The following is an 86,408-nucleotide window of genomic DNA, read 5'->3' on the forward strand; positions in this document are numbered from 1 at the left end:
CATTCAATCTGGATGCAAGCTGACCCACCGCCATCGCGAGCAAGCTCGCTCCCACAGGGATTCGAGCCGACTCAGAGGTATCGACTTCATGAACATCCTCTACGACGAACACCTCGACGGCGCCTTGCCCAAGGTGGACAAACAGGCTCTGCTTCAAGCCTTGCAGGCACAGATTCCAGACCTGGATATCCTGCATCAGGAGGAAGACCTCAAGCCTTACGAATGCGATGGCCTGTCGGCCTACCGCACCACGCCCCTGCTGGTGGCATTGCCCAAGCGCGTCGAGCAGGTGCAAGCGCTGCTCAAGCTTTGCCATGGGCAGAATGTGCCGGTGGTCGCCAGGGGGGCCGGGACCGGTCTGTCCGGCGGCGCCCTGCCCCTGGCAAGCGGCGTGTTACTGGTGATGGCACGGTTCAACCAGATCCTGCACATCGACCCCGACGCCCGCACCGCACGGCTTCAACCCGGTGTGCGCAACCTGGCGATTTCCCAGGCGGCGGCGCCGTTCGGGTTGTATTACGCGCCGGATCCCTCGTCGCAGATCGCCTGCTCCATCGGTGGCAATGTCGCGGAAAACGCCGGTGGCGTGCACTGCCTCAAGTATGGCCTGACGGTGCACAACCTGTTGAAGCTGGAAATCCTCACCATCGAAGGCGAGCGCCTGACCCTGGGCAGCGAAGCCCTGGACTCGCCGGGCCTGGACCTGCTGGCGCTGTTCACCGGTTCCGAAGGTTTGCTGGGGGTGATCACCGAAGTGACGGTTAAATTGCTGCCCCGGCCCCAGGTCGCCAAGGTGCTGCTGGCCAGTTTCGATTCGGTGGACAAGGCCGGGCGGGCGGTGGCCGACATTATCGCCGCCGGGATCATCCCCGGCGGCCTGGAAATGATGGACAACCTGGCGATCCGCGCCGCCGAGGACTTCATCCACGCCGGCTATCCGGTGGAGGCCGAAGCGATCCTGCTGTGTGAACTGGACGGGGTCGAGGCCGATGTCCATGACGACTGCGAACGGGTCCGCCAGGTGTTGGAGCAGGCCGGGGCCACCGAGGTGCGCCAGGCGCGGGACGAGGCCGAGCGGCTGCGCTTCTGGGCCGGGCGCAAGAACGCCTTTCCGGCGGTGGGTCGCCTGGCGCCGGATTATTACTGCATGGACGGCACCATCCCGCGACGCGCCCTGCCCGAGGTGCTGCAACGCATCGCCAGCCTCGGTGCCGAGCATGGCCTGCGCGTCGCCAACGTCTTCCATGCCGGTGACGGCAACATGCACCCGCTGATCCTGTTCGATGCCAACCAGCCCGGCGAACTGGAGCGCGCCGAAACCCTGGGCGGGAAAATCCTCGAACTGTGTGTCCAGGTGGGCGGCAGCATCACCGGCGAACACGGTGTCGGCCGGGAAAAAATCAATCAGATGTGCACGCAATTCAACAGCGACGAACTGAACCTGTTCCACGCGGTTAAAGCCGCGTTCGATCCCCAAGGCCTGCTCAACCCCGGCAAGAACATCCCCACCCTGCACCGCTGCGCCGAATTCGGTGCCATGCACATCCATGGCGGGCAACTGCCGTTTCCTGAACTGGAGCGTTTCTGATGAGCCGCGAAGCCGACCAGGACGCCAGCGACCTGCTGCTCGAACAGGTCAATCGCGCCCGGGCCGACGCCACGCCGCTGCGCATCCAGGGTTCCAACAGCAAGGCTTTCCTGGGACGCGAAGTGGCCGGCGAGGTGCTGGACACCCGCGTCCATCGCGGCATCGTCCACTACGACCCCACCGAACTGGTGATCACGGCCCGGGCCGGCACCCCGCTGCGGGAACTGCTTGCCGCCCTGGACGCCGCCGGACAACGGCTGCCCTGCGAACCGCCAGCATTTGGCGACGACGCCACGGTCGGCGGCATGGTCGCCACCGGGCTGTCGGGGCCGCGTCGCCCATGGGCCGGTTCGGTGCGCGACTTCGTCCTGGGCACGCGGCTGATCAGTGGCCACGGCACGTTGCTGCGTTTCGGCGGCGAGGTCATGAAAAACGTCGCCGGCTACGACCTGTCGCGCCTGTTGGCCGGCAGTTTCGGTTGCCTGGGGGTGATCACCGAAGTCTCCTTGAAGGTCCTGCCCAAGCCCCGTCACAGCCTGAGTATTCGCCTGGAACTGGACAGCACCGAGGCCCTGGAAAAACTCGCCGAATGGGGCCGTCAGCCCCTGCCCATCAGCGCCGCCAGCCATGACGGCGACTGCCTGCACCTGCGCCTGGAGGGTGGCGAAGGCTCGGTCAGCGCCGCTCATCAACGTTTCGGTGGCGAGGTGATCGACGATCGATACTGGACGGCACTCAATGAACATCAGTTGGCCTTCTTCGATGAAGGCTTGCCGCTGTGGCGCCTGTCGTTGCCCAACCATACCGGGCCGCTCGTCCTGCCCGGCGCGCAGTTGATCGACTGGGCCGGCGCCCAACGCTGGTTGAAAACCGAGGCCGATACGGTGCAAGCCCTGGCCCAGGAAGTCGGCGGCCATGCCACCTGCTATCGTCAGGGTGCCAGCGACACACCGTTCCAGCCATTGGCCCCGGCGCTGCTGCGCTATCACCGGCAACTCAAGGCCCAGCTCGATCCCCTGGGGCTGTTCAACCCTGGTCGGATGTACCCGGAGCTCTAGCATGCAGACTCGGTTCAGTGAGGAAAGTAAACACCTGCCCCGCGCCGAAGAAGCCGAACGGATCCTGCGCAGCTGCGTGCATTGTGGTTTCTGCAATGCCACCTGCCCCACTTACCAATTGCTCGGCGATGAACTGGACGGCCCGCGCGGACGCATCTACCTGATCAAGCAGGTGCTCGAAGGCCAGCCGGCGACGGCCAGCACCCAGCTGCACCTGGATCGCTGCCTGTCCTGTCGCAACTGCGAAACCACCTGCCCGTCCGGCGTGGATTACCACAACCTGCTGGACATCGGCCGGGCGGTGGTCGACCAAGCCGTCCCGCGTCCCGCAGGCCAACGCGCGCTGCGCCTGGGGTTGCGCAGCCTGGCCGCCAGCCCCGAGCGGTTCAAGGCCCTGCTGCGTCTTGGAGCGATCTTCCGTCCGTTGCTGCCGGCGAACCTGAGCGCCAAGTTGCCCCGCCCCTCCCCAGCCCACGGCGAACGTCCAGCGGTACGGCATCGGCGCACGGTGTTGATGCTCGAAGGTTGCGTGCAACCGGGCCTGTCGCCCAACACCAATTCCTCGGCAGTGCGGGTGCTGGATCGACTCGGCATCAGCGTGATCCCCTGTGCGCAGGCTGGCTGCTGCGGCGCGCTGGATTATCACCTCGACGCCCAGGCCACCGGGCTGGACCGCGCCAGGCAGAACATCGACGCCTGGTGGCCGCACTTGGAAAACGGCGCTGAAGCCATCGTCCAGACGGCCAGCGGCTGCGGCGCGTTCATCAAGGACTACGGACACCTGCTGGAACATGACCCCGGCTATGCCGCCAAGGCCAAACACGTCAGCGAACGGGCACTGGACCTGGTGCAAGTGCTCGGCAAGGAGCCGCTGGAACAGATCTGCGCCGCCAGGAACCAGCGCATTGCCGTACATTGTCCCTGCACTTTGCAGCACGCGCAGAAACTCGGCGGCAGCATCGAGGCGCTGCTGAGCCGGCTGGGTTTCAACCTCACCGAGGTGCCCGACGGCCATTTGTGTTGCGGCTCGGCCGGCACCTATTCGCTGACCCAGCCGTTCCTGGCGCGGCAATTGCGCGACAACCGCCTCAACGCCTTGGAAAGCGGCCAGCCGGAGTTGATCGTCACTGCCAACGTCGGCTGCCAGCACCACCTTGACGGCGCCGGTCGCACGCCCGTGCGGCACTGGATCGAGCTGGTGGATCAGTCCCTGGCAGAATGAAGTCCTGAAGATTCTTCGTTTGCCGCGGCTGGCGAAGGCTGCGATCTTTCGTCCAACTTTCCCACAGCCCTCGCCAGGAATTCTCACGATGAGCTTCGTCAGCCCCGACCTGATCCGCCAACGCTTCTCCAGGGCGATGTCCGACATGTACCGCGACGAGGTGCCACTGTATGGCGCCCTGATGAAGCTGGTGGAGCACACCAACGCCCAGGTGCTGGCCGAAGACCCGGTCCTGGCCGCACACCTGCGCAGCACCGGCGAGCTCGAGCGCCTGGACCTGGAACGCCACGGCGCCATCCGCGTCGGCACCGCCGCGGAGCTGGCGACCCTGGGGCGTCTGTTCGCGGTCATGGGCATGCAGCCGGTGGGCTATTACGACCTCACGCCTGCCGGGGTGCCGGTGCATTCCACCGCCTTCCGCGCCGTGCACGAAAGCGCGTTGCAAGTCAGCCCGTTCCGGGTGTTTACCTCGCTGCTGCGCCTGGAACTGATCGAGAACGCCGAGCTTCGGGCCTTTGCCGAGTCGGTGCTGGACAAACGACAGATCTTCACCCCCAGGGCCCTTGAGCTCATTGACCTGGCCGAACGCCAGGGCGGCCTGAGCGAGGCCCAGGCTGAGGACTTCGTCCTACAGGCCCTGGAAACCTTTCGTTGGCACCACAGCGCCACCGTCACCGCCGAACAATACCGACAATTGAGCGCCCAGCATCGTCTGATCGCCGATGTGGTGGCGTTCAAGGGCCCGCACATCAATCACCTGACACCGCGCACCTTGGACATCGACATCGTCCAGGCCCGGATGCCCGTGCACGGCATTACTCCCAAGGCCGTGATCGAAGGCCCACCCCGCCGCCAATGCCCGATCCTGCTGCGCCAGACCAGTTTCAAGGCGCTGGACGAACCCGTCGCCTTCACCGACCAGCCCCAGACCCAAGGCAGCCACAGCGCCCGCTTCGGCGAAATCGAACAACGCGGCGCGGCTCTCACGCCCAAGGGCCGCGCGCTCTACGATCAATTGCTGAACGCCGCGCGCGACGCGTTGGGGGAGTTTCCCAACGAAGCCAACGCCGAACGCTACAACCGGCTGATGGCCGAACACTTTGTCGAATTCCCGGACAACCACGACGAACTGCGCCGACAGGCATTGGCGTACTTCCGCTATTTCGTCACCTCCAAGGGCCTCGCCGCCAAGGGCACCCTTGAGCAAGCGGCCTCCCTGGAACACTTGCTCGAGCAGCAATACCTGCGCGCCGAGCCCTTGGTGTACGAGGACTTCCTGCCCGTCAGCGCCGCCGGCATCTTCCAGTCGAACCTCGGCGATGCTGCCCAGAGTCATTATGCCGGCCAGTCCAATCGCCAGGCCTTCGAAGAGGCGCTGGGACGAGAGACCATCGATGAACTGGGGCTGTATGCCCAGACGCAACAGCGCTCTATCGATGAGTGCCGGGCTGCGTTGGGCGTGTAGGAACAAGCTGAAAGACAAAACGGCAAGAAACTGCATAACCGGCGTGCCGCGCGGCGCGCCTTCGTCGACCATGCTGCCTGGCTACCGCGGCGTTCAGTCAAGCCGCGAGGAGCTGCAACGCGCCGGGCAAACCTTTGTGCGCTTTCTTGCCAGTCTGGAAGGAATAACCGCCCGACAACGAATCAACTTATTGATATCTATAGTTTTTTTAAATATGGCATAGCTCTTGATAACCGTCAGGCCACCTCGGGGCGACTCCCGCCCCAGGTCCTATCGTTATCCAGGAAGGAGAGCATCCATTGGCAACTCCCGCGTACATGTCCGTTGAAGGCACCAAACAAGGTCTGATCACTGCCGGTGCGTTTACCGCCGATTCGGTGGGCAACACCTACCAAGAGGGTCATGAAGACCAGGTCATGGTGCAGGCTTTCGAGCACCAAGTGAGCATCCCTCGCGACCCTCAATCCGGTCAGCCAACCGGTCAGCGCATACACAAACCCCTGGTCATCACCAAGGTATTCGACAAAGCTTCACCACTGCTGCAGGTCGCCCTAACGAGCGGCGAACGGCTGAAGGAAGTCAAGATCCAGTGGTACCGCACTTCGGCCGCAGGCACCCAAGAGCACTACTACACCACCACGTTGGAGGACGCGATCATCGTCGATATCAAGGACTACATGCGCAACTGCCAGGACCCAGAGAACGCACACTTCACCCATCTGGAAGACGTGCACTTCACCTATCGCAAAATCACTTGGACCCACGAAGTCAGCGGCACCTCGGGCTCCGATGACTGGCGCTCACCGGTCGCTGGTTGAATCGGTGGCAGCCAGTCACGCATCGGCCAACTCTGCGGGTCGATGTGCAGCTGCAAATAATCGATAGTTGTTGATTCAGGGTGGTGTTCGCCCAGTGCGATGGCCTCGGCAATCCATGCACTGGTAAAGAGCCTGACACTGGGCGAACGCGAATAATAATAATGGAACTTTCAGAATATGTCCGCGAGCCCGTTTAAATAATTATTCATTGTTGCAACTGTCCCGCGATCTCTTTAGGAGCTGGCGAAGCCTGCGATCTTTTGATCTTTCACTTGAGATTCAACCCATTGGGGAAAGATCGCAGCCTCGTTGCACTCGACAGCTCCTACACACAGCACAGCTGCAGCAAGCTCCCTCGCCACGGGGTTTATGTTTGGACGGCACCGCTACCTATTGCTGTACAACAGCTATACAAAAACAAGAATACGTACAAAAGTTATCCGCCGCGAACACATCCAAACAAAGTTAAACCGTCATTAAAAACTTTTTTTAATACCGGTCGACGTGACAAACCTCAGCCACGCCGACCGGTTTTCTGCGCATCGGTATCCCCTGCCTCAGCGTCGCCGTGCTGTTGTTTGCGTTTGGCCGGGTCATTGGGTCGCAAGGCATCGTTATCGCGTTCCACTTCACCGGGCAATGCCGGGGCGTCAGGGTTTTGCCGGGTTTGATCGGGGCGGTGCTGCATGGCGAACTCCTTGAATCTTTCGGGCCTGAGGTCAGGCATCGGGGTCGGCGACTTCTTCGGCGACGTTGGCATCCGGGGAGCGCTGGTGCAGTTGCTCGGCCTTGGTCTTCAAGGCCTGCCACTGCGCCAGGTCGATGGCGCCCTGACCGAACAAGTCATTGGCCACCCGCATCAGCTCGGTGAAGTGAGCATCGGGGGATTGCTGCCAGTAGGCCTTGTCGTCGAACAATCGCTGCCAATCGGCCAGCGCCGGAGGTTTGAGGTCATCGCTCATGAGGGACTCCTGCGAGACATTCATAAGCTATGAGGGTCGAGGTTCGCGGGGAGTTCCGGCGATTCTCAGTAGCCGGTCATTTCCAGGTAACCGGTGCCGCCCTGGCTGCCACGCAATCGCACCGGCCCTTCCCAATAGGGGATGCGCAGGTTCATCCAGGCGTTGGGGTTCAGCGCGTGGAGGGTGATGTCGAGTTGTTTGCTGGGGATCTTGATGGCCCAGCCTATCGGCATCGGGCGTCCGGCGACCTTGGCGGTGTCCTGGGGCACGAGGCTGATGTCCCCGGCGTGCAGGGTTTGGGCTTGGCCCTGGGTGTCGATCCAGGTGCCCGTGAGGTACGGCGCGCCGTCCTTGTGGCGCATGCGGTAGAGCATCAGGTGCTCGCCGTTGTCCAGGTGCAGGGAAAACCAGTCCCAGCCGGTCTGGTTAGCGGTCAGGGGCTGGCTGCTCCATTCGCGGTCGAGCCAGGCCGGGCCGCTGACCGCGTAACGCTGGCCATCGATTTCCAATTCACCGCTGGCCTGGAAGAACGGCTGGCTGTAGTAGTACGACGCCTGCCCCTGTTCGGATTTCTGGCTGAAACCTTGATCGCCCTGCAACACCAGCGGCCGGCTCGACGTCAGCCGCAATGCATAGCTGAAGCGTGGGTCGCGCGCCTTCAATTGCATGTCCGCCAACGGCTCGTCCCCTGAAGCCTGGGTACCGAACTGCCAGTCGTCGATCCAGGCATTGAAGGGCACCGCCTGCACCCCGGCCTGCCCCACCCCGCCTCGTGCATAACGCTCGGCGGCATGGTGCACGGTGGCGGATGTGACCGCCGCGTGGCCGAGCCAGATCGTCTGGTTGCGCCAGCCGCCGGCCTGGGGTGCGGCACTCAAGGCACTGCGAAACAGCGTCCATTGCACGCCGAACTCATGCCCCTGGGCATCCTTGAGATTGGCGGTGACGTACCACCACTCGATGCGAAAACCTTCATGAAGGCCATGGTCGGCGGGGAAACTGAACACCCGCCCAGGCACAACCGGCGTGAACGCGACAGCCTGGTCGCCGAGGCCGGCAAAGCCCTTTTGCGCTGGCGCGGAGTCATCACAACCGCTGAGCAACGCCAGCAGCAACACGCCGACTCTAATCTTCATGGGCAAAGGTCCTCAGCAAATCCGCCGGCTGCGTGCGGTACAGCGCATACAGCGGCCAGGCCGATGCCAGTAGCGTGGCGAGCATCGCCAGGGCCAGCAACTGCATCAATTGCAACGGGAACACCCGCAACGGCAGGCGCCAACCGAAGGCCTGCACGTTGATCACCGTGTCCAGGCACCAGGCCAGGGCGATGCCCAGCGGCAACGCCAGGACCAAGGTCAGCAGCGCCAGCAGCCAGGTCTGGCCGAGGTTGAGCAGCATCAACTGCCGCCGTGTCACCCCCAGCGCCCACAGCGGCGCCAACTGGCCGAGGCGACTCTGGCTCTGGGTCAACAGGCTGATGAACAACGCCACCCCGGCCACCGCCAGGGTCAGGCTGTTGAGGGCGGCGGTAGCGGCGAAGGTGCGTTCGAACACCTGGGTCGACCAGCCCTTGAGCCGGGCCTGGTCGACGATGCGGCTGTCATCCAGGCTGAACCGGCCTTGCAAGGCTGTCAGTAGCGCCGGGATCGCGGACGGTTCGATGCGCAGGTTGAAACGGTTCGGCGTCAGGTTCGACCAATGCGCCAGCAAGTGGTCGGCGTTGACCAGCACATGGCCCTTGGGATTGCCGTAGTCGGCGTAGATTCCGACGATTCGCAGTGCCCATGGCCCCTGCGGCGTCGGCAGGGTCAACTGATCGCCGATACTCACCTTGAGGCGCCGGGCCAGTTGTTCGCTGAGCATGAGGGTGTCGGCGGCAGCCAGTTGCTCCCACGGCTTGTCGCCGGCCGATTCCAGCAGCGGCCAATGCTGTCGATAGTGGGGATGATCGATGATGCCGTGGATATCCGTCGGCCAGCCCTGCAACGGGACCGAGACTTGCCAGAGGGGAACGACGGCAGTGATCGCCGGTTGCTGCTTGAGCCAGGCGTGCAGTTGCTCCGCCTGGGCCGGGGTTTGCGGGTTGATGTACAGCTCGGCGGTCAACCGTTGTTCGAGCCAATTGCTGAACGTCTGGCGGAAACCGGCGGTCATGCTGCCGGCGCCGATGTTCGCCGCCAGCGCCAGCAACAAGGCCATCAACGCCAGGCTTAGCGTCGGCAGTTGCTGGCGGCAATCGGCGAGAAACCATTGCCCGAGCACCGAGCGGCTGCGGCGCAAGAGTCGCTTAAGCGCACTGTTGAGCAACACCGGCAAGGCCAGCGCCGCGCCCAGCAACAAGGCGGTCATCAAGACAAAACCGCTGGCCAGGCTATCGCCCCAGATCAACGCCGATGCAGCAATCAACGCCGCCACCGTTGCCACCCAAGCCTGGCGTCGCAGCCAGTGGGCATGGGCCTGATGCCAGGCTTGAGGATTGGCCAGCGCCAGCAACGGCAGGCGCGCCGCCCGCAGCAGGCTGTCGGCCCCCGCCAGCAGCGCACCGAGCAGGCTAAGGCCGACACCACTGAACCACCACCACGGGCTGAGGTTCAAGTGCCCGGCCACTTCAGCGCCATACAAACCCCGCAGGCTCGCCGCGACATCAGGCAACAACAGGCTCGCCAGCCAATAGCCGCTGAGCACCCCGGCGATCCCGCCGAGCAAGGCCAACGCGCCCAATTCGATGGTCAGGCTGGTGACCAGCACCCGCGCACTGACGCCACAGGCGCGCAGCGTTCGCAACAGACTGCGGCGTTGTTCCAGGGCCAGGCCGATGGCCGCATGAACGATGAACAGCCCCACCACGAAGGATAAAAACCCCAAGGCATCGAGGTTCAGGTGAAAACTTTCGGTCAGGCGCGACAGGTTGTTTTCTTCATCGGCGTGCTTGAGTTGCAGGCGACCGGTGAACGCTTGCGGTAATGCGGCGCTGAACGTGGCAGGCAACAGCAGCCGCGACAGCTGCTCCGGCAACCCGAGGACCTGTTGGGCAAAACCGATGTCCATCAACAGCACGCCCGGCGCCATGTCCTCCTGGGCATGCAGCGGTGGCAAGGATTGCCCATCGACGCTCTGGGGTCGGTCCCCCTCGATCAGCCCCAGGGCCTGCAAGGTCTGCGGGGCGATCCAGGTGCTGCCGGGGTCGGTAAAGAACGCCACTACCTCGCTCATCTCCCGTGCCTGCCCCGCCAGCGCCGCACCGGGGGGCAGCGACACCGGGTCGATGCCCATCAGTTGCAGGCGCTGATCCTCTTGCCCCTTGAGCAGCACCCGAGCCTGCAACACTGGCGACACCGGCCAGCCCTGGCGCCGCAGCTCGACAAACCATTGCTGGGGGAAGGTGCCGCCACCGGGGGCACTGAGGCTGGCCTGGGGTTCGCCGCCGATCAGTTGGCTGGCCCGGGCGTAGCTGTCCCGGGCCTGACTGTTCAGCGCTTGCACCCCAGTGAGCAGACTGGTGGCCAGCCACAGGCCGGTCAGCACGCTGAAGAATTGCACCGGATGTTGGCGCCAATGGCTGAGCAGGGCCTTGAGGGTCTGGCGAAAAATCATCACCCCTGGGCCACCTGCGCCAATCGCCCGCCGTGCAACACCACGCGCTGGGCCAGGCGAGCCGCCACCCGTGGACTGTGGGTCACCATCAGCAGGCTGGTGGGGCTGCCCTCCAGCAACTCCAGCAGCAATTGCAGCACTTCGTCGCTGGTGGCTTCGTCGAGGCTGCCGGTGGGTTCGTCGGCCAGCAACAAGGGCGGTCGCGAGGCCAACGCCCGCCCCAGCGCCACCCGCTGCTGCTGGCCGCCGGAGAGTTGCTCGGGATAACGCCGCAACAGCGCTGAAAGCCCGAGCCGCTGCACCAGGTGGGCTTGCCAAGCGGCGTCATAACGGCCGCACAGACGCGCCTGGAACGCCAGGTTGTCCTCCACCGACAAGCTGCTGATGAGGTTGAACTGCTGGAACACCAAGCCGATTTCCGTGCGTCGCCAATTCGCCAACTGGCTTTCACTCATGCCATCGAGCCGATACTCGCCGCTGCGAATGCTGCCGCGATCGACCTTGTCCAGCCCGGCGACCAAGTGCAGCAAGGTGCTCTTGCCGCTGCCCGACTCCCCCATCAGCGCCAGACTGCTGCCTGGCATCAGCGTCAGGTCGATGCCTTGCAGCACCGGCAAGGGCCCTTGGGGCGTGGCGTAGCTTTTGAAAACATCGCGGACTTCAAGCATGAAAAGGCTCGATGGATGAACGTGAGGCTCAGGATAGCGGAGTTCAGAGGCGGTCCCACCCAGGATGGACCTGGGTGATCGCCCTACCGCTTGTCACTTGGCAGAAAAACTGGATCCAACTCTCTTGCCATGCGTAGACTTTCGTCTATTAATCAATCACTCATAAGCGCCGTTTCAAGCTGTCGGCGAAATCGTCATAAACGTGACGAACTTGGTTCGCTTCTTACCAAAGGACGACAGTCGGCATGCATCACACCCAATATCGCCTCGATATCGACGGGCTTCGCGCCATTGCGGTCATCGCCGTGTTCATCCATCACCTCAACGCCAACTGGTTACCGGGCGGGTTCGTGGGTGTCGACATTTTCTTTGTCATTTCGGGTTTTCTCATCACTTCCCAGGTATTTGCCGAGATCAGGCAGAACACCTTTTCACTGAAGCGTTTTTATCAGCGACGCATCAACCGCATCGTGCCAGCATTGACCACGGTATTGCTGGCGAGCGTGATCGCCGGAGCCTTCATTCTTTCCCCCGCCGACCTGATCCGGCTCAACATCAGTGCGCTGTTCTCGTTGCTGGGCGTCTCGAACCTCTACATCTGGGTGAAGTACGGTAATTACTTCGCGGCGGACGCCAGCGAAGCCCCGTTGTTGCATACCTGGTCCCTGGGTATCGAAGAGCAGTTCTACGTGATCTGGCCGCTGCTGATCCTGGCGCTTTATCGCCTGCTGCCACGCTACCTGCTCCCCGTGTTGGGTGCCGGTATTGTCGCAGCAGTGGGATTTTCGGAGTACGCGACGAACGTCTTCGCCACCGCCTCGTACTACTTGCTGCCCACGCGTTTTTTCGAATTGATGCTGGGCGGTGCGCTAGGCCTCTATCTTTATCAACCCCGCACGCTAGGCCGCGGAATGGCCCAAGGGTATGGGCTGGTGGGGGCCGGGCTGATCGGTTTCGCCATGTTTGCCCTGAGCCCGACGGCGCCCTTTCCTGGTCTCAACGCCTTGATCCCCTGCCTGGGTGCGGCGCTGCTGATTCTGGCCGGTAGTGGCGCTGTCCGCTGGCGCTTGCTGACCAACCGGCCCATGGTGTTCATCGGTCTGATTTCGTATTCGCTTTATCTTTGGCACTGGCCGCTGATCGCTTACCTGAATTACTTGGACATCGCCATTACCCCCCTCATGGGTGCAGCACTGGTGGCGGTGGCGATAACACTGTCCTGGTGGTCCTGGCGTTATGTCGAGGTCCCTTTTCGACGGACCGGGGCGCAGTTGCCGTTCTCGCGCGTGCTCCTGCGGCGATTCACCCTGCCGACCCTCGGGCTCGCCGTGCTGGCGGTGACCAGTTTGCAAACAGGCGGATTTGCCCAGCGCTTTGCACCGCAAGTGGCGACGCTCGAGGCAATGACCCTGGTTGAGCCGAACAAACTTCGCAGCAGTTGCCACATGCCCAATGCCCGGTACAACAGCGATCCCAACCCCGATTGTCGGCTTGGGGCACACAAGCAGCAACTCGACGGGATCATGGTCGGTGACTCGTTCGCCAATCATTTCACCGGCATGGTCGACATCCTCGCCGAACCCAACGGCATCGGGTTGATGGACTACACCTTGGACGGTTGCCCACCGATCTTCGACTACACCGCCGGGCTTTCGACGGTGTATGTCAGTCATTGTGTTGAGCGCAATAAACGGGTGCTCGGGCTCATCGAGCAGAATCACTACCCTTATGTCGTGCTGGCCGGGGCATGGCCGAGGGATGCCGCGGCCGGGGACGCGATTGAAGCAAGCATCAAGCGCGTGGCGCAGAACAGCGGCCAGGTCATCGTGATCCTCAGCAACCAGCACATCGAAAAAGCCGCGACCTGCCCGGTGCGTCGCTTGATGTTCGCCACCCAGCGTCCCTGCTCGGTCCCTCTGGACATTACGGCGACTTATTGGGACGGCATACGCGCCAGGCTGCCTCAGGTGCGCTTTATCGACCCCAATCGGGTGATCTGCCCGGCGGGGTTGTGCAGTCCGATCATTGACGGGCAATTGCTGTATCGCGATGACGCGCACTTGAATGACATCGGGTCGCGCTTCATTGGTCGTGCGTTGCGTGATCGGGGTTTTTCGCTGCTGCACGACTCTGTCCAGTCCGAGCCGTTTGCTACGACGAGGTAGGTGCCACAGAGCTTTGGTATTTGCTCGTTGGGTTGGGGTGTATATCCATTGTTTGGGTAACGGCTGCTGGCAGTTCCGCTCTTACAGCGGCTCACTTTTGAGAAGCCCGGAAGCCGGCCTAGTCAAAAGTAAGCAAAACGCTTCTGCCCCGAGGCGGCCTGATAGCCGACCTGGTTCTCCTGGTCGTACACCCATCAGATCTGTGGGAGTAAAGCTTGCTCGCGATAGCGGTGACTCAGTCAATGAAGATGTTGGATGTGCTGACCTCATCGCGAGCAAGCTCGCTCCCACAGGGGGCTAGATGCACATGGATTTTGTGTCTGCTGAAGACCCAATGTGGGAGCGAGCCTGCTCGCGATAGCGGTGGCTCAGCCACATAGATGCCGACATATGTCCCGCTCTTGCTCTTGCTTTGGATCTTGATCTAGATCTGGACGCCCCATTAACCACGATGGCCGAACGCAGGCATTGCGCAGTGGGCACCTCGGCATGGATGCCGAGGTAGCCGCGCTGGGCCATGGATGGCCCTTCGCGGCGGCCCACGGAGCAATGCCTTCGTTCGGGCACACCGAGCCTTAGCGAGGTGCCGAGTGGTGGGGCAAAGCCTTTTTTGCTTACTTTTTTTGGCGTTTGAAAAAAAGTGAGTCGCCGTAAGGGCGAAACCCTAAGTGGCCGTTACCGCAGCAACGGATATGTACACGATGTCGACTGCGAGGCCGCCATCGCGAGCAAGCTCGCACACAGGGGGCTAGATGCACATGGATTTTGTGTCTACTGAAGATCCAATGTGGGAGCGAGCCTGCTCGCGATAGCGGTGGCTCAGCCACATAGATGCCGACATATGTCCCGCTCTTGCTCTTGCTTTGGATCTTGATCTTGATCTGGACGCCCCATTAACCACGATGGCCGAACGCAGGCATTGCGCAGTGGGCATCCCGGCATGGATGCCGGGATAGCCGCGCTGGGCCATGGATGGCCCTTCGCGGCGGCCCACGGAGCAATGCCTTCGTTCGGGCACACCGAGCCTTAGCGAGGTGCCGAGTGGTGGGGCAAAGCCTTTTTTGCTTACTTTTTTTGGCGTTTGAAAAAAAGTGAGTCGCCGTAAGGGCGAAACCCTAAGTGGCCGTTACCGCAGCAACGGATATGTACACGATGTCGACTGTGAGGCCGCCATCGCGAGCAAGCTCGCTCCCACAAAGAGCCCAGCGCATAGGGGGCCTCCAGTCAATGCCCCACCGCCATTTCAACCTGGCCAACAGACGGCGTCACAATATGCCCCAGGTCAATATGCTTCCAAGCCGGCTTCGCCCCCAACCGCGCATTGAAGCGATAGTTGAAAGTGAAATCATCATCGGTTGGTTGGCTCAGGGATTTCCCATAGACCGATTCAACCCCAGCCGGCTCGTACCCCATCAACTGCAACAGCGTCGGGAAAATGTTGTAGTGACTCGAACGATCCTTGTTCCGCGCCCAGGCACCACGCCAGTCAAGCATATGCAATGAGCTGCCCTGGATCACCACCAACGGCACCAATCCCTCTTCAGGCACCGGATCGCCACCGCAATGGGTGTTGAGCCCAGGGTTGCCGCGCTCGTGCAGATCCTGGCCGTGGTCGGAGGTGTAGATCAACACGGCATGGCTCAAATCGGCCTGCTGGAAGATTCGCTTGAAGAACTCGCCGACGTTCCACAGCAAGGTGTTCTGGTAGGCGTTGCGGTACAGCAACCAGTCATCTTTCTGGCCATTGAAGCCCTCGCGGCTGCCGGTGTCGGCCACGTCCTGGAACTGCCCTCGCGGCAAGGCCGGGCGGTAGGTCATGAAGTCGTCGGGGTATTTGTCGTGTACCGGGAAATGCGCTCCCACTTTGTTGATCACCACCAGTTCAGCCTGGTTGTCGCCCAGGAGTTCGATCAACTTCGCCGCAGCCGCCATGTCGCGGTCGCGCACGCTGGCGTGGTCGAATTGGACAAATTCGTCGATGTCCTGTTTTTCCAGTTCGGTCATCAGGTTCTGCAGATAGCCGCCGGTGCGCTGGGCGTCGATGTAGACGGTGCGCAAACCGGCCTTCTTGGCGTACTGCCAGATCGACGGTCGGGTACTGTTGATGCGCATATAGTCGGCGCGCGTGCCGCCATAGCGCAGGGTGACGTTGGTGTCGGCGCTGCAATTGGCAATGGAGGCCGCATAACCGAAATTGAAGACATCCACGCCCGCGGGCGGCGTCTTCAGGCCGGTGTGCACGCCGAATGGCGCGTTGATATCCAGGTAGTTGCCGCCAATGCTTTCATCGATGATCAGCACGATATCCTGCTCGATCAAAGACGATCGTCGCGCCAAGGTGACCGGCTCCCGAGGGCCGATGGTGTTGTGCAAGGATTCGTAGGTAAACAGGTTCAGATAGGCCAACGGCGTGTACATCACGGGCAGGCCGCGCGCGCCCTCGCCTGCCCGCACGAACAACACGCCACTGAGCAACAACACGCCCAGCACGGGTGCCGCTATCGGCAGATAACCGGGCAACCGCACCGATCGCCGAGGCTTAAGGGCGATGCCGAACAACAGCAGCAAGCCGCTGACCGCCGCGCTGATAATCACGTCGCGGTACTGATAGGCGGCCTCCTGGATAAATCCCCCCGAGTACACCAGCGAAACGAACTGGCTATAGGTCAGGTAACTGTCCGTGACCCGGGTGTACACCTCGAAAAACACCGCTGAAACAAACATCGCCAAGGCAAACACATGCCTCACCAGGGTCTGGCGTATGTAGGCGCTCATCCATAGCGCCAGCACCAGCACCACGAACATGGCGCCGAACATCAAAGTTGCGACGCCCAAGCCCAACGCGTTCAGACGGTCGAGGTAATAGTCGTACCCCTTGAGCAGGTACAGAACCAGCAGCAGTTCCTTGAGGTAGCGGACCATGTTTTCCTCGACCAGATCGCCGTGTCAAAAGCACTTCGTTCCTGCACGTTAGCAGCCGTTTCTCAAAGCGCAAGAAACCCCTCCCCCAACCATGCGTCAAAAAAAAGTTACCCCAAAAATGACACGAAAAGCCGTCACAAAATGTAAAAATCTATGGATTACTACCGTTCATCGCTTTGTCATAACCCAATAAAGCCTAGTAAAACAGCCGCTTTACTAAGACAGTCAAGGACTTGATATCAAAAGGCCCGACTTCACTTGAATTGCCAACACTGACAACTGTCATTTTGCTGACACGCTTTCCTGAAGCTGCGCTATACCCCTCTAAACAGTTTCATCCGAGTTACATCAACGGGTCTGCGAGGCGCGCCAAAAATGGACGTGAGCGTATTTGGAACGGGGTATGTCGGGTTGATCCAGGCGGCTGCAATGGCCGACGTCGGTCACCGTGTTTTGTGCATCGACATCGACCCAAACAAAATCCAGCAACTGCAACAGGCCGTACCCACCATCAGCGAGCCTGGGTTGTCCTGTTTGCTTGAAGACACCATAAAGGCCGGACGTTTGTCGTTCAGCTCCCAGGCCAGCGACGCGGTCAACCATGGCGAGGTGATTTTCATCGCCGTCGGCACCCCTGCCGATGAAGACGGCTCGGCGGATCTGAGCCATGTGCTGGCCGTCACCCGGCAAATCGCCGACTTCATGGACAGCGACCGCACCCTGGTCATCAAGTCCACGGTGCCGGTGGGCACGGCCGACAAGGTGGCCGAATGCGCCCGCCAGGCGTTGACGCGGCGGGGCCTGAAACAGTTGAACGTGCGGGTGGTGTCCAACCCCGAGTTTCTCAAGGAAGGCAGCGCGCTGGCCGATTGCATGCGCCCCGACCGGATCATCGTCGGTACCGCCGACCCTGTGGCCCGCGAGCAGATGACAGAACTCTACGCGCCCTTTTGCCGCAACCACGAAAAACTGATGTTCATGGACAACCGCAGCGCCGAACTGACCAAGTACGCCGCCAATGCCATGCTCGCCACCCGCATCAGCTTCATGAACGAACTGGCCAACCTCACCGAACGGCTGGGCGCCGACATCGAAGCAGTGCGCAAAGGCATCGGCTCGGACCCACGCATCGGCTACCACTTCATCTATCCCGGCTGCGGTTTTGGCGGTTCGTGCTTTCCCAAGGACCTGCGGGCCTTGCTCCACACCGCCGAACAAAGCGGCATGCCACTGCGCCTGTTGCGCAGCGTCACCGACGTCAACGACAGCCAGCGGCACATCCTCTTCGAGAAACTGGCGACGCAATTCCAGGACGGCCTGGCCGGCAAGTCGATTGCCATCTGGGGCCTGGCGTTCAAGCCCAATACCGATGACATGCGCGAAGCCCCCAGCCGCTACCTGATGGAAGCGCTGTGGCGCGAAGGCGCCCGGGTCCACGCCTATGACCCCGAAGCCATGTCCGAATGCCGGCGCCTCTACGGCTACCGCAAGGACCTGAACCTGTGCGCCACCCGCGACGACACCCTGGAAGACGCCGACGCCCTGGTGATCTGCACCGAGTGGAAGAATTTCCGCGTGGTGGACTTCGACCTGCTGGCCAGCAAGTTGCGCGCCCGGGTGATCATCGATGGCCGCAACCTGTACAACCCCGACCAACTGGCCGCCGCCGGGCTGCTGTATCGCGGTATCGGGCTGCCGCACACCGTGCCGGGCACCCCGCTCCCCGGGTCACAAGCATGAATATCCTGGTCACCGGCGCGGCCGGCTTCATCGGCGCCCATGTCGTGCTGCGACTGCTGCGCGACGGCCATCGGGTGTACGGGCTGGACAATTTCAACGACTACTACGACCCGCAGCTCAAGCACGACCGCGTGACCTGGGTGAACGAGCAGGCCGGCGAGTTTCCCCTGGCGCGGATCGACCTGGCCGACGCGCCAGCCATCGATGAGTTGTTCCAGACACGGCGCCCGGAAGTCGTGATTCACCTCGCGGCCCAAGCCGGCGTGCGCTACTCCCTGGAAAACCCGCAGGCCTATGTCGACAGCAACATCACCGGGTTCCTGAACATCCTGGAAAACTGCCGTCGCTATCCGGTCAAGCACCTGATCTACGCCTCCTCAAGCTCGGTATACGGCGCCAACCCGCGCACACCTTATTCGGTGCAGGACAACGTCGACCATCCGCTGTCGCTATACGCGGCCAGCAAAAAAGCCAACGAACTGATGGCCCACAGCTACAGCCACCTGTTCGGCATTCCCTGCACCGGCCTGCGCTTCTTCACGGTGTACGGCCCTTGGGGCCGGCCAGACATGTCGCCGATCCAGTTTGCCCGCGCCATCACCGAAGACCGTGCGCTGCAACTGTTCAACCACGGCGAGCACCAACGCGATTTCACCTACATCGACGACATCGTCGAAAGCATCGCCCGCCTGATCGACCGCGCGCCCCAGGTCACGCCCCTGTTGGATCACGAACAACCCGGCCCGGCCACCAGCCGTGCGCCCTGGCGGATCTACAACATTGGCGGGCAGCACCCGGTGGCGCTGCGCACCTATGTCGCACTGCTGGAAAAACACCTGGGTCAAACCGCCCGCATCGAACTGCTGCCTCTGCAAGCAGGGGATGCGCTCAACACCTGCGCCGATGCCAGCGACCTGGCACGGGCCACCGGCTTCAAGCCGTGTATCGAGCTGGATGAAGGCCTGGGCCGCTTCATCCAGTGGTTCCTCGATTACTACCCACGGCCTGCCCACGCACCGCTCGCGACTGAACGCTTGCGGCCCAACCTCAGCGGAGGAATCCATGACCCGACATGAGCAAGTCATCGAGATCAACGCCCCGGGACGCGACAAGCGTGTCGATCCGGAGCACCGCAGGCGCCTGGACGCGGCCATCCATCGCCAGGGTCGTGGTTGGTTGACCGGTCGCGACAGCGGCCGGCCCTGGACGGTCTCGCGCACCAATCGCGTAGTGGCCTGCCTCGGCGCGCTGGCGATCCTGCTGCTGTTATGCCCGTTGCTGCTGGGCCTGGCGCTGCTGATCAAGTTCTCCAGCCCTGGTCCCGTGCTGTTCGTACAGAAGCGCACCGGTTATCGCGGCCGAGTGTTCGGCATGTACAAGTTTCGCACCATGGTGGCCGACGCCGAGGCGCTCAAGGAGTCGCTGCGCCATCTCAACAAACACGGCGCCGATGCCATCGACTTCAAGATCGACAACGATCCGCGCATCACGCCCATCGGCCGGTTCCTGCGACGCAGCAGCCTCGACGAACTGCCGAACCTGATCAATGTAGTGCTCGGCGACATGCGCCTGGTGGGCCCGCGGCCGACCTCGTTCAATGCCTATCGCTACAAGGACAACCATCTTGTGCGCCTGAGCATCTACCCCGGCATGACCGGCCTTTGGCAGATCTCCGGGCGCAGCAATATCGACTTCGACCAGCGCGTGGAATTGGACCTCAGCTATATCGCTGAACAAAGCCTGTGGTTGGATTTGAAGATCCTGATGATTACCCCCTTCAAAGTTTTCAGCGGCCACGGAGCGAGTTAAATGGACGGTTCAACCAATATCCTGACCATAGCCAGCCCGAGCGAGACGAACCTGACCTCGACCGTGCTCGACCCTTCCCTGCGGATCCTGCTCTTGACGGCCGCCAACACCGGCACCGGAACCAGCACCAGCGCGATGGCACTGGCTGCCCAACTGGCGCAGATGAGCAACGGTCGCGTACTGCTGGTGGATGCCAGCCAGTCACCGCGCAACCTCAGCCAGCAACTGTCGTTGCACAAGGAACGCGGTTTTACCGACCTGCTGTTCAACAGCCTCGCCCCACCCTTGTTGCAGGACTGCGTGGTGCAGGCTTCGAGCCTGCCCTTCGACGTGCTGCCCCACGGGCGCCTGGGGCGCAACGCCGAACGCTTGAGCCCCGAGCGCCTGCGCCCACTGTTCAGGCAACTGGCGGCGCAATACCGCTTTGTGGTGATCGACGCCGACGCGGTGTATTCGGTCAGCGACACGCTGGTGCTCAGCACCCAGGTCGACGGCGTGGTGCTGGTGGTGCGTGGTGAAGACACCCGTTGGGAAGTGGCCCAAGCCGCCCGCCAGCGCCTGTCCCAGGCCGGCGCGAAAGTAGTGGGCAGCGTGTTCAACCGCCGCAAGTACTACATGCCCAAGTGGCTCTACAACAACCTGTAAGCCTGCAAAAGGATGACGAGATGAACGCCAGAATGCTTGTCCTGCTGTTGCTGCCGCTTGCCGGTTGCTCCAGCAATACCGACACCCGCTCGATGCCGGTGCAGATCCTCACGGCCCCGGCGGCCAACGCCCAGGCCACCGACATGCCCAAGGTCGAACAGACCCTGCGCCCCCAGGACGTGCTGGACGTGATCTTTCACATCGGCACGACCTCTTCCCAGGCGTATCGAGTGCAACCGGGCGACCAGGTTGCCCTGAACTTCACCGCCGCCAGCCAGCTCAATGGCACGCAACAAGTGATGCCCGACGGCAGTATCGAACTGCCGGGCGCCAACACTTCGGTAAAAGTCGCCGGCCTGACCACCGACGAAGCCCGCCTGGCGGTGCAGCGCGCCTATGACCAGAAAATGCTGTTCCAACCCAATCGCAACCAATTGACGGTGCTGGTGACCAGTCCGCTGAGCAGCGAGACCAACCTGCGCAACACCCTCACCCACCCGGGCACCGGCATGAGCCGGGAGATCATCGTGGGCCGGGATGGTTACGCCAGCTTCCCGGAAATCGGCGCCGTGCCGCTACAAGGCATGACCGTTACCCAACTGGAAACCTTCCTCAACGAGCGCTACGCCCAGTTGCCAGGCCACATGACCGTCGATGTGCTGCTCAAGTCCACCGCCGGCAACGAGATCTACGTCCTCGGGGAAGTGGCCCAGCCCGGCTCCTATCCGATACGCCGGCCGATCTCGGTCCTCGAAGCCCTGACGCTGGCCCGCGGCACGAACGTCAAGGCCCGGCTCGACTCGGTGGTGATCATGCGTCGCAACGGCAACCAGGTCGAAGCCCGCCACTATGACGTGGAAAAAGCCCTGAGCGGCGACGCCTCGCAGATCGCCTACCTGCAACCGGAAGACATGCTTTTCGTGCCCAAGACCAAGCTAGCCAGCGCCGGCGAACTGGCCAGACAACTGGCCGACGTGGTGCTGTTCCAGGGCGTGGGGTTCAGCTTCGGCTACCGCGTCGACAACAAAGGCAGCAACAGCAACTGACCTCAGGTGACCTGACATGAACCCCAAGGAAAACTATTTGCATGAGTTCTTCAGGATCTTCTTCGCCAATAAGCAGTGGGTGAAGCGCATCTTCCTGATTTTCGCCGTGATCGCCCTGGTGCTGCCGTTGATGCTCAAGCAGAGCTTCGATATCACCGCCCAGGTCATCGTCCAGTCGAAGAAACTCTCCCAGGGCGACGCCACCACGTCGCTGAACCAGGAAAACGCCACCTTCATCCCGCCGTCCCTGGCGGACATGGAAACCGAGAGCAATATCCTGCGCTCGCCGGCGTTGATCCGGCAGACCATCAGCACCCTGCGCGACCAGGGCGAATACACCCCAAGCCCAGGCATTCTCAACAAGTGGGTGAGCGAACCGCTCAAGCGTTACATCACCCAGCCCCTGCGCGAGTACGTCATCAACCCGCTGCGCGACGGCTTGGGGCTAGAGGTCGATCCGGTGCGCGACACCGTGCTCGATACGCTGACCGACGAGGCCATCGAAAACCTGAAGATCGAGACCCTGCCCGGCTCCAACGTCATCTCCATCGTCTACAGTTTCGGCGACCCGGCCCAGGGCACCCGGTTCGTGGCCCAACTGCTGCAGAACTACCTCACCAGCCGCCAGGACCTGCAATCGATCGAACTGCCGCAGACCTTCTACGAGCAGAAAAAAGCCCAATACCAGACCCGTCTCGACGGCCTGGAAGGCACCCGGCTGGGGCTGCTGGAAAACATCGGCTCGTCCGACCCCAAGGAAGAAATCACTTTCCGCCTGAACGCCATCAACACCGAAGAACAGGCCCTGAACCTGTACCAGGATCGCCTCCTACAAAGCCAACGCTGGCTCGATTACCTCAAGACCAGTCTGGCGGCGGCGAACAGCTCGCGGTTCAACGACTACACCTTCCCGTTCACCTTCACCACCACCGTGGACAACATTGCCTTCGAAGACCGGGAAATCAGGCAACTGGGCGAGCAACTGACCAGCCAGGTCAGCCGCTACATGAATGACCTGGCGATCTTCCAGCCCGGCAGCGAACCGATGCTGCTGGCCCGGGAACAGATCGTCCGCACGCGCCAGCAGTTCCTGAAGGTGGTGAACAACCGGATCCAGGAACGCACCACCGACCTGGCCGTCGTCAGCTCGGTGATCAACCAGAAAGTCCAGCGCATCGCCACGTTCAAGGATCGCATCCATCAATTGCAGGAAACCCAGAGCAAGCTGCGGCAGATGGACACCGAGATCAACGCCCTGCACGCGGCGTTCTCCACTTATGCCCAGCGGTTCGCCGAAGCCAGCACCGCGCGTTCGCTGGACAACGACCTGTCCAACGCCCGGGTCCTGAGCCCGCCGTTCGAGCCCACCGCCGCGGCCTTCCCCAAGCCGATGCTGATCATTGTCTTCGGCATGTTCAGTGGCCTGTTGCTGGCGATTGCCCTGGTCTATGTGCGTGAGTTCTTCGACCATCGCTTCAAGCACCCAGCGCAAATCACCCAGCAACTGGATGTACCGGTGCTGTTGGTGATCAACGAACAGTCCCCCGACCAGGTCAACCCGCACCGCAACTGGAGCCTGCCCAGCCTTGTCCATTGGGTGCGAAATTGAACGCGCCGTTCGGCCCGAGCCACCACAGCAGTCCCCTGTCGATCATTCATCTGCTCGACAGCGGCGGCTTCTATGGGGCCGAGCGGATGCTGCTCGATCATTGCCTGGCGACGCCCGGGCAGCACCAAGTGCTGTTCCTGGCGGCGCCACCGACCTTGATCACGCGCTTTCGCCAGGCCGGGGTCGATTGCCGTCATTGCGCCAGTTGGGCCGAGCTGTTGCAGCACCTGCGCCAGCGCCGGGACGAGCGGCCGCTGATCAACACCCACAACTTCAAGGGGCTGTTGTTCGGCTGGTCCGCCGCCACGCTGCTGGGCTTGCCATTGGTGATTACCCAGCATGGCTTCACCCCACGCAGCCCCAAGCAGCGTTTCTATACCTGGCTGAGCCTGCAACTGTGCCGCACCGCCTCGGTCAAGCGGGTCGTCTGCGTGGCCGAGAGCATCGCCACGCTGCATCGCCGGGCCAGCGTGCGGGCGGAAAAACTCGACGTCATCCCCAATGGCCTGCCAGCGGCCAGCACGCCGTTGGCGCACCGCGCTGACAAGCAACGCTGGCGGGTCGGCTACGTCGGCCGCTTGAGCAGCGAGAAAGGTCCGGACTTGTTCCTCGACGCCATGATCCCACTGTGCCAGAAGCATGCATCGCTGCACGCGGTGATGCTCGGCGACGGCCCGGAACGCCAGGCGCTGCTCAAGCGCATCAACGATGCCGGGCTGCCCACGCGCATCGAATTGCCGGGCTACCAGACCGATATGAACGCGTGGTGGAGTCGCCTCGACGCCCTGGTGATCAGCTCACGCACCGAAGGCACCCCGATGATTCTGCTCGAAGCCATGCAGGCCGGCGTGCCGGTGGTGGCGTTCGGCGTCGGCGGCATCCCGGACGTATTGCAGGACCGTCATAACGGCCTGCTCGCGGCACCGGCCGACAGCGCGGAACTGGCGGCGCAGATCGAAACGCTGTTCAGCGAACCGCCCCTGGCGCGGATCCTGGCCGACAACGCACGCCGCACCCAACGGGACCGCTACGACCTGCGCACGCTGGCCGAACGCTGGTCGCAGCTTTACATCCGCACGGCACGGGAGGCTCGCCCATGATTGTCCCACTCTCGATCGTCAGCCTGCTGGGCCTGGTCTGCCTGGCGTTGCTGGCCAGCCCCTATCCGTTCCTGGCACCGGGCGCGGTGCTCGGCCTGGTTGGCGTCGCCGCGCTGTACCGTAAACCCGGCTGGGGTTTGCTGGGCATTGCCGCATTGGTGCCGTTCGAAGGCCTGTTCAAGGACAACGCCTTTTCCGGCAGCAAGTTCTTTGGCCTGGCGCTGATCATGATCCTGATGTTGCAACTGGCGGTGCACCAGATTCCCGGGACACGCTTGCGCAGCAATATCTGGCGGCCGCTGATCGGCTTCATGGTGCTCTACGGCCTGAGCCTGCTGTTGTCGGAAAACATGGGCCTGTCCACGACCCATTTTCGCGAACTGGCGGTTGGGCTGATTCTGTTCGTGATCACTTTGCTGATCGGTCGTGAATTGAACCTGGACATGTTCTGTCGCCTGGTGACCTTGAGCGTCACCACCACCTGCGTGCTGGCGATGTTCTCGGCCAAGTACCAGGACCAGGGCCGCGCCTCCGGCCTGCTGGAAGACCCGAACTCCTTCGCCCTGCTGATCGCCTTCACCGTGCCGCTGGCGTTGCTGCTGGTAGTGCGTGGCCCGAGCTTGCTGCACCGGTTGTTCTGGGGCGGCTGTTTCATCCTGCTGCTGGGCGGCATGACCAAGACTGAATCGCGCTCGGGGCTGGTGGTGTTGATGCTCAGCCTGATAATCGGGCTGTATCACTACCGCGCGCAGCTGCCGCGTATCCGCCCGCGGCACCTGGGCTTCGCCATGCTCGGGCTGGCGATCATCATTCCCTTGGCAATCGCGGTGATGCCGGCCGGCTACGTGGCACGCATCCAGTCGTTGAGCATCCTCAGTGCCGGCGCCAACGCCCACCAGGACGAATCCCTGGGCCGCCGCGCCTCGTACATCCTGGTCGGCAGCCAGATGATCCGCGAGAACCCGATACTCGGCTCAGGCCCCGGCACCTTTCCCCTGCACTACGCCCCCACCGGCTACGCCAAGGCGTTCTCGGCCAACCGCAAGCTGGGGGACCTGTACCGCCGGGCCCATAACACCTACCTGGAAATCTTCAGCGAAATCGGCATCCCGGGCGGGCTGATGTTCGTCGGCATGATCGGCCTTGGCCTGTATAACCTGCTGCGCGCGCGCCAGCTCTGGCTGCAACGCCGGGACTGGGTGCAGGCGGACCTGCTCACGCACCTGGGCATGAGTTTCCTCTCGCTGGCGTTGTTCCTGATGTTCCTCAGCGCGCCGAACCATAAGTTGCTGTGGATCATGCTCGCCCTCACCAGTGTGTTGCGCTACGACGCCGAGCAGGCCGCGCCACAGGAGGCTCGTCCATGAGCTGCGTCAGCATTGTGATCCCGATGTACAACGAGGCCCGGCACATCGGCCGTACGCTGCAAGCGGCGCAGCAAGCTGCCCGCCTGGCAGGCCTGGCCTGTGAATTGATCGTGGTGGACAACGGCTCCGACGACCACGGCCCGCGCATCGCCAACGAGTTGGGGGCACGGGTGTTGATCGTGCCTGGCGTGCACATCGGCGCCCTGCGCAACCGCGGTGCGGCCGCCGCCCACGGTGACTGGCTGGCGTTCATCGACGCCGACATCGAAATGCCGGCCGACTGGCTCAAGCTGTTGCTGGAACTCGAAGGCCACCAGGGCGACGTACTCGGCCTGGACCTCGACACGCCCCGGCAGGCGCCGTGGTTCGCCGAAGCCTGGCAGCGCCGCAGCCAGCGCCCGGGTTCACGTCTCCTGCATCGGGTGCAGTGGCTGCCCAGTGCCAACCTGTTGATGCGTCGCAGCTGGTTCGAGCGGGTCGGTGGCTTCGACGAAACCCTGCGCACCGGCGAAGACAAGGACTTCTCCTTGCGCCTGCGCCAGGCCGACGCGCAATTGCTGCTGGTCAACGAAAGCGTTGCCCTGCACTGGGGCTACGAAGGCAGTTGGCGCGAGTGGATGCGCAAGGAACTGTGGCGCCAGGGCAGTCATCTGCAATTGCTCCGCAACCATGGCCCGAGCCTGCGCCTGCTGCGTTTTCCGGCGCTGTCCATTGGCGCCTGGGGCTTGGACCTGCTGGCCGTACTGGCGTTGCTCCAGGGGCAATTGCACCTGGCGCTGACGTTGTTGCTGGTCACCGCCCTGCCGCCCTTGTTCCTGAGCCTGCGCCAGAGCCGACGCGACCCGCGCCTGACCTTGCAATTGTGGGCCTTGCACTGGGTGCGCCTGCACCTGACCGGCGCCGCCCTGCTGCTCAACCTGTGTCATTGGAATGCCAGGAGACCTGCCCGTGGCTGAATTCATTTACTGGTCGTGCCTGTTGCTGCCGGTGTACGCCTACCTCGGTTACCCCTTGATGCTGAGCCTGCTGGCGCCGCTGTTTCCGGTCCGGCGCTACGGCAAAGCGTTGCCGATGGACGTGAGCATCGTCATTGCCGCCCACAACGAGGCGCGGCACATCGAGGAGAAGTTGCGCACCTTGCTGGCCCAGGATTATCGGGCCCATTCATTGCGAATCATCCTCGCCAGCGACGGCTCCACCGACGACACGGTGGCCTGCGCACGCAAGGTGGTCGACCCACGCATCACCGTGCTCGACCTGCCGCGCCAGGGCAAGGCCGCCGCGCTCAATACCGGCGTCGCCCACAGCAGCGGCGAAATCCTGGTGTTTACCGACGCCGATAACCAATGGGCCGGCGATACCCTCGGCCATCTGCTGGCGCCCTTGGGCGACCCGGAAGTCGGCGCCTGTGCCGGGCACATGGAAATCCCGGTGCCGGGCAAGGGCCTGAGCCTGGGCGACAGCTTGTATCGCCACTACGAAGGCTGGTTGCGTCGGGTGGAGAGTCGCACCGGTTGCATGGTTTCGGCCGACGGCGCGCTGCTGGCCCTGCGTCGGGCGCTGTTCCAACCGATACCGGCCCAGGTCAACGATGACTTTTTCCTCAGCACCTGCGCGCCAGTCGCCGGCAAGTCCATCGTCTATGCCCCCCTGGCCCGGGTGACCGACCAGGGCGTGGACGAAGCCGACAAACAATTTCGCCGTCGCCAACGAGTCACCGTCGGCGGGTTGCAGAGCCTGGCTCAGCGCCGGGAACTGCTCAACCCATTGCGTCATGGGCTCTACGCCATCGGCTTGATCAGCCACAAGTTGATCCGCCGCCTGGCGCCGGTGTTGCTGCTGCCGCTCTTGATGAGCAATGCCTGGCTATGGAACGACCATCCGTTCTATCGCCTGAGCCTGATCGCGCAATTGCTCGGTTACGCCATGGCGCTGATTGGCTTGATGGACGCGCACCATCGCTTGCCCCGGCCCTTTCGCCTGGCCGCATTCGTGCTGGTGACGTTGGCGGGCATGAGCATTGGGCTCTGGCAGTTCCTGCGGGGCCAGCGCTACAGCCAGTGGAACCCCGAGCAAAACCGCTAAGGAGGACGGCCCATGTCAATCAAACAAGTCTTCAAGCGCACCGGCGGCTGGCTGTACCTGAACACGCCCCTGGGCCGCCATCCCCTGCGTGGCGCCGGGGTGATCCTGATGCTTCATCGGGTGCTGAATAACGACCGCGCCGCCGAATTGCCCCACCGTAACGAGCTGTGCGTGGGGCCAGAGGCGTTTGAACATTTGTTGATCTGGCTGCTACAGCATTTCGAGTGCGTGCCGCTGATGACCTTGTTGCTGGCCGACCCTGAAAGCGTTCCCAACCGCCCGCGGGTGGCCCTGACCTTCGACGACGGTTGGCGCGACAACGCCATGAATGCTTTTCCGTTGCTGCGCCAATACCAGGTGCCGGCAAGTATTTTCCTCTCCACCGATTTCATTGGCAGCCGCCAGCACTTCTGGTGGGAAAGCATCGGCGAAACCCTTTGGGGCAGCCATGGCCAGGTGGCACGGCGTGCGTTGATCGAGCACTTGCAGCATGTCGGCCGGCCGCTGCCGGTGCTGCTCGATGACATCGACGACGAGCGCCGCAGCCTGGCGCTGCTGCACTACCTGCAAAGCCTCAAGACGCTCGATCCACTCATTCTGAGCGAGCTCACCGACGCCTGCCCCCAGGGTTCCCAACCCCAGGCCCTGGACTGGCCCCAGGTGCGCATGCTCGAAGATTCCGGGCTGATCCGCTTCGGTCCCCATGGTGCCAGCCACGCGATCCTGACCGGGCTGGATGACCAGCGCCTGCATGAAGAGCTGACGCGCAGTTGGATCGCCCTGGAAAACGGTTGCGCGCAACCCTTGCCGGTGTATTGCTACCCCAACGGCGACCACGATGCCCGGGTGCGCCAACAGGTGGCGGCCCACGGCTTTGCCTTCGCCCTCGGCACCGAGGCGGGGCTGTATCGCAACGACGGCGACCCGCTGAACCTGCCGCGCTTCGGCGTCAGCCAATGCAACGCCCAGCACCCTGAATTACTGGCCTGGCGCATTCGCCGAGGGGCACGCCCATGAGCCGCGCACATTACCTCAAGCACTTGGCGCTGAGCATGGGCACACGCCTGGCGATGATCGGCCTGCGCCTGCTGCGCAATGTGCTGCTGGCACGGATTCTCGGGCCCAGCGAACGTGGGCTGTTCGCCTTGCTCAGCACCCTGCCCGACCTGATCAGCGCCGCCACCAGCGGTGGTTTGAATAGCGCCGTGGGTTATCAGGCGGCGCAGCAGCGCTCGATGGGTCTGTTGCTCAGCCAGGTGCTGGTCTTCGGTTGCCTGTTGGCCGGTTTGCTGACCTTACTGGTGGTGGCGCTGGTGCGTGAGTTCGGCGGCGAGCTGGACATCACCACGCAATTGGGATTGCTCGCCTGGCTGCTGTTACTGGCCGTGCCGTTGACCGTACTCAAGAGCGGTCTGCTGACCATGCACAATGCTTGCGGCGGCGTGGGCGCCTTCAATGCCTTGCGCCTGATGGAATCCCTGGCGCCCCTGCTGCTGTTTGTTGCGCTGTTCTGGATGTGGAAAGACGCCGCCTTGGAAGCGGCACTGATCAGTTGGCTGGCCGGCTTGAGCCTGGTGGTGCTGGCCGGTTGGGTGTGGTTGCGCCGCGATCATGTGGTCACCCTGCGCTGGGATCGCACCGGACAGAACGAATTGTTGCGCTACGGCGCCCGCAGCCACCCGGACCTGCTGTTCCAGCAAGTGCTGCTGCGCTCGGACTTCCTGTTCATCGGCGCCCTGCTGGGCAGCACGGCCCTGGGTCACTACGCCATGGCCAGCGCCGCCGCCGAACTGCTGCTGATCGTGCCGGAGGCTGTCACCACGCCGCTGATGAAACGCCTGCTGCAACAGGACCGCGACATGCAGCGCCTGACGCCCCTGGCCCTGCGCCTGACCGCCACGGTGATGCTCGGCGCCTGCCTGAGCATGGCGCTGATCGGCCAATGGTTGATCGTCACCTTGTTTGGCGCTGTCTACCAGCCGGCTTATCCCGCCTTGCTGGCGCTGCTGCCGGGGCTGTTCGGGCTGTGCTATGCGAGCATCCTGCGCCTGGATCTGCTGGGCAAGAACCGCCCCGGCACGGTTTCGCTGTTGATGGGCGTGGGCGCCGTGCTGAACCTGGCGCTGAACCTGATCCTGATTCCCCGCTATGGCATCGTCGGAGCCGCCGCCGCGTCTTCAATCGCCTACCTGGGCGTGACCGTAGCGCTGCTGGCCATGTACTGCCGCCTCAGCGGCGTGGCGCTGTGGCAGACCCTGATCATCCTGCCCAGCGACTTGCTGCCGATGCGCCAGATGCTGCTGGGGAAATCAGCATGAGCCTGGTTGCCTGCCAAACCGCCATCGCGAGCAAGCTCGCTCCCACAGGGGGCGATGATGCCCTTGTGAAAGCGCCGAGTCGGCTTGCATCGATGTTGAATCGGCCAACGTCTTCGCGAGCAGGCTCGCTCCCACAGGGGCATGGTGCCGAACACACTATCTGGGACCGCCACAAATCAACTGTGGGAGCGAGCTTGCTCGCGATGGGGCCGGTGCAGCGTTGGTGGAAAATGGCTGCTGGCCTGTGCCTCTGGTGCCTGGCCTTTTTTGCCCAGGGCGCGGCGATGCAATGGACCGGTATCCGCGACGGCAGCCTGTACCTGCAGACCGACCGCCCGGATGACGTGACCGTGCGCTGGGTGCCGGCCTGGCAGGCCAACGCCAATTCAGAGCACCTGTACCTGCTCGACGGCCAGGGGCGACTGGTGGGTAAGCGCTTGATCAAAGCCGCCCAGGAACGTGGCGAGCAGCAGTGGCCTTTGCTGCCGGGGGCCGCCAGCTATCGGCTGGAAATTCCCGGCTACAGTTTCCGCCGCTACAGCATCGAGCACGATGCCCGTACCCGGGCGATGTTCGCCCCGGCCAAGGTGCACTTCAGCGCCGAGACCCACGACGGCGACGAGTTGTATTTCAAGGTCGCCCCCGGTGAACAAGCCGTGCTGGCGGGCAAGTTCCATGGCGGTGTGCGCAGCCTGCAAGCACGGCGCGTCGCCGATGGCAAACAGGTGCAGTTGAACCTCAAGCCGTACCCGGCCTATTGGCAATTCGATCAGATCACCCTGCCCGTTGCCGACGTTGAGCAAACCTGGCGCTTGCAACTGCAGGGCAACGGCAAGGCGGCGTTCTGGCTGGACGGCACGGCGAACCTGTTCGCCCAGGCCCCTGAGCACCTGCAACCGCTGCGCCAGGACCCGGGGCAGGCGCACCTGAAACTCTATGGCGATGTCCTCGGAACGACCCCGAAACTGGGCATTTCCCTGCCCTACGTCATGCCCCCGCCCTCTGCCTACCCGGTCATCGATGCCCTCAAGCCCCAGGCTGCCAGCTATTACAGCCTGGTCGACATCACCGCAGACAGGCCGGACTATGAAAATCGGTTCCGACGCCTGTACCAGGACCGCTTCGGCATCACCCGGGACATCACCCTGCTGGCTGGCAGCCAGCGCAAGGCCGACCTGCGGGCCGACCGCGTCAGCAACAGCGGCTTGCAGGCCTGGCTCGAGTCGACCCGCGCCTTGGGTGGCAAAGGTCTCCATTACCTCAGTTTCGCCGACGAGCCGAACCTCAACTACCCGGATTTCGCCAGCTTCCAGCAGGTGTTCCAGAGCATGGCTGGCCAAGTCCGTGCCAACCCCGACAACGCCCGCGCCGGGGTGCGCATTGCCATACCGGCCAGCTCGCGGTTCACCAACGGTCCCCTGGCGGAAAACGCCGCGGACAAGCGCGGCATCGACTGGGCGCGACGCTTGCTGGCCGAATCCAGCGGCCAGATCGACGCCCTGGCCTGGCATGAATGGATGATCCGCGACCTGCTGGCGACCCGGGTCTATCGCAACAGCGTGCGTCGTGCCGCCAGCCTGGTGGGCCTGGACAGCAACGGTCGGCCGCGCAAGGCCTTGCTGCTGGACCAGACCAACATGTCCAGCGGCTCGAGCCTGAGCCCCTACGACCAGGAAACCCATTACGCCGCCCTGTGGTGGACGTCCGTGGTGATCAACGCTTCGGCGGACGGCCTGCTGGACATGCTCAACTGGTTCCAGTCCGCCGACGAACCGGAGTACCCAAAGGGCATGGTTCGTGTGCTGACTAACCAGCGTTTCGAACTCAAGCCCGTGGGCCTGGCCCAGCAGTTCATCCAACAACATTGGCTCGACCAAGTGCTACGCCTGGATAACGACGCCTTCGAAGTCGACGTGCTGGCCATGGCCACCGAGGCCAGGCGCAGCCTGCTGGGCGTGAACAAAAGTACGCGCCCGCAACAGATCAGCCTGGACGGCGCGCCCTGCCCCCAGGCCAAAGCCGAGCTGATGTATTTCGGCCCCGACAACCATAGCCGCAGCGCGCCGTTCAATTGCGAGACCGGACAGATCCGCTTTCTCCTGCCAGGAGAAACCCTGTTTGCCCTGAGCTGGACCGCACCCTCTTCCCCCCAAACCGCCACCCGTCAGGAGGCACCATGAACGTTCTGCAGAAATTGCGTGATCGCATCCAGAAAAAAGGCCCGCGCGCTGTCCTCAAACAGCTGTTCAGGCGCTACGTGTTTCTCCACTCGCAACTGGTGTGGTTGGAACACGATGTGCGCACTCCACTCCCCCCGCATAACCTCAAGGCCTACCCGCCAATGCGCCTGGAGTTCATCACGGTCAACAATGCCGACGCTTTTGCCCGGTATTTCGGCGACCGCGTCGAAACCATGCACGAGCTGGCCGCCGAAGGCTACACAGGCTTGATGTTCCTGGACGATCAAGGCGACACCGTAGGGTTCGCCTGGGGCAGTACAGGAGACTATTTCGACCGCCATTTCTATCGCTGCAATTTCCCGATCAACCCCGGCGAGTACTTTCAGTTCGGTGGCGAAATGATCCGCGCCTACTGGGGCTCCGGGATGTCGGCGGACATGCAGCAGGAAATGTGGAAAGTCATGGCGACCAAAGGGTGCGACACCATGGTCGATGTCTGCGACTTGCAAAACATCCCAGCGATCAAGATGCACATACGCATGGGCTTCCAGGAACGCGGCAAGATCACCCATGTGTATCGGCTGTTCGGTCGCTGGCGTTTTTTCCGCGACACGTTTTACAACGGCTCGGCATTGGACGCCTTTCGTAAACCGGCTCGGCCGGTTGCATCGACTGCGGCAGCCTGATGTCCATGCCGATCCGGTTCCAATGGTGTCGCTCCCTGGGCGCCGAGGATTTTCCCATAGCAGCTTATGAACAGCTGCGCACCCAAGTGCCCGACGCTACGCCCTTCAACACCCTGGCCTGGCTGCAAGCGGCGGAATTCGCCCTGCTGCCAGACCAGCAGTTGCACGTGTTGCTGGGTTGGCAAGACCAGGCGCTGTGCCTGTGCCTGCCGTTGGTGTCAGGGCGTGAGCGTATCGGCGGGCTGCGGTTCCGGGTGTTGCATCACTTGGGTTATCCCTTGGCCGACCGTATCGCCTTGCTGGTGCGCCTGGACGCCGAGGGCATGGGGCAGGCGCTGATGCAGATCCGTCAGCACTTGCCCCACGCCCTGCTGCAATTGAATGAGGTGGTCGAGCCGGTCGGTGAAGAAAGCGTCCTCAGTGCCTGGATGGCGCTGAGTTCCACCGGGGAGCGCCGCCTGAGTTGCCGGGTGCCGGTGCATTTGATCAGCGACAACGACCATCAGGAAATTTCTGGCGACCCACGCTACAAGTTGCGCCGGGCACGCAAGCGGATCGCTGCCTGCGGTGCCGAGATTCGCCGAGTGAAACCGGACGCCATCAGCATGGGCCAACTGTTGCGGACCCTCGCCGATGTCGAGGCGGCCAGTTGGAAAGGCGAGGAAGGCGTCGGCATCTTCGCCGACCCCAGGCGTCGGCAATGGATGAACCACGCCTTCACCGCCCTCGCCGCCCAGGGCCTGGTACGGGTGGTGATGCTGGAGCTGAATGGAGAATGCATCAGCTATCGCCTCGGCCTGCTGGACCAGGGGCGGCTGTACGACTACAACCTGGCGTTCCTGCCGCAGCATGCCGACCTGGGCAGCGGCCGGGTGTTGCTCGAAGAGTGGATTCGCTGGGGGCTGGACGAAAACTGGCGCTGGATCGATGCATCACGGGTCAGCCTGGAGAACTCCAGCCATCAGTTACACGAACGCATGACCGGCCAACTGGAACACTGGCGCTGGAGTTTTTATTCATGGCAGCCCGGTGGCTTGCTCCTGGGATGTGCCTTGCGGCTATGGAAAAGCCTGAAGCCGTGGTTGGGCAAACGCCGGCCCAAACCGACCGCGACGACGGCATCGTCTCCCCCTAAAAACCAGGAGAAAACAGATGCCGCGTCAAGTGATCGTCAACGCTGACGACTTCGGGCTCAACTTCAGTGAGAACGCGCTGATCCTGCTGGCCTTCGAGACCGGCGTGATCAGTTCGGCCACGGCCATGGCCAACATGCCGGGCTTCGACCAGGCCTGTGAACTGGCCCGGCATCCCTTGCTTGAAGGGCGCATCGGTCTGCATTTCAACCTCAGCTATGGGTCGCCGCTGAGTCAACCGATCCGGTCACGGCAGTTGTTCTGCGATACCAGTGGTGAGTTCGACCTCAACCTGTCGCGTTACTGCCTGCGTCTCGGATCCCCGGATCTGGCGGCAGTGCAAGAAGAACTCCGGACGCAGTGGCAACACTGCCTGGACCGAGGCCTGCGCCCCAGTCACTTGGATTCGCACCAGCACGTGCACAACATCTGGCCCATCGGTGAGGTAGTGGCGCGCTTCGCCGCGCAGCAAGGCGTGCCCATGCGCCTGGCGCGCAACCTTGGGGCGAACCTGAGCATGCCCAAACGCATCTTCAAGACGTTGCTCAACCACCGCCTGCGCCGACTCTGCGGAGCGACTGCCGACTACGTCTGCACGCCGGCCGATCTGAATCATGCGGCCCCACCGGACCATGGCTCGTTGGAAGTCATTGTTCACCCGCAGCTTCTGGACGGCGACTTTGGTGATGCCAGCCTGGCATCTGGCAGCTCACTGACCCAGGTGCTGCACAGTCGCCTGGCGGGGGTGCCGAAGGTCGGATATGGCAAGAATGGGCGCAGGTTCGTGTTGGTTGAGCCGGGGGATGTGCACTGATCGCAGAAAGTTTGCCCGCGGGCTTTCGGCAGAAAACAACCTGCTCGAAAGCCCCGAACACAACGAAAGCAACTTCATGTCGTTTCGACAAAGGAGATGGATGAGCACCTGACTAATAGATAGCGCAAATGCTAATGTCATCAACGTAGAGTTCGCCATCGTCACTTACAAAAAAGCCGGCAATTGAGAGATAGTCTTTAGTTTTCAGTACAAAACCACCCGTGTAGGTCTCCCAAGAGGATCGCATCGCGGAGAACTTGATAACTGGACGAACATTATTGGTGATTTGCAAGCTATCGAGCTCGCTACCGCCCTTCAGACGGGCTCGAACACTTACTAAATAGCTCGCCCCAATGTTGAACTCAGGGAGATCAGCGATTGGTAAATGTAGCTCCTGCATGGGATTAGATCCTGCGCGCATACAGCAGAAATAGTCAGTTTCGAGCGTCGAATTTTCATGCAAAATCCAGCCATTCATGTCTTTATCAGCAAAAGGGGTGAAATGGATAAGTCCACGCTCATCTAGGTTGGTGCCGTTGGGTGATTGGTTAATAGCCATGGTGGTGCTTCCAATTGTCGTTGATGGACACCCAACTTAATGCCAGGGCATGGACACGGCTACTGTCAGACCTTACAGGTAGAGGGCACGTGCGGATGAGCGGTCGCCAGAAAAAATCAGAATTGCTCGCGATGACGTCGGCACATCCAACATCATTGCAACTGAACCACCGCTTTCGCGAGCAGGCTCGCTCCCACATGGGACTGCGGGTGTTCACAGCATCTGCACACAACACAAAAACCTGTGGGAGCGGGCTCGCGATGAGGTCGGCACAGCCAACATCACTGAAAACTGAACCACCGCTTTCGCTAGCAAGCCCGCTCCCACAGGGGAAACGCGGTCTCCATCAAGAACCAGGTCGGCTATCAGGCCGCCTCGGTTTTGTTTTTGATCTGGGGCGCCCCGTCAACCATGTGTCCGGTCCATACATGCTCTTCAAAAGTGACCCGCTGTAAGAGCGGAACCGCCAGAGGCCGTTACCGCAGAAACGGATATACACCCAAAACCCAAAACCCAAGCCAAAAAAAAACGACGCTCCCCATTTCTGAAAGAAGCGCCGTTTTTTCTAACTGAACAGCATCACAACCAGGTTTGAAAAAGCATCAAGCAATTAGAAACGCTTGATCTCCGCCTGGCTCTCCAACTGCTTGCGATACGCCGCAAAGTCCTGCTGACCAATACGGGACGCGAGGTAGCGGCGATACTCCGCCTTCTCTTCCTCAGTCGGTGCCGCCGCTTCGTTCACGCCATTCAAACGCACGATCATCAAGCTGCCATCAGGCAAGGTCACGCTGGTGAACGTCGGCTTGTCCTTGGACTCAGGCTTGGGCATGCGGAACAGTGCTTGCAACACCGCCGGGTCAATGCCTTCCTGGTTGCGGGTTACCGCCTGGGTGGCTTTCCAGCCTTGACCGTCGACCGGTTTGTCCAATGCAGTCTTGCCGTCGCGCAGGCTGGCGATCAGCTCGTCGGCCCGGGTCTTGGCTGCCGCGCTGGCGTGTTCCTTGGTCAACTGAGCACGAATCGGTCCCGCCACGCTTTCCAGCGGCAGTTGCTCAGGCTTGCGATGCTCCTTGGCACGCAGCACCACGACGGTTTCCGGGTCCAGCTCGATGGCGGTGCTGTTGGCACCCTCATCCAGCACTTCCGGACTGAACGCGGCAGTAACCACGGCACGATTGGCCGCAATCCCTTCGCCGCCTTCACGACCGAACGGCGCCGAGGTGTGGACGGTCAGCTTCAGGTCCTGGGCGGGTTGCGCCAGGTCGGACGCTTCGAACGAGGCATCCTCCAATTGCTTGGTCGCCTCCACGAAACGCTGCTCCACCTGCTGAGTCTTCAGCTCGCGGGTCAGCTTGTCCTTGAGACTGGCGAAGGTCGGCACTTCAGGCGCTTCGACACCCAGCAGCTTGATCAGGTGCAGACCGAAATCGGTGCGTACCGGCGCCGAGACCTGGTCCTTGTTCAAGGCGTACAAGGCCTTTTCAAACTCCGGATCGTAGACGCCAGGACCGGCATAACCCAGATCGCCGCCGTTGTTAGCCGAACCCGGGTCCTGGGAAAACTCCTTCGCCAACGCTTCAAACGATTCGCCTTTGGCCAAGCGAGCCTGGATCTCTTCGATCTTCGCCTTGGCCTGGGCTTCGGTCACCTTGTCGTTCACTTCGATCAGGATGTGCGCAGCCCGACGCTGTTCGGAAAGGTTGGCGATTTCTTTCTGATAGGCCGCCTGCAAGTCTTCGTCCTTGACGCTGACCTGATCGAAGAAAGAGGCTTTCTTCAACTCGAGGTAATCGATGACCACTTGGTCAGGCGTCATGAATTCCTTGGCGTGTTGGTCGTAGTAAGCCTTGACCTCATCATCCGTCAGCTTGACGGACGCTGGGTCGGCCTTGATGTTCAAGGTGGCGAAATCACGCGTCTGTTTTTCCAGACGTGCAAATGCCAGCACTTGGGCATCGGTGACAAAACCACTGCCTGCCAGGCCGGCGCGCAGCTGACCGATCAGCATTTCCTGAGCCAGCATCTGGCGGAACTGCATACGGCTGTAACCCAGCTGGCGGATCACCTGATCGAAACGCTCGGGGCTGAATTTGCCATCGACCTGAAACTCAGGCGTCTGCAGGATCACTTGATCGAGCGCAGCTTCGGAGAAAGCGAATTTCGCATCGTGCGCGCCTTGCAGCAACAGCTTGCGGTCGATCAGGCCCTTGAGCGCTGAATCACGCAGCATTTTTTCGTCCAGCAGGGAGGCGTCGAAATCCTTGCCCAGCTGTTGCATGAGCTGACGGCGTTGCATGTCGACCGCCTGGCTCAGCTCGTTCTGGCTGATGTTTTCGCCGTTTACCTTGGCCGCGTCGTTGCTATTGGTAGTGGCTTTGAAAATGGCATCGAAACCGGTCAACGCCATCAATGCGACGATGACCCCGATGATGGTCTTGGCAATCCAGCCTTGTGAATTGTCCCTGATATTCTGCAGCATGCGTCCCCCAGAAACGGTTGAACTTCAAATTTAGGCAACCGTGGAGCGTGGGTAGAATCCGGATAGAAGAAAGGCGCATCCGAGGATGCGCCTTCTCGTAACTGGCGGAGCGGACCGGGCTCTGACCTGCAAGCCCTGGTGTGCCAGACCGGTTGAAACCGGCCATATTACCGCTCCGCTGCCAAGCCAGGCATGACCCCGACCCGGATAAACTCAACGAAACCTTAGTTAACGGCTTCTTTCAGTGCTTTACCAGCTTTGAAGCCTGGCTTTTTGGCAGCAGCGATTTCCAGCGTCTTACCGGTCTGCGGGTTGCGACCGATACGAGCAGGACGATCGGTCACGGAGAAGGTGCCGAAACCAACCAGAACAACGGAGTCGCCAGCCTTCAGAGCGCCAGTGACGGATTCGATTACAGCGTCCAGCGCACGGCCAGCAGCAGCTTTCGGGATATCAGCGGATGCAGCGATAGCATCAATCAGTTCCGACTTGTTCACTCTAAGTCCCCTTATATCTATTTGAGATGATTCTAAGTTTTTTTGGTGAAAGCAAAAACGAGTGCTGAATGGCCTGCAGACACTTAAGAGCCGCTTTATAACAAGGGCTCTAAAAAACTGTCAAGGAAGCCCCCCAGACAAATGCGTATTAATGCGTGCTAATTCTTTCCTTAGAGTCAGACTCTCGCTTTTCTTCCTTCGCGACAATCTCCGGAGCCACATCCGGCAAGGGCTCCGGCGCGTATTGCAGCGCAATTTGCAGGACCTCGTCAATCCATTTAACGGGTTTGATCTGAAGATCTTGCTTGATGTTGTCAGGAATTTCCTTCAGGTCGCGGACATTCTCTTCGGGAATGATCACGATCTTGATCCCGCCCCGGTGTGCCGCCAGCAGTTTTTCCTTCAGGCCGCCAATCGCCAGGACCTGGCCGCGCAGCGTGATTTCACCCGTCATGGCGACGTCGGCGCGCACTGGAATACCAGTCAATGCCGAGACCAGGGCCGTGCACATGCCTACACCGGCGCTTGGGCCGTCCTTGGGCGTAGCCCCTTCAGGCATGTGGATATGCGTGTCGCGCTTCTCATGGAAGTCCAGGGGAATGCCCAGGCTCCGGGCACGACTGCGAACCACCGTCAGCGCCGCGGTGATCGATTCGACCATCACGTCACCCAGGGAACCGGTCTTGATCAGTTGACCCTTGCCCGGGACCACGGCCGCTTCGATGGTCAGCAATTCACCGCCGACCTGAGTCCATGCCAGGCCTGTCACCTGGCCGATCTGGTCCTGCTGCTCGGCCAGGCCGTAGCGGAACTTGCGCACACCCAGGAAGTGCTCCAGCAGGTCCGCAGTGACCTTGACCGCGAAGCGTTTTTCCAGCGCATGTTCCTTGACCGCCTTGCGGCAGACCTTGGCAATCTGCCGTTCCAGGCCACGCACACCGGCTTCGCGGGTGTAGTAGCGGATGATGTCGCGAATCGCTTCCTCGTCGAATTCCAGCTCGCCTTTTTTCAGGCCGTTGGCCTGGATCTGCTTGGGCGAAAGGTACTTCACGGCGATGTTGATCTTCTCGTCCTCGGTGTAGCCCGGCAGACGAATCACCTCCATCCGGTCCAGCAATGCTGGCGGAATGTTCATGGAGTTGGAGGTGCAGAGGAACATCACGTCCGACAGGTCGTAATCGACCTCCAGGTAGTGATCGTTGAAGTTGTGATTCTGCTCAGGATCGAGGACTTCGAGCAACGCAGAGGCTGGATCGCCACGCATGTCGCTACCCATCTTGTCGATTTCGTCCAAAAGGAACAGCGGATTGCGCACGCCGACCTTTGTCATCTTTTGAATCAATCTTCCTGGCATCGAACCGATATAGGTCCGGCGATGACCCCGAATTTCCGCCTCGTCACGCACGCCGCCCAGGGCCATGCGTACGAATTTGCGGTTGGTGGCGTGGGCAATCGACTCCGCAAGGGAGGTTTTACCGACCCCGGGAGGGCCGACCAGGCACAGGACCGGGCCACGAATCTTCTTCACGCGTTTCTGCACGGCGAGGTATTCAAGGATGCGTTCCTTGACCTCATCCAGGCCGTAATGGTCAGCGTCGAGGATGTCTTCGGCACGCGCCAGGTCCAGACGCACCTTGCTCTGGGCTTTCCACGGCACCTGGACCAACCAGTCGATGTAGGAGCGCACCACGGTGGCCTCGGCAGACATCGGCGACATTTGCTTGAGCTTGTTCAGTTCGGCCTGAGCCTTGGCCAGTGCATCCTTGGGCAAGCCGGCGGCATCGATGCGCTTTTTCAGCTCTTCGATTTCGTTATGGCCTTCGTCGCCATCGCCCAGCTCTTTCTGAATGGCCTTCATCTGCTCATTCAGGTAGTACTCGCGCTGGCTGCGCTCCATCTGCTTCTTGACGCGACCACGAATGCGCTTCTCGACCTGCAACAGATCGATTTCGCCGTCGAGCAGTGCCAGCACGTGTTCGACACGGGCCGACAAATCAATGATCTCGAGAATTTCCTGCTTCTGCTCGATCTTGAGGGCCATGTGGGCCGCCATCGTATCGACCAGCCGCCCAGGTTCATCGATGCTGTTAAGCGACGACAGGACCTCTGCAGGCACCTTCTTGCCCAACTGCACGTATTGTTCGAACTGCGACAGCAGGCTGCGGACAAATACCTCTGACTCACGCTCGGGCGCATCGACCTCTTCGATCAGCGACACCTCGGCCCGGCAATGGCCGTCCACTTCGCTGAAACGCTCGATAGCACCGCGTTGCTCGCCTTCGACCAGGACCTTGACGGTGCCGTCGGGCAGCTTGAGCAATTGCAGAACCGTTGCAATCGTACCTACGCGATACAGTGCGTCTTCGCCGGGATCATCATCGGCTGGGTTTCTCTGAGCCAGCAGAAGAATCTGCTTGTCACCCGCCATCGCAGCCTCAAGGGCTTCGATGGACTTCTCGCGCCCCACGAACAGCGGGATAACCATGTGCGGATACACCACGACATCGCGCAATGGCAGGAGAGGCAATTCGATGGTTGTCTTCATGATTTCGCCTCTACGGCGGCCCTCGGGCCGGAAACAGATGGAAGTAAGCTTGAAACCAAGATGGGGGCAGCCTTGAAAAAAAACAAGCGCTAAGACACGTCTAAAACGCGCTAAAAGCAAAGGGGCCCGAAGGCCCCTTCTTTGTTCCGGCAGCGGGACGCTTAAGCGTCCGGTGCGGCCTTGGCAGCCGGCTCACTGTTTTCATAGATGTACAGTGGCTTGGACTTGCCTTCTATAACGCTTTCATCGATCACGACTTTACTCACCTCGGACTGCGAGGGGATCTCATACATCGTGTCGAGCAATACGCCTTCGAGAATCGAGCGCAATCCACGGGCACCGGTCTTACGCTCCAGGGCACGTTTTGCGACCGATTTCAGCGCGTCGGAACGGAATTCCAGGTCTACACCTTCCATTTCGAACAGCTTGGCATACTGCTTGGTCAGGGCGTTTTTCGGCTCGGTCAGGATCTGCATCAACGCCGCTTCATCCAACTCGTCCAGCGTCGCCAGGACCGGCAGGCGACCGACGAATTCCGGGATCAGACCGAACTTGACCAAATCGTCAGGCTCGACCTCACGCAGCGATTCACCGACTTTCTTGCCTTCTTCCTTGCTGCGCACTTCGGCGTTGAAACCAATGCCGCCACGGGTGGAACGGTTTTGAATAACCTTCTCCAGACCGGAGAACGCACCACCGCAGATGAACAGGATGTTACGGGTGTCGACTTGCAGGAATTCCTGCTGCGGATGCTTGCGACCACCTTGGGGTGGAACGGAAGCAACCGTGCCTTCGATCAACTTGAGCAAGGCCTGCTGCACGCCCTCACCGGAAACATCCCGGGTAATGGACGGGTTGTCGGACTTGCGGGAAATCTTGTCGATTTCGTCGATGTAGACGATGCCCATCTGGGCTTTTTCCACATCGTAATCACACTTCTGCAACAACTTCTGAATGATATTCTCGACATCTTCACCTACGTAACCCGCCTCGGTAAGGGTGGTTGCGTCGGCGATGGTGAACGGAACGTTCAGCAAACGAGCCAAGGTTTCGGCAAGCAGGGTCTTACCCGAGCCTGTCGGGCCGATCAGCAGGATGTTGCTCTTGCCGAGTTCGACCTCGTCATTCTTTTTGTCACGCTGGTTCAGGCGCTTGTAGTGGTTGTACACCGCTACGGCCAGTACCTTTTTCGCACGTTCCTGACCAATCACATACTGATCAAGGATGCCGCTGATTTCTTTAGGCGAAGGCAATTTATGCGCGCTGCTTTCGGCCTGGGCTTCCTGCACCTCCTCGCGGATGATGTCATTGCACAGGTCGACGCACTCGTCGCAAATGAAGACCGAGGGGCCGGCAATCAATTTGCGTACTTCATGCTGGCTTTTGCCACAGAAGGAGCAATAAAGCAGTTTGCCGTTGTCCTCGCCGTTGCGGGTGTCAGTCATTCGATCGATCCAAATCCGATAGGCTTGCAACACAAGATGAAGGCAATTGCGGGCTTTTTCAAGCCCGCAGGCGGCCGGTCATCCCAACCACCTGCATTTTGAGCGGCTTAGGCAGGCATTTGACGCTTGTTGATCACGGAGTCGATCAGGCCGTATTCGGCCGCACGCTCTGCGCTCATGAAATTGTCACGCTCGGTGTCACGCTCAATGGTTTCGAGGCTTTGCCCGGTGTGATGGGCCAGCAGCGAGTTCAGGCGCGAGCGAATATGGAGGATTTCCTTGGCATGGATGTCGATATCCGACGCCTGGCCCTGGAAGCCGCCCAATGGCTGGTGAATCATCATCCGCGAGTTAGGCAGGCAGTGACGCTTGCCCGCTGCGCCGCCGGCGAGCAGGAAAGCGCCCATGCTGCAGGCCTGGCCGATGCAGATGGTGGAAACGTCAGGCTTGATGAACTGCATGGTGTCGTAGATCGACATGCCCGCAGTCACCGAACCGCCAGGTGAGTTGATGTACAGATGGATATCCTTGTCCGGGTTTTCCGCTTCAAGGAACAACAGCTGCGCCGCGACCAGGTTGGCCATGTAGTCTTCAACGGGGCCGATCAGGAAGATGACGCGTTCCTTGAGCAGACGCGAGTAGATGTCATAGGCACGTTCGCCGCGGGCGGACTGCTCGATAACCATCGGGACCAGGCCGCCTGCGGCCTGGATGTCAGAGCTCTGCTGATAAAAAGAATTGCGGGACATGTCTCGCAGTCACTCCCAAATAGTTATGTCTTGAATACGCATAAGCCAGCGCGAAGGCTGGCTTATGGGTGTTTATTTCTTACCGCAGAACCATCAATCGGCTTGTGGAGCTTCCACCGGCTTGACCGCTTCTTCGTAAGAGACCGCTTTATCGGTCACGCTAGCTTTCTGCAGAACAGTATCCACAACTTGTTCTTCCAGCACAACCGAACGGACTTCGTTCAGTTGCTGGTCGTTCTTGTAGTACCAGGACACGACTTGCTCAGGCTCTTGATAAGCCGAGGCCATTTCCTGGATCAGCTCGCGAACGCGGGCTTCGTCAGGCTTGAGCTCGAATTGCTTGACCACTTCGGCGACGATCAGGCCCAGCACGACGCGGCGCTTGGCTTGCTCTTCGAACAGTTCGGCAGGCAGTTGGTCCGGCTTGATGTTACCGCCGAACTGCTGAACGGCCTGCACGCGCAGACGGTTCACTTCGTTGTCCAGCAGGGCCTTTGGCACTTCGATCGGGTTGGAGGCCAGCAGACCGTCCATGACCTGGTTCTTGACCTTGGACTTGATGGCTTGGCGCAGCTCACGCTCCATGTTCTTGCGAACTTCGGTGCGGAAACCTTCCAGACCGGTTTCCTTGATACCGAACTGGGCGAAGAACTCTTCGTTCAGCTCAGGCAGTTTCGGCTCGGAAACAGTGTTGACGGTCACGGTGAACTCGGCGGCTTTGCCAGCCAGGTCCAGGTTCTGGTAGTCCTCAGGGAAGGTCACGTTCAGAACGCGCTCTTCACCGGCCTTGGCGCCAACCAGGCCGTCTTCGAAACCAGGAATCATGCGACCGGAGCCCAGCACCAGCTGGGTAGCCTTGGCGGAACCGCCCGCGAACACTTCACCGTCGACCTTGCCGACGAAATCGATGTTCAGTTGATCTTCGTTCTGGGCAGCACGCTCAGTCACTTCGAAACGGGTGTTCTGCTTGCGCAGGATGTCCAGCATCTTGTCCAGGTCGGCATCCGACACGTCAGCGCTCAGGCGCTCGACGGCGATGGATTCGAAACCGGCGACCGTGAACTCAGGGAACACTTCGAAGGTGGCGACGAATTCCAGGTCCTTGCCTTTTTCCAGCACTTTAGGCTCGACGGACGGAGCGCCGGCCGGGTTCAGCTTCTGCTCGACGACCGCTTCGTAGAACGAAGACTGGATCACGTCGCCCACGGCTTCCTGACGCGCATCAGCTTCGTAACGCTGACGGATCACGCTCATTGGCACTTTGCCTGGGCGGAAACCTGGGATTTTGGCCTTTTGGGCAGTCTGCTGCAGACGCTTGTTGACCTGAGTCTCGATGCGCTCAGCCGGCACGGTAATGCTCATGCGGCGCTCAAGAGCAGAAGTATTTTCAACAGAAACTTGCATGGATATTCCTCGTTGCACAGACGTTGGCCGGGCGTTTCCGACCCCAGAATCAAGGGCATGCATTCTAGTAGGTCAAACTCAAGAAGTCACCCTACTGAAAACGCGCTGGAAACAAGCGCCGGATTAAGGACGGGACAAACGGTCATGCCCCACCCGGATTGCAAATACAGTCGATTCAGCCCAAGGCTCTGCGCCAACGCTTCTATATATAGAAGCGGCTTGCCCGATCCCGCGACGCCGCCCCCCCCCCACAAGGGGACCGACGGACATGTCGCGCATCATCACGAAACACATTCGCGACGAACCGACCGCTGCGCGCAGCTCCAAAAAACCATACCGACGCCAAACACAAAACCACTGAAAACAAAAACGGCGCAGCCCTTTTCAGGTACTGCGCCGTTTTCTGCTATTTAAATAGCGACTTGTATGGTGCGGACGGAGAGACTCGAACTCTCACACCTTGCGGCGCTGGAACCTAAATCCAGTGTGTCTACCAATTCCACCACATCCGCGTATCAAGCTTTTAAAGCAAAGGCGCCAGACTGTTAAATCTGGCGCCTCTCTAGAATATGGGGTGGACGATGGGGATCGAACCCACGACAACGGGAGTCACAATCCCGTGCTCTACCAACTGAGCTACGCCCACCATATTGCCTTGTTGCCTTACTTGTGCCAAAGCTGCCTAATTGGCGCACCCGGCAGGACTCGAACCTGCGACCATCCGCTTAGAAGGCGGATGCTCTATCCAGCTGAGCTACGGGCGCCTTTTTAATCTGTATTCTTGGACGATTACAAACTAAGTGCTTTCAGTTTCGCCGAGTTGAAACAACCAACTCTGCTCCACCTTCTTAACCAGTGCTAGGCTGTGCCCGACAAGTGCGACGAATGTTATAGACGGCCTGATAGGTCGTCAACTCTTTTTTAAAAAAAATTCATTTAATTAAAGGGGTTAGGGGAATTTGCAGACCAAGCGCCTTTGCCCTCACGCCCCGGCATGCGAGAATGCGTTCTCTTTTTTTCCCCTCTCGATGGTTAACCACGCGCAATGACTGCACAACTTATCGACGGCAAATCGATCGCCGCCAGCCTGCGCCAGCAGATCGCCCAACGAGTCACCGAGCGCCGCCAGCAAGGCTTGCGCACGCCCGGCCTTGCGGTGATCCTGGTCGGCAGCGATCCTGCCTCTCAGGTTTATGTCTCGCACAAGCGTAAAGACTGTGAAGAGGTCGGCTTCCTTTCCCAGGCCTACGACCTGCCTTCCGAAACCACCCAGCAAGCGTTGGCCGATCTGATCGATCGCCTGAACGATGACCCCAACATCGACGGCGTTCTGCTCCAGCTGCCACTGCCTGAGCACCTCGACGCCTCCAAGCTGTTGGAGCGTATCCGCCCGGACAAAGACGTCGATGGCTTCCATCCTTATAACGTCGGCCGCCTGGCCCAGCGCATCCCGTTGCTTCGTCCCTGCACCCCAAAAGGCATCATGACGCTGCTGGAAAGCACCGGCGTGGACCTGTATGGCCTCGACGCCGTAGTGGTGGGTGCGTCCAACATCGTTGGCCGCCCGATGGCCATGGAGCTGCTGCTGGCCGGCTGCACCGTGACCGTGACCCATCGTTTCACCAAGGACCTGGCCGGCCATGTCGGCCGCGCGGACCTGGTGGTGGTGGCCGCCGGCAAACCCGGCCTGGTAAAGGGCGAATGGATCAAGGAAGGCGCCATCGTCATCGACGTGGGCATCAATCGCCAGGATGACGGCAAGCTGGTGGGCGATGTGGTCTACGAGACCGCCCTGCCCCGCGCTGGCTGGATCACGCCGGTGCCCGGCGGCGTAGGCCCGATGACCCGCGCCTGCTTGCTGGAAAACACGTTGTACGCCGCCGAGACGCTGCACAGCTGATACGCGTCAACAAAAACCCTGTGGGAGCAAGCTTGCTTGCGATAGCGATGGACCAGCCAACATCCCGTTGACTGACACACCGCTATCGCAAGCAAGCTCGCTCCCACAGGCGCTTTTGACGACCGGATTTTAGCCGCCAAATTACAAATTTTTCAGATTCGATTCGACAGAATCCCCCTTCATTAAACTTTATTTATTCACAGGCCTTGGTGGCACAGGCATATAGCGCTGCTGTCACCCATACTCCTAGAATGCGACGTTTTTTTAAAAGTCGTTGCTCAACGGCACCTTCAACTCTATCGAGCCTACTCGCGTGAAAATCCGTCTTTCGATCATCAGCCTATTCATCGCTTTCACAGGCAGCTTTATCACGCAAAATGTCGCTGCACAGGAAACCATCGCGGCCCCCCGGGATACGGCCAAGTTGCAAGTCGCCTCGGGCAGCGCGATGTTGCTGGATCTGCAGACGGATAAAGTGGTCTATTCGAGCAACCCGGACGTGGTGGTACCTATCGCGTCGGTGACCAAGTTGATGACCGGCCTGATCGTGCTGGATGCCAAACAGAACCTGGATGAGTACATCTCCATCACGATCGCCAACACCCCAGAGATGAAAGGTGTGTTTTCCCGGGTCAAGCTCAACAGCGAGCTGTCGCGCCGGGATGTGCTGCTGATCGCCCTGATGTCTTCGGAAAACCGCGCTGCCGCCAGCCTCGCCCACCATTATCCAGGTGGCTATGCGGCGTTCATTGCCGCCATGAACGCCAAGGCGAAGGCGCTGGGCATGACCAGTACTCATTACGTCGAACCCACGGGCCTGTCGATCCACAACGTCTCGACCGCCCGGGACCTGACCAAGCTGCTGATCGCCGCCCGCAAGTACCCATTGCTGAGCGAACTGAGCACCACCAAGGAAAAGACCGTTACCTTCCGCAAGCCTGTGTATAGCCTGGGCTTTCGCAACACTGACCACTTGGTCCACAAGGCCAACTGGGATATCCAGTTGACCAAGACCGGTTTCACCAACGAGGCCGGCCACTGCCTGGTGCTGGTGACGAAGATGGGCAATCGCCCGATGGCACTGGTGATCCTCGATGCATTCGGCAAGTTCACGCACTTCGCCGATGCCAGTCGGATTCGTAGCTGGGTCGAGACCGGGAAAAGCGCCGACGTGCCTTCAGTGGCCCTGCAATACAAAGCTGCCAAGAATCTCAAGAGCCGCCAGAGTGGTGTGGTGGAAGCTTCCCAATAATCCGCGGCACACAGAAAAGCCCCGGCTCGTCGTAATGCTGTTCACTTAGAAAAAGCGGCGCTTCTTTCAGAAATGGGAAGCGCCGTTTTTTTGTTTTATTGTTTTGGTGTGTATATCCGTTATTTAGGTAACGACTGCTTATGGTTCCGCTCTTACAGCGGGTCACTTTTGAGCGCAAAAGTAACCAAAACGCTACATGCCCCACCACTCGGTGCCTCGCCTAGGCTCGGCATGCCTGAACGAAGGCATTGCTCCGTGGGCCGCCGCGAAGGGCCATCCATGGCCCAGCGCGGCTACCTCGGCATCCATGCCGAGGTGCCCACTGCGCAATACCTTCGTTCAGCCAGCGTGGTTAATGGGGCGCCGAGATCAACATCCACCGCGAGGCGGCCTGGTAGCCGACCTGGTTCTTGGTGGGACCGCGTTTTTCCTGTGGGAGCGGGCTTGCTCGCGAAGGCGATGTGTCAGTTTTCGGTGATATTGGATGTGCCGGCCTCATCGCGAGCAAGCTCGCTCCCACAGGTTTTGCGTCGTGCGCAGGTGCTGTGAACACCCACAAACTCATGTGGGAGCGAGCTTGCTCGCGATAGCGGTGGCTCAGCCACATAGATGCCGGCATGTGCTTGCTCTTGCTCTTGCTCTTGCTCTTGCTCTTGCTCTTGCTCTTGCTCTTGCTCTTGCTCTTGATCTTGCTCTTGATCTGGACGCCCCGTCAAACCACGCTGGCCGAACGCAGGCATTGCGCAGTGGGCAACCCGGCATGGATGCCGGGATAGCCGCGCTGGGCCATGGATGGCCCTTCGCGGCGGGCCCACGGAGCAATGCCGGAGTGAGGGCACACCGAGCCTAGGCGAGGTGCCGAGTGGTGGGGCAAGAGCGTTTTGCTTACTTTTGCGCTTCTCAAAAGTGAGCCGCTGTAAGAGCGGAACCATAAGTAGCCGTTACCTAAATAACGGATATACACACCAACCCACGCCTCTCGAAACAAATAATGCCTAGGCCTTCAGATCACCCAGCGGATCATAGGGTTTAGGCTTGTGCTCATCCTTCTTGTCCAGAGGCGCCTTCGCCGGCCCTACCGGATCGACCTGGGGATCCTCAAGGTCCGGCGAGTCCGGATCAAACCCCAGGTCATCACCGCTGGAATGCTCTGACGAATGTGGCCCCGTAGGTGTTTTCGACTGTGCCATGCCTGCCTCCTCCAATCACGGTCGGAAAATGCCCGACCCTGACGATAAGAGCCTCAGGCCTGCCGGGTCGTGCCCGGCAAGTGACGAACGGGGCGCTCGGTCAATGCGCTGCGCCGAGGGCCTTGGTGGCCCGCGCCGCCGCTTGCTCCTGCCCTGCTCCGGCCAGATCAGCCGCCGCTTTCAACCAACGCTGTGAATCGACATTCGCCGGAAGCTGCGTGGGCCGCTGGACCAGCACCGCCCAGCCACCCGCGCTCTGGAAGGCCGATTCGAAGGCACTGAAGCTCATCAACTGCCGTCGGTTCATGCCTGAGCGCAGCAATACCGTCTGCTTCTGACGGTTGTAGCCGGCGAGAATCCCGTACCGAGGCTCGGCCCAGAACGCCGAACCGTCGATATAGCGCACCAGCACCGGATAGCCTGCCGCGACCTGTTCCAACAACGCGGGCAGCTTGGCGTCGAGGGGATACACCAACAACCCGTATTCGCGCGCCAGGGTTTGCATATTCTGCTGCAAGCCGGCTTCGCCACCCGGCAGGTGCAACGGCTTTTCCAGCAACCCCGGCGTGATCACCGTGCCTTGCAAGGTCAGCAGCGCAGCCAACGATTGCGGAGCGCCCTGGTACATTTCGCCACGAAAGAACGGCACGCTGTTGAGCTCCACCCGCTCGGGCAGGCGCTGGATCTGCGGCGACACACTGCCCGCACACCCCGCCAGGGCGACGAGGCAGGACAGCGTCAGGACCAGTGATCGAAAAGATGAAATGACCGGCGACATGATGACTCTCTTGTTCAGATACCCGGCATCCGGGCCAGGCTGGGGTCGACGATCATAAGGCGGGCAAAGCCCCGGGTATAGCCATAACGGCAGTTTTACGAGCGCGATAGAACGAACCGATCCGTGCCCAACCGCCACGGATCGATTACCTGCAACACTTGAGCGACTAGACTGTCCATGTATTAGGTGCGTGATCCCGGACGGGGTTAAAAGGAGGCACAGATGAGCCTGACCACGACAATTCTGATGCTGATATTCGGCTGGCTGAGCGTAGCCACGGCGATGCTGTGGGGCGTGCTTCGGATCACCCGGCGCCATCATCACGCGCCACCTGCGCAATCGGAAAAAATCACAAAATCCGCACGACGCCACGCCACCGCACACTGAACATTAGCTTTTCAACCACCCCAAAAAAAACCACCCGGGCCTGGACCCGGGTGGCTTCTGTCTGCCTGGCATCAGGCGTTGTCGGCCAACGCCTTTTCCCTGGCCCGACGGGACAACATGTTCAACACCTCGATCGCCGCCGAGAACGCCATGGCCGCGTAGATGTAGCCCTTGGGCACATGGGCACCGAAGCCTTCGGCGATCAGCGTCATGCCGATCATGATCAGGAAGCCCAGGGCCAGCATCACCACCGTCGGGTTGTCATTGATGAACTTGGCCAGCGGTTCGGCCGCCAGCAGCATCACCAGCACCGACACGACGACCGCGATGATCATGATCGGCAGATGCTCGGTCATGCCCACGGCCGTGATGATGCTGTCGATGGAGAACACCAGGTCCAACATCAGGATCTGACCAATTGCCGCGGCGAAGCCCAGGGTCACGGCGGACGTGGCCGACTTGGGGTCATCCGGTGCGGGGTCCATGCTGTGGTGGATTTCAGTGGTTGCCTTCCACAGCAGGAACAGGCCACCGGCAATCAGGATCATGTCTTTCCAGGAGAACGCCTGCCCCAGGATTTCGATGACCGGTTCGGTCAACTGCACAATGAAGGCAATGGTGCTCAACAAGCCCAGGCGCAGGATCAACGCCATGCCGATACCGATCCGCCGCGCCTTGGCACGGTGCTGGGCGGGCAGCTTGTTGGTCAGAATCGAAATGAAGATCAGGTTATCGATGCCAAGCACGATTTCCATGACCACCAGAGTTGCCAGGGCGATCCACGCGGTGGGGCTGGCGGCGAGCTGTAAAAGATAATCCATGGGTCAGTCCTGACTGATGTGACGTATTAAATGGTTTTGGTCGGGGTTTGTGTTTCGTCAGCTTCGTCCGCCGGCTTTTTCTTCGGGCTGATCAAGCCGCCGGTGGCTTCGCTGATCGCCTGTTCGGCGGCCTTGTGAGTGTCGTCGATGGCCTGCTTGGCGGTTTGCGTTGCCTGTCCCATCAGTTGCTGGGCACTTTTTTCAGCCTGTTCACAGCCCGCCAATGTCACTGCAGACATCGTCAACAAGGCTGCAAGCCCCAGGGATTTGTACGTCATGGAATGAATGCCTCTTGAGAGAATAGAAGGCGCACGAAAAAGGCCCGCCAATGGCCAGGCATTCTAGAGAGGCGAATACTTCAGGAAAATTCGTATTTTTAGCGGTTATACTTCGGTTTTTACGAATCCGCGTGAACCCATGCTCAATTACCGACAATTGCATTACTTCTGGGTGGTGGCGAAAACCGGCAGCATCGTGCGCGCCTGCGAGCAGTTGAACCTGACCCCACAGACCATCAGCGGGCAGATCTCCCTCTTCGAGCAGACCTATAACATCAAGCTGTTTCGTCGCGTCGGACGGCAGCTGGAACTGACCGAGGCCGGCCGCCAGACCTTGCCCTACGCCGAACACATGTTCCAGTTGGGCGGTGAGCTGGAATTGATGCTGCGCGCCCAACCCAACGAGCAACAAACCCTGTTTCGGGTCGGGGTGGCGGATGTGGTGCCCAAATCCATCGTCTACCGGCTGCTGGCGCCGACCATGGAGTTGAGTGAGCCGCTGCGCATCACCTGTCGCGAGGACAAGCTCGAACGGCTGCTGGCGGACCTGGCGATCCAGCGTCTGGACCTGGTGATTTCCGACAGCCCGATGCCGACTCACCTGGACATCAAGGGCTACAGCCAGAAACTGGGGGAATGCGGGATCAGCTTTTTCGCCACCGCCGCGCTGGCCGAACGTTACGGGTCGGATTTTCCCCGTGGCCTGCATGACGCTCCGCTGCTGATTCCCGGGCCGGAAACGGTCGTGCGCAGCCGCTTGCAGCGCTGGTTCGCCGAGCAACAGATCCAGCCGCGCATCGTCGGCGAATTCGACGACAGCGCATTGATGCAGGCCTTCGGCCAATCCGGCAGCGGGATTTTCATTGGCCCGAGCGTGATCGCCGAAGAGGTCAAGCGCCAGTACGGCGTAGAAGTGATCGGCCAGACCGATGCGGTGAGCGAATCCTTCTACGCCATTTCCGTGGAGCGCAAGGTCAGCCACCCCGGCATCGTCGCAATTGCCGAAGGCGCACGTCGCGAATTATTCAGCGCTTAGCAGGTGACACGGGGTTTGAAGGTCATCAGCAGCAACGCCAGCAGGATCGATACGAAGATGAACCCGGCCGCCGCAAACCCGACACTGCCCAGGCCCAGGGTATCGATGACCCGGCCACCAACCATCGCCCCCAGCCCAATCCCCAGGTTGGCCCCGGCGATGTTCAACGATGCGGCAAAGGCCGGGGCCTGCGGGGCCGCCTTCATCAGCCGTACATGGCTGACCAGGAACAAGGCCGCCTGGGTCACGCCCCAGATGCCCATCGCCGCCGCCAGCGCAAGGGGCGAATGAATGCTTGGCACCAACGCCACCATGCCGCCGATCAGGAACAGGCAGAAGACCATCGATGCGATCAACGGATGCCGGTCCACCGCCCGGCCGCCCAGGGAATTTCCCAGCAGCCCGACGGCGCCGAAGCCCATCAGGCACCAGCCCACCAGGGTGCCATCGAACCCGGCGAGGCGTTCGAGGATGTCCGCCAGATAGGTGTAGGCGGTGAACATGCCGCTGAACACCAGGATCGACAACAGCACATGCCCTTGCATCAACGGGCTGCGCAGGATCTTGAATTGCGAACGAAAGCTCACCTGATGCTGGTGCAGGTTGGTTTTCGGCAAGTAGATAAACAGCAGCAACGCCTTGGCGAAGGCGATGACCGCCAGGATCGCGAACGCACTGCGCCAGCCAAACGCATCGGAAATCAACGTGCCGACGGGAATGCCGAACACCGTGGCGCAGACGATGCCAAAGCCGATCCGGGCGATGGCCCGCCCAGCCAGCTGTGGCCCGACAATGTCCACCGCCGTTTCACTGGCCAGCGCCCAGAACACCGGCAGGCCCAGGGCCGGAATCAATCGCGCAATGGCCATCACCCAGATGTTGGGGGCGACTGTGGCGAGCATGTTGGCCAGGCCGAACATCACCAGCACGCTGATAAACAACTTGCGCCGTTCAAAACGGGCGAACCAGGCGGTCAGGAACGGCCCGAACGCCGCCACCGTAAACGCGAACAACGTCACCAGCAGCCCAGCCTGGGGGATGCTGACGTCCAAGTCGCGAGCGATGGAGGGCAACAGGCCAACGATGACGAATTCCGTGGTCAGCACCGTAAAACCGGCGGCCGACAACAGGAAAATGGGTAACAACATGTAGAACTCCAGCGAAACGACGACACCAGCGTCAGCCCGAAGGCTCGCTGGCGGATATGGAAAGGTGATGAAGGCAAAGCCTAACAGAATGCGTCCACCAGACAAAACGCGCTTGAACACCCGAGTGACGGATCGTCACAGGTCCGTCAGATTTTTCATCGGGCTGTGATAAAGTCCGCGGCCTGCAAACGCCGTACTTTTCTCACGGTCCGCTCATGTGGCCTGCCCGCTTGTTGCCCTGACTCGTCGACCGTCGCACACAATAAAATCAGAGATGCCGCTATGACAGCTTCGTCCGTTACCCCCATGCAACGCCTCAAACGCACCAGCCTGGTGACGCAAATCATCATCGGTCTGATCGCCGGTATCGTCCTGGCGTGGCTGGCGCCCGACTTGGCCAAGTCCACCGAATTCATCGGCAAGGTCTTCGTGTCCGCGCTCAAGGCCGTGGCGCCAATCTTGGTGTTCGTGCTGGTCATGGCCTCGATCGCCAACCACAAGCATGGCCAGGAAACCCATATCCGGCCGATTCTGTTCCTCTATCTGCTGGGCACTTTCGCCGCAGCGGTGGTCGCAGTGGTCGCCAGTACGCTGTTTCCGTCCAGCCTCGTGCTGTCGACCCAAGACGTCGCGGTCACGGCGCCCGGTGGCATCAGCGAGGTGCTGCAAAGCCTGTTGCTGAGCGTGGTGGACAACCCGGTCCGAGCCCTGCTCAACGGCAATTTCATCGGCATCCTGGCCTGGGCCATCGGCATGGGCATCGCCATTCGTCATGCCGGCCAGACCACCCGCACCGTGCTCGAAGACCTGTCCAACGGCGTGACCGTCATCGTGCGCGTGGTAATCCGCTTCGCCCCGCTGGGGATCTTCGGGCTGGTCGCCTCGACGCTGGCCACCTCCGGCTTCGGCGCCCTGCTCGGCTATCTGCACCTGCTCACCGTACTGATCGGCTGCATGCTGTTCGTGGCGTTGGTGGTCAACCCGCTCATCGTGTTCTGGAAACTGCGTCGCAATCCTTATCCGCTGGTGTTCACCTGCCTGCGCGAAAGTGGCATCACAGCGTTTTTCACGCGCAGCTCGGCGGCGAATATTCCGGTGAACCTGGAACTGAGCAAACGCCTGGGCCTGCACGAAGACACCTATTCGGTGTCGATCCCACTGGGCGCGACCATCAACATGGCGGGCGCCGCCATTACCATCACCGTGCTGACCCTGGCGGCCGTGCATACCTTGGGTATCGCAGTGGATATGCCAACGGCCGTGCTGCTGAGCGTTGTCGCGGCGATTTGCGCGTGCGGCGCATCCGGGGTAGCCGGCGGTTCGCTGTTGCTGATTCCCCTGGCGTGCAGCCTGTTTGGCATTCCCAGCGAAATCGCCATGCAAGTGGTCGCGGTGGGTTTCATCATTGGTGTCCTGCAGGACTCGGCGGAGACGGCGTTGAACTCGTCTACGGATGTGCTGTTCACGGCGGCGGCGTGCCTGGGAGAGGAAGAGAAGCTCGCGCGTACGGCCTAACAGTTGCGGTGGCTGTTCGGTCCCTATCGCGAGCAAGCTCGCTCCCACAGGGGATGTGTTGTGTAGCAGCTATTGTGTGAGCGCCACTGCCCCCTGTGGGAGCGAGCTTGCTCGCGATAGCGGCGGCACATCCGCCGAGGATATGCCAGACAGCCACAAAAAAGCCCGGGAACGGCCCACACCGTCCCGGGCTTTTCATGGCTGTGGGGTTAGAACGCGCCCATGTAGTCGCGCTTGCCCACTTCCACGCCATTGTGGCGCAGCAAGGCGTAGGTGGTGGTCACGTGGAAGAAGAACTGCGGCAGGCCATAGGTCAGCAAGTAGTTCTGGCCGCTGAAGCGCTTTTCTTTCGGCGTGCCCGGACGGGTAACGATTTCGATGCCTTCCTTGCCATCGATCTGCTCGGGGCGGATGCCGTCGATGAAGGCCAAGACCTTGGCGATCAAGGCTTGCAGCTCGGCGAACGTGGTCTCGCTGTCGTCATACTTCGGCACTTCGATCTCGGCCAGGCGTGCGGATACACCTTTGGCGAAGTCCACCGCGATCTGCACCTGGCGCACCAGCGGGAACATGTCCGGGTACAGGCGGGCTTGCAGGAAGGCATTCGGGTCGATGTTCTTCGCGGTGGCGTGGGCTTCGGCCTTGTTCAGAACGTCGCTCAACGCGTTGAGCATCTGCTTGAAAACCGGGACGGAAGCGGCGTACAGGGAAATAGTCATGGCGATCTCATGCAGGTGGCAGGAAAGAATGAATCAAACGGCTGCGATTATAGCCACGGCTTGTTGCACGGCTTGTCTTTTATTGCGCAAGGATTAGGCTAGGCGGCTTCCACAGCATAGGGAACGCGCGATGAGCATCGAAGAACAACGCCAGGCTGAAGAACCACGGCTCAATAGCACGGAAATCCGCATCCTCGGCGCGCTGGTCGAGAAGCAGGCCACCAACCCCGAGACCTACCCGCTGACGCTCAACGCCCTGGTCCTGGCCTGCAACCAGAAAACCAGCCGCGAACCGGTGATGAACCTCAATCCGGGCCAGGTCGGCCAGAGCCTGCGGGCACTGGAAGGTCGCGGCTTTACCAAACTGGTGATGGGCAGCCGCGCCGACCGCTGGGAACATCGGGTCGACAAAGCTCTGGAGCTGGTACCAGCCCAGGTGATCCTGATGGGTTTGCTGTTCCTGCGTGGCCCGCAAACCGTCAATGAGCTACTGACCCGCAGCGGGCGGATGCACGACTTCGAAGACGCCGAACAAGTCGTGCACCAGCTTGAACGCCTGATCGCCCGTGGGCTGGCGCTGCTGGTGCCACGCCAGGCCGGCCAGCGCGAGGACCGCTATGTGCACGCCATGGGCGATCCGGCGGACATCGAAGCGATTCTCGCCGCCCGCCAGCACCCGGCGGAGCGTGGTGCCGGCGGCGCTGTCTCGGTGGAGCGCATCGAAGAACTCGAAGCCCGGATCGCGGCCCTGGAAGAACGTCTGGCGCGGCTCGAATAGCAGCGCCTACGCCGACCGGGCGAAGGCCACGGCTTTTTCAAATTGCTCCAGGTTGGGCCGTACGCCGGTGTACAGCACGAACTGTTCCAGGGCCTGGATCGCAATGACTTCCAGCCCGGTGATGACCCGCTTGCCTTCGGCCCGGGCGCGCACGATCAGTGGCGTTTCCGACGGAATCGCCACGACATCGAACACGGTCTCGGCCGCGACGATGGTCTCGGGCTCGAACGCCAACTGGTCGGCTTCCGGGCCGCCAGTCATGCCGATCGGCGTGACGTTGATCAGCATCTGTGGCCGGCGGCTACCCAGCTCAGCTTGCCATTCATACCCCAGGGACTCGGCCAAGGCTCGCCCGGCGGCTTCATTGCGGGCAACGATCAGCCCGTTCTTGTAACCCCCATCGCGCAAGGCGCTGGCCACAGCCTTGGCCATGCCGCCGCTGCCGCGCAAGGCAAAGGTCGAATCCTTGGGCACCGTGTGGCTTTGCAACAACTGGGCAATAGCGATGTAGTCGGTGTTGTAGGCCTTCAGATGGCCGTTGGTGTTGACGATGGTGTTGATGGACTGGATCGCCGCGGCGGAAGGATCCAGCTCATCCACCAGGGCAATGCACGCTTCCTTGAACGGCATCGACACGCCGCATCCACGAATCCCCAGGGCACGGATACCGCCCACGGCGCCAGGCAGGTCCTGGCTGCTGAACGCCTTGTAATAGAAATTCAGGCCCAATTGTTCATACAGGTGATTATGAAAGCGCAGGCCGAAGTTGCCGGGACGCCCCGATAGCGACATGCACAGTTGGGTGTCTTTGTTGGGATTGATCTGCATGCGTGTCTCCTTGCGATTCACTTTCGGACAGACGGAATCACCGCTGCGAAAGGTTTATTCGATGATGATACCGCCAGGCCCGGCCCGATCTCAGGCCGCTGGATAACGCGGCGCGGTAAAGAAAAGCGCTACAGACCTTACACAATATTTACCCAACGGCGCCGCAAATCCTGAGAAAATCGTTGTCAGAGCAAGTATCCCCGCGACCCTCATCGGGTCTGTTGCAGACCACAGGCGCCGGGGCCGAAACGAGGAACAGCCATGAATCGTAGACTTCCCATCATCGCCCTGCTCATGGGGGCACTCGCGGTCACCGGCCAGGCATCCGCCCACGGTCGTGGTGGTTGGGAGGGGCCCGCCGTTTTTGGTGCCATCGTCGGTTCGGCCATCGTTGGCTCGGCCCTCATCAACCGTGATCGGCCGGTGTATGTGCAGCAACAACCGGTCTACTACCAACCGCAGCCGGTCTATGTGCAGCAACCACCGCCGGTCTACTACCAGCCACAGCCGGTGTATGTGGAGCAACCGATCTACTATCGCCCAGCGCCGGTGTATTACGGGCCACCACGGGGCTATTACTACGGCCCACCCCGGGGGCATTACGGTCGCTGGTAATCAGCCTCCCAGGTGGCACAAAAAAGCCTGTGATCAATGATCACAGGCTTTTTCATGTTCGCTGAATAACCTCTGTGGCGAGGGGATTTATCCCCGCTGGGCTGCGCAGCAGCCCCTAAGCAGTACTTAACCTGTCTGACGCACTGGGTTGTCGGCATTTAGGGCCGCTTCGCGCCCCAGCGGGGATAAATCCCCTCGCCACAGTGTATGTGTCAGACGTGCTCACTGCTTTTCAGACGGATCGGCGCATGCTCCGCCGCCCCGTGGACAGGCTCAGGCACCACGGGAATCTCATTGCCATCGCAGTCGTGCAGCTTGCCATCGCTGAAGTAATCACCTTCACGCAGCGCCGCCAGGTCCTGGTAGCGCAACACCCGCTCGGTGCCGGCGGCAAAAACCGATTGCTGGTCGGAGTTACCTGCGGTGAAGTGGTTGAACGCCAGGTTCAGCGCGATCGCCATGATTGCCGAAGAACTGATACCCGAATGGAAGATGGTCGCGAACCAGCTCGGGAAATGGTCGTAGAAATTCGGTGCAGCGATGGGAATCATGCCAAAACCAATGGACGTGGCGACGATGATCAGGTTGACGTTGTTGCGGTAGTCGACTTTGGATAGCGTGCGGATGCCACTGGCAGCCACCGTGCCGAACAACACGATACCGGCACCGCCCAGCACCGAGGTCGGCACGGCGGCGATCACCCGGCCCATGAACGGCAGCAGGCCGAGCACCACCAGGAACACCCCGCCGGTCGCCACCACGAAACGGCTCTTGATCCCGGTCACCGCCACCAGCCCGACGTTCTGCGCAAAGGCACTCTGGGTGAAGGAACCGAAGATCGGCGCGATCATGCTCGACAGCATGTCGGCCCGCAAGCCGTTGCCCAGGCGCCTGGAGTCGACCTTGGTGTCAATGATCTCGCCCACCGCCAGGATGTCGGCGGAGGTTTCCACCAGGGTCACCATGATCACGATGCACATCGACAGGATCGCGGCGATGTGGAAAGTCGGCATGCCGAAATGGAACGGAGTCGGGAAGCCGAACATCGGGCCCTGGCTCACCGATGAAAAGTCCGCCATGCCGAGGAACACGGCGATGACGGTACCAATGACCATCGCCAACAGAATCGACAACCGCGAGATGGTCGCGCTGCCCATTTTGCTCAGCAACAGCACCAGCACCAGGGTCACCGCGGCCAGGCCGATGTTGGCCATGCTGCCGAAATCAGCGGCATGGCTGTTGCCGCCCATGGCCCAGCGCGCCGCCACCGGCATCAGGGTCAGGCCGATGGTGGTGATCACAATGCCGGTGACCAATGGCGGAAAGAACCGGGTGATGCGAGAAAACACCGGGGTAATCAGCAAACCGATCAAGGACGCGGCGACCACCGCGCCGAAGATGGCTTGAAAGCCGCCCTCCCCGCCGCTGCCGACAATCGCCACCATGGTCGCGACGCCCGAAAACGATACGCCCTGCACCAAGGGCAGCTGGCAGCCAAAAAATGGCAGGCCGAGGGTTTGCAACAACGTTGCCAGGCCCCCCGCGAACAATGACGCGGCAATCAACAGACCGATGTCCGCCGGCGAAAGCCCGGCCGCCTGGCCGATGATCAACGGCACGGCGACGATGCCACCGTACATGGTCAACACATGTTGCAGGCCGTAAGCCATATTCGCGCCGACGCCAAGGTTTTCGTCCTCGGGCCGTGGGAGTGAAACATGGGGCGTTTTCATGGTTCGGGAATTCCCTGTTTTTTGTTATGGGCACACTGTATTCAAAACTCAGGACAAATGTCCATAGAGTTGTATACAACTTGTTGCCAAACGCAGGAACAGGCTCCCCCCGGCCAACCATCTTTTATGGCTGGAGCAACCCCACGATCGCCGGCCGCAACAGCTCGCGCGGCGGTACGCGCAGGCCAAACTCTTGTTCCAGCAAGTCGATCAGTTCATCGGCATCGACGATCGACCGGCGCTCGCTCTCCTGCCCCATCCGGTGCAGCGCATAGCTGTTGCCGTTCAAGGTCTTGCGCAGCCCATCACCGGTGCGGGCGACCATCAATCGCCCCATGAACGGGGACTCCGGGTGGCTGCAGACGTACCAATTGCCGAGGGTGAAGTCGATGTCTTCCTGGCGTTGCAGATCGAACAGGTACATCGGCCGCCATTCGTCGGCGACGTTGGCGCGCAACAGGTAGCCGTCCGCATGAGTCTCGATGCGGTACGGCTCATGGGGCGTGACTTGCGCTTCACGGCTGTCCAGCAGCAACGGCGCAGTGGGCACCATGCCACCAAAGCCGACGTCGGTGATGTAGCGCACGCCGTCGAACGTCACCAGGCTCAGCCGGTGGGTCCGGGCAGCCCAAGAGCCTTCAGGTGCGTTCATCACCACGCGCCCGGTGATGCCGCGGGCGTCGAAACCCAGTTCCTGCAACAACGCCAGGAACAATTGGTTGAGTTCATAGCAATAGCCGCCGCGCCCTTGTTCGAAGATTTTTCGCTCAACCGATTCAAGGTCGATGGGCACGGGTTGACGCAGCAACGTCGACAGGGTTTCAAAAGGGAATTCGGCGGTATGGCGCTGTTGCAGTTGGCGCAACGTGTCGAGGGTCGGCGTTGGGGGGGCGTCGAAACCCAGGCGCCGCAGATAGCGGGCCGTGTCGCTCAGTTGGGGATGACTCATGAGGGGTGTCCTTTTCCAGGGTCGGCGCTGCGCTCACGACAAGCGCACGGCTATTGCCGCCAGATATAAGGCATTCCCCTCACAGAGACAACAATCGACCGGGATGCCTCGCCTGGTCACCGCCGCTTGCGTGACGCCAGCCGGATCCAGGTGGGCGCATGATCGCTGGGGTGGGGTTGATTCCGGACCCAGGCGTCCACGCCGGCGTCGCTCAGGTAAGCACTGGCCGCCGGGTTGAGCAGCAGGTGATCGATGCGCAGCCCGGAGTTTTTCTGCCAGTGCTGGCGAAAATAATCCCAGAACGTGTAGATCCGCTCCTCCGGATACAGGTGGCGCAACGAATCGGTCCAGCCCTGGTCCAGCAGTCGCTGGTAGCACGCGCGGCTTTCCGGCTGCAACAGCGCATCCTTGAGCCAGGAGCGCGGGTTGTAGATGTCCATGTCGGTGGGCACCACATTGTAGTCACCGGCCAGCACCACGGGATGATCACTGGCCTGTAACCCCTGGGCGTATTCGATGAGCCGTTCGAACCACGCCAGCTTGTAGTCGAACTTCGGACCCGGTTGCGGATTGCCGTTGGGCAGGTACAGGCAGCCCACCAGCACGCCATGCACCGCTGCCTCCAGATAGCGACTGTGACTGTCGTCATCCCCGCCGGGCAGGCCTCGGCGGCTCTCCAGCGGCTGCGCGTCACGGGCCAGGATCGCGACACCGTTCCAGGACGCCTGCCCATGCCAGATCGACCCGTATCCCACCGACTCCAGCTCCGCCGCTGGAAAATCCTTGTCCACGGCCTTGAGCTCCTGCAAACAGGCAATGTCGGGTTTTTCCCGCTCCAGCCATTCCAGCAGGTTGGGCAGCCGGGCCCGGATGCCATTGATGTTGAAAGTCGCGATCCGAAGGTTTTTCATAGCACCAGAACTCGAAAGGCCAAGTCACAGTTGTGACCGACAACCACGCTGGGTGGTTGCAACAGGTTTTCAGGAACCCGTTTTCGACAACGGCGGGCCTTTTTCCAACAAGTGTGCAAAGGCTTGCTTGTCGATCGGCCGGCTGAGGAAATAACCCTGCACTTCGTGGCATTGGTCCGATCCCAGTGAGCCGAGCTGGGCCTGGGTTTCCACGCCCTCGGCCGTCACCGTCAGCCCCATGGCCTTGCCCAGGTTGATGATCGCCTGCACCACCGCGCGGTCGTTGCTGCTGTTGCTCATGGAAGCAATGAAGCGCTTGTCGATCTTGATGCCATCGAATGGATAGGTGCGCAGATAACCGAGGGACGAATAACCGGTACCGAAATCGTCCATGTTCAAGCGCACGCCCAGTTCCTTCAGGGCATTCATGACCTGCAGGGCGCCATCAACGTCATTGAGCATCACGTTTTCAGTGATCTCCAGTTCCAGGCGACTCGCTGGGAAACGGGTTTCGATCAATACCTGCCGTACATCCTCCACCACATCGCTGCGCTCGAACTGCGCCGGTGACAGGTTCACCGAGACCATCAAATCGCCCGGCCAGGTCAGTGCGGTTTCGCAGGCCTCGCGCAATACCCATCGCGAAAGCGGGACAATCAGGTCGGTTTGCTCGGCCAATGGGATGAAGGCGTCGGGGCTCAACAAGCCTTGGGCCGGATGCTGCCAGCGAATCAACGCCTCGACCGCCACGATCTCGCGACCATCGACGGTGTAGCGCGGCTGGAAATGCAGGACGAATTCGTTCTTCTTCACAGCCTGGCGCAGGTCGCTTTCCAGTTGGCGACGATGCTGGATCTGATCGTTCATCTGCGAGGCGAAATAGCACCAGGTTTTCTTGCCCTCGGACTTGGCCTGGTACAAGGCAATGTCGGCGCAGCGGATCAGTTCTCCGGGTACATAACCCTGGCGACGGCTGACAGCGATGCCAATGCTCGCGCCGATGTGCAACGAATGGGTTTCGTAGAAGATTGGCTGCTGCAGGCTGTCGATCAACCGCTCACAGAATCGATCGATCTCAGTGATGTGCTCCATCCCGTTGAGCACCACCACGAACTCGTCCCCTCCCAGGCGCGCCACCAGGTCCTGCTCGCGGGTGCAGTCGCGCAGGCGCTGGGCCACTTCCAGCAACACCGCGTCGCCGGCCGGGTGGCCGAGGGAGTCGTTGATCGGCTTGAAGTTGTCCAGGTCGACCATCAGCAAGGTCAGCGGTGCGGAATGCTCCTTGGCCACCAGCGCATCATCGAGGTACCGCGCCAGCTTGTTACGGTTCGGCAGCCCGGTCAGCGCATCGTGCATCGACAGATGTTGGACCTGGGCATGGGCCGCCACTTCATCGGTGATGTCGCTGGCGGTACCGCGATAGCCCACCACCTCGGTCTTGTTGTAGATCGGCCGTGCCGATACACGGCAGAAACGCAATTGCCCGGAATGATCGCGGTAGGAACAGCGCAAGTTGCTGGCGTTCTGTTCCTCCGTCAATTTGCCCAGCCAGAGGGCAATCGGCGTGGTGTCGCAATACAGCAGTTGCTCGATGTCCTGCCCCAGCCATTGCTGGTCGGAAAACCCGGTGACCGTATTGAAACGCCCCGACAGATAAGTGATGCGTTGCTGCCCGTCGATTTCCCAGATCCAGTCGGAAGCCGCCTCGGCCACGGCGCGGAAGCGCTCTTCGCTGGCCTCCAGGGCATGCGCCGACTGTTCCAGGCTGTCGTAACTGGCGTCCACATGCCGTGCCGTGCGCAACGCATAGCGAGAAAAGTAGGCCGTCAGCAGTGCCAGAATGAGCAATGCGCCCCCCAACGGCGGCACCAGGGACCAGAGCAATTGCTGGCCCGGTCGCTCCAGGCGGGACACCAGGCTGAAGCCGGTACTGTCCAGCGGCACGGCCGGTTGGCCGGGCTCAAGCTCGGTGTCTATCTTGAGGTTCAAGTCGGTGAGGCCATAATTGCGGCCCAGCTTGCGCAGCTTGACGGGCGTCAGTTGGTCGACGAACAGCAAGACCGAGGTGCCTTTGGACTCGACCTGGGGTCGTTCGTCGTTGGGCAGAATCACCGAAGCCGTGACGATGGCCGGCCAGCCCTCGAACAAGGTGTAGCGGGTCATGGACATCGTCAGGTCGGGCTGCGCCTGGAGCTGGTCAACCAGGTCCGTCAGCGACGCGTTCATATAAACCGCGGCATCACCTTGGACATTACGACCGCGCACCACGGCATATTTGGTGCGTTGCCGATCGATGACAAACACACCTTCGTATTCATCATTGGTGAACAGGGTCTTGCCCATGTTCTGTTCGGCGTAGGCCCATTGCACGTCGACCTCGCCGTTGAGGCGCTCGTAGGCCGTGGTCCAGTAGGCGTAACTGGCAATGTAGTTTTTCGCGGCGGTGGTGCGGTTCTCGAGGGCGCGCTCGATATAGAAATGCGTCTTGCGCACATCCTCCGCATCCAGCTTCTGCGCAATATTGAACAACGCGGCAACCGCCACCAGGACGCCCAGGACAAACAGCGCCCCGACCGCCACGACCAGGCGACGGGTAATCGGTGTGTGACGCGCAGTGTTCGAAGGGCTATCGGCAGCGGAATCCATTGACCTGCTCCTATCCTGTCAACGCTGGCTTCGGTGTCGAGAACGATGAGATCCAGAGCCAGTCGTGTTCCCAACCTTAGCACCCGCAACCTGTTCGGTTGGCGAGCCCACGGCTTTTTGCGAAAGAACCTACGCACCTCGTGTATGCCGCCAGCGCAGTGTCTGAACAATGGACCGTGGCACGTTGCCGATGATTCCAACCGATCTCAACGATCCGAGCGCGCCAGCGTATCGAGCGCACCTTCCGTCGATAACACCCCCACACGGTTACGCCCGCTGTGCTTGGCCTGGTAAAGCGCCGCATCGGCCCGCTGGATGAAGACTTCGACGCTGTCCAGGCTGCTGGGCACAAAGGAATAGCAGCCCAGGCTCACCGTGAGATAGCCGGTCGGGGAACCGGAATGGGTGAGGTGCTTGTCGATGACGCTGCGGCGGATCTGCTCGGCCAACGCCATGGCGCCCGAAAGATTGGTGTCGGGCAACAGGACCGCAAACTCTTCGCCGCCGTAACGCACCGCCAGGTCGGCCTTGCGATGGCAACAGTCCTTGAGCACCTTGGCCACTTCCGCCAGGCAATGATCGCCTGCCACATGTCCATAGGCGTCGTTGTAGCGCTTGAAGAAATCGATGTCGAGCATGATCAGGCTCAAGGGGCTACGCTGACGGGCACCCCGGCCGAACTCGATGTCCAGGGCCCGTTCGAACAGGCGCCGGTTCGCCAGCCCGGTGAGGCTGTCATGGGTGGCAATCAGCTCCAACGCTTCCTGAGCCTTGCGCAAGTCCGCCTCGATCCGTTCGCTGGTACGTACCTGGCGCACGAATACCCAGCCGAACAAGCAAATGCCCAGCACCACCAGGCCGACGATGAGACTGGATTGAAAAGCCCTGTCATGCCACCCCGACAGGATCGCGCCTTCAGACATCGCGGCAGTGACCACCAGCGGATAAGCCTGTAGATGCTGGTGCCCATACAGCCTGACGACACCGTCGATGGCCGAACGGATGAGTGCATCGCCAGACATCCCGTCGGCCAAGGCATGGTTGTAAATACTTTCCTGGGCCAACGGGTGGCCGATCCGCCCCTCATCGAAGGGACGATGGGCCAGGAGTGTCCCGTCAGACAAAGCCAGGGCCATCTCGCCTTGCTCATCCAGGCTGAAGCTTTTGAAGAATCGGTCGAAGTACGACATTTTGATGCCGGCCATCAACACGCCTTGGAAGTTGCCATCCTGATCGTTCAAGCGCCGGGAAACGGGAATGATCCATTCGCCGTTCTGCCGGCTGCGGATCGCCGGGCCGATATGAGCGACCAAGGAAGCATTCTGTTGGTGAAAGGCAAAATACTCCCGATCCGCCACCCCTGCGCCCCGGTGCAGGTTGTCAAAAGAGGTCACCACCCAGTGACCGTGCTTGTCGAACAGGAACAGGCCATGCAATTGCTCAAGCGATTGCACACGTCGGGCAAAGGTTTGCTGCAAGCGTGGCTGTACGGTGGGGCCATAGCCATCGATTTGGATCCAATCTGCCAGACTGGCCAACACCAGATCAGCCTGGAGGAAGGTGTCCTGGGCCTGCTGGGCCATGGCCCGGGTAAGGGTCGCCGAAGCGACGCGGGCCGACTCCAGGTCGTGGCGACGCGACTGCTCCAGTTGCAGGTACAGCAAACCACACAGGCACAGGCACACCGCCGCGATAAACGTAACCGCCGCTTTGAGCAACGGCAGGCGTTTCAAGGCACCGCCAGGGCTATGGAAAGGATCGAAAATAGGGATAGGCAAGCGAATTCCTGAAGGGGGCAAAACATGAGCGAATTCGCTCAAAGCCCCTAATATTCGTGAGCTTAGCCTACCGCTTGTGAGGCGGCAATTTGCCTGTGCAGCAGAGCCGATAGGTGGCTGCAGTGGATCCAAAAACCCGCCTGCCAGCCGATAAAAATGTCCTCTTCAGAACGCTGAAATTCCCGTGGGCTCACCGTACCGGCGGCACCCGGATCTCCCCGGCCCGGCATTGTGTCCTGACGCCCCTGCCGCACGCGGCGAACGCCAAGTCCTTGTCCATGCACACGCGCACTTCCGACAGTTGCGGCCCGCTGCAAATCACCGCAATGCCGTCAGGCGCGATGCCTGGATTGCTTTGGCGGAACAGCCGGACGATTTCATCTGCCTCAAAATAATAGGAGGAATTGAACGGTTGCAGCTGCGGTGGGATTTTCACCGCGCCCACGGCTTTGTCGGCAACCTCCAGGTAGCCCATGGCACCCAGGCCACTGCACGTTCCGTGCTTGGACCATTCATGCGCCATCAACTTGCGAGTGGGAAACAAGGTCAGGCCCTTCTCCTGCTCCGCCGTCGTCAACGGCACCTGGGGCGCACAGGATTGCGGCCAGCCGCCCCGGGTGTATTGCGGCCAGAGGCCATGGAGCACAAAGCCGTAGCCCTTGCCGGAACACTGCGCATCCTTCTGGTGAGTCAGGCAGAACGTCGGTGACCAGGACAGCGCCAGCAGGTAGTAATCGAACACCCCGGTCACGGATTGCGTCCGTGCGTTGCCGGATTCGCGGGCATTGGCCGCGCCCATGTAACCCAGTGTCAGTACGATCAGTACGACAATGGCAAGACGTTGTTTCATTGACCCACTCCTTGGGGCGATTGTGCGAAAGCGCGATGATCGGGCGATGATTGTTTCAACCTTGTGTGCCAAATCCCTGAAGGGCTGTTTTTTACAAGCAAACCTTGTCGGGGGCTATCTAAATTGCGTAACGCCTCATAACGTAGAGCGCCTTTGACTTTTACGTGCCCCGTCGCCCATGAGCAAACCGACCCGAACCGATGACGAACTGCCCCTGACCAGACCCGACGCCGTCAGCCTGCGCGTGGCCTTTTGGTTCTGGCTGAAACTGGGCTTCATCAGCTTCGGCGGCCCTGCGGGGCAGATCTCGATCATGCACCAGGAGCTGGTGGAGCGCCGACGCTGGATTTCCGAACGAAGATTCCTGCATGCCCTTAATTACTGCATGTTGCTGCCGGGGCCAGAGGCCCAGCAACTGGCCACGTACCTGGGCTGGCTGATGCACCGCGGTTGGGGCGGGGTGATTGCCGGGGCGCTGTTCGTGCTGCCTTCGTTGTTCATTCTCATCGCGCTGTCCTGGCTGTACGTCGCCTTTGGCGAAGTGCCGGTGGTGGCGGGCATTTTCTACGGCATCAAGCCGGCGGTAACGGCAATCGTGGTGCATGCCGCCCACCGGATCGGCTCCCGCGCCCTCAAGAACAATTGGCTGTGGGCGATCGCCGCGGCGTCGTTCACCGCAATATTCGCCTTCAACGTGCCCTTCCCGCTGATCGTGCTGGGTGCCGCCGTCATCGGTTACCTGGGCGGTCGTTGGGTACCGGAAAAATTCAGCCTGGGCGGTCACGATGACAAGCACCGATCCTTCGGCCCGGCATTGATCGACGATGATACCCCGCCCCCGGACCACGTCCGGTTCAGCGCCTTCAGGCTCGCCCGGCTGGCGATCATCGGTGCCCTGTTGTGGACGTTGCCAATGGGCCTGCTGACCGCGGTGTTCGGCTGGGAAGGCACGCTGACGCAAATGGCCTGGTTCTTCACCAAGGCTGCATTGCTGACGTTCGGCGGCGCCTATGCGGTTTTGCCCTACGTGTACCAGGGCGCCGTCGGACACTTCGGCTGGCTGACACCGACACAAATGATCGACGGCCTGGCCCTGGGCGAAACCACGCCGGGGCCGCTGATCATGGTCGTGGCCTTTGTTGGTTTCGTCGGAGGCTACGTGATGCAGGTGTTTGGTCCCGAGCAGGCGTTTCTCGCCGGGGCCGTCGCGGCCACGCTGGTGACCTGGTTCACGTTCCTGCCCTCGTTCCTGTTCATCCTGGCCGGCGGCCCGTTGGTGGAATCGACGCACAACGCGCTGAAATTCACCGCACCGCTGACCGCGATTACCGCCGCGGTGGTCGGGGTGATCCTCAACCTGGCGTGCTTCTTCGGCTACCACGTACTCTGGCCCAACGGTTTTTCAGGTGCCCTGGATTGGCCGTCGGCAATCATCGCAATCGCAGCGGCCATTGCGCTGTTTCGCTACAAGCTGGGGGTGATCCAGGTGTTGCTGGCGTGCGGGCTGGCTGGGCTGGCGGTGCACTTGCTGCGCTAGACGAGGCGTTTGCTCAGGTACGTCGCCGAAGCCGGACACAAGGTTTTGAATTGGGCCGTCGCACTGATCGACGCAGGCGCCAGCGAGCGCTCCTGTGCCTGATAGCCCTGGCCAGTAAAAAACGCGGCGGCGCTGTCAGTCAGCAGATGGAGCCGCTCCACACCCTCACGTTTGGCGAACGCTTCGATAGCGGCCAGCACCGCCGCGCCAGCGCCCTTGCCCCGCTGCCCCTCGAGGACAACCAGCGAGCGTAGCAACCGGTCGCGCCCCTCCCCCTCAAGGCCACCAAATGCCACGTCAACGCCTTGGTGGCTGAAGCTAAAGAACTGTCGACCGGGATACGTCAGGTCGTCCACGGGAAGGCCGGCCAGGGTGAGCGCATCGCGCAACGGTCCCAGGTCGCTGTTGCTCAGTATTCTCATGTGCATGACTTGCTCCTCGTAAATTGTTCCGGCTCTTCATCGCACCGAAACTCAACAACACACCACCCCATGACCCAGCGCAAATGAACACCCCACCCCATCAGCTAAGCTCAACCTATCATCACGACAGGGAATCGACATGAGCAAGGCAGACGAGCTAGCGGCCAAACTGAGGAAAACCCAGCAGACCCGCGCCGATACCGACAACTGCGCCGACCTGGCGATCGAGCACTGGCCCGCCCAGGTCTACGAACTGTATCGCCAGATCGAAACCTGGTTGGCGCCCGTATGCGAGGCTGGCCTGGACATTCGACGCAACCCCACCCACGTATTTGAAAGTCATTCCAGTGGTTCGACGTACAGCTACGCCATCGATCAACTGGTGATCGAAGGCAATCATCAGCGCATTTCATTCGACCCGATTGCGCGTTTCTCGTCCAAGGGCGAGGGCTGCATTGAAGTCCATATGAAGGGGCAGGAACACTGCATCGTGCGCACACTCGGTGAACATGGTGAATCGCTGTGGCATATCCAGGCACTGCGCCTGACCGCACAACCGCGTCCTGAACCCGCCATGCTGGACGAGGACACCTTGCTCGCGCTGGTCGAGCAAGGCCTGGGGCTTTAACGCAAATGGGCGACCCTTGAGGTCGCCCATTTCGTTGGAAAACCCACTAGAACTGCGGAACTGATTCGAGGGTTGGATCGTTCCCGGGCACCGGTAGCGTCAATGCTTGCGCCGGTCTGCCCACGAGTTTGTGCAAGGCATTGTCGATTTCGTCAGCCGCGCCTTGCGCGTATCGGATATCCGCCCAGCTCCAGTAGGGATCGAACATCAGCCCGCCCACGGCGTGTGCACACAGTTCATCGCTGTTGATCCCCCTCTTCCCGGCAGCGGCGATCACGGCCATAAGGGCTTGCTCTAACTGGGAAATTCGCTCGGTAGTCACAATCAACCAACGTCATGGATAACAAACCCAGAGCATAACAAGCCATCAATGTGCCACCAACCCGAAGCGCCCAACGGTCGCCCTTTCAATCTTCTCTGGCTTACACCGATCGCCTCAACCCGCCGAGCCATAGGGCGCTGCATTCGTAGCCGATGAAAACTCCCGAACCGCTGACCGAGCAGCCAGCACCGCAAGAACAGCGGCAACGCCCAACACCGCCGCACTGGTTTCGAAGGTCGCGCGATAGCCACTCAGGTCGAACAGAAGGCCACCCACCGTCGCGCCCGCTGCAATGGCGAGCTGGACGATCGCCACCATCAGGCCGCCGCCGGCTTCGGCATCTTCTGGCAGCGTTCGCGAAAGCCAGGTCCACCAACCTACGGGCGCCGCCGTGGCCACCAGGCCCCAAAGGCCGAGCAGGCAGGTCGTGATCGTGACCGACCCGCCGAACGCCACCAGGGCAATGGCAATCGCGGCCATCAACAGCGGGATGACGATGAGCGTCCGATAGAGGTTGTTTTTCAAGCAGGCTCCGATCAGAAAGGTGCCCAGCAGCCCCGCCACACCGATCACCAGCAACATGAAGGACAGCATGGAAACGCTCACCTGCGTCACCGTTTCAAGGAACGGTCGCAGGTAGGTGAACAACATGAACTGGCCCATGAAAAACGTGCTGACCGCCAGCATGCCGAGTGCGACCGGTGCCCGGGCCATCAACTTGAAGACATTGGTGCTGCCCTGCTTCCCCTGCGAAGGCATGGAGGGCAGGCGTAACAGCAGCCAGACCAGGGCGATGGCGGCGACGGGTACGATGCAGAAAAACGCGCCACGCCAACCAATGATCGCCCCCAGGAAACTGCCCAGCGGCGCAGCAATCACCGTCGCCAAGGCATTGCCGCCATTGACGATGGCCAGTGCCTGCGGAACCTGATCGTCCGGCACAAGCCGCATGGCGGTGGCCGCCGACAACGACCAGAAGCCGCCAATCGCCACGCCGATCAACGCGCGACCGAGCATGAATACCGCATAGTTTGGTGCAAACGCCGCCACGGTGCCTGAAACGATCATCAGCAATGTCAGCCCCAGGAGAAGCCATTTGCGATCGACCCGGGCGGCAATCGATGCGATGAACAGGCTGGTGATCAGGGCAAAGGCGCCAGAGACGGCAATACCTTGGCCGGCCTGCCCTTCGCTGACGTGAAGATCGGCCGCTACTGGCGTCAGCAAGCTGACTGGCATGAACTCCGAGGCAACGAGCACGAACGCGGCGAGGGCCATGGCAAATACCGCGCCCCAGGCGGACTGGACTTGTGGCAAGGGGTTATCGGTCATTGGAGGACAATCCTGTGTTTCTTGTGTGGGAGCGAGCTTGCTCGCGATGACGGTAGCTCATCCAACATCACCGTCTCTGGCAGACCGCTTTCGCGAGCAGTTGGCAAGCGGGCCATTGACGTCTGTCTTCAGCCGGCCAAGGTCGCGTTATCGATCACGAAGCGATACTTCACATCGCCCTTGAGCATGCGTTCGTAGGACGCGTTGATCTGCTCGGCCCGGACCAGTTCGATGTCGGCGACGATGCCGTGTTCTGCGCAGAAATCGAGCATCTCCTGGGTCTCGGGGATACCGCCGATCATCGACCCGGCCAGGGTGCGCCGCTTCATGATCAGGTTGAAGACATTCGGCGAAGGATGCGCAGTTGCCGGGGCGCCCACCAGGGCCATCGTGCCGTCGCGCTTGAGCAGCACCAGCAACGCGTCCAGATCGTGAGGGGCCGCCACGGTGTTCAAGATGAAATCGAAACTCTTGGTGTGCGCGGCCATTTCTTCAGCATTGCGCGACACCACAACCTCGTCGGCCCCCAACTGCCTGGCATCCTCACGCTTGGACTCGGAGGTGGTGAATGCCACGACGTGAGCCCCCATCGCATGGGCGAGCTTGATGCCCATGTGGCCCAGGCCGCCGATGCCGACCACACCAACCTTCTTGCCTGGCCCGACGTTCCAGTGGCGCAACGGCGAATAGGTGGTGATGCCTGCGCAAAGCAGCGGCGCGACGGCGGCAAGCTGAGCTTCGGGGTGACGAATGCGCAACACGTAGCGCTCATGCACCACGATGTATTGCGAATAACCGCCCAGCGTCCAACCGGGTTCATCCGGGGTTGGGAAGTTGTAGGTCCCGATCATCCCGTCACAATAGTTTTCCAGGCCGCTGTCGCAGTCGTCACAGTGCTTGCAGCTGTCGACAATGCAGCCAACGCCCACCAGGTCGCCGGTCTTGAAGCCGGACACATGGGCGCCGACCGCCGCGACCCGGCCGACGATTTCGTGACCCGGCACGCAAGGAAACTGGGTACCCGCCCACTCGGCACGCACCTGGTGCAGGTCCGAATGGCAGATACCACAAAAAGCGATGTCGATCTGGACGTCATGCGCGCCCGGCATGCGACGGGTGATCTGCAGGGGCTCAAGGGGCTTGTCGCCCGCGTGAGCGCCATAGGCTTGTACACGCATCAGAAGACTCCTTGCTGGTTTGGGTGAGGTTGTATCTTCAGGGCTAGGCCCGGCCGGCCGGTAGTGCATTACGCTGAGATGCTTGCCTGATCCTATGAGTGTTTCTATCGCGGTATAGGCAGCGCTTCGCTTGGCGAGTTAATGTTCTGCCTATAGCGCTTGAGCTGAGATGACATCCGGAACCGACATGGCCACCCAACGCAGATCCGTACAAGAGACTCTGGCCGCTATCATCGGCGCCCGGACCTCACACCCGGGCGACTTTGAAACGCCCATCGCCGGCCTCGTCTTCTTTCGGCGTGACGCCCCGGCGCCGCCAGTGATTTGCATGATCGAACCGAGCATCGTGCTGGTGGCTCAAGGCGAGAAACAGGTGTGGATCGGAGGCGAAGCCTATGGCTACGACACCGGGCGGTTCCTCATGACCTCCCTGGACATCCCGGCCAATTCCGAGGTAATGCAGGCCAGCCCCGAACAGCCCTGCCTGGGCCTGGTCCTGAGGCTCGACCTGCGCATGGTGGCCGATCTGATCGCCCAAGGCAGCCTGTCGCCGCCGCGTGATCGAGCGGTCGGGATCGGTGCGGGAATCGGCACCGCGACACCCGACCTGCTGGCGCCGTTCGCACGCCTGCTGGGGTTGCTGGATGAACCCGAAGCGATCCCCATACTCGCGCCGTTGATCCAGCGTGAGATTCACTACCGGCTGCTGCTCAGCGACCAGGCCGCCCGGCTGCGGCAGATCGTTTCGGTCGATAGCCAGGGCTACCGGATCGCCAAGGCCATCGACTGGTTGAAATTGAACTACACCGAACCCGTGCGCGTAGACGACCTCGCCGCGCGGGTGCAAATGAGTGCGCCGACGTTTCACCACCACTTCCGTCAGCTCACGGCGATGAGCCCGCTGCAATACCAAAAGTGGCTGCGGTTGAACGAAGCAAAACGCTTGATGCTCAACGAGCACGTGGACGTGGCGAGTGCGGCCTTCAAGGTGGGTTATGAAAGCCCTTCCCAGTTCAGTCGCGAATATGCCCGCTTGTTTGGCGTGCCGCCCAAGCGCGACATTGCGGCATTGCGCGGGCCGGCCAAGGCGGTTTGATTCATCCGTGGGAGCAAAGCTTGCTCGCGATGCAGGCACCTTGGCCTTCGGGAAAACAGCGTCAGCTTCATCGCGGGCAAGCCTTGCTCCCACAGAGCGGTGCCTTTTGCGCCAACGCAACGCACTTCAACGCGCCTGGAGATTCGCTCGCACTGAGCGATTGCCAATCGCAACCCAACGATGCGTAAGCTGTGGAAGACCTTGGAAGGAGCTTCTTTGCAGCGGCTGGGCAGCGCACCCTCTGCGCCAGAAGGTGCAAACTGATCGTTGGAAGCTACGCGCTCAAGCCGATCCAGCCATGGATCCCCACGTAGAGACCCACGCCGATGATCAACACGCTGGACAGGTAAGGTGCCCGACGAGCAACGGTGCCCAGCCAAGGCCAGCGATTGGACGCCTGCCGTGCACCAATGGCCGCCGCCGCCCCTACGCTCACCAAGGTAATCGCCAGGCCGATGCTGAAGCACAGGACAAGCAGACCGCCCAGCGCGACCTCTTTGACTTGCAGGCACAGCAGCAGCACGGTAATGGCCGCGGGGCAAGGAATCAGGCCGCCCGTGAGCCCGAACACGATGATCTGACCCGTGGTGACCTCCCGATGGGTGAAGCGCTTGCGGATATCGTTGGCATGCGCCTGTTCGTGGGCATCCTGATAACCCTCCAGCGACAGCGCCAGGCCTTTGGGTTCGGGATGCCCGTGGTCATGTTCGTGATCGTGATCGTGATCGTGATCGTGATCGTGATCGTGATCGTGATCGTGATCGTGATGATGGTGGTCGTGACTTTGCGCGAACCTGAACATCCGCTCGCCGCGCCAGGTACGCCACAGCATCCACAGCGCGATTGCAATGATCAGCGCGGCAGAGGCCAGTTGGAAATATGGCTCGGAGGTTTCGGCGTCCAACCCCTGGCCCAGATACATGCCGCCGATCGCGACCAACCACACCACCGCAGTGTGGGACAGCGTCGCCGCCAAGCCCAGCAACACCGCCTGCTTGACCGAGCCTCGAATGGCCACGATAAACGCCGCCATCATGGTTTTCGAATGACCCGGTTCCAAGCCATGCAAGGCGCCCAGCAAGATAGCGCTGGGGAAATACAGCCAGGCGTGAGTGCCACCCTGTTGCAGCAATTCAGCAAAATTGGGCATGTGGGGCCTAGAGATACTTGGTGATTTGTTTGAAGGCTTCCAGCGGCGCGCGCTCGCCTTTATGCAACGACGAAACCGTGTCCTCCAGGCAGTGATCGATGTGATCCTGGATCAACGTCCGCTTGGCCTGGCACACCGCTTTTTCCACCGCATGCAACTGCTGCGCGATATCCACGCACTCACGGCCCTCTTCGATCATCGTGATAATGCTGCGCAAATGACCGTCCGCGCGCTTGAGACGCTTGACGATCGCCGCATGGCTTTGGTGGGGATGTTCGTGGTCGTGCTCAGTCATGGTTTGAGCCCAGGCTTTCGAAGAATTTACCTCGCCATCCTATCCCCCCAGAGGGGATATAAGCAAACCCATCAAAACGCCACCTAACCTGTGGGAGCGAGCTTGCTCGCGATGACGACATCACATCCAACATCCCCACCAACTGACCCACCGCTATCGCGAGCAGGCTCGCTCCCACACAGGGATCTGTGGTGAACGCACTATCTGTGGACACCCCGGAAAAAACTGTGGGAGCGAGCCTGCTCGCGATGACGGCATCACATCCAACATCCTCACCAACTGACCCCCCGCTATCGCGAGTAGGCTCGCTCCCACGGGATTGCAGACTGCACAGGGTGATGAGCAAGACAGTGCAGGCGACCTCGTGAGGTCGCCCACTTCCCTTACGACGCCAGAACCTGCGCCTGCAATCGCCGCCCGATCACATCCAGCAAATCACACCCATCGCGCAGGGGGATCGCCAGCACTTGGGCGAAATCATGGAGTATCACGGCGTCCGTACTGATGTCGGAACGCATGGCGAGGTTCTCCAGCAACTGAGTGACAGCGGCGATGCGGTAAGCAGCGGTGTCGTGCAGCACGTCCAGCGGCGCTTCTGTGTCGATCAGGAGCGCGTGGAAGTTGTTTTCGATACCGGTGATAGGCATGTAGCGGGACATGAGGGAGTTACTCCTGCGGGGATGGGAGGTCAGTGGCGGATTGGGATGCCGCAGGCAAAGGGAGCGAATCAGGGATCGAGATTCGGATATTTGGCAGGAGATATTCTTGGGTGACGCTAGACGAAAACCACCTTGGATTGGTTGTGGTTTTCGGAGGGATGGGGGTGAGCTTTTTCATTGGCTGATTCCTTAGTGAGAAAAAATCTGCCGACATCACTTCCACATGATGGGTGGCAGCTGTACGCGGGTGTGGAAGGTCCGAGCACTAAGGATCTCGGCGCGTCCGAAGACGCCCCGCGTACAGCCGCCATAATTTAACAGCAGACATAAGAAAAGCGCCTGCTTAAATTTTGCGATGCTACGCGTCTTAGTGAAGAGGGCTTCCACACCCTGCCGCTGAATTTGCAGCGACGGAGCAAACTTAGCGCACGGGGTGACTGGGTGGATAGTCAGCGAGGAGCGACGCGTCTTGAGGGAAATTTCCGATGGGCGTGTCCGGCGATGGAATGGGCTGCGCAGCTGGCGGTGACAAGGACAAATCTCGAAACGAATACGTGCTCAACGCCTTAGCATCGTCAAAAATTCTATCGTACGGTGAAGCGCAGCCATGGGCGTACGAATAGCCTCAAAAATGAACTGCGCAATACCCTGGGATAACTTATGAAAGAAGAATACGACTTCAGCACGGCCAAGCGGGGTCCCGTTACGAACAGCGAAGGAAAAACCCGCATAACCATCATGCTTGATGATGAAGTGATCAAGGCCGCTTGCGAGTACGCCGAAAGTGCCGGCATTGGATATCAAACCGTCATCAACCATCTACTGCGCCAGGGCCTGCTATCAAAGACTGCTCACAGTCTGGAATAGTCAGCCCGAAAGCGGCCTCGCACGGTCAAACCTGATTCGTCCAGGCGCGACGTAGGCCATGCCAATCGGATGGGCTATAATCCGCCCACCAGCGCGATTTGAGGTCCAGCCCATGGGCAATGTCAGCCTTGAAACCAAAAAAGCCTATGCCGCCAGGACGCGTAGATCTAACTACGCGGCTAGCCTCCGTCTGGAAGGTTTCAAAACGACCTTCGCCGACGGCGAACGCAAAATGCCAACGCGTGAAGAGGTCTTGAAGGCCTTCACCCAGACCAGAACCTGATGGCTGACAAGTATGGAGTCGGCGAGGACGCTTATTGCTATCCCGGCTCCACGGTTCTTCGCAACAAACTCGCTATCCGTGACGAACCGACCCTAAGCGAAGCCGAACAACAACTCTCGGCCATCGCAGCGGACAACGTCGAGTTCAGCCCTCCTCCCTACAGCCTGGCCTACCTTCAAAACATTCATCGAATCCTCTTTTCAGACCTGTTCGAATGGGCCGGAGAGCTGCGCACCGTTGGCATGTCCAAACAAGCCACCCGCTTCTGCCAACCTGAGTACATGGAGAAGGAAGCCAGCAAGGTCTTCACGGCCATGGCGGCGGTAAACTGGTTCGAGGGCTTGGAGCGGGCGGATCTGATCGTTGCCGTGTCGGAGGCCTATTCCGACATCAACGTCGTACACCCCTTCCGCGAAGGCAATGGCCGTGCGCAACGCATCCTGTTTGAACACCTCATCATGAATGCCGGGTTTGAAATCAGTTGGTGGGGGATTGAGAAGGACGAGTGGATTTTTGCCAATATTGCGGCTTACAACGGCGTCAGGGAGCCTATGGAGCAGGTTTTTGAGAAGTGTATTGGGCAAGCGATTCAGTCATAAAAACGTAACGTCCATTTCTATTAGACTCCTGCTCCATTCCTCTCGCCCGATCCAGATAGTTCGATACCCCCCAATTGCTGTAGTATCCCTCTTGCGCCGATGATGGATTGGAATTGCTAATAGACCCTTCTTTATCGGCCGCAAGACTAGTTGTTCAGCGACACATCCAAAGGCGCGACGTCCAGTGCTCGACCTTACAGCTTGGTCAAAGCGGTCCTTGTGCTTTGTAAGTGACCACACCCTGCGCTGGAACGGTTATCACATGCCCCATCGGTAGAAGACTACTAAGCCTTGCTGCCGTGGAACTGCCTGCCGGTAAACATTAAGCTTACGTCTTGGACGGTGAGGTTCATGGAGCACTAATGAGATTTCACAGTGATTCCATCCAAAAGTAAAAACTGTTCTAGACTACAGCCAGACGGTGGCTGCCTACGCCGCCTATGGAGCAACATCAAGCTTTTAACCTTTGCGTGCTCAGCACAAGGAATGCACCATGCAGGTATACGACGACCCAGGCCTGAAAGTTGAAGTCAATGTAGACATTAGCAAAATCGGCACCAGCTTTAGCCAAAGCTTAAAAGATGCTATCCAATTCACCATAAAAGCTGAGAACGGCCATATAATACAATTCAAATGCAGAACGCTTAAGTGGTTAGATGGACCTCAGAAAGGTGGTTACGACTCGGAAATCCCTGGCTACTCTGCAAGCGCTACAGATCTCCAATGGTCGGTTGATGTCGTGGAAGGGCAGACTGTAAGTCCTTACTATGATGACGGAGGCGCATGTAAGCGTGGAGATGGAGTGACAGTCATTGCTGATCAGCCAGATGTGCGCCAGACGATGAATTTTCATTGGCAAAGTGAGCAACAATACGCAACCAAAGATTTATTCTGCGCAGCAAGTATTATTATCGCTAACAACAGAGTCACTCACGTGGTCGCATGGACCCGCACAGGCACGGAACAAAGTACTTATTACCGATTAGTGGTCAGACAGCTTACTTTTCTCTCTTTACCTTGGCGAACTATTTTAATCAGGGATGGGTTCACAGTTCCAGACGTTGCTTAAGGATGATCTGAAGTAGAAAAACCTTAAGCAACAAATCAGCCAGCAACGCTTTCGAACATGCATGCGAGTCAATGGGTCTTCCGAGAGACAGCATCCTTCCACCCGAACGCGCTCAAGAGTTCTCCAATCTTATGGCTAATCATTTCGTATCGAAAATTGCGTACTTGATTCGCCGCTAGTCATAACTCCGTTACCTACAAGCCACCGTCCACAACTGATCGAGCTTGGTCGTATAGCTCTGACTCATCATCTCGCGCCGCATCCCCCATTCAGGGTTAGCAGGCACGCAGGCTGAACGCAGCGTTCCCCTGCCCCAGCGCCCATTGATCTGGTCCAACACCGCCATCAACTTCGTGGCGTCGACAAGCTGGGAGGTGGCAAACAGGTCGTCGGTGTACTCCCCCTGCTGACAGAGGTTCATCAACAACACCTCAGCCTTGCTGTACTTGAAGCCCGGCCGAAACACGCGGTCGAGCGCGTCCACAGCTGCCTTGGTCAGCAGCCGCACGTCATCAGTGGGGCACGGCATGTCGATCAGCACGCCGTTGGCGTACTTCGCCTCCTCCGGGTTGAACATGCCCGTGCGGATGCTGACGCGGATCTTCTTGCACAGCGACTTCTGCGCCCTGAGCTTTTCCGAAGCACGCATCATGTAGGTGGCTACCGCTTCCTTGATCGGTGCCAGCTCCGTGAGCCGCTTACCGAACATCCGGCTACAGCAAATCTCCTGCTTCGGCGGATCCGGCTCATCCAGTTCCAAACACGGCGTTCCGGCCAGCTCCCGAGCGGTCTTCTCGATCACCACGCTGAACTTTTTGCGTAGCGTCCACGGGTCGGCCTTCGCCAGTTCCATCGCTGTCTTGATGCCCATGGCGTCTAGGTGCAGTTTCATCTTACGGCCGACGCCCCAGACCTCGGCTACGTCCGTATTGCGCAGCACCCAGTCACGCTTGAAGGGGTCGCAGATATCGACCACGCCGCCCGTTTGCACTTGGAGCCGCTTGGCCGTGTGATTCGCCAGCTTTGCCAGGGTTTTCGTGTGAGCGATCCCTACCCCGACAGGAATACCAGTGCAACGCAGCACATGACTGCGAATCTTGCGACCGAGGGCATCCCGGCCGTCGATGCCGGTGAGATCCGCGAAGGCTTCGTCGATGCTGTAAACCTCGACGGCCGGCACCATTGCTTCAATGAGGGTCATCACGCGCTCGCTCATGTCACCGTAGAGCGCGTAATTCGACGAGAACGGGACGATGCCGTGCTTATGCAGCTTGTGCTTAATCTGGAAATACGGCTCGCCCATCTTCACATAGGGCTTGGCGTCGTAGCTGCGGGCGATCACGCACCCGTCGTTGTTGCTCAGCACCACGATGGGCACGCGGGCCAGGTCCGGGCGGAACACTCTTTCGCAACTGGCGTAGAAGCTGTTGCAATCGATCAGGGCGAAAACGGGCTGGGCTTTAGACATGGCTGCGCACGCTGCAGGTGATGACGCCCCAGATGACCAGCTCGTCGCCCTCGAGCACGTACCTCGGTGGATACTTTGGGTTCTCCGACAGGAGAATCACCTCCTTCCCACGAATGCACAGGCGTTTGCATACGGGTTCGTTGTTTAGCAGCGCCACGACGATGTGGCCATGCGCAGGTTCCATCGCACGATCCACAACGGCCAGGTCCCCTTCAAAGATCCCAGCGCCCTGCATGCTCTCACCGGCGATGGAAACCAGGTAGACATGCGGGGCGCGAATGTTCAGAACCTCATCCAATGAGATATGCGCTTCGATGTGGTCCGCCGCCGGGGACGGAAAGCCGGCAGGCACTCGAAACGAACACAGAGGCAGCTTTAACCCGCCTTCAGCGATGGGGCCTAAAATCAAAAAGCTCATGACGGATCACTTCCAGAAACCTGTACAGATATACAGTTAACGTTGTACAAGTTTTGCGGTCAATTTCTTGTAAGAATATTCGGACAAGTGGCTGAGCAGGCCCGGGCTGATGCACGTCGCGGTCGTGAGCCGCTTACCTGTGCTTCGTTGACGGATCGCCTGCTGGACTATGCTGACGCTAACGCTTCGTGATCATCACCGCTGACAGACAGGCATGAAGTCAGTCATCCGTTCGTAGTTCTCGAACGGGAAGTCCACGCCATATCCAGCGGTCTGCCAGTACGGCGGGTCCATGTAGTGAAACGTATGAGTGCAGTGGTAGCGCTCAGCACAATCAAGCCCGAAAAAGGGCACGGATTTACTATACCGTTACCGAAACAAATCCAATCAGCAGGCAGCAAAAAGCCGCCTCATCGGCGGCTAATTTTTTACGAATAATATATGGCGACTAAGCCTTCAGTTCTTCTGGTGTATGCGTCTCGAGCCAATCGGCCAAGGCGGCGTTCATCCGTGTTTGCCAGCCCGGGCCAGAAGCTCTGAATCTCTCCAGCACGTCAGCATCGAAACGAACATTGACGTGCTCTTTAGTGGCTACCGACTTGGGTCGACCACGCTTTGGCTTGAGCATTTCCTTTGCCTGAGCTTTGCCAAACAACCCAACAAGCACCTCGCTGGCTGGTTTGGCCTTGGCAAAGTCTTCGGTCGACCATTCGGGGTTTGCCGTATCGACCCTCTCAGGACTGGGTTTCTTGGTCATAATTTTTGACCTCCCGTTTGTTGGCTTTACGAAAGCTGATGACGTGGACCGCGTCACCCCGTGGGATAAAAGGGAAGCCCACGTTCTTCGACGTTGCGAGCGTCTTTGGCTGGGTCATAAGTAATCTACAGGCAATTATCGTAGCCACATTAAATCGTCAACACAAAGTGCGCGTTGAAACGCTGGCCGAGCATGCGCTCTGCCTGGCTGTCATCAAAGGTTGAGCGGTTAGGCTTGAGAGCCCGCCAAGTACCCGACAAGCATCCCTGATAAACTGCGTCCATTCGCCCCGATGAATCAGATTCCAATGCCCCTACAAACCGCCCCGCTCTCCCGCCGCTTCTCCGTCGCACCCATGATGGATTGGACCGACGCCCACTGTCGCTTCTTCCTACGCATCCTCTCCAAACACGCCCTGCTCTACACCGAAATGGTCACCACCGGCGCGCTACTCAACGGTGACCACGAACGCTTCCTGCGCCACCACGAAGCCGAACACCCTCTAGCCCTGCAACTGGGCGGCAGTGTCCCGGCCGACCTGGCCGCCTGCGCCCGTATGGCCCAGGAGCACGGCTACGACGAGGTAAACCTCAACGTCGGCTGCCCCAGCGATCGGGTGCAGAACAATATGATCGGCGCGTGCCTGATGGGGCATCCGGGGTTGGTGGCTGATTGTGTGAAGGCCATGCGCGATGCGGTGTCGATTCCGGTGACGGTCAAGCATCGCATCGGGATCAATGGGCGCGACAGTTACGAGCAGTTGTGTGAGTTTGTCGGGACGGTGCGTGAGGCCGGCTGCACGAGTTTTACCGTGCATGCGCGGATTGCGATTCTGGAGGGGTTGTCGCCGAAGGAGAATCGCGACATCCCGCCGCTGCGTTATGACGTGGCCGCGCGGTTGAAGGCGGATTTTCCGGAGTTGGAGATTGTGCTCAACGGCGGGATCAAGACGCTGGAGGCGTGCCACGAGCATTTGCAGACCTTCGACGGTGTGATGCTGGGGCGCGAGGCTTATCACAACCCATATCTGCTGGCTGAAGTGGATCAGCAGTTGTTCGGCAGCACCGCGCCGGTCATCACCCGGGCCGAGGCGCTGGCGCAGTTGCGACCTTATATCGCCGATCACCTGGCCGCTGGCGGCGCGATGCATCACATCACTCGTCACGTGTTGGGGCTGGGCACCGGGTTCCCGGGGGCGCGGCGGTTTCGGCAGTTGTTGTCGGTGGACATCCACAAGACCAAGGATCCATTGGCGCTGCTGGATCAGGCGGGGCATCTGCTGGAAGGGCGTTAACCGTCACTTGCTTTGAACCTGCGCGCTGTTTTGGCATCGTATCTACCGATACCGCCCCGGCCTTTCAAACAACCGTTTTCAGGTTGTTGCCGCTGGGGCCCGTCGATCCCCCTTCGCGCCCTTGAGTGGCTGCCGGCCCTCGGGTAATGTCAACGGACCCATAGGACAGAGCATACTCATGACTTCCAAGCTGGAACAACTCAAGCAATTCACTACCGTCGTGGCCGATACCGGCGACTTCGAAGCCATCGCCCGCGTCAAGCCCGTGGACGCTACCACCAACCCTTCCCTGCTGCTCAAGGCGTCGGCCATTCACGGCTATGCCGAGCAACTGAACGCCTGCGTGGCGGACTGCAAGGGCGATGTGGGCCTGGCCAGCGACCGTTTTGCCGTGGCGGTCGGGCAAGAAATCCTTAAAGTGATCCCAGGGCGTATTTCCACTGAAGTGGACGCGCGCCTGTCGTTCGACACCGAGGCCGTGCTCAAGCGTGCGCATCGCTTGATCGATCTGTACGAAAAAGCCGGCATTGGCCGCGAGCGCGTGCTGATCAAGATCGCTTCCACCTGGGAAGGCATTCGCGCCGCCGAGCAGCTGGAGCGTGAAGGCATCCAGTGCAACCTGACCCTGCTGTTCTCCTTCGCCCAGGCCGCGGCCTGTGCCGATGCCGGGGTGTTCCTGATTTCGCCGTTCGTGGGCCGTATCTACGACTGGTACAAGAAAGCCAATGGCAACGACTACACCGGCGCGGATGATCCAGGCGTGCAGTCGGTGACACGCATCTATAACTACTACAAGGCCAATGACTACAAGACCGTGGTCATGGGCGCGAGCTTCCGTAACCTCAACCAGATCGAACAACTGGCCGGCTGCGACCGCTTGACCGTCAGCCCGGACCTGCTGGAAAAACTGGCCGCCGACGAAGGCAAGCTGGAGCGCAAGCTGGCGCCTGGGCAAGCCGGGGAAGCGCGCTTGAACCTCAACGAAGCGCAGTTCCGCTGGTTGTCCAACGAGGACGCCATGGCGACCGAGAAACTGGCCGAAGGTATCCGCCAGTTTGCCCGGGACCAGGAGAAGCTGGAGGCGTTGCTGCAAGCCAAGCTTTGAGCTGATTCACAAGGCATGCAAAAAGGGCGAACCTTGGTGGGTTCGCCCTTTTTTATGCGGCTTGGTCTGAGGGATGTGGCGGCTGACCAGCCCCATCGCGAGCAGGCTCGCCCCCACAGGAGAATTGAGGCAGATCCAGATGTTGTGGTCGATGCAAGACATTGTGGGAGCGAGCCTGCTTGCGAAAGCGTCAGTTCGATCTACGCAAGCCCAAGGATCAAGGCCCTTCCAGCGCATTCACCAGGTCATGGAAGGCTTCACGATTGGAATCGTTGAGCCCCATCAGGATCTTGTGGGCTTCGAGCACCTTGATTCGCACTTCTTCTTCGGACTGGTCCTGGTCAGGCAGGTCGTCCAGGCATTCCGGGCACGGCACAGGGTCGCCCACGATGTTGAACACCTGGTCGAAGCCCATCGATTGCAGCAGACGGGTGATGTCGTTGTGGGTGGTGACGACAGTCGGCAGCAGACCGACCTTTTGCCGCGACAGGATCGACAGTTTGGCCAGCAGGCCCAAGGTGGTGCTGTCGATGCTGCGGGTTTCGGTCAGGTCGATCACGATGGCGCTGAAGTTCAGCGCGGTGAAGATCCGCTCAATCGTCGCATCCAACGCCGAACACAGGGTCAGGCGCACTTCACCGACAAACTTCAGGACAAAGGTGCCGTCCTGCTCGGCGAATTGGATTCTACCGGTACTCATCAAAGGTTCCTGCTCAACACTAACAGGGCGATATCATCCGGCATCTCCCCTAGCGTGGCTAATCCAAACACTTGACGCAAGCCTTCCAGGCTGCCGCCCGCTGCTCTTACCCGTTCAGGCAAGGCCGCTTCTTTCTCTTTGAGTGTAGGTTCTGTCAAAAGGTCCAAAATGCCATCAGACATCAGCGTCAGGCTGAATGTCGGCGGCAATTCCAGTACGTGGTCTTCGTAGGTGGCCTCGTTGAACAGGCCCACTGGCAAACCACGCCCTTCCAGGTAACGCACACTGTCTGGCGTATACAACACAGGCAAAGGCAGGTGACCGCCGATGCTATAGGTCAACAAACCCGTCTCCTCGTCGATGACTCCACCGACCATCGTGACGTGTTTGCCCAGCTTACAACTGATCAGGCCCCGGTTGATATGCCCAAGGACTTCCGAAGGCTTGAACTCTGGCAGCGTGCCGTTGCGCTTGGACTCGAACAGCAGGCGCGTGGTCATGAACTTCAACAGCACCGTCACGAATGCCGAAGACGCACCATGGCCGGAAACATCCGCCAGGTAGAACGCCACGCGCCGCTCATCGACCCGGAAATAGTCCACGAAATCGCCCGACAGGTACAACGACGGGATGATCTGGTGGGCAAAACGGAAATCGTCGACGGTCCAGGGGCTGACCGGCAGCATGTTCATCTGCACCTGGCGCCCGGCGTTCTGGTCTTCCTGCAACAGGTTCAGGCTGGCTTCCAGTTCGCGGTTGGCGGTTTCCAGCTTCTCGCGGTAACGCTGGTTTTCCACCAACAGCCGCGAACGGTCCAAGGCCCGGCGCACCGAGTGCTCGAGCACCGCCAGGTCTTCAAGGGGCTTGATCAGGTAATCCGCCGCGCCCAGGCGCAACGCCTCGACCGCGTCGTTCATCACGCCGGCGCCCGAAACCACGATCACCGGGGTCTGCGCGGAAATCTCGGTGACCTGGCGAATGAGTTCGAGTCCGCCCATCTGCGGCATGCGCAGGTCGCAGATGACCAGGTCGGGCTTGTCTTGCTCGAATACCTGAAGACCCTGTTGGCCATTGCTGGCCTGCAGGACGCTGAAACCACTGTCTTCCAAGTAGGCTGCGAGACTGGCTCGCACCACTTCGTCATCATCGATTATCAGCAGCGTGGCACTGGTTTTTGGCATGTGGGCAAACGGCGCCAGAATTAGGTTGGCGTAGCGGGCTGGGCCGTCTGGCCTTGCACGCACTACTGGATTCGCTTTCTAGCCTCTCTGTCGTAGCGGTTTCAGGCCTTTGCCCTACACGCAACTACATCAGAGGTGCCCTTCTAAGGCGCAGACGGTACTCCCATCCGCGGGGCGTTTCAAGCTCAGGCAGATAGCCGCTTGCCGTCTTTATTTGTCAAAGTACAGAGAGTTATAAGAACCGAGCGAAGCGTAACTCAATGGAAGGATCAAACCTGCTCGAATACGACGCCAAAGCACAGAAGGCGGCCTTTGGGGCCGCCTTCGTGGCTTTACTGGTCGGAATTAAAAATCGTCTTCGACCTGGCCATCCTTGACCTTGAATTCGCGATTTTGCAGGTAGGCGTTGCGGATGAAGACGTACTTGTCGCCGCTCACCATCTTTTCGGCCGACAACAGGCTGGCGCGGGTGTCGACGACGTTCAGGCCTCGAATAGAGTTACGCACCGAGACGTTATCGATATAGCGATACGGGGCCGTGTAGTCATCGACCAGCTTGGCCGGCGCGTCACGCAGGGTGCTTGGCCCCAGCAGCGGCAGCATCACATACGGCCCGCTGCCCAGCCCCCAGTAGCCCAGGGTCTGGCCAAAATCTTCATCGCTGCGCTGCAGGCCCATCTGGGTGCCCACATCGAAGAAGCCCAGCAGGCCGAAGGTGGTGTTGAAGATCAACCGGGCCGTGTCGACCCCGGCCGCGGCCGGCTTGGCCTGCAGCACGTTGTTGGCCAGGTTGCCTACGTCGCCGATGTTGCGGAACATGTTGTGGACGCCGTCTTCGAGGAACTGCGGCGTCACGTATTGATAACCCTGGGCCAGTGGCTTGAGCGCATAGGTATCAATGGTGTCGTTGAAGGTAAAGATCGGACGGTTGATGCTTTCCCAAGGATCTTCTTCCGTCGCGGCCTGGGCAGCGAACGGAACCAGCAAGACGCTGGCAGACAAACACAGCTGAGCTAGACGATGGCTCCAGCGCATAGGGGAAAACTCCTTGGATTGTTCAAGCAAGGGCGCCGAGCCCAGGCGGTAAGGTGGCTAGTATAAGACGGAACGCGTGGATAGGCAGCACCGAAAAAACAAGTAGGCCGTAGGACGTTTCCACGACTGGCACCCTTCACTTCACTGTCACCGGACTGTCATCGAGGCCCTTTAGGCTGCTGGTTATTTCAAGGACGTTCCCATGCCCCGCCCCGAAGCCGTGCCC

The 86,408-nt window shown here is 60.5% G+C and carries 77 protein-coding genes, 4 tRNA genes and 3 pseudogenes; 39 read left to right on the forward strand and 45 right to left on the reverse strand.

What is annotated here, in order from left to right; all coding sequences use genetic code 11:
• Positions 1 to 88 precede the first annotated feature (88 nt).
• The 5 genes from glcD (at position 89) to LQ215_RS09875 (ending at position 6,151) form a co-directional block, all read left to right on the forward strand.
• Positions 89 to 1,588, forward strand: coding sequence for a glycolate oxidase subunit GlcD (gene glcD, locus LQ215_RS09855; protein ID WP_230149299.1), 1,500 nt, complete (start codon positions 89 to 91; stop codon positions 1,586 to 1,588).
• On the forward strand, positions 1,588 to 2,646 hold the full coding sequence (gene glcE, locus LQ215_RS09860; protein WP_230149300.1) for a glycolate oxidase subunit GlcE: 1,059 nt from the start codon (positions 1,588 to 1,590) through the stop codon (positions 2,644 to 2,646). Before glcD ends, glcE begins: the two co-directional genes overlap by 1 nt.
• Position 2,647: 1 nt before the next feature.
• Positions 2,648 to 3,868, forward strand: a complete 1,221-nt coding sequence (gene glcF, locus LQ215_RS09865) for a glycolate oxidase subunit GlcF (RefSeq protein ID WP_230149303.1) — start codon at positions 2,648 to 2,650, stop codon at positions 3,866 to 3,868.
• A gap of 88 nt (positions 3,869 to 3,956) precedes the next feature.
• The gene (hglS, locus tag LQ215_RS09870) at positions 3,957 to 5,333 is read left to right on the forward strand and encodes a 2-oxoadipate dioxygenase/decarboxylase HglS (RefSeq protein WP_230149305.1); all 1,377 of its coding nucleotides are present in this window, start codon (positions 3,957 to 3,959) and stop codon (positions 5,331 to 5,333) included.
• A 299-nt stretch (positions 5,334 to 5,632) separates the two neighbouring features.
• Positions 5,633 to 6,151, forward strand: a complete 519-nt coding sequence (locus LQ215_RS09875) for an Hcp family type VI secretion system effector (RefSeq protein WP_230149307.1) — start codon at positions 5,633 to 5,635, stop codon at positions 6,149 to 6,151.
• Between the two features lie 514 nt (positions 6,152 to 6,665).
• On the opposite strand, the gene LQ215_RS09880 is transcribed toward LQ215_RS09875, so the two are convergent.
• The 5 genes from LQ215_RS09880 to LQ215_RS09900 form a co-directional block, all read right to left on the reverse strand.
• Positions 6,666 to 6,839: a hypothetical protein gene (locus LQ215_RS09880; protein ID WP_230149308.1), complete on the reverse strand. Its 174-nt coding sequence runs from the start codon at positions 6,837 to 6,839 to the stop codon at positions 6,666 to 6,668.
• Between the two features lie 31 nt (positions 6,840 to 6,870).
• A complete protein-coding gene (locus LQ215_RS09885) occupies positions 6,871 to 7,113 on the reverse strand; it encodes a hypothetical protein (protein ID WP_230149310.1) in 243 nt (80 codons plus the stop codon).
• A gap of 65 nt (positions 7,114 to 7,178) precedes the next feature.
• Positions 7,179 to 8,249: a lipocalin-like domain-containing protein gene (locus tag LQ215_RS09890; RefSeq protein ID WP_230149312.1), complete on the reverse strand. Its 1,071-nt coding sequence runs from the start codon at positions 8,247 to 8,249 to the stop codon at positions 7,179 to 7,181.
• Positions 8,239 to 10,707 carry an ABC transporter permease gene (locus LQ215_RS09895; RefSeq protein WP_230149439.1) on the reverse strand — a complete coding sequence of 823 codons (2,469 nt, stop codon included), beginning with the start codon at positions 10,705 to 10,707 and terminating at the stop codon, positions 8,239 to 8,241. The genes LQ215_RS09890 and LQ215_RS09895 overlap by 11 nt, the downstream gene beginning before the upstream one ends.
• On the reverse strand, positions 10,707 to 11,375 hold the full coding sequence (locus tag LQ215_RS09900; RefSeq protein WP_230149314.1) for an ABC transporter ATP-binding protein: 669 nt from the start codon (positions 11,373 to 11,375) through the stop codon (positions 10,707 to 10,709). The genes LQ215_RS09895 and LQ215_RS09900 overlap by 1 nt, the downstream gene beginning before the upstream one ends.
• 245 nt (positions 11,376 to 11,620) lie before the next feature.
• On the opposite strand from LQ215_RS09900, the gene LQ215_RS09905 reads away from it, so the two are divergent.
• Positions 11,621 to 13,540: an acyltransferase family protein gene (locus LQ215_RS09905; RefSeq protein ID WP_230149316.1), complete on the forward strand. Its 1,920-nt coding sequence runs from the start codon at positions 11,621 to 11,623 to the stop codon at positions 13,538 to 13,540.
• A gap of 1,224 nt (positions 13,541 to 14,764) precedes the next feature.
• Here the strand turns inward: LQ215_RS09905 and LQ215_RS09910 are convergent.
• Positions 14,765 to 16,462, reverse strand: a complete 1,698-nt coding sequence (locus LQ215_RS09910) for a sulfatase-like hydrolase/transferase (RefSeq protein WP_230149317.1) — start codon at positions 16,460 to 16,462, stop codon at positions 14,765 to 14,767.
• A gap of 375 nt (positions 16,463 to 16,837) precedes the next feature.
• Here LQ215_RS09910 and LQ215_RS09915 point away from each other — a divergent pair, with 375 nt between their 5' ends.
• The 16 genes from LQ215_RS09915 (at position 16,838) to LQ215_RS09990 (ending at position 34,994) form a co-directional block, all read left to right on the forward strand.
• Positions 16,838 to 18,202 (forward strand): UDP-glucose dehydrogenase family protein, encoded by a 1,365-nt coding sequence (locus LQ215_RS09915; protein WP_230149319.1) that lies wholly within the window; start codon positions 16,838 to 16,840, stop codon positions 18,200 to 18,202.
• The gene (locus tag LQ215_RS09920) at positions 18,199 to 19,278 is read left to right on the forward strand and encodes an NAD-dependent epimerase (protein ID WP_230149321.1); all 1,080 of its coding nucleotides are present in this window, start codon (positions 18,199 to 18,201) and stop codon (positions 19,276 to 19,278) included. The genes LQ215_RS09915 and LQ215_RS09920 overlap by 4 nt, the downstream gene beginning before the upstream one ends.
• Positions 19,265 to 20,011, forward strand: coding sequence for a sugar transferase (locus LQ215_RS09925; RefSeq protein WP_230149323.1), 747 nt, complete (start codon positions 19,265 to 19,267; stop codon positions 20,009 to 20,011). The genes LQ215_RS09920 and LQ215_RS09925 overlap by 14 nt, the downstream gene beginning before the upstream one ends.
• The gene (locus LQ215_RS09930) at positions 20,012 to 20,656 is read left to right on the forward strand and encodes a CpsD/CapB family tyrosine-protein kinase (protein WP_230149325.1); all 645 of its coding nucleotides are present in this window, start codon (positions 20,012 to 20,014) and stop codon (positions 20,654 to 20,656) included.
• Positions 20,657 to 20,676: 20 nt separating this feature from the next.
• Entirely contained in the window at positions 20,677 to 21,702 is a 1,026-nt protein-coding gene (locus LQ215_RS09935; protein WP_230149327.1) for a polysaccharide biosynthesis/export family protein, read from the forward strand.
• Positions 21,703 to 21,718: 16 nt separating this feature from the next.
• Positions 21,719 to 23,311, forward strand: a complete 1,593-nt coding sequence (locus tag LQ215_RS09940; protein ID WP_230149329.1) for a GumC family protein — start codon at positions 21,719 to 21,721, stop codon at positions 23,309 to 23,311.
• Positions 23,308 to 24,411 (forward strand): glycosyltransferase family 4 protein, encoded by a 1,104-nt coding sequence (locus tag LQ215_RS09945; protein WP_230149331.1) that lies wholly within the window; start codon positions 23,308 to 23,310, stop codon positions 24,409 to 24,411. The genes LQ215_RS09940 and LQ215_RS09945 overlap by 4 nt, the downstream gene beginning before the upstream one ends.
• The gene (locus tag LQ215_RS09950) at positions 24,408 to 25,778 is read left to right on the forward strand and encodes an O-antigen ligase family protein (protein ID WP_230149333.1); all 1,371 of its coding nucleotides are present in this window, start codon (positions 24,408 to 24,410) and stop codon (positions 25,776 to 25,778) included. Before LQ215_RS09945 ends, LQ215_RS09950 begins: the two co-directional genes overlap by 4 nt.
• The gene (locus LQ215_RS09955) at positions 25,775 to 26,734 is read left to right on the forward strand and encodes a glycosyltransferase (RefSeq protein WP_230149335.1); all 960 of its coding nucleotides are present in this window, start codon (positions 25,775 to 25,777) and stop codon (positions 26,732 to 26,734) included. Before LQ215_RS09950 ends, LQ215_RS09955 begins: the two co-directional genes overlap by 4 nt.
• The gene (locus tag LQ215_RS09960) at positions 26,727 to 27,863 is read left to right on the forward strand and encodes a glycosyltransferase family 2 protein (protein ID WP_230149337.1); all 1,137 of its coding nucleotides are present in this window, start codon (positions 26,727 to 26,729) and stop codon (positions 27,861 to 27,863) included. The genes LQ215_RS09955 and LQ215_RS09960 overlap by 8 nt, the downstream gene beginning before the upstream one ends.
• 12 nt (positions 27,864 to 27,875) lie before the next feature.
• Positions 27,876 to 28,880, forward strand: a complete 1,005-nt coding sequence (locus LQ215_RS09965; protein ID WP_230149339.1) for a polysaccharide deacetylase family protein — start codon at positions 27,876 to 27,878, stop codon at positions 28,878 to 28,880.
• Positions 28,877 to 30,181 carry a lipopolysaccharide biosynthesis protein gene (locus LQ215_RS09970; protein WP_230149341.1) on the forward strand — a complete coding sequence of 435 codons (1,305 nt, stop codon included), beginning with the start codon at positions 28,877 to 28,879 and terminating at the stop codon, positions 30,179 to 30,181. The genes LQ215_RS09965 and LQ215_RS09970 overlap by 4 nt, the downstream gene beginning before the upstream one ends.
• 230 nt (positions 30,182 to 30,411) lie before the next feature.
• Positions 30,412 to 32,361 (forward strand): hypothetical protein, encoded by a 1,950-nt coding sequence (locus tag LQ215_RS09975; RefSeq protein ID WP_230149440.1) that lies wholly within the window; start codon positions 30,412 to 30,414, stop codon positions 32,359 to 32,361.
• Positions 32,358 to 33,047: a GNAT family N-acetyltransferase gene (locus LQ215_RS09980; RefSeq protein ID WP_230149343.1), complete on the forward strand. Its 690-nt coding sequence runs from the start codon at positions 32,358 to 32,360 to the stop codon at positions 33,045 to 33,047. The genes LQ215_RS09975 and LQ215_RS09980 overlap by 4 nt, the downstream gene beginning before the upstream one ends.
• 5 nt (positions 33,048 to 33,052) lie before the next feature.
• A complete protein-coding gene (locus LQ215_RS09985; RefSeq protein WP_230149442.1) occupies positions 33,053 to 34,228 on the forward strand; it encodes a GNAT family N-acetyltransferase in 1,176 nt (391 codons plus the stop codon).
• Positions 34,200 to 34,994 (forward strand): ChbG/HpnK family deacetylase, encoded by a 795-nt coding sequence (locus LQ215_RS09990; RefSeq protein ID WP_230149345.1) that lies wholly within the window; start codon positions 34,200 to 34,202, stop codon positions 34,992 to 34,994. The genes LQ215_RS09985 and LQ215_RS09990 overlap by 29 nt, the downstream gene beginning before the upstream one ends.
• Positions 34,995 to 35,106: 112 nt before the next feature.
• On the opposite strand, the gene LQ215_RS09995 is transcribed toward LQ215_RS09990, so the two are convergent.
• The 11 genes from LQ215_RS09995 to LQ215_RS10045 all read right to left on the reverse strand — a co-directional run bounded on the left by LQ215_RS09995 (position 35,107) and on the right by LQ215_RS10045 (position 45,439).
• Complete coding sequence (locus tag LQ215_RS09995; RefSeq protein WP_230149347.1) at positions 35,107 to 35,553, reverse strand: hypothetical protein; 447 nt, start codon at positions 35,551 to 35,553, stop codon at positions 35,107 to 35,109.
• A gap of 610 nt (positions 35,554 to 36,163) precedes the next feature.
• Positions 36,164 to 38,035 (reverse strand): SurA N-terminal domain-containing protein, encoded by a 1,872-nt coding sequence (locus LQ215_RS10000; RefSeq protein ID WP_230149348.1) that lies wholly within the window; start codon positions 38,033 to 38,035, stop codon positions 36,164 to 36,166.
• A 102-nt stretch (positions 38,036 to 38,137) separates the two neighbouring features.
• Positions 38,138 to 38,212, reverse strand: a tRNA-OTHER gene (locus LQ215_RS10005).
• Between the two features lie 47 nt (positions 38,213 to 38,259).
• Complete coding sequence (locus tag LQ215_RS10010; RefSeq protein ID WP_002552737.1) at positions 38,260 to 38,532, reverse strand: HU family DNA-binding protein; 273 nt, start codon at positions 38,530 to 38,532, stop codon at positions 38,260 to 38,262.
• A 148-nt stretch (positions 38,533 to 38,680) separates the two neighbouring features.
• Complete coding sequence (gene lon, locus LQ215_RS10015; protein WP_230149350.1) at positions 38,681 to 41,077, reverse strand: endopeptidase La; 2,397 nt, start codon at positions 41,075 to 41,077, stop codon at positions 38,681 to 38,683.
• Between the two features lie 161 nt (positions 41,078 to 41,238).
• A complete protein-coding gene (gene clpX, locus LQ215_RS10020; RefSeq protein ID WP_024778305.1) occupies positions 41,239 to 42,522 on the reverse strand; it encodes an ATP-dependent Clp protease ATP-binding subunit ClpX in 1,284 nt (427 codons plus the stop codon).
• A gap of 107 nt (positions 42,523 to 42,629) precedes the next feature.
• A complete protein-coding gene (clpP, locus tag LQ215_RS10025; protein ID WP_003183177.1) occupies positions 42,630 to 43,271 on the reverse strand; it encodes an ATP-dependent Clp endopeptidase proteolytic subunit ClpP in 642 nt (213 codons plus the stop codon).
• Positions 43,272 to 43,364: 93 nt separating this feature from the next.
• On the reverse strand, positions 43,365 to 44,675 hold the full coding sequence (tig, locus tag LQ215_RS10030) for a trigger factor (RefSeq protein ID WP_003199860.1): 1,311 nt from the start codon (positions 44,673 to 44,675) through the stop codon (positions 43,365 to 43,367).
• 427 nt (positions 44,676 to 45,102) lie between these two features.
• A tRNA-Leu gene (locus tag LQ215_RS10035) sits at positions 45,103 to 45,187 on the reverse strand.
• 58 nt (positions 45,188 to 45,245) lie between these two features.
• A tRNA-His gene (locus tag LQ215_RS10040) sits at positions 45,246 to 45,321 on the reverse strand.
• Between the two features lie 41 nt (positions 45,322 to 45,362).
• Positions 45,363 to 45,439: transfer RNA gene (locus LQ215_RS10045), tRNA-Arg, on the reverse strand.
• Between the two features lie 281 nt (positions 45,440 to 45,720).
• Here LQ215_RS10045 and folD point away from each other — a divergent pair.
• Both folD and pbpG read left to right on the forward strand, forming a co-directional pair.
• Positions 45,721 to 46,575 carry a bifunctional methylenetetrahydrofolate dehydrogenase/methenyltetrahydrofolate cyclohydrolase FolD gene (gene folD, locus LQ215_RS10050; protein WP_039589132.1) on the forward strand — a complete coding sequence of 285 codons (855 nt, stop codon included), beginning with the start codon at positions 45,721 to 45,723 and terminating at the stop codon, positions 46,573 to 46,575.
• A gap of 313 nt (positions 46,576 to 46,888) precedes the next feature.
• On the forward strand, positions 46,889 to 47,827 hold the full coding sequence (pbpG, locus tag LQ215_RS10055; protein WP_230149352.1) for a D-alanyl-D-alanine endopeptidase: 939 nt from the start codon (positions 46,889 to 46,891) through the stop codon (positions 47,825 to 47,827).
• A gap of 712 nt (positions 47,828 to 48,539) precedes the next feature.
• Here the strand turns inward: pbpG and LQ215_RS10060 are convergent.
• The 3 genes from LQ215_RS10060 to LQ215_RS10070 form a co-directional block, all read right to left on the reverse strand.
• On the reverse strand, positions 48,540 to 48,701 hold the full coding sequence (locus LQ215_RS10060; protein ID WP_230149353.1) for a nucleoid-structuring protein H-NS: 162 nt from the start codon (positions 48,699 to 48,701) through the stop codon (positions 48,540 to 48,542).
• A 121-nt stretch (positions 48,702 to 48,822) separates the two neighbouring features.
• Positions 48,823 to 49,017 (reverse strand): DUF6021 family protein, encoded by a 195-nt coding sequence (locus LQ215_RS10065; protein WP_230149355.1) that lies wholly within the window; start codon positions 49,015 to 49,017, stop codon positions 48,823 to 48,825.
• Positions 49,018 to 49,117: 100 nt separating this feature from the next.
• A complete protein-coding gene (locus LQ215_RS10070; protein WP_230149357.1) occupies positions 49,118 to 49,795 on the reverse strand; it encodes a peptidase C39 family protein in 678 nt (225 codons plus the stop codon).
• Positions 49,796 to 50,017: 222 nt separating this feature from the next.
• Here LQ215_RS10070 and LQ215_RS10075 point away from each other — a divergent pair, with 222 nt between their 5' ends.
• Positions 50,018 to 50,182: a hypothetical protein gene (locus LQ215_RS10075; RefSeq protein ID WP_230149359.1), complete on the forward strand. Its 165-nt coding sequence runs from the start codon at positions 50,018 to 50,020 to the stop codon at positions 50,180 to 50,182.
• Positions 50,183 to 50,253: 71 nt separating this feature from the next.
• Here the strand turns inward: LQ215_RS10075 and LQ215_RS10080 are convergent, their stop codons facing one another.
• Both LQ215_RS10080 and LQ215_RS10085 read right to left on the reverse strand, forming a co-directional pair.
• On the reverse strand, positions 50,254 to 51,003 hold the full coding sequence (locus LQ215_RS10080; protein ID WP_230149361.1) for a TerC family protein: 750 nt from the start codon (positions 51,001 to 51,003) through the stop codon (positions 50,254 to 50,256).
• A 26-nt stretch (positions 51,004 to 51,029) separates the two neighbouring features.
• Positions 51,030 to 51,281: a hypothetical protein gene (locus LQ215_RS10085; RefSeq protein ID WP_230149363.1), complete on the reverse strand. Its 252-nt coding sequence runs from the start codon at positions 51,279 to 51,281 to the stop codon at positions 51,030 to 51,032.
• A 139-nt stretch (positions 51,282 to 51,420) separates the two neighbouring features.
• Between LQ215_RS10085 and nhaR the strand changes: the two genes are divergently transcribed.
• Positions 51,421 to 52,317: a transcriptional activator NhaR gene (nhaR, locus tag LQ215_RS10090; RefSeq protein WP_230149365.1), complete on the forward strand. Its 897-nt coding sequence runs from the start codon at positions 51,421 to 51,423 to the stop codon at positions 52,315 to 52,317.
• Here the strand turns inward: nhaR and LQ215_RS10095 are convergent.
• Positions 52,314 to 53,465 carry an MFS transporter gene (locus LQ215_RS10095; protein ID WP_230149366.1) on the reverse strand — a complete coding sequence of 384 codons (1,152 nt, stop codon included), beginning with the start codon at positions 53,463 to 53,465 and terminating at the stop codon, positions 52,314 to 52,316. The genes nhaR and LQ215_RS10095 overlap by 4 nt on opposite strands.
• Before the next feature lie 282 nt (positions 53,466 to 53,747).
• Here LQ215_RS10095 and sstT point away from each other — a divergent pair, with 282 nt between their 5' ends.
• Positions 53,748 to 54,980 (forward strand): serine/threonine transporter SstT, encoded by a 1,233-nt coding sequence (gene sstT, locus LQ215_RS10100; protein WP_230149368.1) that lies wholly within the window; start codon positions 53,748 to 53,750, stop codon positions 54,978 to 54,980.
• 209 nt (positions 54,981 to 55,189) lie between these two features.
• On the opposite strand, the gene LQ215_RS10105 is transcribed toward sstT, so the two are convergent.
• Positions 55,190 to 55,699 carry a DUF1993 domain-containing protein gene (locus tag LQ215_RS10105; RefSeq protein WP_057452352.1) on the reverse strand — a complete coding sequence of 170 codons (510 nt, stop codon included), beginning with the start codon at positions 55,697 to 55,699 and terminating at the stop codon, positions 55,190 to 55,192.
• Positions 55,700 to 55,829: 130 nt separating this feature from the next.
• Between LQ215_RS10105 and LQ215_RS10110 the strand changes: the two genes are divergently transcribed.
• Entirely contained in the window at positions 55,830 to 56,477 is a 648-nt protein-coding gene (locus LQ215_RS10110; RefSeq protein WP_230149370.1) for a YceH family protein, read from the forward strand.
• Between the two features lie 6 nt (positions 56,478 to 56,483).
• Here LQ215_RS10110 and LQ215_RS10115 read toward each other — a convergent pair whose 3' ends face one another.
• Positions 56,484 to 57,305 (reverse strand): shikimate 5-dehydrogenase, encoded by an 822-nt coding sequence (locus LQ215_RS10115; protein ID WP_230149372.1) that lies wholly within the window; start codon positions 57,303 to 57,305, stop codon positions 56,484 to 56,486.
• Positions 57,306 to 57,566: 261 nt separating this feature from the next.
• On the opposite strand from LQ215_RS10115, the gene LQ215_RS10120 reads away from it, so the two are divergent.
• Positions 57,567 to 57,920: a hypothetical protein gene (locus tag LQ215_RS10120; protein WP_003199833.1), complete on the forward strand. Its 354-nt coding sequence runs from the start codon at positions 57,567 to 57,569 to the stop codon at positions 57,918 to 57,920.
• A 212-nt stretch (positions 57,921 to 58,132) separates the two neighbouring features.
• On the opposite strand, the gene LQ215_RS10125 is transcribed toward LQ215_RS10120, so the two are convergent.
• The 6 genes from LQ215_RS10125 to LQ215_RS10150 form a co-directional block, all read right to left on the reverse strand.
• A complete protein-coding gene (locus tag LQ215_RS10125; protein WP_230149374.1) occupies positions 58,133 to 59,653 on the reverse strand; it encodes a nucleobase:cation symporter-2 family protein in 1,521 nt (506 codons plus the stop codon).
• A 124-nt stretch (positions 59,654 to 59,777) separates the two neighbouring features.
• Positions 59,778 to 60,602 (reverse strand): arylamine N-acetyltransferase family protein, encoded by an 825-nt coding sequence (locus tag LQ215_RS10130; protein ID WP_230149376.1) that lies wholly within the window; start codon positions 60,600 to 60,602, stop codon positions 59,778 to 59,780.
• A 116-nt stretch (positions 60,603 to 60,718) separates the two neighbouring features.
• Positions 60,719 to 61,513 (reverse strand): exodeoxyribonuclease III, encoded by a 795-nt coding sequence (gene xth / locus LQ215_RS10135; protein WP_230149378.1) that lies wholly within the window; start codon positions 61,511 to 61,513, stop codon positions 60,719 to 60,721.
• A 69-nt stretch (positions 61,514 to 61,582) separates the two neighbouring features.
• A complete protein-coding gene (locus LQ215_RS10140; RefSeq protein WP_230149380.1) occupies positions 61,583 to 64,159 on the reverse strand; it encodes a bifunctional diguanylate cyclase/phosphodiesterase in 2,577 nt (858 codons plus the stop codon).
• A gap of 206 nt (positions 64,160 to 64,365) precedes the next feature.
• Positions 64,366 to 65,937 carry a sensor domain-containing diguanylate cyclase gene (locus LQ215_RS10145; RefSeq protein WP_230149382.1) on the reverse strand — a complete coding sequence of 524 codons (1,572 nt, stop codon included), beginning with the start codon at positions 65,935 to 65,937 and terminating at the stop codon, positions 64,366 to 64,368.
• Between the two features lie 190 nt (positions 65,938 to 66,127).
• The gene (locus LQ215_RS10150; RefSeq protein ID WP_230149384.1) at positions 66,128 to 66,787 is read right to left on the reverse strand and encodes a ribonuclease T2; all 660 of its coding nucleotides are present in this window, start codon (positions 66,785 to 66,787) and stop codon (positions 66,128 to 66,130) included.
• A gap of 178 nt (positions 66,788 to 66,965) precedes the next feature.
• On the opposite strand from LQ215_RS10150, the gene chrA reads away from it, so the two are divergent.
• Entirely contained in the window at positions 66,966 to 68,324 is a 1,359-nt protein-coding gene (gene chrA, locus LQ215_RS10155; protein ID WP_230149387.1) for a chromate efflux transporter, read from the forward strand.
• Here the strand turns inward: chrA and arsN2 are convergent.
• Positions 68,321 to 68,752, reverse strand: coding sequence for an arsenic resistance N-acetyltransferase ArsN2 (arsN2, locus tag LQ215_RS10160; protein ID WP_230149389.1), 432 nt, complete (start codon positions 68,750 to 68,752; stop codon positions 68,321 to 68,323). The two genes, chrA and arsN2, sit on opposite strands and share 4 nt — an antisense overlap.
• Before the next feature lie 133 nt (positions 68,753 to 68,885).
• On the opposite strand from arsN2, the gene LQ215_RS10165 reads away from it, so the two are divergent.
• Complete coding sequence (locus LQ215_RS10165; protein ID WP_230149391.1) at positions 68,886 to 69,374, forward strand: hypothetical protein; 489 nt, start codon at positions 68,886 to 68,888, stop codon at positions 69,372 to 69,374.
• 46 nt (positions 69,375 to 69,420) lie between these two features.
• On the opposite strand, the gene LQ215_RS10170 is transcribed toward LQ215_RS10165, so the two are convergent.
• From LQ215_RS10170 to LQ215_RS10180, 3 genes are all read right to left on the reverse strand, one after another.
• Positions 69,421 to 69,657, reverse strand: coding sequence for a hypothetical protein (locus LQ215_RS10170; protein ID WP_230149393.1), 237 nt, complete (start codon positions 69,655 to 69,657; stop codon positions 69,421 to 69,423).
• A gap of 153 nt (positions 69,658 to 69,810) precedes the next feature.
• Positions 69,811 to 71,028 (reverse strand): MFS transporter, encoded by a 1,218-nt coding sequence (locus tag LQ215_RS10175; protein ID WP_230149395.1) that lies wholly within the window; start codon positions 71,026 to 71,028, stop codon positions 69,811 to 69,813.
• 128 nt (positions 71,029 to 71,156) lie between these two features.
• The gene (locus LQ215_RS10180; protein WP_230149398.1) at positions 71,157 to 72,206 is read right to left on the reverse strand and encodes an NAD(P)-dependent alcohol dehydrogenase; all 1,050 of its coding nucleotides are present in this window, start codon (positions 72,204 to 72,206) and stop codon (positions 71,157 to 71,159) included.
• A 187-nt stretch (positions 72,207 to 72,393) separates the two neighbouring features.
• Between LQ215_RS10180 and LQ215_RS10185 the strand changes: the two genes are divergently transcribed.
• Together LQ215_RS10185 and LQ215_RS10190 are read left to right on the forward strand one after the other, a co-directional pair.
• Complete coding sequence (locus LQ215_RS10185) at positions 72,394 to 73,302, forward strand: AraC family transcriptional regulator (protein WP_058542810.1); 909 nt, start codon at positions 72,394 to 72,396, stop codon at positions 73,300 to 73,302.
• A gap of 126 nt (positions 73,303 to 73,428) precedes the next feature.
• Positions 73,429 to 73,566 (forward strand): annotated as a pseudogene (locus tag LQ215_RS10190) (LysR family transcriptional regulator); the annotation flags it as partial.
• Positions 73,567 to 73,576: 10 nt separating this feature from the next.
• On the opposite strand, the gene LQ215_RS10195 reads toward LQ215_RS10190, so the two are convergent.
• The 3 genes from LQ215_RS10195 to LQ215_RS10205 all read right to left on the reverse strand — a co-directional run bounded on the left by LQ215_RS10195 (position 73,577) and on the right by LQ215_RS10205 (position 75,406).
• A complete protein-coding gene (locus LQ215_RS10195; RefSeq protein ID WP_230149400.1) occupies positions 73,577 to 74,452 on the reverse strand; it encodes a nickel/cobalt efflux transporter in 876 nt (291 codons plus the stop codon).
• Positions 74,453 to 74,459: 7 nt separating this feature from the next.
• Entirely contained in the window at positions 74,460 to 74,747 is a 288-nt protein-coding gene (locus LQ215_RS10200; protein ID WP_230149402.1) for a metal-sensing transcriptional repressor, read from the reverse strand.
• Between the two features lie 383 nt (positions 74,748 to 75,130).
• Complete coding sequence (locus tag LQ215_RS10205; RefSeq protein WP_013692639.1) at positions 75,131 to 75,406, reverse strand: hypothetical protein; 276 nt, start codon at positions 75,404 to 75,406, stop codon at positions 75,131 to 75,133.
• Between the two features lie 660 nt (positions 75,407 to 76,066).
• Between LQ215_RS10205 and LQ215_RS10210 the strand changes: the two are divergent.
• The 4 genes and pseudogenes from LQ215_RS10210 to LQ215_RS10225 form a co-directional block, all read left to right on the forward strand.
• Positions 76,067 to 76,249: pseudogene (locus tag LQ215_RS10210) on the forward strand (BrnA antitoxin family protein); the annotation flags it as partial.
• Positions 76,250 to 76,385: 136 nt separating this feature from the next.
• A complete protein-coding gene (locus LQ215_RS10215) occupies positions 76,386 to 76,556 on the forward strand; it encodes a YhfG family protein (protein ID WP_003199786.1) in 171 nt (56 codons plus the stop codon).
• A complete protein-coding gene (locus LQ215_RS10220; RefSeq protein WP_230149404.1) occupies positions 76,556 to 77,155 on the forward strand; it encodes a putative adenosine monophosphate-protein transferase Fic in 600 nt (199 codons plus the stop codon). Before LQ215_RS10215 ends, LQ215_RS10220 begins: the two co-directional genes overlap by 1 nt.
• Positions 77,156 to 77,648: 493 nt before the next feature.
• Complete coding sequence (locus LQ215_RS10225) at positions 77,649 to 78,224, forward strand: hypothetical protein (protein WP_230149406.1); 576 nt, start codon at positions 77,649 to 77,651, stop codon at positions 78,222 to 78,224.
• A gap of 190 nt (positions 78,225 to 78,414) precedes the next feature.
• Here LQ215_RS10225 and umuC read toward each other — a convergent pair whose 3' ends face one another.
• From umuC to LQ215_RS10245, 4 genes and pseudogenes are all read right to left on the reverse strand, one after another.
• Complete coding sequence (gene umuC / locus LQ215_RS10230) at positions 78,415 to 79,692, reverse strand: translesion error-prone DNA polymerase V subunit UmuC (RefSeq protein WP_230149408.1); 1,278 nt, start codon at positions 79,690 to 79,692, stop codon at positions 78,415 to 78,417.
• On the reverse strand, positions 79,685 to 80,110 hold the full coding sequence (locus tag LQ215_RS10235; RefSeq protein ID WP_230149415.1) for a LexA family protein: 426 nt from the start codon (positions 80,108 to 80,110) through the stop codon (positions 79,685 to 79,687). Before LQ215_RS10235 ends, umuC begins: the two co-directional genes overlap by 8 nt.
• A gap of 201 nt (positions 80,111 to 80,311) precedes the next feature.
• Positions 80,312 to 80,449 (reverse strand): annotated as a pseudogene (locus LQ215_RS10240) (DNA adenine methylase); the annotation flags it as partial.
• 109 nt (positions 80,450 to 80,558) lie between these two features.
• On the reverse strand, positions 80,559 to 80,867 hold the full coding sequence (locus LQ215_RS10245) for a BrnA antitoxin family protein (protein WP_230149417.1): 309 nt from the start codon (positions 80,865 to 80,867) through the stop codon (positions 80,559 to 80,561).
• Between the two features lie 307 nt (positions 80,868 to 81,174).
• Between LQ215_RS10245 and dusA the strand changes: the two genes are divergently transcribed.
• Positions 81,175 to 82,161: a tRNA dihydrouridine(20/20a) synthase DusA gene (gene dusA, locus LQ215_RS10250; RefSeq protein ID WP_230149419.1), complete on the forward strand. Its 987-nt coding sequence runs from the start codon at positions 81,175 to 81,177 to the stop codon at positions 82,159 to 82,161.
• Positions 82,162 to 82,339: 178 nt separating this feature from the next.
• Positions 82,340 to 83,266: a transaldolase gene (tal, locus tag LQ215_RS10255; RefSeq protein WP_230149428.1), complete on the forward strand. Its 927-nt coding sequence runs from the start codon at positions 82,340 to 82,342 to the stop codon at positions 83,264 to 83,266.
• A gap of 217 nt (positions 83,267 to 83,483) precedes the next feature.
• Here tal and rssC read toward each other — a convergent pair whose 3' ends face one another.
• From rssC to LQ215_RS10270, 3 genes are all read right to left on the reverse strand, one after another.
• A complete protein-coding gene (gene rssC / locus LQ215_RS10260; protein WP_014339337.1) occupies positions 83,484 to 83,966 on the reverse strand; it encodes an anti-sigma factor antagonist RssC in 483 nt (160 codons plus the stop codon).
• Positions 83,966 to 85,147, reverse strand: a complete 1,182-nt coding sequence (rssB, locus tag LQ215_RS10265; RefSeq protein WP_230149430.1) for a two-component system response regulator RssB — start codon at positions 85,145 to 85,147, stop codon at positions 83,966 to 83,968. The genes rssC and rssB overlap by 1 nt, the downstream gene beginning before the upstream one ends.
• Positions 85,148 to 85,492: 345 nt before the next feature.
• Positions 85,493 to 86,182: an MlaA family lipoprotein gene (locus LQ215_RS10270; protein ID WP_230149432.1), complete on the reverse strand. Its 690-nt coding sequence runs from the start codon at positions 86,180 to 86,182 to the stop codon at positions 85,493 to 85,495.
• Positions 86,183 to 86,408 lie beyond the last annotated feature (226 nt).

Origin of the sequence: Pseudomonas brassicacearum (genome assembly GCF_918698105.1) — a bacterium.
In the GTDB taxonomy this organism is placed as follows: Bacteria; Pseudomonadota; Gammaproteobacteria; order Pseudomonadales; family Pseudomonadaceae; genus Aquipseudomonas; species Aquipseudomonas brassicacearum_F.

What these genes read in the sequence shown, in the direction of transcription:
- glcD (WP_230149299.1), top strand. Translation starts at nt 89, where the DNA reads ATGAACATCCTCTACGACGAACACCTCGACGGCGCCTTGCCCAAGGTG.
- glcE (WP_230149300.1), top strand. Translation starts at nt 1,588, where the DNA reads ATGAGCCGCGAAGCCGACCAGGACGCCAGCGACCTGCTGCTCGAACAG.
- glcF (WP_230149303.1), top strand. Translation starts at nt 2,648, where the DNA reads ATGCAGACTCGGTTCAGTGAGGAAAGTAAACACCTGCCCCGCGCCGAA.
- hglS (WP_230149305.1), top strand. Translation starts at nt 3,957, where the DNA reads ATGAGCTTCGTCAGCCCCGACCTGATCCGCCAACGCTTCTCCAGGGCG.
- LQ215_RS09880 (WP_230149308.1), bottom strand. Translation starts at nt 6,839, where the DNA reads ATGCAGCACCGCCCCGATCAAACCCGGCAAAACCCTGACGCCCCGGCA.
- LQ215_RS09885 (WP_230149310.1), bottom strand. Translation starts at nt 7,113, where the DNA reads ATGAGCGATGACCTCAAACCTCCGGCGCTGGCCGATTGGCAGCGATTG.
- LQ215_RS09890 (WP_230149312.1), bottom strand. Translation starts at nt 8,249, where the DNA reads ATGAAGATTAGAGTCGGCGTGTTGCTGCTGGCGTTGCTCAGCGGTTGT.
- LQ215_RS09895 (WP_230149439.1), bottom strand. Translation starts at nt 10,707, where the DNA reads ATGATTTTTCGCCAGACCCTCAAGGCCCTGCTCAGCCATTGGCGCCAA.
- LQ215_RS09900 (WP_230149314.1), bottom strand. Translation starts at nt 11,375, where the DNA reads ATGCTTGAAGTCCGCGATGTTTTCAAAAGCTACGCCACGCCCCAAGGG.
- LQ215_RS09905 (WP_230149316.1), top strand. Translation starts at nt 11,621, where the DNA reads ATGCATCACACCCAATATCGCCTCGATATCGACGGGCTTCGCGCCATT.
- LQ215_RS09910 (WP_230149317.1), bottom strand. Translation starts at nt 16,462, where the DNA reads ATGGTCCGCTACCTCAAGGAACTGCTGCTGGTTCTGTACCTGCTCAAG.
- LQ215_RS09915 (WP_230149319.1), top strand. Translation starts at nt 16,838, where the DNA reads ATGGACGTGAGCGTATTTGGAACGGGGTATGTCGGGTTGATCCAGGCG.
- LQ215_RS09920 (WP_230149321.1), top strand. Translation starts at nt 18,199, where the DNA reads ATGAATATCCTGGTCACCGGCGCGGCCGGCTTCATCGGCGCCCATGTC.
- LQ215_RS09925 (WP_230149323.1), top strand. Translation starts at nt 19,265, where the DNA reads ATGACCCGACATGAGCAAGTCATCGAGATCAACGCCCCGGGACGCGAC.
- LQ215_RS09930 (WP_230149325.1), top strand. Translation starts at nt 20,012, where the DNA reads ATGGACGGTTCAACCAATATCCTGACCATAGCCAGCCCGAGCGAGACG.
- LQ215_RS09935 (WP_230149327.1), top strand. Translation starts at nt 20,677, where the DNA reads ATGAACGCCAGAATGCTTGTCCTGCTGTTGCTGCCGCTTGCCGGTTGC.
- LQ215_RS09940 (WP_230149329.1), top strand. Translation starts at nt 21,719, where the DNA reads ATGAACCCCAAGGAAAACTATTTGCATGAGTTCTTCAGGATCTTCTTC.
- LQ215_RS09950 (WP_230149333.1), top strand. Translation starts at nt 24,408, where the DNA reads ATGATTGTCCCACTCTCGATCGTCAGCCTGCTGGGCCTGGTCTGCCTG.
- LQ215_RS09955 (WP_230149335.1), top strand. Translation starts at nt 25,775, where the DNA reads ATGAGCTGCGTCAGCATTGTGATCCCGATGTACAACGAGGCCCGGCAC.
- LQ215_RS09965 (WP_230149339.1), top strand. Translation starts at nt 27,876, where the DNA reads ATGTCAATCAAACAAGTCTTCAAGCGCACCGGCGGCTGGCTGTACCTG.
- LQ215_RS09970 (WP_230149341.1), top strand. Translation starts at nt 28,877, where the DNA reads ATGAGCCGCGCACATTACCTCAAGCACTTGGCGCTGAGCATGGGCACA.
- LQ215_RS09975 (WP_230149440.1), top strand. Translation starts at nt 30,412, where the DNA reads ATGGCTGCTGGCCTGTGCCTCTGGTGCCTGGCCTTTTTTGCCCAGGGC.
- LQ215_RS09980 (WP_230149343.1), top strand. Translation starts at nt 32,358, where the DNA reads ATGAACGTTCTGCAGAAATTGCGTGATCGCATCCAGAAAAAAGGCCCG.
- LQ215_RS09985 (WP_230149442.1), top strand. Translation starts at nt 33,053, where the DNA reads ATGCCGATCCGGTTCCAATGGTGTCGCTCCCTGGGCGCCGAGGATTTT.
- LQ215_RS09990 (WP_230149345.1), top strand. Translation starts at nt 34,200, where the DNA reads ATGCCGCGTCAAGTGATCGTCAACGCTGACGACTTCGGGCTCAACTTC.
- LQ215_RS09995 (WP_230149347.1), bottom strand. Translation starts at nt 35,553, where the DNA reads ATGGCTATTAACCAATCACCCAACGGCACCAACCTAGATGAGCGTGGA.
- LQ215_RS10000 (WP_230149348.1), bottom strand. Translation starts at nt 38,035, where the DNA reads ATGCTGCAGAATATCAGGGACAATTCACAAGGCTGGATTGCCAAGACC.
- lon (WP_230149350.1), bottom strand. Translation starts at nt 41,077, where the DNA reads ATGAAGACAACCATCGAATTGCCTCTCCTGCCATTGCGCGATGTCGTG.
- clpX (WP_024778305.1), bottom strand. Translation starts at nt 42,522, where the DNA reads ATGACTGACACCCGCAACGGCGAGGACAACGGCAAACTGCTTTATTGC.
- clpP (WP_003183177.1), bottom strand. Translation starts at nt 43,271, where the DNA reads ATGTCCCGCAATTCTTTTTATCAGCAGAGCTCTGACATCCAGGCCGCA.
- tig (WP_003199860.1), bottom strand. Translation starts at nt 44,675, where the DNA reads ATGCAAGTTTCTGTTGAAAATACTTCTGCTCTTGAGCGCCGCATGAGC.
- folD (WP_039589132.1), top strand. Translation starts at nt 45,721, where the DNA reads ATGACTGCACAACTTATCGACGGCAAATCGATCGCCGCCAGCCTGCGC.
- LQ215_RS10065 (WP_230149355.1), bottom strand. Translation starts at nt 49,017, where the DNA reads ATGGCACAGTCGAAAACACCTACGGGGCCACATTCGTCAGAGCATTCC.
- LQ215_RS10070 (WP_230149357.1), bottom strand. Translation starts at nt 49,795, where the DNA reads ATGTCGCCGGTCATTTCATCTTTTCGATCACTGGTCCTGACGCTGTCC.
- LQ215_RS10075 (WP_230149359.1), top strand. Translation starts at nt 50,018, where the DNA reads ATGAGCCTGACCACGACAATTCTGATGCTGATATTCGGCTGGCTGAGC.
- LQ215_RS10080 (WP_230149361.1), bottom strand. Translation starts at nt 51,003, where the DNA reads ATGGATTATCTTTTACAGCTCGCCGCCAGCCCCACCGCGTGGATCGCC.
- LQ215_RS10085 (WP_230149363.1), bottom strand. Translation starts at nt 51,281, where the DNA reads ATGACGTACAAATCCCTGGGGCTTGCAGCCTTGTTGACGATGTCTGCA.
- nhaR (WP_230149365.1), top strand. Translation starts at nt 51,421, where the DNA reads ATGCTCAATTACCGACAATTGCATTACTTCTGGGTGGTGGCGAAAACC.
- LQ215_RS10095 (WP_230149366.1), bottom strand. Translation starts at nt 53,465, where the DNA reads ATGTTGTTACCCATTTTCCTGTTGTCGGCCGCCGGTTTTACGGTGCTG.
- sstT (WP_230149368.1), top strand. Translation starts at nt 53,748, where the DNA reads ATGACAGCTTCGTCCGTTACCCCCATGCAACGCCTCAAACGCACCAGC.
- LQ215_RS10105 (WP_057452352.1), bottom strand. Translation starts at nt 55,699, where the DNA reads ATGACTATTTCCCTGTACGCCGCTTCCGTCCCGGTTTTCAAGCAGATG.
- LQ215_RS10110 (WP_230149370.1), top strand. Translation starts at nt 55,830, where the DNA reads ATGAGCATCGAAGAACAACGCCAGGCTGAAGAACCACGGCTCAATAGC.
- LQ215_RS10115 (WP_230149372.1), bottom strand. Translation starts at nt 57,305, where the DNA reads ATGCAGATCAATCCCAACAAAGACACCCAACTGTGCATGTCGCTATCG.
- LQ215_RS10120 (WP_003199833.1), top strand. Translation starts at nt 57,567, where the DNA reads ATGAATCGTAGACTTCCCATCATCGCCCTGCTCATGGGGGCACTCGCG.
- LQ215_RS10125 (WP_230149374.1), bottom strand. Translation starts at nt 59,653, where the DNA reads ATGAAAACGCCCCATGTTTCACTCCCACGGCCCGAGGACGAAAACCTT.
- LQ215_RS10130 (WP_230149376.1), bottom strand. Translation starts at nt 60,602, where the DNA reads ATGAGTCATCCCCAACTGAGCGACACGGCCCGCTATCTGCGGCGCCTG.
- xth (WP_230149378.1), bottom strand. Translation starts at nt 61,513, where the DNA reads ATGAAAAACCTTCGGATCGCGACTTTCAACATCAATGGCATCCGGGCC.
- LQ215_RS10140 (WP_230149380.1), bottom strand. Translation starts at nt 64,159, where the DNA reads ATGGATTCCGCTGCCGATAGCCCTTCGAACACTGCGCGTCACACACCG.
- LQ215_RS10150 (WP_230149384.1), bottom strand. Translation starts at nt 66,787, where the DNA reads ATGAAACAACGTCTTGCCATTGTCGTACTGATCGTACTGACACTGGGT.
- chrA (WP_230149387.1), top strand. Translation starts at nt 66,966, where the DNA reads ATGAGCAAACCGACCCGAACCGATGACGAACTGCCCCTGACCAGACCC.
- arsN2 (WP_230149389.1), bottom strand. Translation starts at nt 68,752, where the DNA reads ATGCACATGAGAATACTGAGCAACAGCGACCTGGGACCGTTGCGCGAT.
- LQ215_RS10165 (WP_230149391.1), top strand. Translation starts at nt 68,886, where the DNA reads ATGAGCAAGGCAGACGAGCTAGCGGCCAAACTGAGGAAAACCCAGCAG.
- LQ215_RS10170 (WP_230149393.1), bottom strand. Translation starts at nt 69,657, where the DNA reads ATGGCCGTGATCGCCGCTGCCGGGAAGAGGGGGATCAACAGCGATGAA.
- LQ215_RS10175 (WP_230149395.1), bottom strand. Translation starts at nt 71,028, where the DNA reads ATGACCGATAACCCCTTGCCACAAGTCCAGTCCGCCTGGGGCGCGGTA.
- LQ215_RS10180 (WP_230149398.1), bottom strand. Translation starts at nt 72,206, where the DNA reads ATGCGTGTACAAGCCTATGGCGCTCACGCGGGCGACAAGCCCCTTGAG.
- LQ215_RS10185 (WP_058542810.1), top strand. Translation starts at nt 72,394, where the DNA reads ATGGCCACCCAACGCAGATCCGTACAAGAGACTCTGGCCGCTATCATC.
- LQ215_RS10195 (WP_230149400.1), bottom strand. Translation starts at nt 74,452, where the DNA reads ATGCCCAATTTTGCTGAATTGCTGCAACAGGGTGGCACTCACGCCTGG.
- LQ215_RS10200 (WP_230149402.1), bottom strand. Translation starts at nt 74,747, where the DNA reads ATGACTGAGCACGACCACGAACATCCCCACCAAAGCCATGCGGCGATC.
- LQ215_RS10205 (WP_013692639.1), bottom strand. Translation starts at nt 75,406, where the DNA reads ATGTCCCGCTACATGCCTATCACCGGTATCGAAAACAACTTCCACGCG.
- LQ215_RS10215 (WP_003199786.1), top strand. Translation starts at nt 76,386, where the DNA reads ATGGGCAATGTCAGCCTTGAAACCAAAAAAGCCTATGCCGCCAGGACG.
- LQ215_RS10220 (WP_230149404.1), top strand. Translation starts at nt 76,556, where the DNA reads ATGGCTGACAAGTATGGAGTCGGCGAGGACGCTTATTGCTATCCCGGC.
- LQ215_RS10225 (WP_230149406.1), top strand. Translation starts at nt 77,649, where the DNA reads ATGCAGGTATACGACGACCCAGGCCTGAAAGTTGAAGTCAATGTAGAC.
- umuC (WP_230149408.1), bottom strand. Translation starts at nt 79,692, where the DNA reads ATGTCTAAAGCCCAGCCCGTTTTCGCCCTGATCGATTGCAACAGCTTC.
- LQ215_RS10235 (WP_230149415.1), bottom strand. Translation starts at nt 80,110, where the DNA reads ATGAGCTTTTTGATTTTAGGCCCCATCGCTGAAGGCGGGTTAAAGCTG.
- LQ215_RS10245 (WP_230149417.1), bottom strand. Translation starts at nt 80,867, where the DNA reads ATGACCAAGAAACCCAGTCCTGAGAGGGTCGATACGGCAAACCCCGAA.
- dusA (WP_230149419.1), top strand. Translation starts at nt 81,175, where the DNA reads ATGCCCCTACAAACCGCCCCGCTCTCCCGCCGCTTCTCCGTCGCACCC.
- tal (WP_230149428.1), top strand. Translation starts at nt 82,340, where the DNA reads ATGACTTCCAAGCTGGAACAACTCAAGCAATTCACTACCGTCGTGGCC.
- rssC (WP_014339337.1), bottom strand. Translation starts at nt 83,966, where the DNA reads ATGAGTACCGGTAGAATCCAATTCGCCGAGCAGGACGGCACCTTTGTC.
- rssB (WP_230149430.1), bottom strand. Translation starts at nt 85,147, where the DNA reads ATGCCAAAAACCAGTGCCACGCTGCTGATAATCGATGATGACGAAGTG.
- LQ215_RS10270 (WP_230149432.1), bottom strand. Translation starts at nt 86,182, where the DNA reads ATGCGCTGGAGCCATCGTCTAGCTCAGCTGTGTTTGTCTGCCAGCGTC.